The 109,910-nt window shown below is 71.6% G+C and carries 57 protein-coding genes; 42 read left to right on the forward strand and 15 right to left on the reverse strand.

Translation table 11 applies throughout. The features are described from left to right. Positions 1-1,866 (forward strand): glycoside hydrolase family 65 protein (locus CRP55_RS45150; RefSeq protein ID WP_097328264.1); only part of this gene is annotated, 1,866 nt, incomplete at its 5' end. Here the strand turns inward: CRP55_RS45150 and CRP55_RS45155 are convergent. Next, positions 1,857-5,102 (reverse strand): S8 family serine peptidase, encoded by a 3,246-nt coding sequence (locus tag CRP55_RS45155; protein ID WP_097328265.1) that lies wholly within the window; start codon positions 5,100-5,102, stop codon positions 1,857-1,859. The two genes, CRP55_RS45150 and CRP55_RS45155, sit on opposite strands and share 10 nt — an antisense overlap. 158 nt (positions 5,103-5,260) lie before the next feature. Between CRP55_RS45155 and CRP55_RS45160 the strand changes: the two genes are divergently transcribed. The 5 genes from CRP55_RS45160 to CRP55_RS45180 all read left to right on the forward strand — a co-directional run bounded on the left by CRP55_RS45160 (position 5,261) and on the right by CRP55_RS45180 (position 9,872). Beyond that, positions 5,261-6,247 (forward strand): helix-turn-helix domain-containing protein, encoded by a 987-nt coding sequence (locus tag CRP55_RS45160; protein WP_097328266.1) that lies wholly within the window; start codon positions 5,261-5,263, stop codon positions 6,245-6,247. Beyond that, entirely contained in the window at positions 6,244-6,597 is a 354-nt protein-coding gene (locus CRP55_RS45165; RefSeq protein ID WP_097328267.1) for a hypothetical protein, read from the forward strand. The genes CRP55_RS45160 and CRP55_RS45165 overlap by 4 nt, the downstream gene beginning before the upstream one ends. 60 nt (positions 6,598-6,657) lie before the next feature. After that, complete coding sequence (locus CRP55_RS45170; RefSeq protein WP_097328268.1) at positions 6,658-7,050, forward strand: hypothetical protein; 393 nt, start codon at positions 6,658-6,660, stop codon at positions 7,048-7,050. Positions 7,051-7,083: 33 nt separating this feature from the next. Continuing rightward, positions 7,084-8,943 carry a penicillin-binding transpeptidase domain-containing protein gene (locus CRP55_RS45175; RefSeq protein WP_097328269.1) on the forward strand — a complete coding sequence of 620 codons (1,860 nt, stop codon included), beginning with the start codon at positions 7,084-7,086 and terminating at the stop codon, positions 8,941-8,943. Between the two features lie 320 nt (positions 8,944-9,263). Further along, on the forward strand, positions 9,264-9,872 hold the full coding sequence (locus CRP55_RS45180) for a helix-turn-helix transcriptional regulator (protein ID WP_245923772.1): 609 nt from the start codon (positions 9,264-9,266) through the stop codon (positions 9,870-9,872). Here CRP55_RS45180 and CRP55_RS45185 read toward each other — a convergent pair. Continuing rightward, positions 9,845-11,140: a glycosyltransferase gene (locus CRP55_RS45185; protein WP_179855622.1), complete on the reverse strand. Its 1,296-nt coding sequence runs from the start codon at positions 11,138-11,140 to the stop codon at positions 9,845-9,847. The genes CRP55_RS45180 and CRP55_RS45185 overlap by 28 nt on opposite strands. Before the next feature lie 192 nt (positions 11,141-11,332). Between CRP55_RS45185 and CRP55_RS45190 the strand changes: the two genes are divergently transcribed. Together CRP55_RS45190 and CRP55_RS45195 are read left to right on the forward strand one after the other, a co-directional pair. Beyond that, on the forward strand, positions 11,333-12,085 hold the full coding sequence (locus CRP55_RS45190; protein WP_097328271.1) for a hypothetical protein: 753 nt from the start codon (positions 11,333-11,335) through the stop codon (positions 12,083-12,085). A gap of 48 nt (positions 12,086-12,133) precedes the next feature. Further along, entirely contained in the window at positions 12,134-12,574 is a 441-nt protein-coding gene (locus CRP55_RS45195; protein WP_097328272.1) for a peptidase inhibitor family I36 protein, read from the forward strand. A gap of 4 nt (positions 12,575-12,578) precedes the next feature. On the opposite strand, the gene CRP55_RS45200 is transcribed toward CRP55_RS45195, so the two are convergent. Both CRP55_RS45200 and CRP55_RS45205 read right to left on the reverse strand, forming a co-directional pair. Next, entirely contained in the window at positions 12,579-13,769 is a 1,191-nt protein-coding gene (locus tag CRP55_RS45200) for an MFS transporter (protein WP_179855623.1), read from the reverse strand. Positions 13,770-13,830: 61 nt separating this feature from the next. Next, positions 13,831-24,654, reverse strand: a complete 10,824-nt coding sequence (locus CRP55_RS45205; protein ID WP_097328274.1) for a WXG100-like domain-containing protein — start codon at positions 24,652-24,654, stop codon at positions 13,831-13,833. 206 nt (positions 24,655-24,860) lie between these two features. Between CRP55_RS45205 and CRP55_RS45210 the strand changes: the two genes are divergently transcribed. The 3 genes from CRP55_RS45210 to CRP55_RS45220 all read left to right on the forward strand — a co-directional run bounded on the left by CRP55_RS45210 (position 24,861) and on the right by CRP55_RS45220 (position 29,506). Continuing rightward, on the forward strand, positions 24,861-27,791 hold the full coding sequence (locus CRP55_RS45210) for an AfsR/SARP family transcriptional regulator (RefSeq protein WP_245923767.1): 2,931 nt from the start codon (positions 24,861-24,863) through the stop codon (positions 27,789-27,791). Continuing rightward, the gene (locus CRP55_RS45215) at positions 27,781-28,320 is read left to right on the forward strand and encodes an SMI1/KNR4 family protein (protein WP_097328275.1); all 540 of its coding nucleotides are present in this window, start codon (positions 27,781-27,783) and stop codon (positions 28,318-28,320) included. The genes CRP55_RS45210 and CRP55_RS45215 overlap by 11 nt, the downstream gene beginning before the upstream one ends. A gap of 154 nt (positions 28,321-28,474) precedes the next feature. After that, complete coding sequence (locus tag CRP55_RS45220; protein WP_179855624.1) at positions 28,475-29,506, forward strand: S8 family serine peptidase; 1,032 nt, start codon at positions 28,475-28,477, stop codon at positions 29,504-29,506. On the opposite strand, the gene eccCa is transcribed toward CRP55_RS45220, so the two are convergent. After that, a complete protein-coding gene (gene eccCa / locus CRP55_RS45225; RefSeq protein WP_097328277.1) occupies positions 29,476-33,438 on the reverse strand; it encodes a type VII secretion protein EccCa in 3,963 nt (1,320 codons plus the stop codon). The genes CRP55_RS45220 and eccCa overlap by 31 nt on opposite strands. A 135-nt stretch (positions 33,439-33,573) precedes the next feature. Between eccCa and eccD the strand changes: the two genes are divergently transcribed. The 14 genes from eccD (at position 33,574) to CRP55_RS45295 (ending at position 74,194) form a co-directional block, all read left to right on the forward strand. Then, complete coding sequence (gene eccD / locus CRP55_RS45230) at positions 33,574-34,959, forward strand: type VII secretion integral membrane protein EccD (RefSeq protein WP_179855625.1); 1,386 nt, start codon at positions 33,574-33,576, stop codon at positions 34,957-34,959. 2 nt (positions 34,960-34,961) lie between these two features. Further along, entirely contained in the window at positions 34,962-36,335 is a 1,374-nt protein-coding gene (gene eccB / locus CRP55_RS45235; RefSeq protein ID WP_097328279.1) for a type VII secretion protein EccB, read from the forward strand. Positions 36,336-36,378: 43 nt separating this feature from the next. Further along, complete coding sequence (locus CRP55_RS45240; protein WP_179855626.1) at positions 36,379-36,696, forward strand: WXG100 family type VII secretion target; 318 nt, start codon at positions 36,379-36,381, stop codon at positions 36,694-36,696. 46 nt (positions 36,697-36,742) lie between these two features. Beyond that, entirely contained in the window at positions 36,743-37,033 is a 291-nt protein-coding gene (locus CRP55_RS45245) for a WXG100 family type VII secretion target (protein ID WP_097328281.1), read from the forward strand. Between the two features lie 61 nt (positions 37,034-37,094). After that, the gene (locus tag CRP55_RS45250; RefSeq protein WP_097328282.1) at positions 37,095-37,538 is read left to right on the forward strand and encodes a hypothetical protein; all 444 of its coding nucleotides are present in this window, start codon (positions 37,095-37,097) and stop codon (positions 37,536-37,538) included. 22 nt (positions 37,539-37,560) lie between these two features. Further along, positions 37,561-39,831, forward strand: coding sequence for a WXG100 family type VII secretion target (locus tag CRP55_RS45255; RefSeq protein ID WP_097328283.1), 2,271 nt, complete (start codon positions 37,561-37,563; stop codon positions 39,829-39,831). A 57-nt stretch (positions 39,832-39,888) separates the two neighbouring features. Continuing rightward, positions 39,889-42,102: a WXG100 family type VII secretion target gene (locus CRP55_RS53670; protein ID WP_179855627.1), complete on the forward strand. Its 2,214-nt coding sequence runs from the start codon at positions 39,889-39,891 to the stop codon at positions 42,100-42,102. A 20-nt stretch (positions 42,103-42,122) separates the two neighbouring features. Beyond that, a complete protein-coding gene (locus CRP55_RS45265) occupies positions 42,123-42,548 on the forward strand; it encodes a YbaB/EbfC family nucleoid-associated protein (protein ID WP_143235386.1) in 426 nt (141 codons plus the stop codon). Then, positions 42,545-43,618, forward strand: coding sequence for a hypothetical protein (locus CRP55_RS45270; RefSeq protein WP_097328285.1), 1,074 nt, complete (start codon positions 42,545-42,547; stop codon positions 43,616-43,618). Before CRP55_RS45265 ends, CRP55_RS45270 begins: the two co-directional genes overlap by 4 nt. Positions 43,619-43,636: 18 nt before the next feature. After that, on the forward strand, positions 43,637-45,382 hold the full coding sequence (locus CRP55_RS45275) for a hypothetical protein (RefSeq protein ID WP_143235388.1): 1,746 nt from the start codon (positions 43,637-43,639) through the stop codon (positions 45,380-45,382). Continuing rightward, on the forward strand, positions 45,379-48,543 hold the full coding sequence (locus tag CRP55_RS45280; RefSeq protein WP_097328287.1) for an AAA family ATPase: 3,165 nt from the start codon (positions 45,379-45,381) through the stop codon (positions 48,541-48,543). Before CRP55_RS45275 ends, CRP55_RS45280 begins: the two co-directional genes overlap by 4 nt. Beyond that, entirely contained in the window at positions 48,540-49,313 is a 774-nt protein-coding gene (locus CRP55_RS45285) for a hypothetical protein (protein ID WP_097328288.1), read from the forward strand. The genes CRP55_RS45280 and CRP55_RS45285 overlap by 4 nt, the downstream gene beginning before the upstream one ends. A 62-nt stretch (positions 49,314-49,375) precedes the next feature. After that, positions 49,376-59,953: a WXG100-like domain-containing protein gene (locus CRP55_RS45290; protein WP_097328289.1), complete on the forward strand. Its 10,578-nt coding sequence runs from the start codon at positions 49,376-49,378 to the stop codon at positions 59,951-59,953. Between the two features lie 42 nt (positions 59,954-59,995). After that, positions 59,996-74,194, forward strand: coding sequence for a hypothetical protein (locus CRP55_RS45295; protein ID WP_143235390.1), 14,199 nt, complete (start codon positions 59,996-59,998; stop codon positions 74,192-74,194). A 44-nt stretch (positions 74,195-74,238) separates the two neighbouring features. Here the strand turns inward: CRP55_RS45295 and CRP55_RS55370 are convergent, their stop codons facing one another. After that, positions 74,239-75,462, reverse strand: coding sequence for a MinD/ParA family ATP-binding protein (locus tag CRP55_RS55370; RefSeq protein WP_245923768.1), 1,224 nt, complete (start codon positions 75,460-75,462; stop codon positions 74,239-74,241). 94 nt (positions 75,463-75,556) lie between these two features. Here CRP55_RS55370 and CRP55_RS45310 point away from each other — a divergent pair, with 94 nt between their 5' ends. After that, a complete protein-coding gene (locus CRP55_RS45310) occupies positions 75,557-75,895 on the forward strand; it encodes a hypothetical protein (RefSeq protein WP_097328292.1) in 339 nt (112 codons plus the stop codon). Positions 75,896-75,900: 5 nt separating this feature from the next. Here CRP55_RS45310 and CRP55_RS45315 read toward each other — a convergent pair whose 3' ends face one another. Continuing rightward, entirely contained in the window at positions 75,901-76,419 is a 519-nt protein-coding gene (locus tag CRP55_RS45315) for a sigma-70 family RNA polymerase sigma factor (RefSeq protein WP_179855628.1), read from the reverse strand. A 234-nt stretch (positions 76,420-76,653) separates the two neighbouring features. On the opposite strand from CRP55_RS45315, the gene CRP55_RS45320 reads away from it, so the two are divergent. The 8 genes from CRP55_RS45320 to CRP55_RS45355 all read left to right on the forward strand — a co-directional run bounded on the left by CRP55_RS45320 (position 76,654) and on the right by CRP55_RS45355 (position 85,487). After that, complete coding sequence (locus CRP55_RS45320) at positions 76,654-77,781, forward strand: sugar ABC transporter substrate-binding protein (RefSeq protein WP_097328294.1); 1,128 nt, start codon at positions 76,654-76,656, stop codon at positions 77,779-77,781. A gap of 6 nt (positions 77,782-77,787) precedes the next feature. Continuing rightward, a complete protein-coding gene (locus CRP55_RS45325) occupies positions 77,788-78,174 on the forward strand; it encodes a peptidase inhibitor family I36 protein (RefSeq protein ID WP_097328295.1) in 387 nt (128 codons plus the stop codon). A 27-nt stretch (positions 78,175-78,201) separates the two neighbouring features. After that, a complete protein-coding gene (locus CRP55_RS45330) occupies positions 78,202-80,409 on the forward strand; it encodes an AfsR/SARP family transcriptional regulator (RefSeq protein WP_097328296.1) in 2,208 nt (735 codons plus the stop codon). A gap of 44 nt (positions 80,410-80,453) precedes the next feature. Then, a complete protein-coding gene (locus tag CRP55_RS45335; RefSeq protein WP_097328297.1) occupies positions 80,454-81,446 on the forward strand; it encodes a LacI family DNA-binding transcriptional regulator in 993 nt (330 codons plus the stop codon). A 129-nt stretch (positions 81,447-81,575) separates the two neighbouring features. Then, entirely contained in the window at positions 81,576-82,934 is a 1,359-nt protein-coding gene (locus tag CRP55_RS45340; protein WP_097328298.1) for an ABC transporter substrate-binding protein, read from the forward strand. Beyond that, positions 82,934-83,803: a carbohydrate ABC transporter permease gene (locus tag CRP55_RS45345; protein ID WP_097328299.1), complete on the forward strand. Its 870-nt coding sequence runs from the start codon at positions 82,934-82,936 to the stop codon at positions 83,801-83,803. The genes CRP55_RS45340 and CRP55_RS45345 overlap by 1 nt, the downstream gene beginning before the upstream one ends. Next, entirely contained in the window at positions 83,800-84,624 is an 825-nt protein-coding gene (locus tag CRP55_RS45350; protein ID WP_097328300.1) for a carbohydrate ABC transporter permease, read from the forward strand. Before CRP55_RS45345 ends, CRP55_RS45350 begins: the two co-directional genes overlap by 4 nt. A gap of 5 nt (positions 84,625-84,629) precedes the next feature. After that, complete coding sequence (locus CRP55_RS45355; protein ID WP_097328301.1) at positions 84,630-85,487, forward strand: SGNH/GDSL hydrolase family protein; 858 nt, start codon at positions 84,630-84,632, stop codon at positions 85,485-85,487. Here CRP55_RS45355 and CRP55_RS45360 read toward each other — a convergent pair. From CRP55_RS45360 to CRP55_RS45385, 6 genes are all read right to left on the reverse strand, one after another. Continuing rightward, positions 85,465-87,438 carry an ABC1 kinase family protein gene (locus CRP55_RS45360; protein WP_245923769.1) on the reverse strand — a complete coding sequence of 658 codons (1,974 nt, stop codon included), beginning with the start codon at positions 87,436-87,438 and terminating at the stop codon, positions 85,465-85,467. The two genes, CRP55_RS45355 and CRP55_RS45360, sit on opposite strands and share 23 nt — an antisense overlap. Before the next feature lie 22 nt (positions 87,439-87,460). Continuing rightward, a complete protein-coding gene (locus CRP55_RS45365; protein ID WP_097328302.1) occupies positions 87,461-88,603 on the reverse strand; it encodes an outer membrane protein assembly factor BamB family protein in 1,143 nt (380 codons plus the stop codon). A 29-nt stretch (positions 88,604-88,632) separates the two neighbouring features. Further along, positions 88,633-89,841, reverse strand: a complete 1,209-nt coding sequence (locus CRP55_RS45370; RefSeq protein ID WP_179855629.1) for an alpha/beta hydrolase family protein — start codon at positions 89,839-89,841, stop codon at positions 88,633-88,635. A 76-nt stretch (positions 89,842-89,917) separates the two neighbouring features. Continuing rightward, the gene (locus tag CRP55_RS45375) at positions 89,918-91,009 is read right to left on the reverse strand and encodes a Gfo/Idh/MocA family protein (RefSeq protein WP_097328304.1); all 1,092 of its coding nucleotides are present in this window, start codon (positions 91,007-91,009) and stop codon (positions 89,918-89,920) included. Then, positions 90,979-91,680 (reverse strand): ThuA domain-containing protein, encoded by a 702-nt coding sequence (locus tag CRP55_RS45380; protein WP_097328305.1) that lies wholly within the window; start codon positions 91,678-91,680, stop codon positions 90,979-90,981. Before CRP55_RS45380 ends, CRP55_RS45375 begins: the two co-directional genes overlap by 31 nt. A 3-nt stretch (positions 91,681-91,683) precedes the next feature. Further along, a complete protein-coding gene (locus CRP55_RS45385; RefSeq protein ID WP_438865853.1) occupies positions 91,684-92,112 on the reverse strand; it encodes a MarR family winged helix-turn-helix transcriptional regulator in 429 nt (142 codons plus the stop codon). A gap of 92 nt (positions 92,113-92,204) precedes the next feature. Between CRP55_RS45385 and CRP55_RS45390 the strand changes: the two genes are divergently transcribed. From CRP55_RS45390 to CRP55_RS45420, 7 genes are all read left to right on the forward strand, one after another. Beyond that, positions 92,205-93,266 (forward strand): polyprenyl synthetase family protein, encoded by a 1,062-nt coding sequence (locus CRP55_RS45390; RefSeq protein WP_097328307.1) that lies wholly within the window; start codon positions 92,205-92,207, stop codon positions 93,264-93,266. 223 nt (positions 93,267-93,489) lie between these two features. After that, entirely contained in the window at positions 93,490-97,716 is a 4,227-nt protein-coding gene (locus tag CRP55_RS45395) for a LamG domain-containing protein (protein ID WP_097328308.1), read from the forward strand. Positions 97,717-97,734: 18 nt separating this feature from the next. After that, positions 97,735-103,902: an RHS repeat-associated core domain-containing protein gene (locus CRP55_RS45400; RefSeq protein WP_143235392.1), complete on the forward strand. Its 6,168-nt coding sequence runs from the start codon at positions 97,735-97,737 to the stop codon at positions 103,900-103,902. A 3-nt stretch (positions 103,903-103,905) separates the two neighbouring features. Beyond that, positions 103,906-104,352 (forward strand): SUKH-3 domain-containing protein, encoded by a 447-nt coding sequence (locus CRP55_RS45405; protein ID WP_097328310.1) that lies wholly within the window; start codon positions 103,906-103,908, stop codon positions 104,350-104,352. A gap of 31 nt (positions 104,353-104,383) precedes the next feature. Further along, positions 104,384-105,310, forward strand: a complete 927-nt coding sequence (gene bla / locus CRP55_RS45410; protein WP_179855630.1) for a class A beta-lactamase — start codon at positions 104,384-104,386, stop codon at positions 105,308-105,310. 52 nt (positions 105,311-105,362) lie between these two features. Next, entirely contained in the window at positions 105,363-106,736 is a 1,374-nt protein-coding gene (locus tag CRP55_RS45415; RefSeq protein ID WP_245923770.1) for an FUSC family protein, read from the forward strand. Positions 106,737-106,784: 48 nt separating this feature from the next. Next, positions 106,785-107,588 carry an SAM-dependent methyltransferase gene (locus CRP55_RS45420; protein WP_097328311.1) on the forward strand — a complete coding sequence of 268 codons (804 nt, stop codon included), beginning with the start codon at positions 106,785-106,787 and terminating at the stop codon, positions 107,586-107,588. Between the two features lie 10 nt (positions 107,589-107,598). Here CRP55_RS45420 and CRP55_RS45425 read toward each other — a convergent pair whose 3' ends face one another. After that, a complete protein-coding gene (locus tag CRP55_RS45425; RefSeq protein WP_097328312.1) occupies positions 107,599-108,249 on the reverse strand; it encodes a response regulator in 651 nt (216 codons plus the stop codon). A 406-nt stretch (positions 108,250-108,655) separates the two neighbouring features. On the opposite strand from CRP55_RS45425, the gene CRP55_RS45435 reads away from it, so the two are divergent. Then, positions 108,656-109,447, forward strand: a complete 792-nt coding sequence (locus CRP55_RS45435; protein ID WP_245923771.1) for an ROK family protein — start codon at positions 108,656-108,658, stop codon at positions 109,445-109,447. A 176-nt stretch (positions 109,448-109,623) separates the two neighbouring features. Here the strand turns inward: CRP55_RS45435 and CRP55_RS45440 are convergent. Continuing rightward, positions 109,624-109,910 (reverse strand): IS30 family transposase (locus CRP55_RS45440; protein ID WP_143235394.1); only part of this gene is annotated, 287 nt, incomplete at its 5' end.

Here is a 109,910-nt window from a genome sequence, read left to right on the forward strand (position 1 = left end):
GAGCTGGTCGCCAACGAGCAACTGCCCGCGATGAGCAAGGACCCCCGCGTCGCGGCCGTGCTCGATCACCCGCTGCAGTCCGAAGAAGTCCTGGAGCAGCGCACCGGCGGCCTGCTGGTGCACCGCACCAAGGCCTCCGACCTGCGCATGGCCGCGGCCATGGAGCATCTGGTGGAGACTCCGGGCAAGCACGCGGTGACCACCGAGGGCCACCCGGACTGGCTGCGCACGACCGTGGCCTGCAAGCTCGAGCCCGGCCAGAAACTCCGCGTCGTCAAGATCGCCGCGTACGGCTGGTCTTCGCACCGCTCGCTGCCGGCCGTCCGTGACCAGGTCGGCGCCGCCCTGGCCAGCGCCCGTCTCGACGGCTGGGAGGGCCTGGTCGACGCCCAGCGCGAATATCTGGACGCGTTCTGGGACCACTCGGATGTGCGGGTCGAGGGTGACCCGGAGGTGCAGCAGGCGGTCCGGTTCGGCCTGTTCCACACCCTGCAGGCGGGTGCGCGGGCCGAGCAGCGCCCGATCGGCTCCAAGGGCCTGTCCGGCCCGGGTTATGACGGGCACACGTTCTGGGACGGCGAATCGTTCGTGCTCCCGGCGCTCACGTACACGCAGCCGTCGGCGGCGGCGGATGTGCTGCGGTGGCGGCATTCGACGCTGGATCTGGCCCGGGAGCGGGCACAGACCTTGGGTTTGCAAGGTGCGGCGTTCCCGTGGCGGACGATCCATGGCGAGGAGTGTTCGGCGTACTGGCCGGCGGGCACGGCGGGTTTCCATATCGGCGCCGACATCGCGGATGCGGTGCGCCGGTATGTGCAGGCCACCGGCGACTATGACTTCGAGCGTGAGTACGGCCTGGAGTTGCTGGTCGAGACGGCCCGGTTGTGGCGTTCGCTGGGTCATCACGACCGGCACGGCCGTTTCCACATCGACGGGGTGACCGGCCCGGACGAGTACACGGCCGTGGTCGACGACAACATCTACACCAACCTGATGGCGCAGCAGAATCTGCTGACGGCGGCGGACGCGGCCGGCCGTCACCCGGATCTGGCTCGCCGGCTGGGCGTGGACGACGAGGAGACGGCAAGTTGGCGGGATGCGGCGGCCTCGGTGCACATTCCGTACGACGAGGAGCTCGGTGTGCACCAGCAGTCAGAGGGCTTCACCCGGCTGCAGGAGTGGGACTTCGAGAACACCCCGTCCGAGGCGTACCCGCTGCTGCTCAACTACCCGTACTTCGACCTGTACCGCAAGCAGGTGGTCAAGCAGGCCGACCTGGTGATGGCGATGTACGTCCGTGGTGACGCGTTCACCCCGGAGGAGAAGGCGCGGAACTTCGCCTACTACGAGGCCCGGACGGTGCGGGACTCTTCGTTGTCGGCGTGTGTCCAGGCGGTGATGGCGGCCGAGACGGGTCATCTGGAGCTGGCGCACGACTATCTGGGCGAGGCCGCCCTGATGGATCTGCACGACCTGCACCAGAACTCGCGTGACGGCCTGCACATCGCTTCGCTGGCCGGGACGTGGATCTCGTTGGTGGCCGGGCTCGGCGGCATGCGCGACTTCAACGGCCAGCTGTCCTTCGCGCCGCGGTTGCCTTCGCGAATCGACGCGCTGGACTTCTCGATGCTGTGGAAGGGTTTGCGCCTGCGCGTGAGCGTGACGCCCGAGGAGGTCACGTACTCGCTGCGCAACGGTGGCGGCTCGGCCCGGCTGGTGCTGCTGCACAACGGCGAGGAGGTCGAGGTCACCCAGGTCAAGCCGGTGACCGTGCCCAACCCGCCGGCTACCGAGGCCGGCCCGGCACCGACTCAACCGGCCGGCCGCGCGCCCGTGCGGCGCGCGGCCGTCTCCCGTCAGCGGTAGCTGTAGGCGCGCAGGATGGTCTCCTTCGCCGTGTTGCCGGCCGAATCGGCCGCCGACGCCCGGAGGGACACGTATCCCGTGCCCTTCGGGTGGTGCAGCACCGCGGTGGCCTTCTCACCCAGGCGCAGCACGGGCAGGCGGTGCCAGGTCCTGCCGTCGTCGTACGACGCGTCGACGGTCAGCGATCGGGTCACCGCCCTGGCCGCGCCGACCTGGCGGTCCAGCGAGATCGGGATGGTGAAGAGCGTGGCGTCCGGCGCGGCGCCGGTCAGGTCCAGGCGCGGGGTGAACCGGATCGCCGTCATCGGCAGGGCGACCAGCTCGCCGTCGGCGACGTGGCCGGAGCGGAACGTCCACTCCGCGTCGACCACCGTGGAGCGGGTGAACTGCGGAGCGCTGCTGAACTTCGCGGTCATCCGGTAGTCGCCGGCCGCGGACGGAACGAACCAGGCCTGTTGCGGCTGGGAGCTTTGTGCGACCTGCCGGCCGTTGCGGTAGACCCGGACGTCGACCGCACCGTCGCGGGTGTGCCGGAAGCCCTCGTGGCCGGCGCCGTCACCGTGCAGCGGACCGGGGCCGCCCATCACGTCGCCGTCGTACCGGGTGGCGAACTGCTGCGCGAAGTCGGGCTGCGGGAAGACCGGGCCGATCACGCCGAGCGCCCAGTCCTCGCTGTACGAGCGGCCGGGCCGGAACGACCGCCAGTCGGCCTGGTAGTAGGTGTAGCCGGGCTGGGCACTGGTCGTACCCCAAAGGGTCTGCTGGTCCTGGTTGTAATAATCGACGACCGTGCGGGGGCCGTCGTAGAGGAAGCTCAGCGGCGAGCTCCGGTCCAGGTCGCTGCGGGTCACCGGGGAATTGCCGGGGACGCGGCCGACCGAGACCCGGGACACCTGCACGTCCGGCACGTCGACGCCGACCCGGGAGGTGACCTTGGCGAAGTCGCCCGGCCCGAGCGTTTTGGTCTTGCCGCTCATCATGCGGCCGCGCTCGTACAGATAGACGTGATAGACGGCCGGGCTGTTGTAGTTGGACTCGTGAGCCCAGGCGCCCGTCACGTACGAGACGTAGCCGCCGGCCTTGCCGCTGCCCACGACCGGGCCGGTCCGCAGGCGCGCGAAGTCGATGTTCATCAGGGTGCTGAAGGGGTCGTTGCTGCCCCAGATCTGCGGCTTCTCGGTCCGCATCGTCCAGCCGGCCTCGTTGTACGCCGGCACGGCCTTCCGATCGGCCACCTTGATCGCTACCGGCTTGGCCGGTTCGGTGTCCAGCGAGACGGTACGGTCCGCCGACATCACCAAGTTGGGGTCGTTCAGCGAGACGATGTCCGGGCTGTACGGGTCGCCGGTGATCCGGTACGACTGGAGGACGTACCGGCCCTGGCGGACCCGCACCTGGTCGGCCGCGCCGTCGTGGGCGAAGGCGAGGACCTCGTGCCGCTCGAGGTCGGTCAGCAGAGTGATCCAGTTGTTGTCGGCGCCGGTCGTGCGGAGCGTCAGCGTGAACCGGACGATGTCCAGCCCGACCGGAGTCACGACCCGGGTGGCGCCCGCAGTGGCGATCAGCTCGCCGCCCAGCGGCTCGTCGGCCAGGCCGGTGCCGGCCGGCGCCGTCACGGTGACCGCGCCGGTGCCGCCCGCGGGCACCGTGACCTTCGTCGTGCTGAGCTTGAAGAGCGGGTCCACGGCCAGGGTGAGCGTGACCGCCGAGGGCCCGCCGTTGCGGTAGGTCACGGTGCGGGTCTGCGCCGAGGAGGTGCGCTGGAAGGCGAGGCTGCCCGGAGCGGCCGTCACGGTCTGCGTGATGGCCCGGGCCACATCGGTCAAACCCGAGCCTTGGGCGTACGGGCCCTGGTCGCCCGCGGGCGCCGCCGACGCCGTCAGAGTGGCCTTGAGCTGAGCGGCCCGCCAGCCCGGGTGCTTCTGCGCGAGCAGCGCGACCGCGCCGGCCACGTGCGGCGTCGCCATCGAGGTGCCGTTGAGCTGCGTGTACGAGTCGGCGCCGTCGACCGGCGGGAACTGGCCGTCGGCCGAGCGGGCGGCGACGATGCCGACGCCGGGCGCGGTGATGTCCGGCTTCACCTCCGCGTCGGCCAGGCGCGGCCCCCGGCTGGAGAACTCGGCCAGGCTCTTGTCCTTGGCCACGGCGCCCACGGTCAGCGCGGCGTCGGCGCTGCCCGGAGAATTGATGGTGACGTCACCGCCCTCGCCACTGTTGCCGGCGGCGATCACGAAGAGCATCCCGGTACGGGCCGTGACCTCGTTGACGGCCGCCTCGAGCGGGTCGATCTCGGGGGTGTCCTCGCCGCCCAGGCTCAGGTTGGCGACGGTGGCGCCGCGCTCGGCGGCCCAGGCCATGCCGGCCAGGATCGCCGACTCGGGGCAGCCCTCGGTGAGGCACACTTTGGCGCTGAGCAGTTTCGCGCCCGGCGCGACCCCCTTGTAGCGGCCGCCCGAGGCGGCGCCGGTTCCGGCGATCGTCGAGGCGACGTGGGTGCCGTGGCCGGAACGGTCGGCGAGGTCGTCGCCGCCGGTGAAGTCGACCGCCTCGGCCACCTGACCGGCCAGGTCGGGGTGCGCGAGGTCGACGCCGGAGTCGAGCACGGCCACCTTGACGCCGGCCCCGGTGAGCCCGGCCTGCCAGGCGGCGGGCGCTCCGATCATCGGGACGCTGACGTCGAGGGCAGGCTGGCGCAGGCCGTCGAGCCAGACCTTGGAGACGCCCGAGCGGAGGGTGCCGGCGTCGGTCAGGCTCCGCCACAGGGTCGCGGGGGTCGAACGGTCCTGGGCGTACGCGGTGACCCCGGTGCCGGGCAGGGCGCGGGTGCGCGAGCCACCGGCCGGGGTGGCGGTTCCCTCGATCAGCAACGGCAGCGTCCGGCGGGTGTCGTCGTAGCCGAACTTCACCAGGGTGGAGACGTCGAACAATCGAGGGTCGAGCCGGCCCTGTGCCAGCAGCGGGGCGGCGTCGGCCGGGATGACCCGCACGTCGTCGCCGGCACCGGCGCTGAGGAACGGGATCTTCTCGCGCCCCGGCGCCGGGGTGACACCGACGGTGGTCTGGCCCTCGGTCTGGCCCAGGTGGACGGTGTCGCCGGTGATCAGGGTGATCGAACGGGAGCCGGCGGCCGTGGCCGGTGGCGTCGTCGCGGTGGCGGCGAACGCTCCGGCCGGGAAGGCGGCCCAAAGCGCCACCCCGGTCAGGGCGAGCGCCGACGTTATTCGAACCTTACGCATGGTTCTCCTTTACGCGAACACCGATCGGTGTTCCGGCGGAAATGTACGACACCGCGGGCGCATTTTTAATGTCGATAAGAATCTGTCAAGTATTTATCCACAGCACCCCGCTAACGTTCACGCTGGAATTTTCTTAATTGCTCTTCGCGAGGAACCGAATGACGTATTCCAGCCTGCGGGACCGGCGCGCACAGGCCCGCCGCCAGGAGCGGCTGGTGCTGGAGACGATCGTGTCCCGGGGTGCGAAGTCGGCGCCCGAGCTGGCCCGGGAACTGGAACTCTCCAGTTCCGCGGTCTACACGATCCTGGCCCGGCTGGAGTCGGCGCGACTCGTCGGCCGGGTGGTGGCACGGCCCTCCCGGCGCGCTTCGCGAGCGGTGCGGTACGACCTCGACCCCACCGCCGTCACCGTCGTCTCGGTGACGGTCTCGTGGGACAGCGTGGTCGCTGTTTGTGCCGACGCGGCCGGCGTTCATCGCGCCACGGTCACCCGCGGCCGAACGCCGGATCTGGAGACCGAGTTGTCCGACCTGGTCGACAAGGTGGTGGCGGACGCGGGGGCCGACCCGGCGCTGATCGACCGGATCATCATCGGGCTGCCGCGGTTCATCACCGCCTCGCACTCCGTCGAACGCTTGCGAGAGCGTTTCCCCGCCTCCACGCGGATCGAGGCCGGCTCGGCGTTCGCCTTCCGGGCGGCCGCCGAGGGGCGGTTCGGGGTCGCCCGCGACGCGCCCAGCTATCTGATGGTCGGCGCCGACCCGGACGTGGTCTTCGCGTCGGTCCCGGCCGGGCGGCGCGGCCAGGTCGAGGTGACCGGGCGCCGAGGTCTCCTGCCGGAGCTGGCGGCCGACCGGCCGGGCGCCGGCACCGGCAACCGCGTCGACGAGCTGGTCACGCTGGTCTCGTCGGTCGCGCTGGTGCTCGATCCGGCCGTGGTGGTCGTCGGCGCCGAGCTCGGCGGCGGTCGCGGCGCCGAGCTGGCGGCCACGCTCGCGGCCCGGCTGCGGGAACTGCCGGAGCCGCCGCTGGTGATGGTCAGCCGCCCGGCGCTGCCGGCCGCGGTCGAGGGCTCGGTGGCGACCGGGCTGGACAAGGCTCGTGACGACCTTCTGACCAGAATGACCGGACGGAGTGAGATATGAACGCCCCTGCATTTCCGCGCTGGATCTGGATCGCCGCCGGCGTGATCGTGGCCGCCTACGGCGTCGTGCTGGACCGGTTCCCGGACTACGCCCGCACCTATGGGACCACGCTCGTCATCCTCGCGACCGTCCTGGCGCTGGCCGGCACTCGCAGGTCCCGGCCCCGCGTTCGGCCGGACCGGGCGATCGTGATCGCGGGTGTGGCGGGAGCGCTGGTCCTGGTGGGCGGGATGCTGGCCGCCGGTGTCCTGCACGTGTCCCACGTGGCCCTGGCCATCGGCCTCGCCGGCGGCCTCCTGCTGGCCGTGGCCGGCCCGTGGTGGCAGCGCCGCGTTCTGGCCGGCCGATGAAGGACGGGCTCCGCCGACCGTCCACATAGGTAGGAAAGCCAAACGATCAAGGAGTTTGACTTGAGGTTCACACCGAAGGCCAAGACGGTGCTGGCCGGCGTCGCCGCCGCCGCACTCTGTAGCACCGCTGCGGTGACCGTGGCCGCCGGTCCGGCGGCCGCGGCGATGGGGAAGGGCCGGGTGCAGATCTGCTCCCAGGGCGACTTCGACTCGTGGCTGGAGTTCGTCGGCAGCACCAGTTACAACTCGACCTACGTCGCCAGCCCCGGCCAGTGCGTGAACGAGACGATTCCCCCGGGCACGTACAGTCTCTCGATCATCGGCCAGGCCAGGAAGGCCGGGGCGCTCCGCGGCTTCCTGGGCGCCACCCCCGCCAATCCGAACACGAACCCGGGCGTCAAGGTCTTCACGCGCGGGTCGTTCCCCAGGCCGACGCACACAGTGACCTCCTGACCGCCTGAGCCGGACACCTTCAAAGGAGCGAGGATGCGACTCGATCGGACCGCCCGGCGGGGTGTCACGGCCCTGGTGGCCCTGGTTCTGCTGGGAGCCGGTGTCGCCGCCTGCGGTTCGGGCGGCGCCGCCGGCGCGCTGGACGACTTCCTCACGGCGTGGAAGGGGCGCGACCTGACCAAGGCCGTGTTCGCCGATACCGCAGGGAAGCCGATCGAGGCGGCCACGGTGAACGCCGAACTCACCAAGGCCGCCGGTGACCTGCCGCTCGGCGCGCTGCGGATGATCCGGACCGGCGTCGTCACCGAGACCGGTGACGACGCCGAGGGCGCCATCACGATGGACTGGACTCTCCCCGGTGGCGTGCCATGGTCGTACGACAGCTCCGTCCGTCTCACCAGACGCGGCAACGACGGCTGGCGGGTGATCTGGGAGCCCGCGGTCCTGCACAAGGATCTGGGCGCCGGTGACAAGCTGGCGCTGCGCCGCGTGCCCGCCGCCCGGGGCCGGATCGTGGGCGCCGGGAACACGCCGCTCGTCGCCCCACGAGCCGTGGTCACCGTGACCGCCGACCCGGCCCGGTTCACCGAGACCGCGAAGCTGGTCGCGGTCTTCAAGAAGATCGGGGTGGACGTCGGGGCGCCGGTCGAGCCGGTCACGCTGCGCGGCGCCGACTTCTCGAAGATCGAGAAGGAGCTGCGGAAGCTGCCCGGACTCACCTTTTCGAAGAGTACGAGAGAGCTGGCGCCGACGCGCATGTTCGCCCGCGCCCTGCTCGGCACGGTCGACGAGGCCACCGCCGACGACCTCGCGGCGAATCCGGGCACCCTGGCCCGGGGCGATCAGGCCGGGCACGGTGGTCTGCAGGAGCGGTACGACACACGACTGCGCGGAACGGCCGCGCTCGCCGTGGAGATCGAGCACGCCGGTGGCGGGGAACCCGTACGGCTGCACCAGACCGAGCCCGTGGCCGGCGTACCCGTCCGGACCACGATCGACGTACGGGCGCAGACCGCGGCCGACGCCGCGACCGCGACCGAGAAACGGCCCAGCTCGCTCGTCGCCGTGCGGATCAGCGACTCGTCGGTGCTCGCAGTCAGCAACGGCCCGGACGGCGACGGCGACAACGTGGCGCTGACCGGGCAGGTGCCGCCCGGATCGACCTTCAAGATGGTCTCGGCCCTCGGCCTGCTGCAGAAGAAGGCGGTGACCGCGAACAGCGTCGTGGCCTGCCCCAAGGCCAAGGAGGCTGGGGGACAGGTCTTCGCCAACGCGCACGACATGGCCCTGGGCGACGTGCCCTTCCACGTCGACTTCGCCCAGTCCTGCAACACCGCCTTCGTCAACCTGGCCCCCAAACTCGGCGCCGACGGGCTTCACGCGGCCGCGGCCGCGGTCGGGCTCGGCGCTGACTGGGATCTGGGCGTGAAAGCGTTCAGCGGCCAGGCGTCGCCGGCCGGTGATCCGGCCGAGCTGGCCCAGGCCGCGTTCGGGCAGGGGCAGACCGCGGTCAGCCCGATCGCCATGGCCGCGGCGACGGCGGCGGTGGCCCGGGGCCGGTTCGTCCAGCCGAAACTGGTGCTCGACCCGGCGCCGGCCGAGCCCGCCGCCGACGGTGCCGCCCTCGCGCCGGACGCCGCCGGTGCGCTGCGCACGATGATGCGCGAGGTGGTGACCTCGGGCACGGGCAAGGCGCTGAAGAACGTCAAGGGCAAGCCCGTGTACGGCAAGACCGGCAGCGCCGAGTTCGACAACGCCTCCCCGCAGACGCACGCGTGGTTCGTCGGCTGGCAGGGCGACATCGCGTTCGCGGTGCTGGTGCAGAACGGCGGCGCCGGCGCGGAGACCGCCGTGCCGATCGTCCACCGCTTCCTGAGCGAGCTGAGCAAATGACGCCGCCCTTCGCCGGCGACTTGTTGCTGACCCTCGCGACCGACGGACGGCTGGTCCTGGACGAGGCCGAGGCGGACCGGGCCATCGCTCACCTGGAGCGGTCGCTGGCCACCGTACGGGCGCGGCTGGAGGGCTCGCGCGAGTGGGAAGCGGCGCTGGTCGGCCCGGGCGCCGAGGACATGCTGGACGGCGTCTTCGTCAGGCAGGTCGCGCCCGGTCTGCTCGAGAGGGCCGCCGTCGAACTACCGAAATACATCGAGGCGCTACGTACGTCGTCCCCGCCGGCCGACTTCGCGAGGGACGACGGAGACCTCGTTCGGGTGGTCGTACGGTCGGCCGACGTGCTGAGCCGGGAAGGGCTCGCCGGCTTCCTGGAGGCCGGCGGTGAGTTCGAGGTGCTGCAGGAGTCGAGCATGGCCGGCGCCGAGGTGATCGTCGTCTGCTGTGACCGGCTCACCTCCGGTGTGGTCGCGCTGCTCCGGCTGTCGGCCGCGCGCGCCGGCGTGCCGGTGGTCCTCGTGACCCGTGATCTCAGCGAGGACGAGTTGCTCGTCGCCCTCGAATGCCGGGTGGTCGCTGTTCTGCCGCTGGCCGCGGTCACCCCCGACCGGGTCGTGCGGAGCGTGCGGGCCGCGGCGTCAGGCGGCGGAGTCCTGTCACCCGAGCTCGTTCGCGCGCTCGGCAAGCACTTCGAACGGCTGCAATGCGAAGTGCTCGGGCCGTACGGGCCGAATGCGGCCACGCTGACCCCGCGCGAGGTCGACGTGCTGCGGTTGATGGCCGAAGGCTTCGACACCGGCGAGATCGCGGACGCCCTCGGCTATGCGGAGCGGACGGTCGACAACGTCGTCTTCAGCATGACCAGCCGGCTGAATCTGCGGAACCGGTCGCACGCGGTCGCCTACGCCCTGCGCCTCGGCGTCATCTGAAGCGAACCCGAGGCGGCACTGCTGCCGACGATGGCGGCGGCGCGCGGGCCGCCGTGCTCGGTGGCCATCCGGGCGGCGATCGCCCGCGCCCGCCGGGCCGGTCCTTCGCCGAGGAGCGGGCCGATCGCGGCCGTCAGGGCCTCGCGGCCGATGTCGGCGAAGCGGATGGTGGAGCCCACGCCGAGGCGGGTGACGGCCTGGCCCCACAGAGCCCGATCGCCGTAGTCGGCGCAGACGACGGTGGGCAGGCCGGCACCGACCGACGCGGCGGTGGAGCCGGCCCCGCCGTGGTGGACGGCGAGGCGGCAGCGGGGAAAGACCTTGTCGTGGTCGACGGAGCCGCGGAGCATGATCCGGTCGCCCAGGTCGGCGGCCTCCAGGCTGCTCCAGCCTGCGTTGAGCAGCACCCGGCAGCCCAGCCGGGCGGCCGTCGCGCGGACCTCCTCGACCAGGCGCGTGCCGTCGAGGAAAGGCTGGCTGCCGAAGCCGATGTAGAGGGGCGGGTCGCCGTCGTCGAGCCAGCGGTCCAGTTCCGGGTCGCTGCGGTCGCTGCGGATCAGGGCCCGCTGGTCGGGGGTCATCCGCAGCGGGCCGATCAGCGGCCGCCGGTCGTCCCAGTTCGCGAGTTCCGGGGTCAGGAACCGGCTGTAAGCCTGGAGCTCCACCGACCCGGAACGCGCGAGCCGGTACGCGGCCGGCTCGTCGACGGCCGGGAGGCCGAGCCCGGTACGGAGCACGTTCACGTCGGCCTTGTTGTGCCGCCACTGCGTCCGCTCGAACGCGCGATGGGTGAGCCGGGTGAGCGGGGCCGGCAGCCGGCGCGCGGTGACGAACGGCGACGCGTAGGCATTGTTCGTCCGGGCCGGGAAGTAGTGCAGGGCCACGAACGGCACACCGAGCCACTCGGCCAGCGAGGACCCCTCCTCCTCGACCAGGCGGGTGGCCACGATGACGTCGGCGCCCTCGACGGCGGCGGTCAGGTCGGCGTGCACGGCCGGGGCGATCTCGTGCTTCTTGGTGATCAGCAGCCGTACGTAGGCGCGGCTGTTGCCCGCGGCCAGGAACTGTTGGCCTTCCGGCGACTCCAGGAACTCGCGGGCGTTGACGCTCACCGGCCGGGCGTCGACGCCGGCCTCGATGGCGAACGCCAGAAGGTCGACCGGCACCGCCATGGACACCTCGTGCCCGCGCACCCGCAATTGCCGGGCCAGAGCCAGGGCCGGTTCCACGTCGCCACGGGTGCCTACGGCCAGGATTACCACGCGCATGTTCGCCAGTGAATCAGCGGCCACTGAACAGACTCTTACCTGCGTGAAGCCGGCCACAATTCCGGCCGGCGTTGAAGAATCGCTGTCTCCTCTCTTCATGCCAACGCTTTCCCGGATGTCGTCGTGGGCCTGTCGGCGCCGAAAGGATGGTCACCGACAAAGCAACCGAACAAAGAGCCATGGGAGTACGTCATGCGTGGTACCGATTCTCTCCGAGCCGGCGTCCTTGCCGCCGCGGCCGCGGGGCTCTTGCTGACCTCGGCCTGCGGCGCCGACAACGCCGCGGCGCCCACGTCCGCTCCGTCCGCGCCGGCGTCGAGCCCGGTCGACCTGGCCGGCGACGTGACCGCCCTGCCCGACCCGGCCACCCCCGCGACGACCGCTCCCGCGACGACCGCCCCCACCCGTACGTCCGCCGCGAGCCGCACGGCCACCACGGCCTCCGCCAGCCCGCGTGGTGGCGTGTTCAGCGGCACCCGGCAGGTCTTCCTGCTGCCCAAGAACAGCGAGGCGACAGTCGGCGTGGTCACCGGCAACAAGCTGGGCCTGTCGTCCTCGTTCGGTGACAAGGACCTCTTCGTGATCGTTCCGTCCGGCGACCGGTTTTCGATCAAGACCGCGAAGCTGCGCGTGGGCGGCGAGCCGCTGTGCGTGTCGGCCAAGGTGGGCCCCGGCGGCGCGCCGGCCCTGATCCACCTCGTGGGCTGCGACGCGGCCGCACCGAGCCAGAAGTTCCGGTTCCGGGAGACCGGCGAGTCGAACGGCAAGCCCACCTACACGATCTACACCGGCGCCGACACGTTCATCGTGCAGGACCCGACCGGTGAGATCGCCGGCCTGGGCACCGGCGTGATCGCGGCGACCATCGGCGAGGGCACGGCCGACATCGACACGCCGTTCGTGCTGGCCGACAAGGGCAAGGCCTCCCTGCCCGCCCTCGACTGAAGCGGCGACTCACTGTTTCTCCAGAGCCGATCGCTAGCGTCCGCCTTCATGAAAAAGCGTGTAGCCCTCAAGGGCGTGTTGGGATCGCTGTTGGCCGTGGTGGCCTCGTCGGCGGTGGTGTCGTCGCCGGCGCAGGCCGCGCCGTACAAGTGCGGCACCAACGGCGCCGAGGTCTGCTTCTACAGCAACCCCAACCTGCAGGGTACGGTCGCCGTCCCGGGCCGGCTCAAGACCGGGGACGTGTGGAAGCGATACATGGACGACTTCAACGGTTGGACCTTCTACAACGGCGACGGGCTCAACGACGCCGTCTCGTCGGTGTGGAACCGTACGCCCTATCACCTCGCCATCTACGAGCACCGTGAGCTCAACAGCGGCCGGAGCGGCGGCATGCTCATGGTCCCTCCCGGTGAGCGGGTGAACGTCATCAACGGCCTTGTGGGCCTTTACGACAACACCGCCTCCTCCGCCCGGCTGTTCCCTTACTGATCGGCTACGCCGTGCTCAGGGCCCGCGAGCCCTGAGCACGGCGCCAGAGGACGATCGGCGCCGCCGCGAAGAGCAGGCTCGCCAGGCCCAGCAGGGTGATCGCCGCGCCGGCGCCCAGCGACTGGGCCATCAGCCCGGCCAGCAGGGCGCCGGCGCCGTGCGAGGCGCCGTTGGTGGAGGCGGCGATGCCCATGCCCCGGGCGCGCTGATCGTCGGGCAGCAACTGGGCGAAGGTCGACACCGAGATGACGATCAGGACCGCCCACATCGCGCCGCTCAGCCCGGCGAACAACATGATGAGGTACGGGTTGTCCAGGGCGGCGACGGCAAGTAGAGGCAGACCCGGGGCCACGCAGGCGATCGGGAACGCCACCGGGTAGTGCGCCGCGGTGACGAACCGGGCGAACAGCGGCAGGATCGCGACCGAGAACAGTCCGGCCGATGCCATGAACAAACCGGTCCACCGTGGATCGAGGCCGCGTTCGGCCACGAGGGCCACGGCGAGCGCCTCGGGTGCGATGAAGAACAGCGCCGAGAACGTCATCAGGTATACCGCCCGCAGCGCCGGCGTGCGCCCGATCAGGCGGAACGTGGGCGCGACGGTCCGGGCGGCGTCACCGGCTCCAGCGGCCGGCCGGCGCCGGACGAAGGCCGTGACGATCAGGGCCGCCAGCGCGAAGGTGCCGCTGTCGACGAGCAGGCACGTGGACGGCGTGAAGGCGGTGGCCAGCAGCCCACCGGAGGTGAATCCGGCGAGCATGGCGCCCTGGTTCAGCGATTGCCGTACGGCCATGCCGGCCCCGTACTGCTCCTGCGGCAGGATGTCGCGGAGCATGGCGAGACGAGCCGCCTGGTAGGGCCCGCTCAGGAAGGCCGACGTGGCCACCAGGGCGCACAGCACCGGCAATGGCGCGCCGGGAATCGCCATGACGAGCAGGAGCACGGCCCGGGCGACGTCGATCGCGATCAGGATCTCGCGGCGGGGCCGCCGATCCGCGACGGGCGACAGCAGGAGGCTGCCGGCCACGGTCGGGAGATAGGTCAGCGCGTACGTGAGTCCGCTGAGCGCCGCCGATCCGGTGCGCCCGAAGACCAGCAGGGCCAGCGCCACCCGGGACAGTTGGTCGCCCAGCACGGACAGGACCTCGGTCAGCGCGACGGCACGAAATTCCGGGTTCCGCAGCAGCAGTCTCATGGAGGCCGACGATGACAGACGGTACTGGACGAACTCTGTTCCGCTGTCAAGTTTGTTTCCTTTAAGGGCCGGTGGGCCCGTGGTATCGGCCGTCATGGTCGACTTCGACCCATCGGCTGCTTCCGTCCGCGTCCAGGATCCTCAGCCATACCGGGGCCCGGCTGTATTTGGCGACCAGCGCCGCGAGTTGCCTCAGGTGCTTCTCGTCCAGGTAGGCCAGCATCGGGTAGGCGGCTCCGCGGGGAAGGACCTTCTCGACGTCGGCTCGGAACTGCTTCCCCTCGCCCGATCCCGGCGTGTGCCCCGTTCTCCGCCATTCGCTCAGCTTGCTGATGAGCGGGGCGAAAGAGGAGAGGTCGCCGTCGGTACGCCCGTACTCCGACCTGATCCTCTCCCGGGCCCAGGCTCTTGCCCAACCGTGGCTTTTCCTGTTTTGGACGTCGGGCGCCGTCTCGAGAACGACGGTCTGGCCCTGCCTCAGCTGCCGGCGAACCTGCTGTGCGATTCGTCCCAGAGCCAAGCCGCCGTCGGGCTGGAGCCCGGCTTCGTCGTCGAACAGCCGGTCCAAGTCGATCCGGTGGGCGCTCTCCCGGACCGCAGCCGGGGACGGCGACGGCAGCCGCTCCGGCGCGGGCCGCCGTTCGGCGATGTCCTTGGTCAACTGGTGGAACTCGTCGGCGTGAATCAGAAGGAAGACCTCGCCACCGAAGTATTCGCTCCTGACCCCGCCGAGGCTGTGGCCCGGTCCGTTGAGCGCGGCGACCGCGCCCTTCTGTTGCTCCGCGGTGAGGCTCGAATACTGCGCGACGGTGAGGTGTGTCTGTTCACCGGCGGTGAGCCGCGCCAACAGGCGGGCGCGGGCGAACACAGTCGGGCCGACCTGCTTGAGATGGTCCTCGATCCGGCCGTTCCCGCCCCGGCCGAAATTGTTGTGTGGCGCCAGGCTGTGTGCGCCCGACATGGTGAGAGCCATCGAATCCTTGCCGTACGGAGTGTCGACATGCTGCGGATCCAGCTCGGAGAGCCTGGGGTCACCGCCGGTCGAGAAGTTGCCGCTCACCGCGACCGTGTCCGTGGTGACGTTCGACTCGTTGCCGGTCTGGCCCTTGGCGTAGCGGCCCGTTCCGGTTCCGTTGAGCAGCGAGATCCCGTGCAGGTCGAACAGGCTCGCCTCCAGGGTGAGCTTCGTCGGATCCTTGCTGCGGCCGGGGTCGTACAACTTGCTGGCGATCTCCGCGCCGTTGGGTTGCAGCGCCGCCGGAAGGAAACTGGCCAGGCCACTGGTCTGGAGCTTGGCCACCAGCGAGGTCGGTAGCTGAGCCCGCTTGTTGTCCGCGCCCGGTGGCAACCCGGCCACGAGGCGGTTACCGATGGCCGCCGCGTCGTCGGCGATGACCTGGAAGACGATGGCGTCACCGGGTAGGCGGCCGACCGCGGTCAAGTCGATGTCGAGCGACGGCGGGAAGGGCTTGGCCTCCAGCAACGCCTTCGGCAGGCGTATCTCGGCCCGGCCGGTCAGGGTCTTCGCCTCGACGTCCGGCCGGCGGGTCAGCAACGTCACGACCCGATTCAGTTTGTTCATGACAGGGCGCTTCGGTCGTTCGTGCCGGCTGACCGTCACCCGGAGCTGGAAGTCGCTCTGCGCGACATAGCCGGCGTTGTGCTCGTACGCCGTCTGCTCTTGACTGCTCACGTCAGCGCGCGCCGCCGACTCGTTCTGCCCGGTGCTGACCGTCGCGGCGACGCCACCGCGTACATCGGGGGTCTTGTCCTCCTTCTCGCCGTCCCGGACCGTGTCGTCACCCGACATGTTCAGCGCCGGATTGCCGATCCCGAATCCGTGCGATCGGCCGATCGTCTTCTTGTTCGACCAGTGGCCGTGCAGGTACTGCTCGATGCCCGTGCCCTCGAGCAGATCGGTCACCTCGGGCATGCTCGTCCAGCCGCTGGACACATTGACTTTCAGAATGTGGCCCAGTGCTCCGTTCGGTACGAAGAACGAGATCGAGTAGCCCTCCCGGGTGTTCATCTGATTGAACAACGGCCAGAAGCGATTCCCGGCGAACGTCGCGTCCACCAACCCGGTTCCGGACAGGAGGGAGCCCGTGACGGCGCCCTCGTGGTCGTCCCACTGGCGTACCGGCCGTGCCAGCGCTCCGGGATGCACCTTGTCGATGGCGTCCTGTACGACCTGGACGAGTTGGTGACCACCGTTGAACACGATGTCCTGGACGACAGCGAAGCCGAGCGGATTCCGTTGCGGCCCGGCCGCCCTTCCGAACAGACCGGCGGTGAGGTACTGCGGAAGCAGAAGGCCGGCGAAGGGGTCGGCGCGGGCCGGCAGGGCCAGTCCGAACATCTGGGTGAACCACCGGCCGGTCTGCGGCCGCACCGAGAGGCGTTCCTCGGTGCTCAGACGCTGTACCAGCTCGCGGGCCCATTCTTGTCGTTCCGGGCCGAGCCGGTCGGTCATCGTGCCGATGAGCTGGTCGAGGTGCCACCGCACGAGGGCGCCGGCGACGGCGTTGCCGGTCAAAGCCTGCTTCTGCGCCGACCATTGGCCCAGGACGTCCGCCAGCGCGGCCGGGGGCATCGGCAGGTGGCCGGCGGCGTACAGGTTGAGGGACACCGGTTTCGGGAAGATCACCATGGCTTCGAGATTCGCGAACCTTCTCGGAGCCGAACGCCGGGCGGTGTTCCATCCGAGCTTGCCGTTGCGCTCGTAAGCGGCGGCCAGGAACAGATCCATCACTACCTGGAAGGCGACGGCGGAGTGAAAGTTGAGGTTGAGATATTCCACGCCCGACTGATAGGTCTCGACGTGGCCGATGCTGGAACCGCGGCGATACGAGAAGTCGCCACCACCCTCCAGGCCGCTCAGGCCGGGGGAATCGACGGCACCGCCCGGCCGTATCCGGAGGGGAGTCACGCTGCGTCCGCGGCCCTGGCTGTCCACCTGGCTGCCGCCGAACAAACCCAGGTCGATCTGGCCTGAGACGTACTTGTCGGGTGTCGACCCGGCGTACGCGATCGAGATCGGCCGGCCCGAGACCGCGATCGTGGCGCGCTTCTCGCGAATGAGACCCGGGGCCGAGAGTTGCCGGCTGTACCGGCCCTGCAGCACCGCCGCCAGGTTGGGCAGCACGGAGATGGGCGACAGGAAGTTGCTCACCTCCTGATCGGCCGGCTTGCCCGGACCGGTCAGCTCCGGCAGCATCTCGCGGGCCGCCGCCGTCAGCCCGCGCGTGCCGACGTGGGGCAGCACCCCTTTGGTGAGAACCGAGCCGCGGAGCTCCTGCGGCGGCGTCGTCGGCGTGTCGAAGTGCGGCAGCACGTGCAGTTGGGCCGTTTTCGTGATGCGGGGTGACACGAAACGGGGCGTGGCGTCGCCGTAATCGACGGTGGCCCACAACTCGATCGGCAGGTGGTGCTTGTCCACCGATCCGGGGTACTCCATCAGAGTGGGCTTGTTGGTCATCGTGCTGACGCGGTCCATGGCGGCGCGGTAGCGTTCCCACCTCACGCCGCCACTGATCGACTTCAGGTGGGACACGAAGCTCTGCCCGAACACGAGAGACAGCGCCCACGCCCACTTGTGCTGGCCACCCATGCCCTGCCCGTGTCCGGCCGTGCCCATGGCCAGATAGACCGAGCTGAGGTCGCCGGTGCGCAGCACGAAGGTTCCCGCCTCCGTATCGGGCCGCAACCGGGCGTACACGGTCACGCGAGCGCTTCTGTTCACGCCCCCTTCGTGGACGGTGAGGGTGAGAGAGGTGCCGTCCTGCATCATCTCCGGCATGAAAGCCTCGAACCCGCTCTTCGAAACGAGGTTGGCCATGCGGTCGCCGTTGATGAGCACCCGCTCATGGGGCTGCTTCTGGAAGGGAAGGTCCGGCCGGGGCACCAGGAAACCATGGCGGGAGAGCTCAGCTCGCAACGCCTTGCGCAGTTCGCGAGCGGCGTCACGCTCCAGTTCCACCATCACCTGACCCAGCAGGCCCCGCTCGATGTGGCCGGGCAGCGTCGGCTTCGTCTCGGGTTGGTCGTCCTGCCCGGTGAACCGGATCTTCGAGGGATCGAACGGCACGGTCGTTCCGGTGGCCGTCACCGGCGGATCCCGGAAGGCCTCCCGATCGACCTCGAAGCCGTGGCTGAAGGCCTCGGCCTCACTGACGGTGACAACGCTCTCTCCCCGTACCGCCTTGACGGAAAGGGAATCGCCCGGGGAGTTCCTGGTCTCGATCCTCGCCTCGAACATCATCGTGAGGCCATGGGTCGTCGCCCTGCCGGTGTACCGGCTGACCTGGACGCGCAGGTTGCCGCGGCCGCTGTCGACGGTGTCGACGTCGGCGGCGGTGTAGGCGATCTCGGCCTTGGGGCCGAGCGAGAGGCCCGGGACGGGCACCACGGAAGCCTCCGCGAAAACGGACGGCGTTATCGAGCTCTCCGACGACTGGCTGTCGCCGTCACTGACGACGGCGGTGCGCACCTTCTCGATGTGCGCTTCGTCGCTGGCGACACCGTGCCGCCGATCCCCACCCTCGACACGGCGGGCGATCACGGTGACCTGCGCGATCCGCGTGGTCCGCCTGGCATCGCCGTACAGCCAGAACGCGTGCCCTTCGATGGCCGGTTCCAGGTGCAGGCTCACCTGCTCGAGTCCCTCCAGCAGGTCCCTCCGCGCCTGCGTCCCGGCCTTCAGGTCCAGCTTCTCGGCGATGGATCGGCCCAGCGGGACCAGGCCGGTCGTCTGGATGGTGTAGAAGGTCTGTGGGATGTGGACCAGGTCCGGCCCCTCGCCCTTCGTCCCCGATTCCGGTTGAGCGGCCCGGACCAGGCCCGCCGGGACCGGCATCAGGAGGTGCCACGGCATCAGAACCTTCAGCCGGTCGCGCGGGGAGTGTGCGACCGGAGTGGGTAGGGGATCGAGCGTGCCGGGCAGCGTGATGTGCGCCCGCAGCGTGATGCCGTAGGAGAGAACACTCTGGGTGGTGCGGACGTCGAGGACACGCCCCTGCTCGGCGTACCTGCCGTGGCTGGTTCCGCGGGTCACGGCGTTCGCCACGAGGGTGAATCCGGTGCCGATCCGGACGTTCTGCAGGGCCGTGGGTGCGACGCCGAAGCCGACGGAGGCGCTGACCCCGCCACGATAGGCGCTCGCCTGATGGGATTGGCCGCCGCTGTGCCCGCCGGTCTGGAAGTCGCCCTTCGTCAGCTGGCTTGCTTCGGGGCTTCTGAAGTCGTCCTCGTCGGACTGTTGCTTGCTCTCTTCGGTGGTGGAATCGCGGTCCTCGGTCTTCGGTTCGGGGGTGGAGTCGACATCGAGTTCCGGTTCGCGGAGCTCGAGAGTGAAGCGGACCTCGGCGCCGCCGACGTCGTGCGGCCATCCGTCAGCGACCAGGTAGCGGTACCTGGGAAGAAGGTCGCCGGCGAGCTTGGTCAACTGCGCTCCGGCGACCGTGATGTTGTGGCGCGCCAAGGTTTGGCCGAGCTTGTCGAGGAACTCGGCCATACCCGGAATGCCGTCGCGGGGAGTGCCGACGCCGCGGACGGCGTGACCGAGGCGGGCGTCGGCCCTCGGTGACCCGGGGGCCGGTACCCCGCCCGGATCGGGTGGTGCTTCCTCGGTGGGCGGGCCGGACTCCACCGGCACCTCCGGCGGCGTCTCCGGAGTTGCGGCAGGCGGGGCGGCGGCATCCGCGCCGCCTATCTCGGCGGCCGGGTTCGCGCGGATCGCTTCGGTGTCGCCGGCCCGGTACGGCCGGATCGTTTCGGTCTCGCTGGCCGGGTAGGCCCGGATCGTCGAGCTGTCGCTGTCGCTGTCGCTGTCTGGGCTTGGGGGCCGCGGGGTCGGTGTGAGCTCGACGTGCTGGCTTTCGAGCGGTTGGATCGTTGTCGCGGTCGGCGGGTCGACGGCGCCGCCGGCTCCCCGCCGCCACGCGTCGATGTCCATCGGCGTGACGGCAAGCGGCGCTTCCGGTTCGGCCGGCGGGACCGCGACGATCCCCGGCGGAAACGCCTCGCGGTATTGACTCTCATTCCACGTCACTATGTTGGCCAGCACGATCTGTTGGCCGCTGTTGAACCGCGCCTGGTCCACTTCGGGATTTGCCACATCCGGGTCGGTCAGGACCCAGGTCATGGCCCAGATGTCCTGCTTACGAGCGCCTTTTGCACGGAGCAACTGGTTGCGTGTCAACGTGAACCGAGGTAGGCCCGCTTGCCCGAGGACCTCCTCGAACCTCTTTTGAATGGCGTCATCGGTGACCGGCTGGTTCTCGAGCCGGAGCATCGTTGCCGCGTCCGAAGGGACGCCCGGCGGATCGGGATCCGTGCGGTGGGCGGATCGGACGGCGTTGTTGACCGCCTGCCGCCACGTGTCGATGTCCATCGGAGCGCCGGTCCGCGTCTCGACCTCGTTTCGGGTCGGCGCGTCAGAAGCCGGAGGGGCCAGGGCCGGGTCGGCGACGGTTGCCCGAGGGTAGGCCTCGTGGAATTGGCTGTGTCTCCACTGCACTCTGTTCGCCAGCACGATCCGCTGGCTGCTGTGACGTTGCGCCCGCGCCACTCTCTCGGGTGCCATGTCCGGGTGGGTCTCGACCGCCTCCATCGTCGAGATGTCCTCCTGAAGTGTCGTTCGCGCACGCCTCAACTGGTCGCCGGTCAGCGTGAACCGCGGTAGACCGGCTTGCGCGAGGACCTCCTCGAACCTCGTTTGGATCGCTTCGTCGGTGGCCGGCTGGTCGCGGAGTCGCTGGATCGTCGCCGCGTTCGACTGATCGAGATCCGTGCGGGCGACCCGGACGGCGTCGCTGACTGCCCGCCGCCACGAAGCGATGTCCATCGGGCCGTCGACAAGCGGCGCTTCCGGCTCGGCCGGAGGGCCGGTCCGCGTCTCGACCGGGGCCGGCGCGGGCTCGCCGGCCGGAGGTGGGGCCGGTTCCTCCGGGCGCGGGGTGAGAGTTCGGAGGGGGATTTCCGGTGTGCCGGGCACCAGCAGGTTCTGGCCGAAGGGCCGGGGCCGCGGATCCTTTCTGCTGAGGGCTCGCCGGAGTGTCTGCGGGATCTGCTCAACGGCTCGGCGGCCGGTCGAGAGCCGGGACGGGCGGGGATCGTCAGGTGCCGGGCCGGCGTTGTCATGGGAGCTTCGGTTGCCGTCGACGAGGACGGCGTCGTACCGGCCGGGCCGGGGTTCCCGCAGCACGATCGGATCAGGATCGGTCCGGGGTGGGCTCACCCAGAGTTCATTCGGGTCGGGGTTCGCCGTCCGGACCTCGAGCGGCAGGCCCAGGACCTCGGTCACGGCCAGGGCGAAGCCGTTACCGAAGCCTTCGTCGTCCCAGAGCCAGTGCCGGACCGCCTCGAGGGACTGCCTCCGGTCGTCGCCGTTCGGTGTCCGCCCGTTCGTGCGCACCAGCCGATCGAGGGCCTCCCTGTGCCCCGGTTCGGCGAGACGTTGCCGGACACGGGCGATCAGCACGTCGGTGACCGGCTGCACGTGGGCGTCGGTGAACAGCGCGGTGATGTCCTCCGGGGCTGTCACCTCACCCACTCGCCGCAGCCACGCGGATTGCGCCTCGTCGAAGCCGCCCAGGCCGAGAACCCGGCGCGGCGCGGCCGCGATGACGGCATGGAGCAGCGAGTGGGGACCGACGGGTGTTTCGATCACTACGTCCCGGGTCGACGTCGGCCCGGTGTCCGGCGACGGCGGGCCCGGTGACGGCGCGGCCGCCGGGAGGGGAGGCAGCGGCTTCGGCGCCAGAGCCTCGTAATGGCTCCTGTTGACACGGTGCAGCGCGAGCCAGGGCCGGTGTTCGCCGAGCTGTATGCCATCGACGCCCGCGTGGAGCCCTTTCAGCGCGATGTTGACGTCGAGCATGCGAGCGAGCACGTAGATGGTGAAATCACCAGCCGGCGTGTTCCACAGAACGGTCCTTCTCAGGGTCTGCCGCATGACCTCCGGGTAGCTCAGCCCGTCGGTGATCAGCTTGCGGAGTTCGGCCTCGGCCTGAGGGTTCCTCAGGTGCTGATCTGTCGCCGAGGTCTCCGCGGCTTCGAGCTCGTCCAGCAACGTGTCAGTGGTTCTCTGCTCCCCGCCGAAGGGCACGGCGTCGGCGTCGGTCATGCGCTCGGCCGCGTTGCGCCGGAAGGCCGCCGCCAGCTCGGTCGCCGGCGTGTCATCGCGATAGGCCGGCACCCAGGAAGGCAAGGTGACCCCCTGCTCGTAGGCGCTGCGCAGGATCGCGTGGAAGAGGCAGTCTCCGTCCGTGCCTACCTCGATCTCGGTCAGCGCCGACAAGTTCGGGGGTGTCGCCGGCTCCGCTTCCGGCCGGGAAGGTCCCTCCGGTGTGGTCTCGACCGCCCGGCTGCCGTCCGCGGAGCCGACCGGGCCCAGTGTCGTGGGCACGACCGCGGTGCCGGCCGGCGTCACGTCGATGTCGCCGGCGGCGATGAAGTACGGCTGTTGCCCCGCGGGCGGAACGATCGACCGGCCGCTCTGGCCGTCGAGGAACAGCACCCCGTCGCCGTCGTTGAAGACGTTCACGACGTGCAGCCGGCCGGCCGCGTTCCGGAAGATGGCCAGACCATGCGCGCCGGGGCCGGCTTTCCCGACGGCCTCGGCGATCGTGTCGGCCGAGGCGACCTGGAGCAGCCGGCGTGGCTCGGTCACGCCGCTGTTGGCGTAATTGACGACGTCGACCATGACGACACCCTGGGCGAACCCCGGATCGCCGGTCGCGATACCGGGCGCGGTGAACACCAGGTCCCCGATGAGGGTCATGTGGGTCGCCACGGCCGTGAAGAAGCAGTTCCGGGCCCACTGCTGGTCGTTCAGATCGCGGTGTCCGCCGTCGTTGACCTGGGCGAGCCAGCCGTAACGGCCGGCGAACACGGCCTCGGCGTCGCCCTCCGGCGCCCACCTCCGCCATTCGGGCCGCGGCGCCGTGGGCCAGCCGAGAGGTTCGAGGTGGGCGGCCAGGGTGGGATCCGGGGCGTACGCGACCTGACCGTCCGTGGCCTTCGGCATGATCCGGCGCACGCCATCCACGGTGGAGTTCATCGCCGAGACGGCGTCGGGCCGGTCCGGCGCCGGTTGCGCCGTCAGCTGAGCCAGAAAGGGCGTGCCGGGCGGCGACATGATGAGGCGGGGGCCCCGGTGGTCGAGGGCGTGCCCGTAGGCGGCTTGCAGGGCATCGGGGTTGCGGCGCAGCTCGGCCGGCGTGCCGGGCACCTTCGTTCCCTCGGCGGCCAGGCGCTGCGCGGTGCTGTGCAGTTGGTCGTCGCTGTGCAGCGCCGCCCCCAGGTAGGGCACGTCGGCGGGGCCGGTTCCCATCAGGACCGGCTGCGCCGGCAGGGTGATGCCCGCGGGCGAGAGGCCCGCGTCGACGAGCACGCCGCCGTGCTCGTGGAGGACGGCGAGCGCGCCGTGCTCGGGCAAGGGCTGCAGGCTCAGACTCGGATGGGCGGCGACGACGTTGGCGGGCGCCCAGGCCTGCACCGACCATCCGTCGGCGGTGTTGTCGGTCCAGGCGGCGATGCTGTCATGAAGGTCGTCGGCGGTGCCGCCGGTGACCATCACGTGGACGATCTGAGGTACGGGCCGCGGGTCGGTTCCCGGCCCGCCGAGTGTCACCGCGGGGCTGCGCGTCGGCGCGAGGATCTCACCTCCCGAGGGGGTGGCCGGCGCCGCACCCCGGACCCCGTCCCCTGGAATCGGGCCGTCGAAGGCCACCGCCGGGGACGGATCGCCGTCCGCGGCGAGGACCGGTGGCGGCGAACCCGGGCCGGTCGGTAGCTGCGCGCCGGCGTCAGGGGTCACCGTCGGTGTCGGTGTCCGGTCATCGGCACCGGACGGCTCTGCCACCTCCCGGTGCGTGATGTGGCGCAACTTGCCGCCCGAGACGTCGCCAAGGGTCTCGAACCCGGTCGACGTGAGACCGGACGCGGCGCCGCCCCAGACCGCCTGCCAGTCCCAGCCTTGACCGTAGATGACCCCGGCCACGCCTTCGGTCAGCCCTTCGGAGACGGGACTGGCCGCGATCTCGTATCCGTGACCGCCGTGATGGGGCGGCGGCACCGGTGGCTGCCCGCCGGTGGTGCCCGGCCCGTCCCGATGGCCGGCTTTGGTGGCCGGCGGGAGTGCGCCGTCGAGGTCGGGGCCGTGCCGGCCGTTCGGTGCCTCGCCCGGCCCCCGGTTGAGGAACTTGCCGAACTGCGGGCCGAGGGCCCTGAACAGACCGCCGACGCCCACGTGCATGATGCCGCCGAGCGAGCCGACCTCGGCCGCCTTGCGTACCTTTTCCCAGTCGATGTCCTTGCGCGAGCCGTCGCGGATCTGGATCGCCTGCACGATCAGGACCATCAGCACCTGCATGCCGACGCCGGCCACCTGGGCGACGCCGATCTGCACCAGGATCCGGATCAGCCAGGAGATGACCCGCGAACGACCCACCAGCAGCCGGAGCAGGAAGCTCTGCATCAGGCCGGGAAACAGCCACGACAACGCCAGCGCGATCGTGAACTCGATCAGCAGCTCGATCAGCGTCGCGATGATCATCAGCTTGGCGAACTCGACCTCGGTCGCCGTGTCCGCGAAGTCGTCGCCGAAGCGGTTCACGTACCGTCCGGCCAGCGGGAGGAAGCCGGGTTCGTCGATGTACTCGCGCATCGCGTCGACGAAGGCCCGGTCCGCCTCGCCGGTCATGTTCTCGGAGATCGAGTTCACCGCGGCCACGAAGTCGGGTTGCAGAGCCTCGATGTCGATCCCGAGGGTCTTGAGCACCTCGGCCATCTGCCGCAGCTTGTCCTCGTCGGTGGCCGGGAACTGTTCGCCGGACAGCCAGAACTGAAAGCGGTTCAGTTCATCGGAGACATCGAGACCCACGGCTGGTCCTCCTCTTCTACCGAGGACGACGCAGGGAGACGGCGAAACTTCAACAGCCGGCAAACACTCCGAAACGGCTTGGTAACACTTGGTCGACGCCCGCCGTCGCCGAGGGCGCTCTAGTTCTTGTCCAGAAACTCTTCACAGTCGATGGCTAGCCTCGCTCGGGATCTTGCGTAAACCGGACGGAAACAGGGGAACAGTGCGTGACCGCAGCCAGTCAGCTCCCGGCCGGTGACGGCCCGGAGGCACTGCGACTTCAGATCATGGGCCCGTTGCGGGTCTGGCGTGGCGGCGCCGAGATCAACGCGGGGCCCCGGCAGCAACGGTGCCTGCTCGCCCTTCTGCTGGCCCGGGGAGGCCACCCGATCAGCATGACCGAGTTGGTCGCCCTGATCTGGGGCGCCGATCCGCCGGTCAGCGCGATCAGCGTCATTCACAAGTACGTCGGGGTCCTGCGCCGCCTCCTCGAACCCGGCCTGCTGCCGCGGACGCCGGGCTCGTTCGTGTTGCGCAACGGCAACGGTTACCGGATCACCGCCGGCGCCGACACGCTCGACCTGATGCAGTTCCGCCGGCACGTCGCGGCGGCCCGCGCGGCCGCGGAGGAGGACCGGTGCGAACAGGCCCTCGCGCACTACTCCGACGCCTTACGGCTGTGCCGCGGCTCGGCCGGCGAGTCGCTGTCCGACAGCGCGGGCGCGACCGCTGTTTTCGCGGGCATCGACGGCGAGTTCTTCGACGCGGCCGTGGCCGCGGCCGACCTCGCGATCCGGCTGCGCCGGCCGTCGGGGGTGCTCTCACCGCTGCGGCTGGCCGCCGAGATGGACCCGTTCAACGAGCTCGTGCACGCGAGCTTGGTGAACACGTTGGCCGCGGCCGGTCAGCAGGCGGAGGCGCTGGCGGTCTACCGGACCATCCGCAAACGCCTCGCCGACGACCTGGGCATCGATCCCGGCCAGAGCCTTCAGCAGGCCCATCAGCAGGTCCTCACGCAGAGCGCGCCGCCGCCGGCCCCGGAGCCGCCCCACCCGCCCGTGGTCTGGCCGGTCAGCGACGGTCTGGTGCCGGCCCCGCTGGTGCGGCCGGCGCAGCTGCCGCCGGACCTGTCGTTGTTCGTGGGGCGCTCGGCCGAGCTGGCCGTCCTCGGCGACCTGGTCGCCGGCATGCGGGACGACGCCCGGACCGGCCCGCTGGTGGTGGCCATCGACGGCATGGGCGGCGTCGGCAAGTCGACGCTCGCCGCCCGCTTCGCCCGTTCGGTGGCCGGCGAGTTCACCGACGGTCAGCTCTACCTCGACCTGCACGGCGAGCAGGGCGACGCGCTGCTGTCATTGCTGTACGCGCTGGGCGTTCCGGCGTCGAACGTGCCGGACACGTTCGACGCCCAGGTCGGCACCTATCGCAGCCTGACCGCGGGCAAGCGCATCCTGGTGCTGCTGGACAACGTCGTCGACCCGGCCCGCGTACGCCCGTTGCTGCCCAACTCGGCCGAGAGCCTGGTGCTGATCACCAGCCGGCGTCCGCTGCTCGGCCTGGCCGCCTTCGAGGGCGCCCACCTGATGCATCTGGACGTGCCCGACCCGGCGTCGGCCCGGGAGTTGCTGCTGCGCCGCCTGAGCGCCACGCCGAACCGGACGGCGGCCGAACCGGACGCCGGGATCGTCGACGAGATCATCGAGTCGTGCGGGCGGCTGCCGCTGGCGGTGGCCATCCTGGCCGCGCGCCTGACCGCGCGGCCCAGCCTGTCGCTGGCCTCGGTGGCCGCCGGGCTGCGCGGGGCACGCCGGTTGGAGTCGTTCCCGGGCGGGCTGGCCGGGCATGACCCGCGCGCCGCCTTCGCCTGGTCCTACCGGCAGCTCAGCGACGGTGCGAGGCGGCTGTTCCGGCTGCTGGGGGTCGCGCTGGGGCCGGGGGTGACGGCCGCGGCGGCGGCCAGCCTGTCCGGCCTCGACCCGGACCGTACGCGCGCCGAGCTCGACGAGCTGTGCGAGGCCGCGCTGGTGACCGAGCACGAGGACGGCCGGTTCACCTCGCACGTTCTGGTCAAGGCCTATGCCGAGGAGCTTCTGCGGGACGTCGATCCGGCCGGCGAGCGGCGGGCGGCGATCAGCCGGCTGTTGCAGTACTACGTGCACAGCAGCTTCAACGCGCAGGTCGTGCTGCAGCCGCACCGCCTGCCGATCGAGCCCGATCCGGCGCTGCCCGGCGTCGCGCCCGAGCGGCCGGGCAGCTACGAGGAGGCCATCGCCTGGTTCGCCGGCCAGCGGGAGGTGCTCAAGGAGGCCGTACGTGTCGCGGCCGACCTCGGCTACGGCATCGCGCCGTGGCAGCTCGCCATCACCATGCAGCAGTACCTCCAGTGGACCGGGCGTTTCCAGGAGTGGGAAGAGGTCATGCGGTGGGCCCTGGATGCCGCACGGGCCGGTGGGGACGAGATCGGCGAGGCGCACGCCCTGCGGAGTCTGGCCGGCGCCCGGTGGTCGCTGGGCGGCAACGAGGAGGCGCTCGAACTCCTGCTGTCCGCCCTGGAGATCTTCGAGAACCGGGACATGGTGCTGGAGCAGGCGCTGGTGCACACCAACCTGCATTGGGTCGACGAGGCGCTGGGCCGTGACCACGAGGCGCTGCTGCACGGCGAGCGGGCGCTGAAGCTCTACCGGACGATCGGTTACCGCCGGGCCGAGACCTTCGGCCTGATGTCGAACGGCCGGTCGCTGGCCCGGCTGGGCCGTCTGGAGGAGTCGGGGCAGTTGCTGGAGCAGGCACTGGAACTGCACCAGCAGATCCGCGGCGACCTCGAGGCGGCCTGGGACGCGACCCTGATCGCCGTCGAGGGGGAGACCCGGATGGCGATCGCGGCCAACCTCGCGCAGATGGGCCGGCTGCGCGAGGCGGCCGAGCAACTGGAGCTGTCGGCCGAGACGTCGCGCCGGGTGCGGCAGCGGCCCAATGAGTTCGAGGCGCTGGGCCGGCTGGCCGAGTTGCGTTTGGAGATGGGCGATCCGGTGGAGGCGCGGGCCGCCGTCGAGCGGGCCCGGCAGGTGCTCGCCGCCCTGCCCGACGGCGGTCCCGAACCGCTGCGCGCGCGTTTCGCCACCCTGACCGAGAAGCTGGAGCGGGCCGGTGCCAATTGATCATGTATTTCGCCGTGTCGACGCGGCCTGGGACCGCATCGAGGACTGGCTCGAGGCGCACGCGCCGATCACCCTGGCCGGTCTCGGCGCCTATGCGACGCAGGGTGAGATCGACGCTGTGCAGACGAGAATGGGGACAGCCTTTCCGCCCGATCTGGTGGCCTCACTGCTGCGGCACAACGGCGCCCTCGACCGGCTCGGCTTCTTCTTCCCGCCGGACTTCACCGGCGCCGGCCTTCCGGAGATCCTCGACGCCTGGACCACGAACTCTCAGGTGCTGGAGCCGCCGCTGTGGGACCGGTCGTACGTTCCGTTCGCCTGGACCGGCGACGGCGGCCTGCTGGTGCTGGACGGCAAGGGCCGGGTCGGCGAGTTCTACGCCGAGGACGGCACCACGTTCGAAGGCCTGCCGCCGTCCCTGGCCGAGTTCCTCGAGCGGATCGCCGACTCCCTTCAGACCGGTGAGCCGTGCCTGGGCGATCACGTCCCGATCGTGTCGGAGGGCCGGCTGGAGTGGGCCGAGGAGTAGGAATCGTGGGCGCGGCCGGTGAAGCGGAGGCCGCGTGGCGCGTTCGTCATAGGTGAACCTCAAATCGCTCAGTGCCGGGCTGGTAGCCGCCATCGCGCTCGTGCCCCCGCCTCTTCCGGATGCTCGCGCCGGGAGCTGCGCCGGACCGTCATCGGTGATCGCCGAGGCCGAATCGGACGCCTACCGGCGGGTCGCCCCGGAGACGGCGTGGCCGCTCAGCCGCGGCGCCGGCGTGCTGGTCGGAATTGTCGACAGTGGAGTCAGCGCGGCCGCGACCGGACTGGCCGGTGCGGTGGCCCCGGGCCGGGACGTCGTGGCCGGCGGCCGGGCCGACACGGACTGCCTGGGCCGCGGCACCGCCCTGGCCGCGGTGATCGCGGCCCGGCCCCAACCGGCGAACCTGCTGTCCGGGGTGGCGCCGGCCGCCCGCATCCTGCCGGTCCGGGTGAACGCGGCCAAGGGCGGGATCCCGCCCGGCAAGCTGGCGGCGGGCATCCGGGCCGCCGTCGACGCCGGGTCCCGGGTGGTGCTGGTCGCCGTCGGTGCCGCCCCCGATCCGGCCCTGGCCGCCGCCGTCGCCCATGCCGAGGCCCGTGACGTGCTGGTGGTGGCGGCGGTCGGCAACGAGAAGCCCGGCGCGGACGGTACGCCGGGGCCGCCCTGGTATCCGGCCGCCTATCCGCTCGTGCTGGCGGTCGGGGGCGTCGACGCCAAGGGCCAGGCCACCGAGCTCGTCACCGGACGGGCCGGGCTCGACCTGGTCGCCCCGGGCAAGGACGTCCACACCGTGGGCACGACCGGGCCCGGCAACTATGTCATCGGTGGTGCGCCCGCGGCCGCCGCGTACGTGGCCGGCGCGGCCGCGCTCGTGCGCTCCTACCGGCCCGGGCTGAAGGCCGCGCAGGTGCGGCGGTGGCTGGTCGACACCGCCGCCCCGGCCGGATCGGCCGGCCGCCGGCTCGACGTCTACGCCGCGGTGAGCGCGGTGGCCCCGGCCGCGCCGCGGACCCGCGGCGCGGCCGGGGTGAAGCCCTTCGCCCTACCGGCCGAGAAGGGCCACGATCCGGCCTCGAGGATCGCCATCGGCGTGGTCGGCCTCGCCGTGATGCTGACCATCGGGCTGATGTTCGTGGTCGCGGTCGTCCGGCGCCGCGGTCACGACGCCGCCGATGCCGGTTCCAGGTAGGCCGTCTGCATCAACCGGCCGCCCCGGCGGGTGCAGAGCAGCGCCCGCCCGGGCGGGAGGTTGCGCGGCTTGACGTTGCCGAGCAGCGGGCCCTCGCTCGGCGGGCAGGACAGCGCCAGGTCGGGCGCGTTGGCCTCCTGCACGCGCCGCAGCAGCGGGTCCATCGACATCCGCATGACGTTCGACGCGCCCCGGGTCAGCACCAGGTGGAAGCCGATGTCGGCGCCCTGGGCCAGGTACGGCAGCAGCGGCAACAGCGGCGAGTCGGTGCCGGCCAGCAGGTCGTAGTCGTCAACGAGGATGAACAGGTTCGGCCCGGTCCACCAGTCGCGACGGCGCAGCTGTTCCGGTGTGACGTCGGCGCCCGGCATGCGCGGCTGCAACCCCAGGACGGCGTCGGCCACGGTGGCCCGGGTCGAGTCGGCCGACACCGAATAGCCGAGCCGATATTCCTCGGGCACCATGTCGAACAGCGTGCGCCGGTAGTCGACCAGCATGATCCGGGCCTGCGCCGGCGTGTAGCGGTCCATCACGGCCCGGGCCAGGTGGCGCAGCACGCTGCTCTTGCCGCTCTGCTCGTCGCCGAGCACGGTGAGGTGGGGCAGCTCGGCGAAGTCGTGCCAGACCGGCTGCATCCGTTCCTCGTCGAGCCCGAGCGCGACGCGGATGTCGCCCTCCGGCGCGGGCAGCTCGGCCGCCGGCAGCAGCGCGGGCAGCGTACGGACCCGGGGCGCGGGCTCGCCCGGCCAGAATTCGTCGGCCATGGCGACCAGACCCCGTACGCCCTCGGCCAAGCTCTCCTCGTCGCTCCGGCCGTCGATCCGCGGCAGCCCGGCCAGGAAGTGCAGCTTGTCGCTGGTGAGGCCGCGGCCGGGCAGGTGCGGAACGGTCGCCGCCAGCCGCAGGTCCACGACCGAGTCGACCGAGTCGCCCAGCCGCAGCTCCAGCCGGGTGCCGATCTGGTCGCGCATGGCGTGGTGCACCTCGGACCAGCGGGCCGCCGTCATCAGCAGGTGCACGCCGAAGTTGAGGCCCTGCGCCGCGATCCGCCGTACCTGCGTGTCGAGCTGCTCGAACTCCTGCCGCAGGGTGAACCAGCCGTCGACGACCAGGAAGACGTCGCCGTACGGGTCGTCGGTGATCCGGCCGTCGGCGCGCATCTGCCGGTAGGTGGCCATGCTGTCGACGCCCAGCTCGGCGAAGCGCCGTTCGCGCTCGGTCAGCAGGCCGATCACCTCGGCCATGGTGCGGCTGACCCGGTCGCCGTCGAGGCGCCCGGCGACGCTGCCGACGTGGGGCAGCCCGGCCAGGGAGCCGAGGGTGCCGCCGCCGAAGTCGAGGCAGTAGAACTGCACCTCGCGGGGGCTGTGGGTCAGGGCAAGGGCACAGATGACCGTACGGATGAGGGTGCTCTTGCCGCTGCGCGGGCCACCGGCCACACCGAGATGACCGCCGACCCCGTCGAGGCGTACGACCAAGAGGTCGCGCAGTTGTTCGAAGGGCTTGTCGACGAAACCGACCGGCGCGATGAGGCGACCACTGCCGGCCCATTCCGGGGCGCACAGCCCGAGATCGGGGTCGGGTGTCAGAGTCGGCAGCAGCTGGTCCATCGTCGGCGAGACACCCAGCGGCGGCAGCCATACCTGGTGTGCGGGCATGCCGCGGTCGACGAGCTGGTCGACGACCAGGGTGAGGACGGAGACCGCGTCGGCGGCGGGCTCGGGCTCGGGCGCCGGCTCCGCCTCGGGTTCCACCTCGGGCAGGGGGACGCGGTCGAGGACGTACGGCACGATCTGCCGTTCGATGACCTCCTGCCGGGCCCGCGGCCGTTCCGTGCGGTAGGCCCCCGAGACGTACGCCGCCTTGAATCGGACGAGCGTCGAGACGTCCGTACGGATGTAGCCGTTGCCCGGCTGGGGCGGCAGCTCATAGGCGTCGGGCACCCCGATGACCGAGCGTGACTCCATCGCCGAGAAGGTGCGCAGGCCGACCCGGTACGACAGGTGCGACTCGAGCTGACCCATCCGGCCGTCGTCGAGCCGCTGGCTGGCCAGCAGCAGGTGCACGCCCAGCGATCGGCCGAGCCGTCCGATCATGACGAACAGCTCGAGGAAGTCGCGGTGCGCGGCCAGTAGCTCGCTGAACTCGTCGACCACCACGAACAGCGTGGGCAGCGGGTCGAGCGGAGCGCCCTGGGCGCGGGCCCGCTCGTACTCCAAAGCGGAGCTGAAGCCACCGGCCTGCCGTAGCAGTTCCTGCCGGCGGACCAGTTCGCCGTGCAGGGCGTCCTGCATGCGGCCGACCAGGCCGGACTCGTCGGCCAGGTTGGTGATGACGGCCGAGGTGTGCGGCAGCCGTTCGAGGCCGAGGAAGGTCGCGCCGCCCTTGAAGTCGACCAGGATCAGGTTGAGCGTCTCCGGCGAGTGCGTCGCGGCCAGGCCGAGCACGAGCGTACGCAGCAATTCGCTCTTGCCCGATCCGGTCGCCCCGATGAGCAGCCCGTGCGGGCCCATGCCGCCCAGCGCCGACTCCTTGAGGTCGAGCTCGACCGGCTCGCCTTCGGTGTCGACGCCGATCGGCACCCGCAGGCGTGCGGCCGTCGGCCTCGGCGCCCAGAGCTCGTCCAGGTCCAGCTTCTCCGGGTCGCCGATCCCGAGCAGGGTGGCCAGGTCGAAGTCGGCGGCCAGGTTGTCCTCGACGGTCTCGGTGTGCAGACCCAGCCGGTACGGCGAGAGTTGCCGCGCCACCGCGCGCGCGGCGGCCGGGCCGAGGCGGTCGGGCGCGGCCATCCGAGTACGGTTCTCGCCGCCCAGCCGGTCCCGCCGGGTCATGTGCAGGCCGTCGTCGTCCAGGGCCAGCGTGAGGATCGTCTTCGTGGTCGACGGCCGGGCGTCGTCGAGGTCGAGCAGGGTGACGTTGCGATAGCCGGTGGTGGCCAGCCGGCTCGAGGTGCCCAGGTGCCCGCCGTCGCGGACGACCACGACGTACGGCTCCTCGCGGGTCGGTGTGGCGCCCGGCTCGAACCGCGGGCGGGCCGCGAAATCCTCGCCCAGCAGACGTTCGACACCCTCGGCGGTGTCGGCGGCCATCCGTACGTCGCCGGCCGCGTCCTGCTCGCCCGGCAGCTGCACGTGCGGCAGCCACTTCGCCCAGTCCCACTGGCCGGCGCCGGCCGGGTTCACGCACAGGCAGATCCGCACCTCCTCGGGGGCGTGGAAGGCGACCAGCTGGGCGACGATGGCCCGGGCCAGGTCGCGGGTCTGCTCGGGGTTCTCACTGCCGATGCGTACCTGGGCGAAGCCGCGCAGGAACACCGCCACCGGCTGATCGGCCACCGTCGTGTAGGCCTTGATGAAACGGCGCAGCGACTTGGCCGAGAGAGGCTCGAGATCCTCGACCGGTTTGGTCTGCAACGGGCTGATCCGGGTCGCCAGGTGTTGCACGCCGGTGCCGATGCGCACCTCGAGGAAGTCGGGATGGGTCGGGCGCCGTTCCCACCGGCGCGAGGTCATCGCCAGCGACCACAGCGATCGAGGGTCGGGGTGCTTCCAGTCGGCCGCCTCCCGCTGGGCCTGAACGGTCTTGCGCACCCGGCGGCGATGCTGCGCCAGGTAGCGCAGATAGTCGCGACGGTCGCCGCCGATGCGTTCCGTGCGGTCGGCGTTGCCGAAGAAGATGTAGACGGCGGCGGTGGAGACGATCGCGACCATCATCACGCCGATCATGACCCAGGTCAGCGCCCCCTTCGAGGGGCCGACGAACAGAAGGACCATGACGCCGGACATGAGCGCCATCGGCAGGGCCGTGACGGCCTGGCGGACCCCGTTGTTCTTGACCTCCGGAATCTCCGGTGGCTCCTGCAGCTGGATCTCGCCGCTGGGCATCGCCGGGCCGTTGCGCCGTGCCGGCCGCTGGAACAGCGTGGTCGACATAGGAATCCTTTCTGGCCGGCGGGAAATCGCGCCGGGCCCCCACGAGGTCAACGGCTGTGGACGGGCTGCCGTCAGATTGCCGGGGCACGGAATGAAGATCGGAGAAGGGCGCGCGTTGCCACAGATATGACGGTGGTGTCGTCGGCGGATCTGTGCCGATTGGTGGTGGTCGGACCCGAGCGTCAGGCCGAGATCGCCGTGCCCTCTCAGGTGGCGGTGGCCGACCTGCTGCCCGCTCTGCTGCCCCACCTCGGTGAGCGGCTGTCCGACGCGGGCCTGGCGCACGGCGGCTGGGTGCTGCAACGGCTGGGCGAGCCGGCCTTCGACGAGGAGGCCAGCGTCGAGTCCCTCGGCCTGACCGACGGCGCCGTGGTCCACCTGCGGCCCCGGGCCGACCAGATCCCGCCGGCCGACTTCGACGACCTGGCCGACGGGCTCGCCACCGGGCTGCGGGAGCGGGACGGCGCCTGGCGGCCCGAGATGGCCCGATGGGCGGCGGCCGGCGGATTCGGCGTGGTCGCCGCGGCCGGCGCCGCGATGCTGGCCGCGAACGGGCCCGTACTGCCGCGGGCGGTCGCCGCCGGCGTGCTGGCCATCCTCGCGATGGCCGCCGCGTACGCCTTCGCCTCGGCCTGGAAGGATCGCCTGTTCGCCACGATCGCGGCCGGCGCCGGCATCGGGTATGCCGCGCTGGCCGCGGCGATCGCACCGAACATCCCGGACGGCAGCTCCCCGCTGGAGCTCGGCCCCGCGCAGACGCTCGCCGCGGTGGCCGTCACGATTCCCGTTGCCGTGATCGCCGCGCTGGTGTCCCGCGGCAACGGGCCGGTGTTCGCCGGCGTCGTGGCCGCGGCCGCGTGCGCCACAGCCGGAGCGGCGCCGACCAACCTGGCCGGGCTCACCGGCGAGCAAGGGGCGGCGATCACCGCGGTTCTCGCGGTCCTGCTGACCTTCGCCGTACCCCGGGTGGCCCTGCGGCTGGCCCGGATCCGGACCGACCCGGTGCCGACCAGACCGGAGGAGCTGCAGGAGAACATCGACCCGGAACCGAGCACCGAGGTGCTGCGCCTGGCCGCCGTCGCCGACCGGTACATGATCGGCCTCACCGCCGGACTCGCCGCCACCGGGCTCGTCGCGACAACGCTTCTGCCGGCCCAGGGCTGGGCCGGGCCGGCGCTGGCCGTCCTCGTCGCCCTCGCGCGGTTGCTGCTCGCCCGTGCGGTCACCAGCGCGTGGCAGCGGCTTCTCCTGAGCGGTCCGGCGCTGGCCGGCCTGCTGCTGGTCGCCGTGAACGAGGCCGGCGACCTGCCCCTCCTGATCCGGCTGGTCGTGCTGCTGGCCGGGCTGCCGGTGGCGGCCGCGGTGCTCGTCGCCGTCGGCCGGCACCTGCCCGATCGCCGGATGATGCCGATGTGGGGTCGCATGGGCGACGTCGTCCAGCTGATCAGCATCGTGGCCCTGCTCCCGGTGCTGGCCGCCGTCCTGGGTCTGTACGGCGCGGCCCGTGCGATGGGGGGCTGAGCATGCCGTCACGCCGGGATCAGGTGCAGGCCCAGTCGATCGTGCAGAACCGGATGGTGTGCGCGCTCGTCTCGGCCGACCCGGACGCCGCCGACAACCCGCATCGTCCCCTGGGCACCGGAACCATCGGGGGACTCCTGGTCGCCACCCTGATCATCGTCGGGTTCGCGGTGTACGGCTACCTGCGTCCCGGCGGCTCCACCAAGTGGCAGACCCCCGGCTCGCTGGTGGTCGAGAAGGAGACCGGCAGCCGGTACGTCTACGTGCAGGGCCGGCTGCGGCCCATCCTGAACTACGCCTCGGCCCGGCTGTTGCTCGGTCCCGAGGCCAAGACCGTCACCGTCTCGGCCAAGTCGCTGGCCGCCGCACCCCACGGTCAGCCGGTGGGCATCCCGGGTGCCCCGGACACGCTGCCCACGGCCGCCGCCGGCGTGGGTGTGTGGTCCGTCTGCGCCCCGGTCGCGGTGGACCGGGTCGGCCGGCAGGACACGGCGACGACCCTGTCGATCACCGCGAAGCCGACCGGCACGCCGGTGCCGGCCGACAAGGCGGTGCTGGTCAGCAGCGGGGGTGAGCAGTACCTGATCCAGGCCGGTCGCCGGCTGCGGCTCGGCGCGCCGTGGATCGCCCGGGTTCTGGGTGGCGACGAGCGGGCGGCCACTCCGGTGCCGGCCAACTGGTTGCGGATCGTCCCGGCCGGGCCCGACCTGGTCGCCCCTCAGCCCGGCCGCCGCGGAGCCGCCGGCCCGGCCATCGACGGTGTGCACCGCAAGGTCGGTGACCTCTTCCTCGTACGAGGCGCGGGCGACACCGTCCGCTACTACCAGCTCCGCTCGGACGGCCTGGCCGCGCTCAACCCGCTGCAGTACGTCCTGGCCGGCGCCGACCCGGCCGGCGTCCGCGGCGGCCGATCGCCCGAGCCGGTGGAAGTGACGGCAGCCGGGATCAGCGGGGTGCGTACCGCCCCGGCCGTGGTCACCGGCCCGGAGGTCGCGCCGGCCATCGCCGAGGCGCCGCCCGAGGGCGCGGCCTGGTGTGTGCGGCAGCCGATGAACGGCGCCCCGCCGGAGATCACCGTGGACCGCCCGGCCCCGGCCGCCGACGCCGTCGTCGACGGCTATCAGCTGTCCCGGACCGACCGCACCGCGGACGCCGTATCGGTCGCGGCCGGCCAGGGTGGCCTGGTCGCCGCCGGCCGCTTCGGACAGCCGGCCGGCCCGGGGTGGTTCGTCGTGACCGACGCGGGCGTCAAGTACCCGGTGGCCGACGCCGCCACCGCGGAACGCCTCGGCTTCGCCGTTGGGCCGCGCCCGGCCCCGCCGGAGCTGCTCGATCTGCTTCCCACCGGCCCGCGACTCGGCGCCGGTGCGGGATGACAAACCAGCGGTCGCCGGACCGCATTCGAGAAAGGACACGTGGGTGACCTCTCCTATCAAGATCGTTGATGAGCAGAGCACCGTCGCGCTCATCAGCGCCTTCAAAAGGGCGGTGGACGAGGTGAACACCGCACACAGCTCGGTGTCGGCCAGCCAGCTCAGCCTGGCCGGCGGATGGAAGGGCGCCGCCGCGCAGCAGTTCGACTCGGGCCTCGGCGAATGGATCGCGGGCCTCAAGAAGATCGGCCTCGCGCTCGACAAGCTCGACGAGGGCATGGTCAGTTTCTCCCAGCTGACCGCGGACACCGAGGACAACGCGGTCGCGTCCGCGGCCGCGGGCACTGTCGCCAGCTGGACCTGATCGACTCCCGCTCCCACCCTCCCGAACTCCGAAACGAGGATCTGACATGGCCGAATACGCGGTCGACACCGGCTTGACGATGGACGAGACGGTCAAGCTCAAGGGGATCACCGACAAGATCGAGGCCGCCGTCCTCGACCTCGCCAAGGCGGCCGGCATCTACCAGACCAACAACGCCGGTGCGGCCATCGAGAGCTACGCCGAAGCGCAGTCGGAGTGGAACAGCGGCATCAGCATGATGCGCGACGCCCTGAACGACAAGATCGGCGCGTTGAACACGATCACCGAGAACTACATCGCGACCGACCAGAGCGGCCGGGGCCTGTTCCTCCGCTGATCTTCGGGCGGCGCGGGCCGGCCGGCCCGCGCCGCCACCCCACTGACGAGAGGACACGCACATGCCCGCGGGCAACAAGATCGTCATCGACCAGGATTACATCGGCGGCTTCCGGGATCTCCTCAACAACCTCTGGCTGGGCATCCCGACGCTCGAGGCCGGCAACAACCCGAACAACGCCGGCAACCGCAGCGGGGTCCCGCTCAACGACCTGGTGGTCAAGGGCGGCGCCGACACCTTCCCCGAGGCCAAGAGCGCCGCCGAGAAGATCAAGGCGACCGGTGTCGCGCTGCACCAGAAGTTCGAGGCGATCGAGCTGAACCTCGGCAAGACCGTGCAGAACCTGACCTACATGCTCGACCTCAGCACGGACACCGAGATCCGCAACCTCAACGCGGCCGGGGCCGCCTCGCTGCTCAACGGCGGCACCGGATCTTCGCCGGTCACCAGCGGCGGCACGCCGACCACCACCGGCAGCACGCCGCCCGCTACTCCCGCGCCTTAACGCCCTTATCTAAGGAATCCCGATGCCGCTCACGCCTCAGCCCCCGAACTGGGAAGCCGGACTCCAGACGGTCTTCGGCGTCGAGGGACTGGACCACGGCGCGATCGTCGACCGGACCTGGATCAGCGGTACGGGCACCGAGTGGTGGGACGCGAACAAGAGTCCCTGGTACGACGATCCGCTCTTCGGCCAGCCCGGGCAGAACAACTTCACCCTGTACAAGAAGGCCTTCAACCCGCACGCGAAGGGCGACAAGTTCTACATCGTCAAGGGACGGGTCGACTGGTTCGAAGGCGATCCGTCATCGCGGGCCGCCTTCGACAAGATGGTGCTCGAGAGTCAGATGGTCGTCGACAACCCGCAGAACAAGCTGGATCCGCAGTCGTACCGCAACGTCGCGACCACCATGGACAACCTGACCACGTGGCTCGCCGGCACGCTGAGCACGCTGCAGACCCGCCGCAACGACCTGGGTGGCGACGGCAGCGGTTTCCAGGGCAGCGCCGGTCAGGCGTTCGGTGAATACCTGACCCGGTTGTCGATGGAGTTCCAGCGCCTCGAGACCGACATGAACACCAAGAGCAGCTGGGCCGGGATGTTCCGGGACGCCGGCACCCGGGCCGAGGAGTACATCAACGGCATCCGCTCCGCCTGGAACGCCTACAAGGGCCATCCCGGCCACGACCCGACGACCATGATCTTCAAGGTCCTCCAGCAGCTGGCCGACTACTGCGACCAGTTGAACCGGGGACGCGATTTCGGCCACCTCCTGGAGGACACCTTCACGGTGCCGCTGTCCTTCGGGAACGTCGCGGGCCGCCCGTACGACATGATGAAGGACTTCCCGAGGCTCGACGCCGACCTGCACGCCGAGTACGCGGCCGCGACCAAGTTCCTCGAGGACAAGCTGGGCGAGGTGTTCCCGCCGCTGCGCGACAGCCTCCAGCGCATCAACCTCGACATGCACGGGCTGACGGAGTTCGTGCCGCCGCCTTCGAAGATCACCGGCGGTGGTACGGGCAGTGGCAGCGGCATCGACACCGGAACCGGAGGCGGTGGCGGTGGTGGCGGCGGTGGCATGGACACCGGGAACGGTGTCGGCGGCGGGAGCGGTGGCGGTGGGGCCGGTAGCGGTGGCGGGCCCGCCGGTGGGGGCAACTTCGGTGCGCTCAACATCGGCGGGGGTGCGTCCGGTGGAGGCGTCGGGGGCGGCTCCACCATCTCCAGCGGGGGCCTCGGCGCGGGCGGTGGGGGAGTTGGCGCCGGCTCGGGTGGCGGCTTCAGCGGGGGTGGCGGCTTCGGCGGCTCGAGCGGCTCCGGCTTCACGGGCGACTCCGACTTCACCGGAGGCTCCGGCGGCGGTGTCGGCGGTGGAACGGGCGGCGGCGGGTTCGGCGGCGGGATCATCGGCGGTGGGTTCGGTGGCGTCATCGGCGGAGGCCTGGGCGGCAAGCCGGGGCTTGACGACTCGCCGGACCGGCCCGGCGGCAGCCAGGCGTGGGACGACCTGGACGACTTCACCGGCGGCAGCGGCCCGGCCGGTGGCGGTTCGTTCGGGAGCATCGGCGGCGGGTCCGGAGGCAACGGCGCGTCGGCGATCGACCCGGGCAAGGTGGTCCCGGGCGGCGGCTTCGCCGGCATAGGCGGGGGCGGATCCGGCTCCGGCCTAGGTGGCCTCGGCGGCGGTTCCGGTTCGAGCTCCGACATCCCGGGTGGCGTCGGAGCGGGCTTCGGCGGCCTGGGCGGCGGTGGCGGTGGCGGTTCCAGCCTCGACACCCTGGATGGCGCTGGGGCCGGCTTCGGTGGGCTGGATGGCCTGGGCGGGTCAGGCGGCTTCGGCGGACTGGGCGGGTCCGATGGGCTGGGCGGGACAGGCGGCTTCGGCGGACTGGGCGGACCCGGCGGGCTGGGCGGCGCCGGCGGTGGTTTCGGCGGCAGCCCGATGACCGGAGCCAGCTCGGGGTTCAGCACCTTCGACACGAACGGCGCGATGCCGGGCTCGGGGCTGGCGGTCGGTGATCTCGGCGAGAACCCGGCCGCGGATGCCGGCGGTTACCCGCCTTACATGCCCCCGATGACGGGCACCGGCGATCAGGACGTGAAGGAGCGGGAGCGCAAGACGTGGCTGGACGAGGACGAGGAAGTGTGGGGCACGGCGGGCGTCAGCCCGGCGGTGATCGGACGCGACGAGGCCGGCTCCGCGCCGGCTCAGCCGAATCGGCCGTTCGGCCCAAGTCCCGCCGGCGCTCCGCAGCCGTCTCCCACCGAACGCCGGGTGCCCACCCGGGGGTGAGCGGCCCCATCGGCGCCGCGCTCAGTTCGGAGACCACGTCACACGAGGGAATTCATCATGCCTGGAACGCCTGATCCGTCCGACTGGGACACCGGAATCAGCACTGTCTTCGGCGCGGAAGGAATGAATCGGGCAGGGATGGTCGGTGCGAACTGGTTCGCCGGCGTCGGCTTCGAGTGGATGGGCGCCGGTGGCGACCCGTGGTACGACGACCCCGCATTCGGCACGCCCGGCGAGAACGACTTCACCATGTACAAGAAGTCATTCAACGACCACAAGAACAAGTTCTTCATCGTCAAAGGACGCGTCAACTGGTTCGAGGGCGATCCGTCGCCTCGTGCGGTCTTCGACAAGTTCGTCGCCGGGAGCCAGGACGGTGTGTGGCACACGTCCTCCAAGCTCGATCCGCAGACGTACCGCAATGCCTCGACCACGATGGACGGCATCGGTGCCTGGATCAAGAGCACGGTGGAGATCCTGAAGACGCGGCGGGACGGGCTCGGCACCGATCACAGTGGTTTCAAGGGCTCGTCGGCCCAGGCGTTCTCCGAGTTGATGTATCGGTTCTCGGCTGAGCTCACCCGGCTCGAGCTGGACATGAACACCAAGCGCAAGTGGGCGACGATGTTGAAGGACGTCGCCGACCGGGCCGATGAGTTCATCAACGGAATTCGTAATGCCTGGAACGTCTTCTCCGCCCACCCGGGGCATGATCCGACGAGCATGATCCTCAAGATTCTTCAGCAGTTGGCCGACCACTGTGACGCGCTCAACCGCATGCTCGACGGCAAGTCGTGGCAGACGCACGGCCCGACGTGGGTCGTTCCCCTCTCCTTCGGGCGGATCGTCAACAAGAACTACGACGTGATGGTCGACTTCCCGAAGATCGATGAAGATCTGCACGCGGAGTTCGCCGCCGCCGTTTCGGGCCTCGACGAAGAGATGCGCAGGGTTTTCGGTCCGCTGCGGGACGCCCTGTACGCGATCAGTGTCGACATCATCGGCGTGACGCCGTTCGTTCCGCCGCCGTCGCAGATCAGCTCGGGCATCGGCGGGGGCGGCACCGGACTCGGCGGCGGTGGTACCGGGCTCGGTGGCGGTGGGATCAAGACGGGTGGGGTCGGCGGTGGCGGCGTCAAGACTGGTGGGACCGGTGGCGGCGGCATCACGACGGGCGGACTCGGCGGTGGCGGCATCAAGACCGGCGGGACCGGTGGCGGCGGCATCACGACGGGTGGCCTCGGCGGTGGCGGGCTCGGCGGTGGCGGGCTCAGCGGCGGTGGTCTGGGCGGCGGCAGTGGTGGGCTCAGCGGCGGCGGTGGTGGCGCGGGCAGTGGGCTGCCCGGAGGCGGCCTCGACCTCGGCGGCCTCGGAGGCTCCGGCTCGGCCGGTGGTGGGCTGACCGGATCCGGCTCAGGCGGCCTCGGCGGCGGCGTGGGCACTGGCACTGGCGGCGGCGTCGGTGGCGGTCTCGTCGGCGGTGGACTGGGCGGCGGTGGTCTGGGCGGCGGTGGTCTGGGCGGCGATGGTCTGGGCGGCGGTCTCGGGGGCGGCCTCGGCTCCGGCTCCGGCGTGAAGCCCGGCGGTGGCCTTGGCAGCGGGGTGAAGCCGGGCACCGGGGCCGGTCTCGGCGGCGCCGCGGGCTCCGGTGGCAAACCGGGCAGTGGCGTCGACCTTCCCGGCCGGGGCAGCGGGATCGTGCCCGACCTCGACGACTTCACCGGCGGCAAGCCCGGCCTGTCCGGCGGCAACGGCGCGTCGGCCCTCGAACCCGGAACGCTTCCGTCCGGAGGCGGCGGGGGCGGGTTCAGCACCTACGACCCCACCGACACCGCGGCGACAGGCAACTCGGGCTTCGCCACCGGCGGCCTCGGCGGCCTGGCCGGCGGCCTGACCGCCGGAGGCGGAGCGGCCGGCGCCGCGGCGATGGACGGGGCCGGTTCCGGGCTGGGCGGGTCGTCCGTTGGTACGGGAGCGGCGTCCGGCACCTCGGCCGGCGCGGGGGCCAACGGCGCGGGCGGCTATCCGCCGTACATGCCGCCGATGAACGGCATGGGTGGCAACCAGCAGGAGAAGGAGCGCGAACGGTCGACCTGGCTCGACGAGGAGGAAGAGGTCTGGGGCACCGAGCCGGACCTCGCCCCGTCCGTCATCGGCCGGGACGACTGGGACAGCACGTCGTCGGACGAGCCTCAGCCGGCCTCGCGCCCGCACACCCCGGGCTCGCCGCAGACCCGACCAGGCCAGCGTCGCGCGACCACGCGCGGCTGATCGAACAGAGGAACCGACCAGTGACCAGTCCCATGCACAACCGTCTCGAAGAGATGATGGCCGAGCTCGAGCGCCACAAGGCGGCCATCGGTGACCTCCAGAACGGCCTGGCCTCGTCCGAGACCAACGTGACGTCCAAGAGCCGCGCGATCACCGTCACGGTCGACGGTCAGGGGGAGCTGACCGGGATCAGATTCGTCACCAACGCCTACCGGTCGATGGCCCCGGCCGAGCTCGCGTCCCTGATCGTCGAGACGGTCCGGGAGGCCCGGGAGAAGTCGCGGGCCCACGCCGTGCAGCTTTTCTCCCAGGTGATGCCCTCCGGCATCCCGATCATGGAGATGCTGAACGGGCCGGTCGACTTCGACTCCGCCATGGCCGACATCCAGCAGGCCTTCCGCGACGCCGAGTCGGACCGGCCGGGCCGCGCCGGGGACCAGCCGTGAGCGTCACGACCGACACGGCCGCCGTACGGGCCGGTCTGCACGGGTTGCTGCTGCGGGCGGCCGGGCGGTTCGCCGACGACCTGGTCGCCGAGTGCCGGGCCTGGCTCGCCGCCGGGGATCCGGTGGCGGTCGGTCAGACGATCACCCACGCGGCCCTCACCGGGGCGATCCCGCTGGCGCCGGCCGACGCCGACCTCGTCACGGCGGTACTCGCCGACGCCGGGGAGGACGTCTCGCACCTGGCCGGCCTCGAACGGTCGACCGCGGAGAAGGCGCCGGACTACGCGTTCGCCCCGGTATCGCCGGACGTTCTCGCCGAGTACGCGGACGAGCTGCCGTACGCCCTGGATCTGACCGAGATCTACGACGGGCCGGGCGGCATCGACGCCGTCGACAGCACCGCCGCGGCCGTGTCGGCCCGCAACGGCGTCGAGGCGCTCTGGCGGTCCTGGCGGTTCCCGGCCGGGAACACCCCGTGGCCGAGGCCGAGGCGGCTGTACGCGGCCCGCGTCGAGTCCGGCGCCGACCCGGTGACGGTGGCCGAGGCGATCCGGCAGGCGCTGCCGGACGACGTGCTGGTCGAGGTCTTCGGAGATGACGTGCCGCCGCCCGCCTACCAGCGGACGGCCGTGTCGTTCGGTGCGCTGGTCTGGACCGCCACTCCCGCCCACGAGGTTCAGGTGGCCGCGCTCTTCGACGAGCTCGACGACGACGGTGTCGCGTACTTCTCGGCGGATCACCCCCGGCTCGCCGGCGGGGAGCGGGATCGGGTGCTCGCCTATCTGCGGCAGGGCGTGCCGCTGATCCACACGACGGAGTACGCCCTCGACGCGGTGGAGCCGCAGCGGGGCGATGCCGTGCCGGTCGCCTTCCACACCGACGGCGAATGGATCTGGGCCGAGGCGACGACCTATTACCTGGCCGAGTACGGGATCGCGCCCGACCCGGACCTGCTGGACCACATCGCCGCCCGGGGCGGGCGGATGCCCGCGGTGCCCGACGAGTCGGTCCATCGTGCGCTCTACCAGCTGTACCGGCGGGCCGCCGCGTCCGCCGAGTACGCGGCCTGAGAACCGATGGAACCGAACGTGGGTCATTGGCGTCTGGTCGGCGGCCGCCGTGGTCTGGTGCTGGTGCCCGCTCACCGTCCCCGGCCCTGGTACACGCCGGAGCTTCCGCAACCCCGTATGCGTGACGGGGCCCGGGTCGGGCCGCCGGTGGGCCGGGCGACTCCGGCCGGCTGGTCCTTCGCCGGCGAGGCGCCGGAGCGCCCGCCGGTCATCGGGTTCTTCGTCGTCGACGCCCGCTGGGATCCGATCGGGTTCGAGGTCGAGGGGCGACAGATCTCACCTGCTCTGTTCGCGGCCCACCTGGCCGCGCTGGGTACGACCCGGCCGATCCTGTTGTCGCCGCACAGGCCGGAGGGCTCACCGGCAGCCTCGCGGCGGATCCTGATCGAGCTGTGCCAGGCGTTCGGGCGGCCGGTGACCACGGCCGAGGGCACGATCCGGTACGCCGCCGACGGCACCGCCTCGACCGACGGCGCCTTCCGGCGCTGGCATCCCGCGCCCCGCCCGGCCGAGGATCTCGGCTCGATCCTGCCCGCGCCCGCGGTGGCCTACAGCGGCGACGCCGAGCCCCGGCCGCCCCGCACCGAGACGGTGACACCGGCCGGGCCGGCGGGCCCGGTCGCCGTGGGCCCTGGCTGGGCCGGGCTGCTGGACGTCCGGGGCCGCACCCGGTCGCCCAAGGTGGCCGAGCCCCGTCCACCGGTGCGGCGCGCTCCGGAGGCCGGCACCGCGGCATCGAGCATTCCCCACCAGTCACCGGCCTCGACGACACCGGCCGTGCCCGTGGGGCCGGCGGTCGAGATGCCACCGGCCCCGGTGGTACCGGCCGTTCCCATGCGGACGGCGGCCGAGAGGCCGGCGCCGGTGGCCGGTCCGGTCAAGGCGGCGGCTGTTCTGGCGAGCGGCGCCGAGGCGGCGACGATCCCGGCCGGGCCCGCGGGGCCCGGGGCCGGGCTGTGGCTGCCGGACGCCGAGCCGGCCGTGGACCCGGCCGCCGTGCGCGAGACGCTGGGCCGCTCCTACGACGCCCACGCCCGCGTCGTGGCCCGCCTGCTCTCCGAGAACCCCGGGCTCCGGGCCGTCGCCGGCCCCTCCACGGCCGCGACGGCCGGGCTGGTCGCCGTCCGCTCCTATCTGCTCGACGAGAACGCGGCCCTCAACGCCGCCCTGCGCGGCGAGACACCGGTCGACGAGACTCGCGCGCTCCTGCTCGCCGTCACCGCGCGGCACGGCCTGGTGCGGCTGCCGTCCGTCTTCGGCCCGGTGTTCCGCAACCTGCCCGCCGACCCGGACGTCACCGTGTCCTACCGCCCCGGCGAGGAACTCGAGGAGCCCGGCTTCGTCGACGTCGACCTCGTCCCGGCGGCCGGTGACGGCGTGGCCATCGAGTTCGCCATCTGGTCCACCAGCGCCCGCCGCGTGGGCGGCCTCGGCGCCGGCGAGTCGGCCGCCCTCTTCCCGCCCGGCAGCCGGTTCTCGGTGCTGGCCGTGGACGAGCCGGCCGACCGCACGGCCCCGGTGCGGGTGCTGCTGCGCGACCTGGCGACCACCGGCCGTGGCCGGGCCGGCCCGGAGAGCGTCGACCGGGTCGTCACCCGCCTGCGCGAGGTCGCACGGCCGTCCGGCGTGATCCGGCCGGCCGGGCGGGCCGGCTTCCCGATCGGCGTCGACCGGCAGCAGCGGCGTTTCCGGCGCGGCGCGCCGGCCCACCTCCGGCCGTCCGGCTCTGGCCCGGCCTTCGCGGAAAGAATGGAACGAGCATGACCGATTACATGGTGTCGGTTTCGCACACCGATCCCGGGTGCCTGCCGAGCATCTCGGCCGCGCTCACCCACGCGGGCCCGGGCGCGACCGTCGTCGTTCAGCCGGGCGTCTACACCGAGCAGCTCCGCCTCGACCGCGACGTCACGCTGGTGGCCGAGGACGGGCGCGGCACCGTGACCATCGACGGCGGCTCCGGCGCCGCCGTCTTCGCCGCCTCGGGCACGGCCGTGCTGCGCGGCCTCACCATCACCGGCGGCAGTCCCGAGCTCCCGGCCGTGCAGGTGGGCGGGGGCGCGCTGACGCTGGCCGACTGCGACGTCGACGGGCGGGGCGTCGTCGCCGTGCACGTGCCGTCGGGACGGTTGAGCCTCACCGGCGGCGTGCTGCGCAACCCGGGCGGGGCCGGCGCGCTGGTCGAGAACACCGGAGAACTGGCCCTCGGCCGTACGGCTGTGCGGGAGGTCGGGACCGTCGGCGTCGTCATCGCCGGCCCCGGCGCGACCGTCATCGACTGCGAGTTCGGCGAGGTGGCCGGGGCCGCCCTGCTGAGCCTCCGCGAGGGCGGCGGCCTGGTCCGCGGCGGCACGGTGAGCGGGGGCGACGGGCCGGCGATCGTGGCCGAGGCGGAGAGCCGCACCCGGTTCGAACGGGTGACGGTGCGGGGCGGGAACACCGGCGCGGTGCTCAACGGCGGATCCCCCGTACTCGAGAGTTGTGAGTTCGACGGGGTGAACGGGCACGGCGTGGAGGTGACCGGCGCGGCCGACCCGGTCCTCCAGGGTTGCGTGGTGACCGGGGCCGGCGGGCACGGCATCGTGGTCACCGAGTCGGCGACGGGCCGCTTCGCGGAGTGCGTCATCTCCGGCACCGGGGCCGCACCCTTCGCGGCCACCGGCTCGTCGGCGCCGCAGATCGCCGGCGGCCGTTTCACCGCCTCCACCACGTCGGCCGCGGTGTTCGAGGCGCAGGCCTCCGGAACCATCACCGGGACCGCGCTGACCGGCGGCCGCAGCGGACTGGTGGCCACCGGCTCGGCCACCCCGGTCCTCAGCGAGGTACATGTCTCCGGCTGTTCCGAGTCCGGCATCGACCTGCACGAGCAGTCAGTCGTCACGGTGCGGGACAGCCGGATCAGCGGCGCGGCCACGTCGGGCGTCCACATCGGACGCGGTTCCCGGATGGAAGCCGGCAATCTGTCCGTCAGCGGCGGGCGGGACGGCATCGTGGTCGCCGACAGCGGGACGGCCGTCCTCGCCTCGGTCGAGGTCTCCGGCGCTCAGGGCGCCGGCCTGCTGATCGAGACGGGCGGCACCGTGCGCGCCCAACGGGTGCGGGCCCACGGCAATGCGGTCGGGGTGCGGTGTGCGCCCGGCTCGGCCGGGAGCATCGAACAGTGCGAGGCCTTCGACAACACCCGCGAGAACATCAGCCGCGAGCAGGGCTCGACGGTGGACGTCGGTGGAGCTCCGGCCGTGGTCCCGGCCCCCTCGTCGCCGGCGGAGCCGGCCGAGGACCCGGTGGCCGCCCTGCTGACCGAGCTCGAAGCCCTGGTCGGCCTGGCCGGGGTCAAGCGCGAGGTGGCCACCCTGGTCGGCCTGCACCGCATGGGCCTGCGCCGCGCCGCGGCCGGGCTGCCCGCCCCGCCGATGTCGCGGCACATGGTCTTCGCCGGCGCGCCGGGCACGGGAAAGACCACGGTGGCCCGGCTCTACGGCAAGATCCTGGCCGGGCTTGGCGTCCTCAAGACCGGGCAGATCGTCGAGGTGGCGCGGGCCGACCTCGTCGCCGAGCACATCGGCGGCACGGCGGTGAAGACGACCGAGCGCTTCGAGGCGGCGCTGGGCGGCGTGCTGTTCATCGACGAGGCGTACACCCTGATGCCGGTCGAGGGCGGGGGCCACGACTTCGGCCGGGAGGCCGTGGACACTCTGGTCAAGCTCATGGAGGATCACCGCGACGAGGTCGTGGTCATCGTGGCCGGCTACTCGCCGCAGATGCGGGCGTTCCTCGGCGCCAACCCGGGCCTCGCCTCGCGGTTCGCCAAGACCATCGAGTTCGAGAGCTACTCCACGCCGGAACTGGTGACGATCGTCGAGCGGATCTGCAGCAGTCACCACTACTCGCTGGAGTACGACACCCGGCTCGCCCTGACCGAGCTGTTCGACGGCATGGTGCGCGACGAGAACTTCGGCAACGCCCGCGTGGCCCGCAAGGTGTTCGAAGAAATGGTCGGCCGGCAGGCCTTCCGGCTGGCCCAGAGCGATGACCCGTCCGGCGTCACGCTGGCCCAGCTGATGCCGGAGGACCTCGGCCCGGCGCAGGCCGGTGGCGGCGAGGGCGAGCAGGACCGGATCGACGAGATGCTGGCCAAGCTGCACCGGATGACCGGCCTGGAGGCGGTCAAGCGGGAGGTCACCGAGATGATCGACCTGCTGGCGGCGACCCGGGCCCGGGTCGCGGCGGGCCTGCCCGCGCCGTCGATGTCGAGGCACCTGGTCTTCTCGGGGCCGCCCGGCACCGGCAAGACCACAGTGGCCCGGCTCTACGGTGATCTGCTGACCGCCCTGGGCGTACTCCCGGGGGGTCAATTCGTTGAAGTTGCCCGGGCCGATCTGGTCGGTGAATACATCGGGCACACGGCCCACCGGACCAAGGAGGCGTTCGAGCGGGCGCGCGGCGGCGTGCTGTTCATCGACGAGGCGTACACCCTGGCTCCGCCCGGCGCCCAGAACGACTTCGGCCGGGAGGCGATCGACACGCTGGTCAAGCTGATGGAGGACCACCGTGACGAGGTGGTGGTCATCGCGGCCGGCTACGAGCGGGAGATCGAGATGTTCCTGGCCGCGAACTCCGGGCTCGCGTCCCGGTTCTCCCGGCGGATCCACTTCGAGAACTACAGTCCGGACGAGCTGACCAGCATCTTCCAGCAACTGGCGATGACCAGCGGCTACGAATGCCCGGGGGCCACGCTGGGCGCGGTTCGGCAGAGATTCGAGGGTGTACGCCGTACAGCCACCTTCGGCAACGGCCGCTACGCGCGGCAGGTCCTCGACGAGGCGGTCACCCGGCAGGCGGGCCGGATCCGGGTGCTGGGCCGGCCGACCGTCGAACAGCTGCGGACCCTGCTGGTCGAGGACGTCGTGGCCAAGGCCGGAGCATGACCGTGCAGCCCCATCTGGTCGAGCGGGCCGGTGTGACGGTCGTGCTCGGCGATGCGCCCGCGCCGCCGGACGAGCTGCTGGCCGGCCTGCCCGGCGAGCCCGGCTTCCGGCCCGTCGTCGTGGCCGTGCATCCCGGCCCAAGCGCCGAGGAGTTGGCGCGGCTCCTGCACGGCCGGGTCGACGGGACCAGGCTGATCCTGTCTTACGCGGCGGTCAACGGCATCGCCCGTACGCTGGCCGATCGCCTCCGTGTTCCGGTCGTGGCGCCCACCGGGGCCGCCCTGATGCTGCCTGAGCGCCTTTTCGTCCAGCATGGAGAGTGGGTGCGATTCCGTCCGGGCGCGGAACCGGTCGGCGAGGGCGCGCGTTTCCCGGCCCCGCGATGGCAGGCGGCGCTGCGACACGGGCCGGCCCTCACGCCGATTCCCGCCGGCCTGTGGCTGGGTCCCTCCGGCGAGGCCGTGCCGGGCGACGTGCTCACCCTTCCGGTCCTGGACGAGCGTGTCACCGTCGTGGTCGGGCCGGTGCCGCCGCCGGAGGCGCGAGCGGCCCTCCGCACGCTGCCGTGGCCCCTGCGGCACGAGATGCTCCTCGAGCCGTACGGCACGGACCCCGGCACCGTGAAGGACATCGGCCGGCGGATCACCGAGGGCTTTCTGCCCACCCGGACCGTGACCAGGCCCGTGCCGGGCGCTGCGCCTGTGGCCGGTCCGGCGGCCGACAAGGCGCTGTGGCGGCCGGCCGGCGCGTGGCGCCGCACACCCTCGTGAAGTCCGCGCCGCCCGGTGCGTCGTCCTCGATGTAGCCGTGGCACATCAGTGGGGGTTCGGTCGTGGGCATCGATGTCTCGGACGAGCTCAACAGGTTCCAGTTCTGGCTGTCGGGTGAGCAGTTCCCGGCGACCGACGAGGGTGTCCTCCGGCAGCTGGGGGAGTTGCTGAGGTCGCTCGGCGTCCAGATCGAGGATCTGCAGCCGGACTTCGTGGCCGTGGTCAACTCGCTCTCCGACGCCATGGAGGGCGCGGCCGACCGGGCCTTCGTGGACGCGATGCGGGAGTACGTCGACAATCCCGGCTTCCTCCCGCTCGCGGGCCGTTACGTCCACCGGATGAGCGACGACTTCGACAACCTCGCCGCCGAGGTCGAGTACGCCAAGTTGATGATCATCGCGACCCTGGTCGAACTGCTGATCACCTTCACGATCGTCATGGCCCTGCAGTGGCTGTTCCCCGGCCTGGTCTCGGGCTGGCTGATGCAGCTGATCATCGGGCGGTCCCGGGTCATCGCGTTCCTGCTGCGTATGGCCGTGCAGATCGTCATGGCGCAGGTCATGGGCGCCGGCGCGCAGGTCATCATGTCGCTGGCCGTGCAGGCCATCATGAAGCGCAACGGCTCGATCGACGACATCGACTGGAAGAAGGTCCGCGACTCGGCGGCCATCGGCGCCCTGGGCGGCGCGATCGGCATCGGCGTCGGCGGCATCTTCAACTTCCTCGGGCCACAGTTCGAGAAGATGTTCGCCAAAATCGTCGGCAAGGGCGGATCGGACGGACCCGGCCTGCCCGGCGCGCCCGGATCCAAGCCCGGCGCTTCCGAGTCGAAGCCCGGCGCTTCCGAGTCCAAGCCCGGCGTTCCCGAGTCGAAGCCCGGCGCTTCCGGGTCCACGCCGGAGGTGCCGGCGCCGAAGCCGGGTAACCGCCCGGTCCCGGCGGCGGCGCCCCCGCCCATGGTGCCGAGGTCGCCGGGCAATGACGCCCCGGGACCCGACGGCGCGCCTCCCGTTGCCCCCAGGTCGACCGTCGACAATGCCCGGCCGGTCGAGGCGGCGCCGCGTCCGCCGGACAACAAGGAGGGGTTCGGGGAGAACATCGCCGTCGAGTCCACGACCGAGGTCGTGACCGAGGTCGCGTGGTCCGGCTCGCAAGGCCAGGACGTCACCTGGGAGTCGCTGCTCGGCGGCGCGGCTTCCGGCGCTACGTCGGGAGCGGTCGAGCATGGCGGCCACCTGGCCGGCGAGGGGTTGCGCCATCGCACGCACGGGAACGACAGCCACGCCGGGCCGGCCCAGTCCCCGGTCACGCCCGACCCATCGCCCGATCCCGGCCGGGACACGCCACAGGAAGTCGCCCCGGTGCCGCCCTGGGCGCCCGGGCCGGCTCCCGCGGCGGAGGATGCCGACGGCGAGCGCAACGACGCCCCCTATGACGACACGGCACCGCCCCGTTCCCCGGATGCCCCATCAGGGTCCGGACCCGACGCGACTCCGGCGCCGGTCCCGTCCACCGATGCCACGGGCGGCGAATACCCCGAGGGCCCGGACACGTCGACGGCCGTCACCGTTCCGGAGGTCGGCATCGTTCCGGAGGTCGGCATCGGTTCGGCGGCCGGCACCGATCCGCGGTCCGTGCCGCAGGCCGATCCGAGGCCTGTGCCGCAGAAGGTGCATCTGGTCGTGTCCGGTAGCGGCGTGATCAGCGACGACATCCGCCAGAACCTGAGCGCCTGGAACAACAGCACCGCGGCAGGCGGGTGGACCGTCCAAGCCTGGGCGTCGCCGGACGTCGTCGCGGCCAACCCCGGGCTCGGCCTCACCGCCCTCCCCGAACACGCGGGTGACCCCGGCCGGGCCGGGCTGGCCGTCCTCAACGAGCACGGCGGCCTGCTCGTGGACGCGAGCCTCGCCCCGGACGGCATCACCCTGCCGCAGGAGCCGGTCCTGATGGGGACCGGCCCCGCCGACGTGCCTTACATGGATGCCGAGATCCGCTCCGACGAGCGCATGGCCGGCCTCGGTTCAGGTTCCGGTTCGGGCTCGGGCTCCGGCGCCGGTCCCGCCGTCCCGCGCCGGGATCCGAACGCCATGCAGCCGTCCCAGCGGAGCGTTCCCGACCTCGCCGGGCCGTCGCTCATCATGTCGCCGCCGCGGACGGCCTTCCTGGACCGCCTGTCCCAGCCGCCTGTCGCCGGCCCGGCCCAGCCCGTCGCCGGCCCGGCCCAGCCCGTCACCGGCCCGGCCCAGCCCGTCGCAGGACTGGCTCAGACGGAGCCGGTCGGGTCCGGTGAGGAGGCGGCCGTGCGGACGGCGTTCGAGACGCCGCAGCGGGTGGTGTCGGAGTCCGCGCTGGACCGGATGCCGCAGGCGCCGGAACCCGCGCCGGCCGCGCTCCTCGAACCCCTGAGCCCGCCGCCGCCGGTTCCGGCCGATTTCCGCTGGTGGCGGCCGGAGGGTGACCGCGACGGCGTCTTCCGGCAGCGGTACGGATGGCTGCCGCAGGTCAACGACGGCGGCCGGGGGCGCCGCCGTGCCGGTGAGCTGACCGACGCCCAGTGGACCGAGAACTGCTTCCTGGCCGCGGTGGCCACGCACATGGCGGTCGAGGCCCAGCTCAACGGGATGAGCCCTTCGTTCGTGGCGCCCGGCTCGGCCGTGGAGGATCCGCACTTCCGAGGTGGCGTCGACCCGGCATCCCTCGTCACCTATGCCAACGACACCCGAGGTGGGCCCGCCGGCGCGCATCCGCCGAGGCGGCTTCGCGTGACGAGTTCGTACGACGTGGTCGCCGAGACGATCCGGGCGGCCGGTCCCGGCGCGCAGGGCCTGGTGATCGTCGGGGGCCCGGCCGGCCGTACGCATGTCGTCAATGTCGTGAAGGACGGTGACGGCGTGCTGTTCCTGGACGGGCAGCGAGGCGGCCCCGCCGTGCTGCCGCCGACCGGGATGCCGATCTTCATTCCGGTCGGCCCGGTCGAGGTGATCGCGGTGGGCGTGCCGGTCGACCCGGCTGCGATCGGGCGGGTCGGCGTGTCCGGCGACACCGTCCCGGCCGGGGGCGACGCGGAGTTCGTACAACCGCTTCCGGATCAGGAATGGCGCGACCGCCGGATCGAGGGGCCCGGCGCGGGGCTGTGCCAGTTCTACGCCGTGCTCGGAAGCGTCCCGGTCGTGGTCGCCGACCGGCTGCGCGACAACGGCCTGGGCGATCCCGCCGTCGACGCCTGGCTGCGGGACCCGGAGCAGGTCCGGCGCGCCCTGCACGAGTACCGGGGTGCGCCGCCGCGGGCCGACGGCCTGGTGCATCGCTCGGCGGCGGCTCTCGTGGAACTGGTCGAGCGGCACGTGTCGGTCGACGGGAACCGGGTGTCGGCCGCGGCGGCCGAGGCCTATCGCCGGGCCCGCGCGACAGTTCACGAGGAGACGCTCGACGACGGCGAGCTGGAGCGGCGTCATCAGGAGCTGGACAGCCTCGGCGTCGGCCGCCGGGACATCGACCCGGAGCCGATGGTGGCGTTCCGGCAGCGGATGAACGACTACGGGGGCCCGCTGCTCAGCTTCGAGCGGTCCGGACTGGCCGGCCTGGTCGCCGATTGGCAGCGGGTCTGGAATCGCGACGAGGGCGACGCCCTGCCCGCGGTGCTCGCCGACGCGCTGGGCATCCGGTTGCGGATGAACCACCGGGCCTCGACCGGCCAGCGCGGACAGACCTTCGGCTCCCACGGGCCGGTCGTCGATGTGGCCCGTGACCCGGGTAGCACCGAGCGTGGCGGCATGCGCGTCGGCGAGCACTACATGGCGATGCGCCAGCCGGGCGAGGAAGCGGCGCCGGACGTGCCGCCGGATGTGTCGCCGGCCGTGTCCCCGGACATCTCCGACGCCGAGGAGGCGTTCAGCGCCGCCGCCGCTTACGGCCGGGCGCTGACCGAGCTGGCCGGCCGGCCGGCGGCGGAGCGGGACAACTACGAGACGGCCCATTTGGCGTACGCCCGTGAGCTCTACCGTGGCCGGCCCCTGACCACGCCGGAGGGGGAAACCGCCGGCGGCAGCCGGAAGAACTGGGAAGGACTCGCCGAGGCGTACAAGAAAGCTCGGAAGGCTTTTTCGACGGCCCGCCGGGACCCCGGCGGGACCGATCTCACCGCGCCGGCCGATGTCTGGGCGGCGACGATCGCCTTCGCGGCCGGGGCCCGCGCGAACGAGAACATCCTCGCCGCGTCCGGCGAGATCACCCTGCCGCCGTGGTTCAGCGCCGAGTTCGGCTCGATGGGAGACGGCTATGTGCACCGTGCCGAGCCGGCGCCGGCCGGCGACCACACCCTCGATCGTGTGGCGGCGGGCATCGCGGCGGAGATCACCGACGAGCGTCAGCGCGCCGAAGCCGTGGCGTGGGTTCGCCGGCAACTGAGCGACCGCGCGGCGAAGACGTGGCAGAGCCTGATGGTGACCGGCCTGGGCAAACGGTTCGGCGGTTACCACGTCCGGCTCTCGCTGCGGGTCCACGGTTTCGCTCCGGTCGTCTCGGCCCCGCCCGCCGTCCCCGGCATCAGCGACTACAAGAGCAAGTACGCCGACACGACGATCGCCGGTGAGCATTCATGGAGTTCGGCGGTGAGCGCCACCGCACCGGTCAACCCGCTGTGGGAGGTCGCCGGACGGGTGATGAGACATCTCGTGCTGCCCCACGTCATGCTGCACGCGGGAATGACCCGCCAGAGCACCGAACGGCAAGGGCTGGAGGTGCAGTCCGGGAATCGCCCACTGCTCAACGACATGAACTACCACGAGGTCGAGGCCGACCTGATCGTGGACGTGGCCGGTGGGCCCGGCGGCCGCGTCGAGCTGGCCCCGCTGCCCCCGCCCGCCCGGGTCGTGGCCGCCCTGCCCCGCGCGCTGGCCGGGCCGGGCACCAGCGTCGAGCACCGCCGCTTCGCGGTCACCGACCCGCAGGCGATCACCATGGTCGACGCGACCCTGCACGCCGCCGACCTCGGCGAGGTGGCTCGCGCGCTGCGCGAGCGCGTGTCCGGCGCCCTCGGCCTCGGCCCGGTGGAAGCCGCCCATCTCGAGTCGGCGCTGATCGAGGAACTGGTCAACGAGACCACCATCAAGGACCGTACCCAGCAGCTGTGGAGCGACAGCTATGTGCCACCACTGATCCAGCTCGACCTCGACCCGCGTGACTCCGGCCCCGGATATCCCGACGACCGGTACGCCGTCGAGATCTCGGCCGCGACGCGCGAGCTCGGTGGCCGGCCCGAGCGGGTGCCCGACGCCACGGTCCGCAACGACATGGCGGCCACCGAGGCGATGCGCCGGTTCTACCGGGGCGGCCACAACTGGAAGGCGGGGCTTCGCGGGGCGTTTCCGCTCACCGCCTTCGGGGGACAGGCGGTGTTCTCGCCGATGATCCGGGCGAGCTACGGCCGCAGTGGACAACTGGCGGCCAAGAGCACGACCATCTTCCAGGCGAAGACCGCGTTGATGCGCTTCGGCCCGCTCGATCGGTCCGTCGCGGTCCTCGGCCTGCGGGTCTCGGTCACGTCGACCAGCACCGGGCGGAGCTTCGAGCTGGACGTACCGGCCCGGGCCGAGCTGGGCATCCCCGCTGATCGATCGGAGGCGTTCCAGGCCGCGGCGCGCCGGCCGGCCGCTCCGGCGCCCGTCCGCGTGCCGCCGGCGGTGTTCTCGTCCTGGCTGAGCCGCGTCGACGCCTGGGAGGGCGTGGCCACCCGGCCCGCCGAGGAGTGGGCTCGCAACCCCCTGCCGCATCCCGGGCCTCCGCAGCCGCGCCACCTCGCGATCGTCGCGCGGACCACGGTGATCGAGCTGGAGATCGTTCCCGGTCCGGCCTCCCCCGTCGCCGTCCAGGGGTGGGCGGACCTGCTGGCCCCGGGCGGCAACGTCCGGCTGAACCAGAGCGGCTCGGCCCCGAGCGGTCTCGAACCCGCTCGTCTGCGTTACGTGGTCGAAGGTGGGCGGGTCACCGGCGCCTACGTCCTGGACGGGTCGGCCGAGCAGCGGGCCGTCTCGTACCAGAGGGTGCGGACCGTGCTGGGCAGTCTCCTCGGCGCGAACCGGGTGCCCGGCCCCGTTCGCAGTGTCTTCCCGCGCCCGGTCCCGGCGATGACGGAGCTGCGCCTGTGGACCGTCGCCGCCGGTGTGGGACTCGGGCCTGCGGTGGCCAAGGAGATGCCCGGGGCGCAGCGCGTGCTGGCTCAGTTCGAGCTGATGGCCCGCACGGCCCTGTCGACCGCGGGCAAGCGGCTCACGCCGACCGAGGACCACGATCTGCGGTTCCAGCTCGCCGCGGCCTTCGGCGTGCCGCGGCTGCGCGGCAGCGCCCGCTCGCTGTTCGACGGGCGGCTGGCCCGGACGGTGGACATCGGGCGCTTCTCGTTGCGCTTCGAGGTGGCGGGCCGGTTCACCGAGGTGCGCGATACACGCGAGGAGATCAAGACCCAGATCGACGTCCAGGGCCGTACGACGGTGGGTGGATCCGTCGTGCGGGACAGCCGCCGGGAGTTCGCAGTCGACGCCGGGCTCAGCACCTACGCGGCCCCCAGGAAATGGCCGGTGGCGCTGCGGATCCGGGTGCCCGAGGGCGAGGTGTCATGGGACTGGAGCTCGTCGGTCGACGCGGAGGTGGCGAGCAAGGGGTACCGGCGCCGAGTGGTGACCGGCCCGACCCAGGTCATCGACATGGCGACCACCTTCGAGCTGCTGGTGATCGCGCGGGACGGCGAGCAGACCAGTTCGTGGGCGCGGTCGACGATCGGCGGCCCGGACCAGGACGCGGTCACCACCCTCCGGGCCGCCGAGAGTGACCTCGGGCCGGCTGGGGAGCGGCCGGCGCGGGCGCTCACCGGTGCGCCGATGCCGAGGCGAGCCGACCGGGATCCCGGAGCCGACAACGTCTATCTGTGGCTGAACAACTTGGCCGATCTGGCCGACCGGGTCGCCGGCGCGGTGGTGGCCCGGTTCGGCTCGACCTCGCTCGACCTGCCCGACATCGTCCGGGCCGACCTCCTGGAGCCGCGGGCGCCCGAACTGCTGAACGAGGAGGGTTTCCGCCTGCCGCCGGTCGGCCAGTCCCGGGACGTGGTCGAGACCCTGCGCATCTTCTTACGGCCGTCCGCCGTCACCTACGACTCGTCGTCGCCGGGCGCCCGCCACGAGAGATACACCGAGGGCGACTCGAAATCCGGGCACGGCCGTGGCTCGGCGCGGAGCTGGCGTCTCGGCGCCGGGATCGGCCTCATCGGGCACACCCACCAGCCGAGCGCGCCCCATCGGTCGCCCACGCCCCATCTGTCGGCGGCGCGCCGGGCGGCGCCGGCCGGCTCCACGGACGACCAGGGTGCGAATCCGTACGGCACCGACCACGCGGGCGCGAACGCGGTCTACGTCGGCGGGCGGCATCAGGGCCGCGAGGTCGTCGAGTCGATGAGCGCGAACGAGCTCGCCATCGCCGCCCTCTTCGGCGACTCGCATCTGTTCCACGGCAACGCCGACTACGTGTTCGTCTACACCCGTCACCCGGCCGGTGAGCGGCCGCAGACGGCCGTCTTCGATTTCTCGGTCGAGAACGGCCTGCAGGCGTCGGTCCACGACGACTACGCCGACTCCTGGGGACAGGTGCCGGGCCGTACGAAGCCCGAACCGGGTGCCGAACGCGTGCCGCTGCACCTGGCCCTGGCGCTGAACTTCTCGGCGATCGAGGGCCTGTGGACCGCGCGTCTTCTCGCAACGGTCCGGAACGGGCTGGCGCGGATGGACATCCGGACGGACGACCCCGAGATCGACCACCAGCTCTGGGTCTTCCTCAACGACACGGCGGTTCGTGCCCTCTATCACCAGGTACGACGGGACGGCCACCACCTGCAGGTCGTCCAGCTCAACGAGAACGGGACCTGGAACCAGGCCGACATCACCATCACCACCGTCGAGGACGAGCCGGCGTTCCACCAGCAGCGGCCACAGGCGAAGATCACCACCGGTGGGCAGAGCCTGATCCTGCACGACGACGTCGACGAGCAGGGTTCGTCCCACAAGGCGTCTCTGGAGGTGGAGACGCGCGCCGGCTTCGACAAGGCCCGCCTCACCGGCGCGGTCGACGTGAAGGCGCCGTGGCACACCGGAGAGCACGCGGTCGAGAAGGACACCGAGCGCGACATCCGGCGGTCGTCGACCCAGAAGAACGGCGCGGTGGAGTTCCGCGCGCGGACAACCTTCGTCGTGACGATGCGGAAGACGACCGTCCGGCACCCGGTCCATCAGGTGCTGCACGACGCGGTGACCGGCCTGGCCGCCCTCGCCGGCCCGGCCGCCCCGGCGCAAGCCGATGCCGGCCCGGTCACCACGGTCGAGGTCGAGGGCAGCTTCGGCTTCCTGACGCCACGGGAGCTCACCGTTCCCCCGCTGCTCAGGACCTCGCCCGGATGGCTGCGGCCGCAGCCGCTGACCCGCCCGGACTTCGCCGCCGACGACGCCACCGCCCGCTTCGCCCGGATGGTCCTGGACACCATCCAGGTCATCGACGTCTTCCCGCACGCCGCGATGGCGGAGGCGATCCGGCGGCACCTCGGGCCCGGCCCGGGGCAGGTCCTGGAGCCCGGCCGCCCCGGCGTTCACGACCGGGCGCTGCGCACCCGGCTGAACCGCAGCAACCTTCGTACGGCGGTCGGGCGGCTCCTCGGCCCGGGGCTCCCCGTCGTCGGCGAGGACGGCCCCCGCCTGCACCTGGTGATGCGCACCGCTAGGTGGATCACCGACATCGACCTGGAGGCCCTGGGCTTTCCCGAGGTCTCCAGGGAGTCGGAAGGCCGGCGGACCGCCGGCAGCGACCTCGCGATCGGGGCCGACGTCGGCGCCGGCAACCCGAGCGGACTGTTGCGGGTCCTGGCCGGCCCCGGCGTCGAAGGCGAGGTCGGTGACGGCGGCTCGCACGGGGAGTCAGTCGGCAGCTACGTCGAGCACAACCGGTTGCGCAAGGAGACGTACCACGCGTACGCCATCGACGTGCGCTTGGAGCTGCGCGAGGACGGCGAGCTCGTGGACGGCCACGCGTGGCAGACGAACAACGGCATGCTCGCCGTGCTTCCCCGATCGGCCGTGACCGCGCTGCGGGACGTTCCCGCATTGGCCGCCGTCGTCGGCGAGCCCGGCGTGCGCGAGGCCGGCTCGGGCGCTTTGAAGATCACGCGCCGGGGCGACTCGATCTTCACGGTCGAGCCGGCGGATCCGGCGGTGCCACCGTCACCGCCGGAGGGGCCGAAGCTGTTCGTCCGGGCCGGCGAGGACGGCATGACGATCGTCGTGCCGGTCGACGGACCGGACGAGCCGCGGCCGGTCGACCCGGCGGGGACCGCGACGATCGTGACCGAGTATCTGCCGGCTCCGGCCGGTGGTCAGGTTCCGCTGGTCGTGGTCGTCGACGGGACGGCCCGCCTGCGCGCGCAGTTCGCCGAGGAGCTCGCCGCGGCGCTGGAACGGCCGGTCGCGGTGCACGGCAGCGCGCTGTCCACCGACCCGCTCGACGTGCTGCCGGTCGCCCCGGACAGCACGTGGAGAACGTTCGGTGTTCCTGAGCCGGCCGAGCCGGCGCCGGTAGCGCCCGCGCCGGTAGCGCCTGCGTCCGCGCCGGTAGCGCCCGCGCTCGCGCCGGTAGCGCCGGTGCCGGCGGTCGCGCCACGGCCGGGCTGGACCCGGGAGGTCGAGCTGGCCCTGTCCCGCGATCCGGCCCGCGTCGCCCGGCTGCTGGCCGGCAGCGGCTGGGGAGACAGCCGGCCCGAGGTGATGGACAAGCTCCGGTCGGCGATCCCGCTGACACCGTCCGAGATCACCGCGGTGGCCGGCCGGCTGCGGATCGTCCTGTCCGGGCGGATCGGGAACGGCGGGCAGAGCGTCCCCTCGCCGCGAACGGTCGCGCGGTATCGCCTGATGGTGGGCAGCACGATCCAGGGCCCGTTGACGGTCCCGGAGCGTGAGGCACTCCAGCAGGCCGCGCGGAGCCTGGACCGGCACCCCGGCGCCGTCCCGGCCGAGCTGATGGCCGATCTGCTGGACGACGTCACCGGGTCGGCCCTGACACCGTCCGAATCGGTAAGGAGACCGATGCCCCTCAACGCTGTACCGGTGCCCTCCGAGGTCGCCCCGGCGGAGCCACTACCGGCGGACGTCCAGCGCGTCGCCGACATGGCGGTCCGCGGCTTCGAGCGCAGTCAGGCCGGCGGCCCACCGCCCATGGAGGCCGTTCTCGAGGAACGGTTTGCCATGGGCGTACGGATGATGGGCGCGGAAGCCGGAACTCCCGGGGCGACATCCGGGACGGGATGGCTCTTCGACAGGGGCCGTCCGGCCGGGCCGGGATGGCAGGCCGTGTCCTCGTGGGACGAGGTCCACGACGCGGTGAACGAAGCGAAAGCCGGGAGCCTCACCTTCCTGGCGCCCGCCGGTGACGACGACAGCGCCGTGTTCGTCCACCACGGCTCCGACGAGCAAGCCCGGGTCGTGACCGTCGGCCGCGACGGCGTCGAGGTCGTCGAGCTCTCGCGATATCGAACCGAGCACGAGAAGCCGTCCGAGCTGCTGGCCGTCGACCGGTGCGCCGACGTGCGCTCCGGCCGTCGTGGCTGATCAGGCTGTTTCCGCGTTCGCTGAGCTGTTTTGGAGACCAAGTTGAGCACCTCGACCAAGGGGTCGGACGGCCTGACCGGCTCGATGTCCTTCGACGGCCGGCCCGTCAGTTCCGGCCTCGTGGAGCGGTTCCGGCGATGCGACCAGACCACGACGCAGCTGAGCAACGAAGAGAAGCAGCTCGACGTGACCGGTCCGTGGGCGGGTGACCGCCGGACCTTTCTGGTGCGAGCCGGTGCGGACGACACGGGTGAGTCGCTGGCGGCCCGTCTGCTCGGAGATCCGGAAGTCGTCGCCGAACTGCGGCACGAGAGTTTCGCGGTCGACTCCATCACGCTGCTGACCAGCACCGGCATCGGCCGGCGGCTGCAACGGGCGCTCGCCGAGGGCGGCTACCCGGTCCGGGTCTACGAGGCGACGACCGCGTTGGAGACCGACGGCGGATTCACGATCACGGACGGCGGCCACTGGACGGTCGACGGTGAGATGACGCCCGCCCACGAGATGGCCCTCAGTTACGAGCTGGCCCGGGCCCGGCAGACCGGCTTCCCCTACGCGGACAGCCCGGACCGTGCCGCCGGCGCGCCGGTTCCGATCGACGATCGGGCCGAGACCCTGCGAGTGTTGCGGGCGGCCACGGACGGCGCGCTGGCCCCGCCCGGCACGACCTTCGACCTGGTCGCGCTGGAGCGGATCCTGGCCCGCTCCGAGCATCCGGCGCTGCTGCGGGCGGCCGTCGTGCGGCTGCTGCGGGGAACTCTCGGCAACGTGACGACCGTTGTCGACGTACGTCACGAGGGCGGTGACCGGGGCTGGCGCCTCGTGCCCCCGAGTGAGTTCCGTGAGCTTTACACCGCCGACGGACCGCACGTGCTGGACGGGCGAACCGGCCGCCGTGGCGCGAGTTTCCGCCATCCCGGTCAGATGCTGACCGGGGACGCTCTGACCCGGCCGTCCGCACCTGAGGTCCTGGCCATCCACCTGGCCGAGACGGCGGTCGTCCAGCATCGGCAGGGCCGGCCGCTGCCGGCCGCCGGCGCCGACGCGGCCGGTCTACGGCCCGAGATCGCCGACGGGCTCCGCGCGCTCGGCATCGAGGCCCGGCAGGCGGAGGACTGGGCCGGCGAGATCGTCGCCGATGATGCGCTCGACGTCGTGGCGTCACAGGCGGCCGTGGCACCGCAGGCGGCCGTGGCACCGCAGGCGGCCGTGGCCGACGTCGGCCGGCCCGAGGCGATCGCGGAGACGGTGGTCAGCGTCCCGCTCGGCGGCGGCGTGCACGAGGTGTTCCGGCGCGTCGATGCCGACTCCGCCGCTCTGCAGGCGGGTTACGGCGTCGCGGCGCACTTCCAGAACGACCGGAACGGTGCGGTCGTCGCCCTCGCCGACGTCGGGGCGGTGGCCCGCCTCTCCAGCCCTGTCACCACCGTGATCGAGCTGATCGCGCTGACGGTCCAGTCCGTACGAGAAGCCCTCGATCCGGACTCCGGCAAGCCCGTCGTCGCACTGGAGCCCCTCTCCGCCATCGTGGCCGTCGCCGACGTCGACGTCCGCCGCTTCCTGACGGGTCACCGGGGTCTTCTCGCCGGAGCGATCACGGCGGCCGCCGTCGAGCCGGGCGACGGCCCGGTCATTCCCTCCGAGACGGTGTCCTCGGCCGTGCGGGCGTCGCTGAGCGACCTCCTCGACCGGGCTCCGGCCGGGCGACGGCTCGCCGGGTCAGGCCCGGCCGCCGCGACCGCCGGGGGCGCGTGGCATCTGCCCGGAATCAGACTGCGGCTGGGCGGCGAACGGCCGCCCGCGTTGGCCGAGATGCTCACGGCGGCCCATCACGCCGCGGCGCTGCTCACCGAGATCGACGTCGCCGCCGCCGGCCCGGACGTGGTCGACGCGGTGGCCCGCGACGTCGGCGACGGGGAGGCGCTCACCGGTCTGCGTGACCTGATGGGCCGGGTACGCAGTGAGCACCCCGCCCTCGGGGACCACGCCGAGGACGCCCTCCAGGGCCACTATCGCCGGGCCGTCGTGCCGTGGCTCGCCGCGGTCCTGGCCGCGCTGCTGCCCTGGGACGGCGAGCAGGACAGCGCTCAGCGGGTGGGCGAGGTGCTGAGCACGGCCCGGGTCGCGCGGCGGGCGCGTACGGACTGGGCGCTCTCCGACCTCGCGACGGCGGTGCGAGGCGAGTGGCGTGACGTCACCACGCGGAACCTGTTCGACCTGCCCGCCGGCACGGTCACCCTGGTCTGGGCACAGCGCGCCGACGACCTCGAGCACGTCCTGATCGCCCAGCGCACGCGGTCCGGCCTGTCCCTGATCGAGACGCTGAGCCCGGCCGGCGCTCAGATCCACCAGGTGACCGACGAGACCACGGCGGCCGCCGTGCTGGACGCGCCGATCCGGGCGACGGCCGACGCCGGAGGCCTGATCCTCGCGCTGCGTCCCAGCGAGGCCGAACATGTCGCCACTTCGGCGGCGCCGCCGTTGTCGTTACCGGGAGCACCGACTGCGTTCGCGGCGAGTGCACGAGGCCGCCGTGAGCCGGCCCCGGACCTGGTGGCCGACGCGACGACGTGGCCGTTGGACTTCACGATCCCTTCGGCGCCGCCCGCCGATCCGCGTGTCCAGGCAGCCCGCGCCAAAGCGACGGTCGAGCACCGTGCCGATGCGCGGACGGGGCCGGCCACCGACGAGCGGATCCTGTCCGGGTTCGAGGTCCGCCGCTTCCCGATCGACGGCACCGGCTTCGCCGAGCTGACGAAGCTGGTGTCGATCGTGGGCGACGACGACGACGCGAACCGGGTCGTCGCAAAGCTCCGAGCCGGGCTGGCGCAGATCAACGCGGAGCGTGACGATCGCTGGGACGGCGATCGGCTGCTGTGGCGGGCGGAGAGGGCCGGGCCGGATCAGCAGGCGCATGTGACAGTGACCCTGGCCGGGCGGGACACCCCGATGAGCGGGACGCTCTGGTGGACCGACGCGCCGCCGGACGCCTACGTCCAGGAGTTGTTCCGCGCGAGCAACATGCCGGTCACGGACGCCGCCTTCGTCACTGAGGTGCACCACACGCTGCGCCTGGAGAGAGAGGGACGACAGGACGACCTTCCGGACGCCGAGCACATCCTCACCACCCGGCGCGAGGTAGCCGCGACGGCCCCGAACTTCAACGTCACGCAGCTCGTCGAACGAGTGGCCTCGGTCCTCGCCGCCGACGGTCAGATGCCGCGCGCCCGAGGCGGCATGCGCCGGGCGCGGTCCGCGCTTTCCTCGCTCTCCGCCCGCTCGTCCGGATCGACGGCTGAGTCCTGGCGGGTTCGGGCGGCCGCGGAGGCTCTCTACGTCCAGTCGGCGAGCCAGAAGCACATCACCGTGGCCCTGTCCGAACTGCTCCGTCTGCTGGACCGCTATCGAGAGGCTCCGCTCCGCCCGCTGACCGAGGATGCGCGGCGGATCCACCGCGACGCCGCTTCGTTCGGCCGTCGCACAGCGGCACAGTTCCTGGATCTCATCGTCGGTCTGGATCCGGCCCAGGCCCTCATGCTCCCGGACGGCGCGACCGTCCGGCCCGAGGATCTGGCGGAGAAAAGGGACGGTATCCCACGGGTCGAGTCGGTCGACGTCGTCGAGGCGATCGCGAATGTGGCCTTCCTCCAGTCCGCCGCGTCCATCGCCGGCGACTTCAGCCATCTGCCGTTCAGGTTGCGGCTGCCGCTCAGCGAGGTGATCGAGCGGATCGAGCGGAACATCACGGAACCGCACGCCCCCGAGTCGCTGCCGACGGAGCTGCGCGCCGTGGGTGCGCGCCGTTTCCTGACGGACGCCGACTCCACCTTCGCCGCGGATCTGGCCGCCGCTCTCACGGATTCTCTCGGCCGGGTCGTCACCGTGGCCGATCTGCCGGCCGATCCGCCGGGCGCGAACCCGTTGAGGCGCGAAAATCTCCCGGATCCGATCGATCTGCCCTATCAGCCCGCGGAGCCCGTCGATATCCAGATCTTGAGCGGAAGTGCGCGATTCAACCCGCTCATCGATTCCCATCCCGACTGGGAAAACGTGGCGCGTGATTTCGGCACCCGCTCCCAGTCAGCCGTGCAGACAATGAGGAATTCGCGCTCGGCCCGGCATGAAACGGCAGAAGCAGTCGTCTCGTGGGCCATGGAGAACGGCCGGGAGCGAGGCGGCGTATCGGTCGCCGTGCAGGGCGAGTTCACCTGGGTGTCAGGGCGGGTGTCGACCGAGTCCCAGGTGCTCGAACTGGGCCGGCCGGGCCGGGGCGCGCAACCACGAAGACTGCTGGAGGAGGTCTCATCTCCGATCCTCGTCCTCGACCTTTCCGGAGACCTCGGCGCACGGCGGGACTTCGCTCGGCGAACACAGATCACGCTGGATGGCGCAAAGTTGGGAGGGTCGGCGGATCCGGCCGGGATCGTGGTCGCCGACACTGATCCGGCCACCGGCGAGCGCACCTGGTATGCGGTCACGCGGGGTGGCGCGGGTCTCGAGCCCCATCCCGATCTGCGCTCGGCCGCCGACGCGATTCAAGCCCGGCCGCCGCTCGAGAGGACGCTGTTCGGACTCGACCTGGTCGCACCTGCGGGCTTGGATGTCCAGGCCGAGCTGCGGTCCCGGATCAACGGACACGCCGGTGCGCCCGAGTTGCCGGGGGCACGGGTGTTCGACATGGCCGGTGAGCCGATCGAGGTCGAGACCGTCTGGGTGCCGATCCGGCCGGGCGCCGGTCCGGCGGAAGAAATGGACGCCGCCCGGTCATGGCTGGACGCCGGGGCCGTTCGCGAGCTGGTCACCCGGGACGCGATCGCGGTGCGGATCGGTCCGGGGCTGAGTGGCCGGGTCACCCGTCTGCATGGCACAGGGGAGCTGCCGGAGACCTACGTCGCGAATGTCCGCGCCGAGGGCGGGAACCCGGCGGGCGACCGCGTGTGGGTGAACCGCCACGTCAGGGCGAACGGCATGGACACCGTGCTGACCGCCGTGCCGCTGGCGCCCGGTGCGGCCGACTGGGCCGAGCTCGACGTGCTGCCGGCCGGCCTGATCGGCCGGCTGACCATCGAGCCAGGTGTCCCGGAAGGCGACGTGATCATCGTCGACGGCGCGCGGGTCAGTGCCGCCGAATACGCGCGGCGGCTGCCGCCGGCCGATCCCGAGCGACCGATCGTGGTCCTGCCGGCGGGGCGGGTCTCCGGCGAGAGATTCGCCGAGGAGCTGTCGCGGTCGGCGGCGGTGCTCGTCCGGGCGGAAGCGGCCAAAGGCGGCCACCGATGGACGCTTTACCTGGACGGCGAGGCCCAACAGACGTACGCGCCCGACCGTGCTCTGGTCTCCGGGATTCTGCTGCCGGAGACCGGCAGCTCCCCGGTCCGGCTCGACGAAGCGCTCTCCCAGCTCCACCAGCATGATCCGCTGAGCCTCGACTCGGCGATGACGATCCGGCGCTGGACGGCCCGAGCCGATCCCCGCGCCGGCGATGTGGTCCCGGGCTTCGTCGTGGTGCCCGGCGATGCGGCGTCGGTCGCGTCGGCGAGTGATCTCCTGCGGCATCATCCGGCGGGACTGGCTCCGCTGTGGCCGGAACCGCCGTCTTCGTTGCCGGCCGGCGCCGTCGCCCTCGAACTGACTGTCCCGGCCCGGTACGCGGGCCCGTCGACCCATGTCGCCGGCCTGGACCCGTACGTCGTGGTCGATGTTTCCGCGATGGCCGCCGGCCACCGCCCGACCCGAGCCGAACTGCCGGTGGACGATGACGCCTTCGTCGAGGAGGTGAACGGCCGGCTCACCCGGAGCGGGTCGGAGGCGAGAAGCAAAGAGGAAATCCTCGAGGCACGCGAGCACGTCAGGCACCGGGGGCCGTCGTTCACCCAGCTGGCGATCGCCGTCGTCGAGTTCTTCACCAACAACGGCGAAACCGGGAGCCTGTCCGGCGGTGCGTCGGCGGCCGGCGTGCCGAGGAGGGTCGGCGAGTCCTCGCGCAGCGCCGTTCGCGTACCCGACACGGCGCACAGGGTCGCCTTGAGCGAACTGCGCCGGGTGTTCTGGGGACCGCCGGAATGGTTCGCCGCCGACTCGTTCGGGAATGCGCTGCGAAGGGCCGCACGGGACTTCGGCGAGAACGTCGCGGACGACTTCGTGCGCGCTTCGTTCGGCATCGCGCTGGACCGGGGGGAGGTGCGAAACCTGGCCGAGCAGGTCGAGTCGGTCGCGATCGTGGACGGCCTGGCCAGCCTGATCTTCATGGAGGCGGTGCGCCGGGCTCAGGAAAGCCATCGGCAGATTCCGGTGACGACGACCGTCCCGCTCGCCGACATCATCCGCAGCCTCGATCCCCTGGCCGACGACCCGCAGGTGCAGAATCTGAACTTCCGCGCGGGCGCGGCGCGCGTCTTTTTGACCGCGAATCACGACGAGGTCCGCGGGCGGCTCGAGCGGGCGGTCGGTGATTTTCTGACCGGCCAGGGCATGAGGCCGGTCCTGGTGGGACGGTATCTCACGAACGGGCCGGCCTTCACCGCCGGATCGGTCATCGAGGAGACCGGCCCGTGGGACGTGCCCGTCATCGAGCTTCGGCCGCTGGCCGGAACACCGGATCTCCGAGACGTGGACGACATGAGATCGCTCGCCTTCGGGGAGCGGTTCGGGCCGGCCAGCCGGAATGCCGGCACCGCGCTTCACGAGCGGGCGGGCGGGGCCGAGGTCCGCGACTTCGTCGGGCGCCTGGCCCAGCAGACCTGGGTGCGGCAACAGAACCGTGATCGGGTCATCGCGTCCGAGGGCACCAGCTTCGGCAGCCCGCAGGATCCCCGCATCCGCGTCGGAGCGGGGGAGACCAACCCCCGTCGGCTGATCGAGCAGCTCGGCGTCCACCAGGGTGTCCCACGGGTGCTCGTCCTCCATCTCCAGGGCCCGCGGGAGATCAGCGAGGCTTTCGCCCGAGCGGCGCAGCGCGAACTCAACCACGGCGTCCTGAGGGGACACTTCGGGCTGCAGGCGATCGTGCTGAACACCCCGGACGACAGCGGCCGCGCGACGTGGCGGACGGTTGACCCCGGCGGCGGGTTGCGGCACGCGGCCGGCTCGGACGCCGCCCTGGCGCAGGTCGTCGGCCGCGACATCGCCGACGTGGCCCGCCGGCTCGAGCTACGCGCACGCATCGACGGGCACACCTCGGTCGCGACGGTGGCGACGACGGCTCTTCTGCCGGACAGCGTCGAGGCGGTGACGGACCTGCCCGCCTACTCGTCGCCCAGCGCCGGTCAACGCCCCGACGCCTCGGTCACGTCCGTGCGCGTTCCGGTCCGGCGCAACGCGACGAGTGGTGAGATCGCGGACACGGCCCGAACGTGGCTGAGCCTCCCGTCGGTTCGTGAGGTCGTGTCACGGGCCGAGGATCGTCCGTCCATCCAGGTCCAGATGGGGTCCGGACTGAGCGCCCAGGTCCTCAGCCTTCCCGGCCTCGGCACCAAGCCGGAGAGCCAGACCTCCGTGGTCCTCCCCCGCGAGGGAGTGGCCGGGGCACTGCCCCGCGTGTGGGTGAACCGCAAGCACGTCGCCGGTGAGGTGACGTACACCGCGGTGAGAATGAATCCGCGGATCGCGGACTGGGACGTACTCGACAACGTGCCGATCGGAGAGATCGATCGCCTGACCATCGAGCCCACCAGCATCATCGGGGACTCACCGGATGCCGCGCAGGCCGCGCGCGCGTACTCGGCACGACTCGGGCCGGACAACGGGCGCCCTCACATCGTGGTGCTGCAACATCCGGTGAACACCCCCGCGGAATCGGCCTTCGCCGACCTGCTCGCCCGAAGCGGCGTGATCGTCTATACGAACGTCCAGGACGAACGTGGAGCGCACTGGCGGGTGCAGCACGGAGCACGGAGGGAGGACGCCGGCCGGCCGATCACCCACATGTGGGAGAAGCAATTCCGGCGAAAGGCGCCACAGCTGACGAAGGCCCTGTCCGATCTCGCCGGCGGTAAGGACCTCCCGTTCGACAGCGAAGGCGCCATGGCGATCCGCCGGCAACTCGGAACGACTCACCTGGTAGCCGGCGACATGGTTCACGGCTGGGTATGGATTCCGCCCGGGCGCACCGCCGAACTTCTGACCGACCTGTTCCGGCCTCAGCAGGGGGGCCTGCTCACCATGCATCTTCGGCAGCCGCCGAAGCCCCGCACGGGACACTTCGCCGAGATCGCCGTGCCGGCCCGGTTCTTCGGTGCGTGGAGCGACGGCGGCGAACGAGGAGTCGTCGACGTGTCGGGTCTTCTGGAGGCCCGGGCCGTGCTCGGCGCGGGCCGCCGCATATCGGTGCCGGCGCCGGCCAGCGCCAGACGGGGACTGGACCGGGCTCTCGACCTTCTGCGAACTCTGCACGTCAATTACCCCCAGGAGTCGACGCGCGAGGAACGGAGGATGGGGCGTTTCTTCGAGAAGCTGACCGGTGTCCGAAGGGTGGACGATCGCTCGACTCTGGTCCACTGGGCGGAGGTGCTGCTCGGCGGTGACACACCTCCTCAGCTGAGGCCGTACGCGCCCGACCTGGCGATGAGGCATCTGCAGCAGGGGCTCTCCGCGGGCGCGATCACGCCGATCAACGCCGGAGGCAAGCACTTCCTGGCCGTCGGCACGGACGATCCGCTGCGGCCGGTGTTTCTGGACACCGCCGGGAGGCTGGTCGAAGTACTGCCGGATCGTCGTTTCCTGCTGGTCAATCCAGCCGGCCAGCTCGTCCAGCTGAACCTGAGCGGGCAGGGCGATCCGTTCCTGGAGCTCGGTCCCGGCACCGGCATCCCGCAGCTTCCGATCATGGACGCGGTCCTGCTCCAGCAGGTGTCCGCTCGGATGGAGCAGTCCGGCCGGCCAGCGCCGGTGGATCTCGCACAAAGGCTGGCCCGGCGAGAGACCCAGATGAGAGTGCGTCGCTCGGTCGGCCCGCGCCCCCACCCGGAGCGGATCATCGACGAGCTCGCGGCGGCGGGAGCCGAACCGGACCAGCCGGTCCTGCCGCCGAGCGAACAGGACCGCCGGGCTGAACTCCGCGGCCGGATGATGCGGGTCCTGGCCCAGAACCGGTCCGAGTCCACCGGCACGGGCGGTCTGACGGAGCACGACATCGCCGCGGCCTTCGACGACGTCATCGAGAGCAACCGGGCCGAATGGATCCAGCCCGGAGCCGTCTCGGATCCGGCCGTCGAGGTGCTGGCCGTACTGGTCTCGGTCCGGCACGACGAGTTGACGCGTGCCACCACGGCCGGTGACGCCCCGCCACCAGTGGTTCGCCGACCGGAAGTTCGGCCCGAGCCGCCCGAATCCAACGAGCCCTTGTCCGCGCCCGAGCGCGACGCTCTGCGGAACGCGGTCGCCGAGGTGGCGGACTTTTCGGACGAGGCCATCGACGCGGCGATCGACCAGTTGAGTTTCCTCTCGTTGTACAACCCGGAGGAGCGGGCCGGGTTGGTCTTCGAGGAGTTGACGCGGGCCGGCGATTCCCGGCCCGGCGCGAGCGAGGCCGGCCCGAGCGCTCCCGGTAGGGGCTCCGCACACCGGCCGCTTCCGGCTCCGCCGGCCGGTGGTGGCCTGCGGCGCCGGGACCACATGCGCCGGCCGACGGCTTCGACGGCGGACCAGCGACGCGGAAACGGTATCCGGGACGTCCCGGACGACGAGGTCATTCGCCGGGTCCGGCGGAAACTGCCTGAGTCTGTGGTCACGCACGACGCGTACATTCTCACCGCGTGGGATCAGGCGGCCGACAAATACCCCGGTATCGTCGCCCGCACCGCGGTTGACAGGGTCGCTCTCTATCTGCAGAGTGGCACATGGCCGGGGTTGCCCGGTGGATCCGCTCCTCCCGCGCAGCGCGTCGGCGAATCATCGCGGAGCCAGCTGCCACCGGCCGGTTCGTTCGCCGGCGGCCGGGTTGTCCCGGTCGCGGCGAGTGGGCTCCACGCGCTGCTGGGCGATGATCTGTCCTGGCTGACCGGTCCGCATGCCGATTATCTCCGGGAGCTCGCTCAGTCGGCCCGGAACTTCGGTGAGGTCGCCGCCACCCGGCTGCTGAGCGTCCTCGCGGCCGAGCCGATAGAACTGCCGGCGCCGAGCCTGCCGGCGATCCGTGAGATCGAATCGGTCGAGGTCCTCAAATCACTGGCGACGATCATCTTTCTGCAGGGCGCGGCGGCCGCCAACAACGGTCCCGACCTGCTGCCGCTGCGACTGGCGCGGCCGTCGGCCGAGGTGATCGCCGGGCTGGACCCGTCGGCCGGTGACGTCCTCGCGGGGCCGGCCCGTTTCCGGGCCGGCGGTGCCCGGCTGTTCCTGCGGGATCACCGCGAGGAATTTCTGGATCTGCTGACCGCGGAAATCTCCGAAACCCTCGATCGCCCGGTCGAGCGCGGCCCGCTGTCGGCGGCGCTGCCCGATCCCGCGGCCCCGCCGGTGACGGCCGCGGGCGACCGCCCCGACGGCGTGGACGTCCACCTGATCGACACGGGCTCCACGACCGTGCTCGATTCCCGGCATCCGGCCTGGACGGCGGTCGCCGACCGGTACGGGCCGGCGTCGACGACCAGCGCCCGGCTCCACGCTTATGCGCGGGATGACGAGCATCGACAGCGCATGGACGACAGCCTCCGGGCGCTGCCCTCGGTGCTGAGCATCCTCGGCCGCCATCGAGCGCCGCAAGCCCACAAATGGGCCGGCGCACGACGAGTGTCGGGCGGCATACGCCGATCGGTGACCGTCGCGCTCAGTCAGTTCGATGCGATCCTGGCCGCGCCGCCCTGGATGACCGTGGAGGCGAGCCCGGAAACCCAGCTGATCACCGACGCCGCCGCGCGATTCGCCGACACGGTTGCGGTGAGGTTCGCCAGTCAGCTCGCGGGCACGACTGTCTACCCGCGTGAGCTGCCGATCTTCGCTGTATTCGAGTCGGTCCGGGTCGTCGGGGTGCTGGCCGAACTGGCATTCCGGACGGTCGCCGCGAACTACACCGGCATCTTCGACCTCCTGCCCGCGCGGCCGGTCACGTCGTTCTTCGAAACGGTGGCGGCGCTGGATCCGGGCGCCGGTGACGACTTCGCCGGCGCCCGCTTCCGTGCCGGCGGGGCTCGCCTTTATCTGCTTGACCCAGGCAACGAATTCCTGACCCTGCTGACCACGGAGCTCTCCGAGGGTCTCCTCGGCTACCAGATCAAGAGCCGCCATCTGGCCGTCCTCGGGGATCAGGAGAACCTGTCGGTGCGGGCGCCCGTCGCGCTGGACGGCCCGGCCGGCATCGCGGTGGAACTACTCGACCGGGACGCCTCCCGGCCCCTCGGCCGGAATCATCCCGCCTGGGCGTCGGTCGAACAGCAGTTCCGTCCGGACGGCTCGGCCTGGGGCCGGACGCTGCATCACAGCGCCCGGGAAGCGGGGGCCGGGTCCAGGCTGGCTGCTCTGCTGCGGTTCCGGGAGTCCGAGCAGGCCCGGATGGTGAGCACCGTGGTCACCGGCGGTTCGGCCGTTCCTCGCATCATCGCCGCGTCCGGTCCGATGAGTGCCGAGGAAGTCGCTCACTCGATCACCGCCGTGCGGGTCGGCGGCAAGACCCGGGTGGCTCCAGCGTCGGTCTTCATCCTGCACCTGACGGGCCCGCGAGCGAACGTCGACTTGTTCGTGGACAGCTTGGCCTGGTTCGCCGAACGGACCATGGTCCAGGGGGAGACCGACCTCCGGGGGATCGTGCTGGGTCATCGGACGGATCGGACGGCGGAGACGACATGGCAGGTGGTCGAGCCGTTCGGCGGCCGGTTCGTGCTGGCCTACCAGTCCCGAGCCGACATGGTCGAAGCCGCCCAGACGGTTCTGGCGCGGGCGCCACTCGCAATCGACCCGCTCGGCGAGCTGCGAGCGCGGGCTGACGGGCACACCACCATCAAGGCGCTGACGTCGGACGACGTCTTCACGATGGCCGAGCGATCGGCGACGGCGTTGCCCGGCTACACGCCGGATGTGGCGGAGCTGCCGGTCGTTTCGGCCGAGGGGTTCCTTCGGGTGCCGGTCTGGCCGTCGGCGACCCCGGCCGAGCGGATGGAGGCCGCCCGGCTGTGGATGGACTTTCAGACCGTTCGCCATGTCGTCTCCCGTTCGCACAGCCGCACCACGGTCCTGGTCCGGGTCGGCCCCGGGCTGGAGGCCTCGGTGCTTCGCACCGTCGACAGCGACGAGGCGCCGGGGCTCCGGGCCTCCATCGTGCGGCCCGTCGGTGATCGCCGGGACCACTATCGGCTGTGGGTGAACCGTCATCGCCCCGCTCCGGCTCAGCGTGATGCCGAGCTGACCGCCGTACCGCTGGATCCCGATCTCGTGGACTGGCGTGGTCTGGACGAGCTGCCGCCGGAACTGGTCGCGCGGATGAGCGTCGAGCCGGGCCGGGTCGTGGAGACGGGGCTCATCGTCGGTGGCCGGCCGCTCGACGCGGCGGCGTACCGCAGGCATCTGCCCGAAGACATGGACCGGCCGATCGTCGTACTGACCCATCCGATGGCGGGCGAGGGCAAGGAAAGCTTCCGGCGCGAGTTGTCGTCCTTCGCAACGGTCTATGCGAGCAGAGCCCTGGACTCCAATCGCCAGCAATGGAGGCGATACGAGAACGGAACCGAGGCTGGGACGCTCGCGAGCGACGACAGCCCCTTCCTCGACATCACTCGGCGGAACGGCCCGGGAGGAAGCAAAACTTATCGCGACATGGCGACCGCACTCACCGCGTACCTGAACCGCGACGGCATCGCCGCGGACGATGCCGTCGCCACATTGATCCGGCGGTACATCGCCGCCGGGCATCACCGCTCTCGCGAGCAGCAGGGACCGTACCTGTTCGCCGGCGACGTCGTCTCGGGCTGGGTGCATGTACCCGCCGGCACGAACATCTCCGGCCCGGTGTCGGACCTCCTCGCGCTGTTGAGGTCCGGATTCATAACATTGCGGTCAGCGCGGCCGACCGCTGTCTCCTCCGGAACCTGGGTCGAGTTGACTGTGCCGTCGCGATATGCCGGGCGCCCACTCGATTTCGCGGAGTCCTCGCATGTGATCCTCGACGGGCGAGCACTCGCCATGGATGGGGCCGAGGTGTCGTCGTCGGGCCGCGTCACGGTGCCCGCCGAACCTGACGCGCAGCGGGCCGACCGGCGGATCGCCGAGCTTCTCTCATCGGCTCGTGCGCGCGACGACGGGGAGCCGGCAGTTGATCTTTTCCAGGAACTGGTCGGGCCGGACGCAGCCTTCCCGGCTTCGTTGAACGCGGGCTTCCGCTTCGCCGGTCCTCATCTGCTGAGACAACTCGGCACCGGCGCCGCCACACCGATCCGGGCCGGAACGGACTGGCTGGTGGCGATCGGCACGGACGACCCGCACCAGCCGATCGTGCGGAACGCCTCGGGCAAGATGATCATGACGGTGCCGGACGGTCCTCTCGAAGTTGCGCTCACTGCCGACGACGCGCTGGCGCAGATCGAGCTCGGGCGCCCAGGCCGGCCGGTGCCCGTTGTCCGGGCCCCGTCGGACGCGGCCGGGGTACAGGCCGAGGAGCCCCGAACAATTGTGCTCGAGGTTCCCTCGCTGGTCGTCGCGGACGCTTTGCCCGACTGGACTCCGCCGCCGGTCCACCGCTCGATGCCGGCGCCGGAACGCGCCGCCGGCGCCGGCCACCGTCGGCCGGTGCTCCCGGGTCTTCCGAGTGCGCCGGTCGCCTTCCGGCGGCGGGCCGGCCGGCCGGTGGCGTCCGATCTCCCTGTCCCGGTCCCCGAGGTGCCGGAATCGGTGGTGATGATGTCGCGGTTGGTGGGCGGCATGGAGGGCGGGAGAACGTCCGCCGTCGACCTGGCGGAGAGGGTGTTCCCGGACGGTCTGCGGCACCAGCCGGTGCTGGGCTCCGGTAAGTGGGACACCCGCGCGTGGATGGAAGGGCGGCTCGCCGATCCGCGGTTCGAGGGCTCCCGGTTGGTCCGGTCCGGCGCCGACCTGGACGGGTTGCTCCGTCAGGCCGGCGACCGGGGCTTGGTGATGCTGCTGGCGGAGAACGGCGGCGCGGACGTCCTGATGAATGCCGGGGGTGAGTTCTGGCATTTCCCGGCCGACGCGTCCGGGACGGTCCGCCCCGAGCGCTGGGGCGGCTCGGACGCCTCCGCCGGCGGCTCACCGCGGCGCGCGATCGGGTTCAAGATCTGCGGGGACTTCATCAGCTGACCTCGACGAGGTGGCGCCTGACCCCCGGGCCAGGCGCCGCCCGGTCACGCCTTGTCGCGCAGGGCCAGGGCCTCGACGACTGCTGTGCAGACGAATAGCCAGGCTCGGCGGCTCTCGTCGGTCAGGCGGTCGTACTCGATGCGGCCGCCGGTGCGGATGTACGGGTCGTGAGGCACCACGACCACGTGGGCTACGCGTGCTCGGTAGGCGGTCACGATCTTGTCGAGCAGGGCCTGGTCGGTGCGCGGGTCGGCGCAGGACACGACGGCGACCGCGTTGCGGGTCAGGTCGGCGTGGCCGTTGCGGTCGAGGTGGTCGAGCATCCAGAGGCCGCTGTCGGCGACGTCGGGGGCGACCGTGGTCGGCACGATGACGCAGTCGGCGCGCTTGACGGCGGCCTGCCAGTTGGGGGCGCGGACGTTGTTGCCGGTGTCCACGACGAGCGTGCGGTAGTAGCGGCTCAGGGCCTTCCACAGCTTGCCGAACGCGGCGTCGTCGATCACGTCCATGCCGCCGGGGGCCTCGTCGGAGGCGAGCACGTCGAAGCGGGCGGTCTGCGGGCGCAGGAAACGGCTGAGGGTGCCGGCTCCGGCGTCGCCGGTCAGGAACTCGTCGGCGTGGACGAGCAGGTCGACGACCGTACGTTGGTGGTCGGTCGACTCCGCTCGCATGCCGAGGGTGCCCCGGGTCTCGTTGTTGTCCCAGGCCAGGGAGTATCCGCCGCGGTAGAAGCCGAGCGTGGCCGCGGCGAGCAGCGCGGTCGGGGTCTTGCCGGCGCCGCCCTTCGGGTTGGCCACGACGATCGTCATGCTCCGGCCGAACGGGCGCAGCAGCCGCTTGCGGGCGGCACGGTGGGCGAGCTCGGACTGGCTGGCCGGCAGGCTCACGTGCGCCAGGCGGTTGACCCGGCCCCGCCAGCCCCAGGCGGCCGGCGACGGCTTGGCCGCCGGCGCCAGCTCCGAGGGGGCGGGTGATGCCTCGGCCGGCGCCAGCTCCGAGGGGGCGGGTGATGGCTCGGCCGCCGCCAGCTTCGAAAGGGCCGGCGAAGAGTGAGGGGCGAGGGCCGCGGGAGAGGGCGGCGAAGCCGCGGGGGCCGGGGGCGGTGGGGGCGTGGGCACAGGTGGAGGCGGTACGGGCGAGGAGGCGGCCGCGGGCGGTGAGGCGGGGGCGGACGGGGAGGCGGGCGTGGGTGTGGATGGCTGACGATCGCCGTCGGTGGCGTCGCCGGGCGCCCGCCAGACAGCGGCGGATCCGCTCGTGGTCTCCATGACAGAACTCTCTCTGAATATCCGATGTGGACTGTGTGAAGAACTCGCCACCGTGCGCGTTGTCCCCAACAGAGGGGCTGATCAGGGAGGTTCGATGGCGGAGATCATTGCGGCGGATCCGGACAGGCTGAAGAACTCGGCGCTTGACCACTACGTGGACCGGGTCGACGACATGACGGACTCCTACCACGGCACGGTCGCGGACATCGGAAGCCCGCTGCGGCACAAGGAACGCGGGGATATCGACAAGAGCGCGACCAAGCTCGTCGAGGACACGGGTGCGTCGGTCGTCGGGGTCCTCGAAGCAGTGCGCGCCCTGGTGAGCGCGGACCACGGCAGCGTCCAGAAGTTGGCGAATGACTTCGCGAACAGCGAGGAGGACCGGGCCATCCTGGCCGGCGGCTCCGGCGACAGCACCGCTTCGCGCCATTGAGGCGCTCATCCGGTGACCGCCTCGCGCAGGAAGCGGAGGGCGTAGTGCATCCGCGACCGCACGGTGCCCTCCGGGACGCCGAGTCGGCGGGCCACCTCGTCGACCGGCCGGTTCTCGAAGAAGACCTCGAAGAGAACCTCACGCTGCACCTCGCTCAGTCGGTCCACGGCATCGCGCAGCGTGTGGCTCGCGACCACCATGAGCGTCGAGTCCTCCTCCACCACGGTCGCCGCGAGGTCGACCTCACCGACCTCCGCCGGCCGCACCTGCCGGCGGCGGAAGTCGTCGACGAACAACCGGCGTACGACCGTGAAGAGCCAGCGGCGTGAGCCGGTCTCGTCGCGGGGCACGCTCTTGAGGCTCCGCCAGGCGCGCACGATGGCCTCCTGCACGAGGTCCTCGGCCATCGCGTGGTTGCCGGACGTGAGGCTGAGCGCGTAGCGCGTGAGCACCGGCCGCTGTTCCGTGATGAGTTCTCGGAGGTGCCCCGGAGCGTCGCCGGGGGCCTCTTTCGGGCGGGCCACCTTGTCTCCCTGATGGTTCAGTGCTTTGCCTGTCGGCGGGTCAGGGACCGAACCCTAGAAGCGGTGACCGGACAAAAACTTGATCAGAACGAACGGCGGCCGAGCCCGCGCGATCCTGGTCAAGATTCCTTCCACAGCGGTGCGTCACGCTGGTCCGGCCACGACCCCCGGTCAGGGCGCGGCCGATCCCCCCGTACACGCCGCGCCCTGACCGGCTCTTTCGAAAGGACCGGCATGCGCACCAAACTGCTGTCGTACGCCGCCGCCTGCATGCTGGCGGCCGGCCTGACAGCCTGTTCCGACGCCGGTGGCCCCCTCGACGACGGCGGCGACGCCGGTAGCGGCAACGGCCCGGCCCGGGTGGGCGTGATCATGCCGGACCGGACCACCACACGCTGGGCCGGCGAGGACTCCAAATACCTCACGGCGGCGTTCGGCCAGGCGCGCATCCCGGTCGACATCCAGAACGCCGAGGGCGACCGCCGGCGGTTCGTCCGGATCGGCCGGGCGATGGTCGACAGCGGGGTGAAGGTGCTGATCATCGCGAACATCGACTCGGCCAGCGGCAAGGAGGTCCTCGACCTCGCCCGCAAGAAGGGCATCCCGACGATCGACTACGACCGGCTCACGCTGAACGGCGGCGCCGACTACTACGTGAGCTTCGACAACGTCAAGGTCGGCGAGCTTCAGGCGTACGGCCTGATCGCGTGCCTGAAGGTCCGAAAGGCCGTCGATCCGATCGTCGCGCAGCTGAACGGTTCGCGCTCCGACAACAATGCCAGTCTGTTCAAGAGGGGGTACGACGCCCCGTTGAACACGAAGTACGACGCCGCCCAGATGCGCAAAGGGCCCGAACAGTGGGTGCCCGACTGGGACCCGGACCAGGCCGCCGTGATCTTCGAGCAGATGCTGGACCAGGCGCCCGGCATTCGGGGGGTGCTCGCGGCCAACGACGGCATCGCCGGCTCGGTCATCAAGGTGCTGCGCAAGCGCAACCTGAACGGCGTCGTGCCCGTCACCGGCCAGGACGCCACGCTGGAGGGCCTGCGGAACATCCTCACCGGCGAGCAGTGCATGACGGTCTACAAGGCCATCAAGCCGCAGGCGCTGAGCGCGGCGAAACTGGCGATCGAGCTCTTCAACGGCGGCAAGCCCATCATTCCGGACAAGCTGAAGGACCCGGAATCCGGCGCCTACGTCCCGTTCGTGAAGCTCAAGCCCGTCGCGATCACCGCCCGGAACATCAACACGGTCGTGGTGACCGACAAGTTCGTCTCACAGGCCGACCTTTGTCAGGGCGAATACCTGGCCTATTGCAAGAAGCACGGGGTTGGCCGGCCCGTATCTCACTCCCCGAAATGAGGATTAATGCGACTTCGATCGACTTCCGTCTCCCTCACCGTCGTGCTGGCCGGAGTCCTCGGTGTGACCGCTCCCGCGCAGGCCGCGGCGTCCGACTGCGCTTCAGGGTATTTCTGTATTTTCACGAACAAGTCGCACTTGGGGACGATGACTACGATTGCCGGAGGGCTTTGCGTGAACAACTATGGAAGCGCCAACGACAAGGCTTCGTCGGTGTGGAACAACACGGACCGCGGCGTGAGGTTCTACCAGGATACGAATCAGGGCGGAAAATACATCCACATCAACCCTCATGACGGCCGGGGTGATCTGAGCTCCGTTCTCATCTACAACGCCGACGGCTCCGTGTTCGGCACCAACACGATGAACGACAGGATCTCCAGCGCCTGTTAGCCGCGGCCGTGCCCGTACGGTAGATCCATGCCAGATGACCCGGACGTGCTCCGGCTGCGAATCCTGGGACCGCTGCGGGTCCTGCGCGGCGGGGACGAGGTGGACGCCGGGCCCCGGCAGCAGCGGTGCCTGCTGGCCGTTCTGCTCGCCCTGCATGACCGCCCGGTCAGCCTGACCGAGTTGATCGGCATGCTGTGGGGCGACGACGCGCCGGCGACCGCGGCCAACGTCGTCCACAAGTACATCGGGGCCCTGCGCCGCCTGCTCGAGCCCGGCCTGCCGGCCCGGGCCACCGGATCGCGGGTGCTGCGTGACGGCAACGGCTACCGGCTGTCGGCCGGCCCCGGCGAACTGGACCTCATCGAGTTCCGCGCGCTCGTGGCCGAGGCCCGCCGGGAGAGCGACCTCGACCGCTACGTCGAGGCGCTCGCCCTCTGGCACGGTCCGGCGGGCGGCGATCTCGGCGACAGCGCGGCGGCCACGGCGGTGTTCGCCGGGCTGCACGGCGAGTTCCTCGACGCCGTCTCGGCGGCCGCCTTTCTCGCGATCGAGCGGGGCAAGCCCGATGCCGTGCTTTCTCCGCTGCGCCAGGCGGCGTCGACCAACGAGTTCAACGAGGCGGTGCACGCCAGCCTGATCGCGGTGCTGGCCGCCGCCGGGCACCGGGCCGAGGCGCTGGGCACGTACCAGTCGATCCGCGCCCGGCTGCACGACGATCTCGGCCTCGACCCGGGCCCGGATCTGCGGCGCGCGCAGCTGGAGGTGCTCACCGAGACCGAGCCCCGGGTGATCGGCCAGCCGGCGCAGCTGCCGCCCGATCTGGCGTTGTTCACCGGGCGGGACTCCGAGCTCGGCCTGCTCCGCCGCCTGACGAGTGAGGGGGCCGCCGGTGGACCGCTCGTCGTGGCGCTCGACGGCATGGCCGGCGTGGGCAAGTCGACGCTGGCCGTGCACTTCGCGCACGGCGCGGCCGGCCGGTTCCCCGACGGGCAGCTCTACCTCGACCTGCGCGGCCACCAGGAGGAGAGCCTGCCGCCGGCGGACGCCGTGGTCGCCCTGCTTCACGGGCTCGGCGTGGCCGCCGCGGACATCCCGGCGTCGTTCGAGGCGCAGGTCGGCGCCTACCGCAGTCTCACCGCCGGCAAGCGGATCCTGGTGCTGCTCGACAACGCACGCGACGCCGAGCAGGTACGGCCGCTGCTGCCCGCCGCCGCCGGCAGCCTGGTGCTGGTGACCAGCCGGCGCCCGCTGATCACGCTGGCCGCGCTGCACGGGGCGCGGCAGCTGCACCTGGACCCGCCCGACCCGGCGGCCGCACGGGAACTGCTCCGCCGCCGGCTGGCCGCGGCGCCGAACCGGATCGCCGCGAAGGACGACGCCGAGTCCGCGGCCCTGGAGGAGATCCTCGACAGCTGCGGGCGGCTGCCGCTGGCCCTGTCCATTCTGGCCGCGCGGCTCGGCGCCCGCCCGGGGCTCACCCTGGCCACGGTGGCCGCCGAGCTGAGGAACAGCGAAAGCCGGCTGGACGCGTTCCCCCGGGGCGAGAACGGCGACCCGCGCAACGCGTTCATCTGGTCCTACCGGCAGCTCTCACCCGGCGCGGCCCGCATGTTCCGGCTCTTCTCGGTGCCGCTGGCCGACGGCGTCTCGGCCGGGGCCTGCGCCGCGCTGGCCGGGGAGCCGCTCGCGGCGGCCCGCGACGAGCTGGCCGAGCTCACCGAGGCCGCGCTTCTGATCGAGGACGACCAGGGGCGCTTCACGGCCCACGTCCTCATCCGGGCGTACGCGGCGGAGCTGTTCCGTGCCGTCGAGACCGAAGCCGAACGGCGGGACGCGGTCGGCCGAATGCTGCAGTACTACCTCTACAGCAGTCTCGCCGCCCGCGCCGCCCTCGGGTTGCCGGATCGGGATGAGCCGGCGCCGGTCCTGCCGCCTCCGCCGCCCGGGCTGGTGCCCGAAAGCCCGGGCTCGCCCGATGAGGCGCGACAGTGGTTTTCCACCGAGCATCCGATTCTGCGCGAGGCGATTCGCTGGTCGGCCGACCTCGGCTACGGCATCGAGCCGTGGCAGCTCGCCGCCGCCGTCCAGCCGTACCTGCGGATGCGGGGTTACTTCCACGACGCTGAGGACGTCGTACGGACGGCGCTGGCGGCCGCGCGCGACCGGGGCGACCGGGACGGCGAGGCGCGGATGCTGCGGGCCCGGGCCGGCGCCCGGAGCGCCTTGGATGGGTAGAGTGCTTCGCATAAAACACTTCAACCAGTGATGCGGGGTGCGCGGTGGGGGCGGCGGATCGGGTCACCATCTACGAGGTCGCCGAGCGCGCCGGCGTCAGCATCTCCACCGTCTCGAACGTGCTCAACAAGCCCGACCGGGTCAGCCCGGCGACCCGTTCCCGGGTTCTCGCCGCGGCCGACGAGCTCGGCTTCGTGCCCAAGGCGCAAGCGGTCAGTCTGGCCCGGCGCGGCGCCGGCCGGATCGGGGTGATGGCCCCGTTCACCTCGTACGGGTCGTACATGCGCCGTCTGTCCGGCCTGCTGTCGGCCGCGGCCGAGCTGGAGCTCGACGTGGTCGTCTTCGATCACGAGTCGGCCGCCTCGGCCTCGTCGCCGGTGCTGGCCAGCATGCCCATCCACGGCCGGCTCGACGGCCTGATCGTGATGGGCCTGCCGATCGAGGACGCCATCGCCGGCCGGCTCCGCGAGCGCAACCTGCCGACGGTCGCCGTCGACGCCGACAGCGCGCTGTTCAGCCGGGTGGTCATCGACGACAGCGAGGGCGGCCGGATAGCCGCCACCCATCTGCGCGACCGCGGCCATCGCCGGATCGGCTACCTCCTCGAACGGCAGGTCTCCGACTACGAGTCCCAGGCGATCAGGCGGATGTCCGGCTTCCAGCAGGTCATCCAGGCGGCCGGGGGCCGGGTGGAGGTCGCGGCGGCCGGCAACTCGGTCGACGCCGCCCGCCGGGCGGCCGCCGCCCTGCTCGACGTCGCCGACCGGCCCAGCGCCGTCATGGCCCACCACGACGCGCTGGCGGTCGGCGTGCTGCTGGCCGCCCGCGACCGGGGCCTGCGGGTGCCGGACGACCTGGCCGTCATGGGCTTCGACGACGGGGAGGCGGCGACGGCGGCCGACCTCACCACCGTGCGCCAGCCGTTCGAGGAGTCCGGGAGCACGGCGCTGAGCGTCCTGCTGGGCCACATCGACGGCTCCGACCTGCGGTCCACCACCGTCCTCGATGTACGCCTGGTCGAGCGCTCGACAACCTGACCTCCGCCGGCGCCTACCCGGTCTGTACGCACAATAAAAGTGCTTTTCTGGAAACACTTGACACGTGTTTCGCCATGAGGTTTCGTGCACGTAACACCAGCGCGCAAGGTCACATCTTGGAGGCCTGCCATGGGTCACGGACCCCTCACCAGCCGATTCGTACGCGCCGCGCTCGCCTCGTCCGCCGTCGTCGCCGTCGCGGCGTGCAGCGCTCCGGGCGGCAGCTCCGGCACCGACAACGCCAATGCCAGCGCGGCCCCCGTCACCTCCGCGACGTGCGGCACCGAGCCGATCACGCTCAAGGGCTACTTCGAGACGGGCTTCCCGCTCCCCAAGGAGCTGTCCACCGAGTTCAGCAAGCAGTTCCCGAACGTCAAGTTCGACATCCGCGAGGACCAGTTCGCGGTGATCACGCAGAACGCGCCGCGCGTGCTGGCCGACGACCCGCCGGACCTGATGCGCCTGCCTCAGGTCTCGGAGCTGGTCAAGGACGGCCTGCTGAAGAATCTGGACGGTTACGCGCAGGTCTTCGGATGGGACAAGTGGCCGGCCTCGCAGCTCGAGCAGATGCGCGTGTCCTCGACGGGCGAGCGCGGCGACGGGCCGCTCTACGCGATGGGCCTCAACTTCAGCATGACCGGCGTCTTCTACAACAAGAAGCTGGCCGCTCAGGCCGGCATGACCTCCCCGCCGGCGACGCTGGCCGAGTTCGACACCGTGCTGCAGAAGGCCAAGGACGCCGGGATCACCCCGATCAACCAGTTCAACGGCGGCGCCACCGGCGGCCTCGCCTTCCCGCTGCAAAATCTCATGTCCGTGTACGGGGAACCGGGCCCGATCAACGAGTGGATCTACCAGAAGTCCGGAGCCACCATCGACACGCCTTCGAACCTGAAGGCCGTGCAGCACCTGGAGAAGTGGATCAAAGCGGGCTACCTCGCCCCCGACATCAATTCGCAGGACTACGCGACGATGATGAGCCGCTTCATCGGTGGCAAGAACCTGTTCATCTTCGACGGCGACTGGGAGTCGGGCAACCTCGACAAGCAGATGGCCGGCAACGTCGGCTTCTTCCTCATGCCCCCGCTGGAGAGCGGCGGCAAGCGCGCCGCGATGTCGGCCCCGCTGACGTACGGCATCAGCAGCAAGGCCAAGAACGCGGACTGCGCCGCCTTCTTCCTCAACTGGGTCGCCATCGACCAGAAGGCGCGCGAGATCGCGGTCAAGGTCGGCGGCTCGCACCCGATGGGCCCGGCTGACGCCTACATGCCCCCGGTGCAGCAGGGCACGGTCACCGCGAGCACCCTCGCCGCCGGCGCGGACATCGCCAAGGACAACGGCGCCATGGACTTCATCGCCAACGCGACCGGCGCCATCTACGCCAAGAGCTGGACGCCGCAGCTGCAGAAGCTGGCCGCCGGGCAGCAGACCCCCGACGCGCTGCTCGAGTCCGTGCAGAAGGACTACGAGAGCCAGGTCAAGAAGTAATGCGGAAGCGGGCCTGGCTCGGCTGGCTGTTCGCGGTTCCGGCCTTGGTCATGTACGCCACCTTCGTCCTGCGCCCGCTGCTGCTCACGGTCCAGTACTCGTTCTACGACTGGAACGGCATCGGCGCCTCGACCTGGGTCGGACTGGGCAACTACCGCCGGCTGTTCACCGACTCGGAGCTGTTCGCCTCGATCCTGCACGCGTTCGAGCTGATCCTGTTCTTCAGCCTGATCCCGGTGCTGCTCGGCCTGTTCGTCGCGGCCACGATCCGCGGCATCGCGCAGAGCCGGCTGGCCACGGTCGCCCGGACGGTGCTGTTCCTGCCCCAGGTCATCCCCCTGGTGGCGGCGGGCATCATGTGGAGCTGGCTGCTCTCCTCGACCGGCCTGGCCAACGAGCTGCTCTCGGCCGTGGGGCTCGACAGCCTCACCCGGGCCTGGCTCGGCGACTTCGGCACGGCGCTGCCGGCGGTCGGCGTCATCGGCGCCTGGGTCCTCGTGGGCCTGTGCACGCTGCTGCTGCTCGCCGGCATGAGCAAGATCGACCCGGCGCTGTACGAGGCGGCCCGCCTCGACGGCGCCGGCCCGGTCCGCGAGTTCGCCTCGATCACCCTGCCGAGCCTGCGCCAGGAGATCGGCGTGTGCGTCACCGTGACCGTGATCGCGGCGCTGGCCAGCTTCGACATCGTCTACATCGCCACCCAGGGCGGGCCGGGCAACAGCACCATGGTGCCCGGCCTGGAGATCTACTACCTGGCCTTCTCGGAGCGTGAGGTCGGCATGGCCTCGGCGCTCGCGGTCGCCCTGGTGGTGCTCGTGCTCGCCTGCGTGCTTCCCGTGCAGCGCCTCACCAGGGACGGATCCCGATGATCGTCAACCGTCGCGAGACCCTGATCGGGCGGGTCCTGCTGATCCTGCTGATGGCGGTCACCGTCATACCGTTCGTCAGCCTGTTCGTCACGGCGCTGCATCCCGCCGGCACCTATCCGTCGGGTCTGTCGTGGCCCGACCACCCGCAGTGGGGCAACTTCGCCGACGCCTTCCGCGCCGCGAACATGGGAAAGCTGCTGCTCTCCAGCATCCTGATCGTCCTCGGGGTCGTACCCGTGTCGCTGTTGCTCGGCACCATGGCCGGCTTCGCCTTCGGGCACCTGCGCGTACCGGGCCACCGCATCGGCTTCGTGCTGTTCCTGCTCGGCCTGACCCTGCCCTTCGAGGGCATCATCACGCCGCTGTACTACCAGATCCGCGACATGGGGCTGCTCAACACCCGCTGGGCGATCATCCTGCCGTTGATCGGCCTGTTCATGCCGTTCTCCGTCGTCTGGATGCGGGCGCACTTCGTCACCATGCCCGGCGACCTGTCCGAGGCGGCGCGGATCGACGGCGCCGGCACCTGGCAGCTGTTCTGGCGCGTCCACGTGCCGCTGGCCATGCCCGCCCTGTCGTCGCTGGCCATCCTGCTGTTCCTCTGGACGTGGAACCAGTTCCTGCTGGCCATCGTGCTCGTCGACGACCCCGCCAAACGCACGATGGCCGGAGCCCTCGGCGCCTTCCAGGGGCAATGGGGCACGGACATCCCGTTGCTGTGCGCCGGGGCGTTGCTGATCCTCGTGCCCACGCTGGCCGTCTTCCTCGTCTTCCAGCGCCGTTTCGTCGCCGCGCTGCTGCAAGGCTCGATCAAGGGGTGACACGGATGAGCGTGACCCAGCACTACACGGACGACGAGCGCCGTCATTTCCTGCGCTACACCCGCACCACGTCGTGGCCGATGCTTCAGCGGTTCCCGGTCCGCGACGAGCTGCACACCGAACTGCTCGCGCAGATGCTGACCACCACGGCCGAGACCGTCGAGTCCCTCCAGCGCTCGCTCGCCGCCGAGGCCGAGGCGTCGGCCGCCGCCATGATGGCCGACGAGGAGTACCGGGAGGCGCTCACCGGCCTGCCCTTCGACCCGGGCGACCGGATCGTCGCGGTCGGCGACTCGATCACCGCCGACCGGCTGGGCTGGTTCGACCTGCTGGCCGCCTCGGTCCGCCGGGCCGGTCCGCCCGCGCCGAGCCTGGTCAACCTGGGCGTCAGCGGCAACACGACCGCCGACGTGCTGGAACGGTTCGACCTGCTGGAGGAGGCCAAGCCCACGCGGGCGCTGTTGATGCTCGGCACCAACGACGCGCGCGTCCACGGCCGCCGCGGCGGCTTCCGCATGATTACCGCCGCGGAGACCGAGCGCAACCTGCGGGCGCTGACGACCCTGATCACCCGTGACCTGAACGCCACGGTCACCGTCATCACCCCGCCGGCGGTCGATCAGGTGCGCGCCGACCAGTTCTTCCACGGCGCCCCCGTGCGCTGGGAGGCCACCGAGGTGGCCGAGGTGGCCGAGGTGGTCCGCCGGGCCGTCCCCGACGCCGTCGACCTGCACAGCGCCACCCGTGCCCACCTCGGCGACCTGCTCGAACCGGACGGCGTGCACCCCAACCGGTCCGGTCAGCAGTTCATCCTGAGGCGGGTGGTCGACCACCTGCGTCTCACGTGTGGCGGAAGACCGTGACCAGCACGCGCAGGACGAGGACGGCCGAGACGACCAGCAGGCCGTAGCCCAGCAGCGGGAACAGGGCCACGCCGGTGCTGAGCCGGGGGCCGCCGTCGGTGCCGAGCAGGAGGACGGCCATCACGCCCGCGGTGGCGCCGATGACCGTGAGCAGCGCCTGGTGGAGCAGGCCGGTGACCAGGCGGCGGTCCTGGTCGTCGGCGAACAGGCGGACGTTGAAGCGCAGCCGGCCGTTCTCGACCGCGTCGCCGATGCGGTCGAGGCGGCGGGGGAGCCCGCGCAGCATCGGCAGCAGCGTGCTCAACTCCTGTTCGAGGGCGTCGCGCAGGTTGTCCGGGGTGAGGGTGTCGGCGATCCGGCGGCCGGCCGACGCCCGGGCCTGACCGACGAGGTCGAATGCCGGGTGTACGAGGGCGAGCGTTCCCTCCAATGTGGTGACGGCACGGAACACCGCCGCCACCGACGGCGGCACGCCGAGGCCGTGCGCGGCGAAGGTGTTCAGCAGCGCGGTCACCGCCGTGACGCCGACCGTGCTCCCCGGCGCCGCGTAGCGGACGATGAGCGCGCCGACCACCCGCTGGAGCTCCCGCTCGTCGACGTCGCCGGGGCGGTCGAGCAGTTGCAGCAGCGCGTCGGTCACCGTCACCGAGTCGCCGCGGCCGACCGCCATCAGCAGCCGGCCGATCGCGGCCCGGGTCACCGCGTCGATCCGGCCCACCGAGCCCAGGTCGAGCATGCTCAGCGAACCGTCGGTGTCCAGCAGCAGGTTGCCCGGGTGCAGGTCGACGTGGAACAGGCCGTGGGTCAGGATCTGGTCGAGCATGCTGTCGAGCAGGCCGGCCGCGATCTCGGCCCGCCGCCCGGCGTCGAGGCGCGCGAGCGCCGGGGCCGCCGTGCCGAGCGGCGTGCCGGGCCGGCGGTCCATCACCAAAACCCTTTCGGAGCTGAGTTGCGGGTACGCCGTGGGCACGCGCACGCCACGCTCGGGTGATCCGGCCAGGGCCGCGGCCATGGCCTGGAGGTTGTCCCGTTCGATCGTGAAGTCGAGCTCCTCGCGCAGGGCCACGGCGAAGCCGTTCGCGAGACCCCGTACGCCGAAAGCCTTGCCCCAGGAAGTCCGTTCCTCGAGCATGTCGCCCAGCCGGAGCAGGATGTCCAGGTCGCGTTCGACGATGCGGGCGATGCCCGGCCGCTGCACCTTCACGACGACCTCGGTGCCGTCGAGCAGCCGGGCCGTGTGCACCTGGGCCACCGAAGCCGCGGCCAGCGGCTCCCGGTCGATGTCGCGGAAGACCTCGCCGACACCCCGGCCCAGCTCGGCCGCGAGGACCGCCTCGATCTCGGGCCACGGCACCGGGGTGGCCTTGTCCTGCAACGCGGTCAGCTCGTCGGCGAACTCGGCCGGCAGCAGATCGCGCCGGGTGGACAGCAGCTGCCCGATCTTGACGAAGGTCACGCCGCCGTCGTCGAGGGCGCTGCGCAGCGAGCGGGCCAGCCGCCGCCGCGCCGCCGCCGACGTCGGGCCCGGCTGCGGCCGGCCGCGCAGAAACCGGCCCAGTCCGTGCCGGAGCGCGATCCGGACGATCGTCGAGTAGCGGCGGGTGCGCTCGATCCGGCGCCGGGCGCCCCGCACGGCCTCGACCGGGCCCGGCAGCGAGCCGGTCGGCAGGAGCACCTCGAGCACGACCAGCGCGGCCATGGCGAGCAGGGCGGCGATGACGAGCGACGCGGCGGCCAGCAGGAACGCCTCGCCACCGCTGACCGTCGCCGGATCGGGCGGCGCGAACGCCGACAGGATCGGGGCCGTCACCAGCATGGCCAGCACGGCGGCCAGCAGCGCCCGGACCAGCCCGACCCGGACGCCGAGGAGCCGGCGGATGACCGCGGCGAACGCCAGGACGGTCACCACGACGATCGGTACGAACAGCAGTATCGACAGGGCTCGTTCCACGAGGACTGACGATAACGGCGACTCAGGGTGCGTAGGTGGTCACCGCGGACGCCGTCCGGCCGTACAACCGCCCGTTCGCGACCATCGGCGCGCCTTGCAGGGCCGAGGTCTTCGCGTCGAGCCCGAGGGCCTTTCCGGTGCGTGCCTCGAACGCCGCCAGCGGATGACGGCCGTCGCGCCAGCCGTAGACCACTCCGCCGCCGACGGAGATCTCGATGGGGCCGTCCTCGGCGAAGGTGGCCGTCCAGAGCCGGCGGCCGTCGCTCGCGTCGACGGCGATCAGCTCGTTCGCGAACGTGTGCAGGTAGACCCGTTCGCCGTCGGTGGCGAACCCGGACGTCGCGCCGTGGCTGGGGAACGTCCGGAGAACCTTGCCCGTGGCCGCGTCGACACGGCGGAGGGGCCCGTCCGGGTCGCATCGCATGTAGAACGTCGCGCCGTCGGGGGAGGCGCCGATCGGGGTGAAGCAGCCGGTGCCGGGCGTCCACAGGTCCCGGCCGGTGGTGACGTCGACCGCGGCCGTCGAGTCGTCGCCGACCACCAGGATCCGTCCGCCGGCGGCGATGGTCTCGCCGCCGATCGACCCGGCGCGGGCCCAGGCCCGCGAGCCGTCGGCGATCCGGTACGCCCGGAGACCGTACTGGCTGATCGGGGCGTCCCACACGCTGCCGACCAGGATGCCCTGGTCGGCGAGTGTGCCGTACATGGTCTCGGGGATCCGCTTGTTGTAGAGCACCTGGCCGGTGGTCACGTCGTGGGCGGTCAGGAAGGTCTTGCCGGACCGGCAGTCCCGGTACTGGGCGATGAGCCGGGTGCCCACGATGGCGGCCAGGCTGATGCTGGTCTTCCTGGTGGTGGCCGGCGTCTGCCAGAGCAGCGCGCCGGTCGTCGCGTCGTGACCGCTGATCCGGTACGCCGCGGCCGTGACCAGGCGGCCGGCGCCGACCAGGGGCGTGGCCGGGGCGGCGCACGTCGCGGTGGCCAGCGGGACGCTCCAGCGCGGCTTCAGCCTGACCGCCGCGGTGGGGGTCAGCCGGGTCTCGCCCGGGTTGTAGTGGTCGCCGGTCGCGTGGGCCGCCGCCTGTCCCCAGGCATCGGGGACGGAGGCGGCGGCCGGAGCCGGGACCAACAGGACCGCGGTGAGTGCCAAGTAGTGATATTTCATGACATCACCGTAGGGCGAGGCGGGTCGCGTCAGCGGTGCGAACGGAGCCACTCACGGATATCGGTGACGACCTGCCGGTCGGGGTCGCCGAACTCGGGGACGAACTTCGGGGTGATGTTCATGGTGTGCGCCATGCCCGGGTAGACGATGATCTCGTGGTCTTTGTTGCCGGCCGCGCCGACCGCCGCGTCGGCGGTGCGGGCGACACGGGCCGGGGTCTGCAGGTCGTTCTCGCCGTTGAGCAGCAGCGTCGGGCCGGCGAACTTCGGCAGCGCCTCGGTCACCGTCGGGAAGCGGGCGATGTCGTCGACGTAGTCGCGCAGCCCTTCCAGGCCGGGAACGTCCGGGTAGTTGTCGATGCCGGTGGCCTTGCGCAGCACGGCTCCGGCCTCGGCGTCGATCGCGATCTGCCCGTCGCGGTCGGTGTCGGTGCTCGCCCGCACCTTGCCGCCGTCGAGCAGGACCGGGCGGATCTGGGCGGCGATCTCGGCGGGCTGCCCGATCAGGCCGTCGGCCGCCTCGCGGGCGGTCAGCCGGCCGTCGGCGTCGACGTCGAACTCGTCGTGCATCTGCAGCAGCAGCCGGCCGAAGAGTTGCAGGGTCAGCAGTTCCTTGATGTCCTGCCCGACGACGCCCATGGCGATCACGCCGGCCGGCTTCGGGATGCGGTACGCCTTCGGGTCGGCGGCCAGGTTGGCGGCCACGTTCGTGCCCTCGCTGTGCCCGAGCAGGAAGATCCTTGACGGGTCGACCTTCGGCGACGCGGCACCGAAGCGGATCGCGGCGGCCGCGTCGCGCTGGATCTGGGCGTACGGGTTCTTCGGGTTGAGCTGGGCCGGATCGGTGCTCTCGACCGGTCCGACGCCGGTCACGCCCCGCTTGTTGAACCGCAGGGTCGCGAAGCCCTCCCGGGACGCGGCCTGGGCCAGCGGGACGAACGTCGCGCCCTTGCCCTCGGGCAGCGTCTGGTTCATGTCGTTGTGGCCGCTGCCGTGCAGCATGACGACCAGCGGCAGGCGGCCCCGGGCGCCGCGCGGATAGGTCAGCTCGGCCTGGGTGACCCAGCCCCGGCCGAAGTCGATGCGGACCTGCTCGCGCACGATCCCGGACCAGCCCACCTGCTGCGCGGCGGGGGCGGGGGCGGCCGGCTCGGCGTGGGCGACCCCCACGCTCCCGGCCAGGACGGCGGCGGCGGTCAGGGCGACGGCCAGGCGGCGGTGATTCTTGGTCGATGTCATAGAGGAAACGCTATTTTTCGCGGCCCTCCACATCGATCCAGCTACCTGGCCGATGTGGGGTACAGCAGGCTGTACCTCACGCTTGCCAGGTCTCCGGCGGGGTGAGCGGCACCGGGGCCGGGCGCTCGGCGGTGGTGGTGAGCTCGACGCGCCGGCCCGACTCGGCCGAGCGGAGCAGGGACGTAATGGCGTCGAGGATGTGCAGGGCGAGCGCGCCGCCGGCCCGGGGCGCCCCGCTGGTGATCATGTCGAGGAGGCCGATGCCGCGGGCCGCGCCGAGGTAACCGGCCGACGGGCCGAGGGTGCGCCAGTCGCCGGCGCCCAGCTCGAAAAGGCGTACGTCGCCGTCGAAGTAATTGGGATCGGGGACGGCGAGGGAGCCGGTCTCGCCGTGGACCTCGATCGGGGCGGCCGTGGTCCGCACGGCGTCGAAGCTGGTGGTGATCGTGGACAGGGCGCCGCCGGCGTGGTGCAGGACGCCGGTCACGTGGGTGTCGACCGCGACGCCGATCCGCTCGCCGGCCCGCGGACCGGAGCCGATCACCCGGGTGTCGCGCAGGCGGGAGGCGGCGCCGGTGACCGCGACGATCGGGCCGAGCAGGTGGACGAGGGCGGAGAGGTAGTAGGGCCCCATGTCGAGCAACGGGCCGCCGCCGGGCCGGTAGTAGAAGTCGGGATTCGGGTGCCAGCGCTCGTGGCCGGGCGTCGCCATCACGGCCACCGCCGACAGCGGCCGGCCGATCAGCCCGGCGTCGACGGCCGCCCGCGCCGTCTGCACGCCGGTGCCGAGCACGGTGTCGGGGGCACAGCCGACAGCTACGCCGGCCGCGGCCGCCCGGTCGAGCACCGAGCGGGCGGCCGTCAGATCGGCGGCGAGCGGCTTCTCGCCGTACACCTGCTTGCGGTGACCGATGGCGCCCAGCGCGACCGGGGCGTGCGCCGCGGGCGTGGTGAGGTTGAGAACCGTGTCGACGCGCTCGTCCCGCAGCAGCTGCTCGACTTCCAGCGCGTGGCACCCGTCGATGCCGTCGGCGACCGACGCGGCCCGGGCGGTGTCGAGGTCGGCGACGGCGGCGATGGTCACGCCGGGATGGCCGGACAATGTGGAGAGGTACGCCCCGGAGATGTACCCGGTGCCTACGATGCCGACGCGGTGCGGGCGGCCCACAGCATTCCCCTCTCGACGACGGTGCGGACGTTCTCCTCGCGCAGGACGTCGAGGCTGTGCCCCGGCGTGCTGACCACGACCCGGCCGTCACCCCACTGCCGGGTCCAGACGGCCGGAGAGACGATCGGCCGTCGCCACGGGTGCCATGGCTGGACCGGATGGGTGGTGGTGGCCAGCACGTCGTTCAGATCGTCGTGCAGCACCCAGTACTGCTCGGTGGTGAGCTCGAAGTCGCCGAGGCCGGCCGTGATCGGGTGTTCCCGGCCGAGCTCCGTCAGCTCGTACCGATGGGGCAGGAAGTTGTCGGTCTCGTCGCCGCAGCGCGCGCCGGGCTCCTTGCCGGGATGGGTGGCGAACTGGCCGCCGACCAGTTGCAGATAGTCGGAGGATGCCCGGAACGAGTCGGCGATGCCGCCGTGCCAGCCGGTGAACCCGGTGCCGGCCGCGACGGCCGCCCGCAGCCCGGCGACCTCGTCGTGCTCGATGGAGGACATGGTGACGCACTGCACGATCAGGTCGGTCTCGGCCATCACCGACCGGTCACTGTAGACGGCGGTCGAGCCGGAGACCCGGACCTCGAAGCCGCTGGCCGTCAGGAAGGGCAGGAAGAGCTCGGTGGCCGCGACCGGCTGATGCCCCTCCCATCCGCCGCGAACCACAAGAGCTCTCATTCATCAACGACTATCAGATTCGGCGTAGTCGCGCATGGCCGCGGCGACATCGTGCAGGAATCCCGTGGCCGCGGCCGCCTGCTCGGGGCTCAGCCGCGCGGCGGCCTCCTCGATCCGTTTCAGCAGCGGGGTGAGCGCGGCCAGCACCTCCTCGTACGCGGTGGCGGTGGCGACCACGGTCTGCCGTCGCCGGTCGGACGGGTGGGGCACCCGGCGCGCGTGCCCGGCCGCGTCCAGCCGGTCGACGAGGGTGGTGGCCGAGGCCGAGCGGATGCCGAGACGCTGCCCGAGCTCGGTCGGGCCGAGCCCCTCGGGGCTGCTCAGCAGGTGGTCGAGCGCGACGGCGTCGGTGATGCCGACCTCGAGCCGGCGGGCCAGACTGTGCGCGGCCTCCCCGTTGGCCTGGAGCACCTCCCGGACCGCGCGGGCCAGGTCGCTGCGCAGCGGCTGTCGCGAGGTGGTCACGGCGACATCATACGGCTACCAGGTAGCAAGATTTTCTAATTACACGTATAACGAGATTCATGACAGGCGAGATAAAGGCGCGCGTGCAGCGGGAGGTCGACGACTTCCTGGCGGCGCAGGCGACGATCCTGGCCGACGTCCACGGGGACTGCGCGCCGCTCGTGGGCTATCTGACCGGCTTCCTGAGCGGCGGAAAGCGGCTCCGGGCCGCCTTCTGCTACTGGGCCTGGCGGGCCGCGGGCGGCGCCGACGGGCGGGGCATCGTCCGCGCGTCCGCGGCGCTCGAGTTCTTCCAGGCGGCCGCGCTGATCCACGACGACGTCATGGACGCCTCGGAGACGCGGCGCGGCGCCCCGGCCATGCACCGCCGGTTCGCCGCCCTGCACCGCGGGCACGGCTGGCGCGGGGAGCCCGGCCGCTTCGGCGAGTCGGCCGCCGTCCTCGCCGGCGACCTGTGCCTGGTCTGGAGCGACGAGCTCTACACGGCCAGCGGCCTGCACCCGCTCGCGCTGACCCGGGGCCGGGCGGTCTTCAACAGCATGCGGACGCAGCTGATGGGCGGGCAATATCTCGACCTGCTGGAGCAGGCGATCGCCGGCGGCCGTGAGCTGGGCGCCCTGGAACGGGCCCGCCGGGTCGTGCACTACAAGAGTGCCAAGTACACCGTCGAGCATCCGCTGCTGCTCGGCGCCCGGCTGGCCGGGGCCGGTGACGGTCTGCTGGCCCGGCTCTCCGCGTTCGGCCTGCCCCTGGGCGAGGCCTTCCAGCTGCGCGACGACATCCTGGGCGTCTTCGGCGACCCGGCCCGAACCGGCAAGCCGGCCGGGGACGACCTGCGCGAGGGCAAGCGCACGGTCCTGGTCGCGCTGGCCCTCGACCGCGCCTCCGCGCCGCAGCGGGCCCTCGTCGAGGAGTTGCTCGGCTCGCCCACCCTCGACGAGGCGGGCGTCGGCGCCCTGCGCGAGATCATCGTGGACACCGGCGCGCTGAGTGCCGTCGAGGACATGATCTCCGGCCTGCTGGAACGCTCGCTGGCCGCCCTGACCGCCGCGCCCATGGACCGGGCGAGCCGATCGGCGCTGGAGGGCCTGGCTCAGGCGGCCACCGACCGGGTGGCCTGAAACCGGTCATCGTTTGATCACACCAGGTTGACTTTCATCGATCTCAGGCTCTAGCTTCGGGGCTCACGCTTGCCGATACGGGGCCGGACGGGCGTCGATGCCTTGTGCTCGAAACTCCTGGCTGAACCCTGCTCGGTGACTTTTCATCGCATGGTTCACGGGGGAGCAGTACGTGTCGATGACGCCTGCGCGCATAGCGTTCGGGTCCGCGTTAGCGGTTCTCTTGACATCCTTCACCGCAGTCGGTCTCACCGGCGCCGCCGAGGCCGCCTGCCCGTCCGCGGTCGCGGCCGATCAGGCGCCGGTGAGCCGGACCGAGGCGTCGGCGCAGCGCCTGGCCGAGCTGTGCGGCAAACCGGTCGAGGTGCTGGCCGAGGCCGACGAGACCACCAAGGTCCTGGCGCTGCCGAACGGCAACTTCTCGCTGGAGTCGCACGTCGAGCCGCAGCGCGTCGAGCGCGACGAGCGCTGGATCGACCTCGACACGACCCTTCAGCCGGGCTCCGACGGCCGGTTGCGGCCCCGGGCGGCGGCCGACGTCTCCTTCTCGGCCGGTGGCTCCGGTCCCCTGGCCGTCTACCGCGAGGGTGGCGCCGACTTCTCGCTGACCTGGCCGGACGCGCTCCCGGCGGGCGTGGTCGACGGGGACGCGGTCACCTATCCGGAGGTCTACCCGGGCGCCGACCTGGTGGTGCGTGCGGTGGCCGGCGGCTTCTCGCACGTCCTGGTGGTCAAGACGCCCGAGGCCGCCGCCAACTCGAAGGTGCGCGCCACCGCGTACACCATCGGTGGGTCCGCGGCCGTGACCGAGACCGGCGGCGAGGTCGTGCTCAAGGGCCCGCGCGGCGTCATCGCCGGCGCCCCGCGCGCGGCGGCCTGGGACTCCACCTGGAGCAAGCCGGACGTCGGGGGGCCGATGCGCAAGCTCGCCTCCGAGACGGCCGTGGCCGACCCCTCCACCGCCGAGGCGCCGGGCGGGCTGGCCCGCCAGGCCGAGGTCGACGTCGAGGTCAGCGGCAAGCGGCTGACCGTGCGACCGGACGCCGCCCTGCTCGACGGTGCGTCGCGGTTCCCGGTCTACATCGACCCGACGTACTCGAAGTACTACCAGAAGTGGATTCCGGTCAACGACTCCCGGCCGGACACCAAGTGGACCTCCGGCACCGCGTGGCCGCGCGACGTGATCCGGATCGGCTCGAACTTCGACAACTACGGCGACATCTGGCGTGCGCACACCCAGTTCGACGTCACCTCGCTGCGCGGCAAGCGGATCATCAAGACGCCGAGCGTCGAGGTCTACCTGTCCCACACGGCCTGGTGCGCCGGCGAGTCGCTGCAGCTGTGGCAGACCAACGCCATCGACGGCAACACGCCCACCTGGGACGGGATGAAGGGCAAGTGGCTGCACGGCGCCGCGCTGCAGACCAAGACGGTCAAGGCGAACAGCGGGTGCAGCGGCCAGAAGCCGTCGTGGGCCAAGTTCAACGCGGCCGCGGTCAAGACGCGGGTGCAGGTGGCGGCCGACGGCAACGCCAGCACGATCACGTTCGGCCTGCGGATGAAGACCGAGAGCGGCGGCCACTGGGCCAAGGCGGAGCGGGGCAAGGTCAAGCTCGCCGTCGAGTACCAATCGAAGCCGTCCTCCCCGGTGGCGGTCCGCTCGTCGCCCGGCGGCAACTGCACCAAGACCTCGCCCGGGCCGTGGATCAACGACAGCACCCCGGCGCTGTACGGCAAGGCGGCCGACGCCGACAACTCGGTGAAGATCGTCTTCGACGTGAACGGCCCGACCAGCCCGGCCGAGCACACCTCGGGATCGGTCGCCTCCAACGCGGAGGCGGGCTGGACCACCGGCGTCCTGGCCGACGGCAACTACAACTGGAAGGTCTACGGCACCGACGGCACCGACAAGACCGGATGGAGCGCCGCCTGCTACTTCCGGCAGGACCACACCCCGCCGACCACCCCGGTGATCACCCGGACCTCCGGCACCCCGGTGCTCGGGCAGCCGGTGACGTTGAGCTTCGCCTCGACCGACGCCGGATCGGGTGTGCTGCGCTTCGAGTACGGCCTCGGTGTGGACGCCAAGCAGACCCCGCTCACCGCCTCGTCGGGCAAGGCGAGCCTGACCTTCACGCCGGACACCGGGCGCACCCAGATCTACGTGTGGGCCCGGGACAACGCGGCCAACTACTCGGCGCGGGCGATCTACAACGTCTTCACCGGCCGGGTCACCCCGGTGCAGCCGCTCGGCGTCTACCGGCTGACCCACGACCTGCGTGACGACTCCGGCACCACCGACGAGTCGGGCACCGAGGACCCGTTCGCGAACGAGAAGGACCTCACCCTCACCGGTACGGGCACGACCTACGGCACCGACCGTCTCGGCAAGGGCGGCGCCGCCCTCCAGCTGAACGGCAGCGGTTGTGCCGGAACGGCGCCGGTGCTGCGCAGCGACGCCCCGTACACCGTCTCGGCCTGGGTGAAGCTGACCGACAAGGCCGCCGACCGCGCGGTGGTGACGCTGGCCGGCACCACCATGCAGTCGATGGTCCTCTACTACGACAAGGCCAAGGACCGCTGGAACCTCGGTGTCTCCTCGGCCGACGTCGCCGCACCCACCTGGAACACGGTGCTCAGCACGGCGGCGCCCGCGGTGAACACCTGGGAGCACGTCGCGGCCACCGTCGACCCGGTCGGCAAGCTGCTGCGGCTCTACGTCAACGGCAAGATGGTGGCCGAGACCGCGATCACCGTGACGACCTGGCACGCCGGGTTCCGCACGATGATCGGTTGCAGCGGCCACGCGACGGTGTCCAACGCCCGTCCGATGATCGGCCTCATCGACCAGGTCGGCCTCTGGAGCGGCCTGCTCAGCGAGGCCCAGATCAAGGACGCCGGCAACGAGCTCCCGGCCGGCATCGCCGCCGGGTGGGCGCTGCGCGGCACCGGCGCCGACCGGGCCGAGCACGGCTACGACCTGACCGTGCCCGAGCCGGTCGTCCCGACCACGCCGCCCGACCCGGAGCCGACCGAGGAGCCGGAGGAGCCGGAGCCCACGGACGAGCCCACGCCGGACCCGACCGACACCGGCAACCCGGACGAGCCCGAGCCGACCGGCACGCCCGAGGTGCCGGACGAGACCGAGGCGCCGACGGAGGACCCGACCGAGGAGCCGACGCCTGAGCCCACCACCCCGCCCGCCCCGCCGATCGAGTGGACCGCCGACCAGTACGCCCGCCCCGACTCGGCCTGGAACGTCAGCGGTGACCGCTGCGCGACCAGCCCGCGCTCGGTGATCCGCAGCGACGAGTCGTTCTCGCTGTCGGTCTGGGCCCGCCTGGACGACGCGAGCGCCATGAACCAGACGATCCTCGGCGCCGACGGCAACCGGGTCAGCGGCTTCTACCTGGGCGCCCGCACCAACGGGCAGGGTGTGCCGTTCTGGTCGCTGATGATGAAGGCCACCGACGACGAGACCTCGCCGTCCGAGTGGGCGGGCGGCACCACCGACGCGTTCGCCGCCTCGATCGGCAAGTGGACCCATCTGACCGGCGTCTACAACGCCACGGCCAAGACGATCACCCTGTTCGTGAACGGGGTGAAGGCCACCACGGTCACCCGGACCGGCGGCAACTGGAGCGCCGGCGGCCTGTTCACCATCGGCTGCGCCAAGTACGCCGGTGTCGCCGGCGACTACTTCCGCGGCGCGATCTCCGACGTGAAGGTGTGGCGCGGCGCGCTCACCGACGCCGAGGCGGCCGCCGTCAAGCAGGCCAACAACCCGGTGAAGGTGGAGGGGCAGTGGCCGCTGGAGGGGCCGCGCTCGGACACGCCGACCAACCTGGAGGACACCTCGGGCAACGGCCGCCACCTGTCCGTGGCCGGCGCGTACACCTGGGAGCAGGACCGGGCGGCCAGCCGCAACGGCGCTCTGGGCCTGGCCCTGGCCCAGGGCTCGTGCGCCGAGACGGCCGGCCCGGTGGTCCGCACCGACGGCTCGTTCTCGGTGGCCGCCTGGACCGCGATCGACGAGCTGACCGGCACCCGGACCGTGGTGTCCCAGTCGGGCGCGCTGCGTCAGGGCTTCCGGATCGAGTACGCCGGTGACGTCAACCGCTGGCGGGTCGTGATGCCGGGCGCCGACACCGCCGCCGCGGCCTCGGTGGAGGTCCGCTCGCTGGCCGCGCCGGTGGCCGGCACCTGGACCCATCTGGCCGCCGTCTTCGACCTGCCGGCCAAGAAGCTGCGCTTCTACGTGGACGGTGACCTCCAGGGCGAGGTCGCGGTGAGCACCACGCCGTGGCACGCGGCCGGTCCGCTCACGGTCGGCTGCACCGGCACCACCGCCGGCGCCCGCACCAACTACCTCGGCGGCGTCGTCGACGACGTCCGGGTGTGGACCTCCACCGTCGACGCCGACCTCTTCGGCACCTTCGCCCACGCCTGATCCCGGAGACCAACCCCCATGAAACGAAAGCACTTTGCCCTGGGCACGGCGGCGCTGATGCTGACGTCGGCCCTGACCTACCACTGGGTGGCCGAGGAACTGAACGGCGAGCGCGACGCGCAGCCGGTGGCCGCCAAGAAGTTCGGCACCGTCAAGGTCGATCCGTCGCCGCTGCCCGCCGACGGCGGCGCCTGGACCGGACCGGCCAAGGGCGGCTTCCCGGCCGCCGGCCTGGTCGAGATGACCCTGACCAGCGGGGCCGTCGCGGGCCGGGCCGGGTCGATCCCGGTCACGGTCCGGCCGGTGAAGGCCAAGAAGGCGCCGGCCAAGGTACGGGTCTCGGCCCTGCCCGAGGAGCACTCGGCCAAGCTCGGCCTCAGCGGCCCGGTCATCGCGGTCGAGGCCGACAGCGCCGGTGACGTGGAGACGACCGTCGACTACGACAGTTTCTCCGGGATGTACGGCGGTAACTGGGCGAGCCGGGTCAAGCTGGCGCAACTGCCGGCCTGCGCGGCCACGACGCCGGAGCTGCCGCAGTGTCAGGACCCGGCGCCGATCGAGAACGTCCGCGACGGCAACAGTCTGTCGGCCCCGCTGACGCTGTCCGGCTCGGCCGCCACGGTGATCACCCTGGCCGCCGACACCGAGTCGGGGGAGGGCGACTACAAGGCGAGCGACCTTCAGGCCTCCGGCTCGTGGACGGCCGGTGACTCCTCCGGCGGGTTCAGCTACGCCAACGACATCGACGTGCCGCCCGCGCCGGGCCCGACGCCGCAGATCGCGCTGAACTACGCGTCGCAGATGGTCGACGGGCGCACGGCCGGTGCCAACAACCAGGCGTCCTGGGCCGGCGACGGCTGGGACTACTCGCCCGGCTTCGTCGAGCGGTCCTACGCCGCCTGCGTCGACGACCGCGACAAGGTCGACGACAAGGAGGCCAACAACAAGGACAAGAAGACGGCCGACCAGTGCTGGAAGGGCAAGTCGCCGAACATCACGGTCTCGCTCGGCGGCACCAACACCACGCTGGTCAAGGACGACGACACCGGCGCCTGGCGGCCGGCGCAGGACGGCAACTGGAAGGTCCAGTACGAGGGCGCGCCCGCCACCAAGAGCGACGCGACCACCGAACGCTGGGTCGTCACCACGCCGGACGGCACCCGGCATTTCTTCGCCGGCGAGGTCGCCTCGTCGAACTCGCGGTGGACCGTGCCCGTCTTCGGCAACCACGAGGGCGAGAGCTGCCGCGCCGACGCGTTCAAGGACTCCTCCTGCAACCAGGCCTGGCGCTGGCTGCTGGACAAGGAGATCGACGTCAACGGCAACATGACGCGGTACTACTACAAGAAGGAGACCGGGCACTACGGCGCGGCCGGCGACAAGAACAACCGGGTCTCCTTCGACCGGGGCGGCAACCTCGAGCGCATCGAGTACGGCCTGAACACCGCCTATCCGGACGTGGCGGCCACCGCCCGGGTCGTCTTCAGCACGGCCGACCGGTGCTTCGCCGACGAGTGCTACAAGGACGACAAGCCGGTCAAGGCGAACTGGCCGGACGTGCCGTGGGACAAGGAGTGCACCGCCGAGCCCTGCACCGACAAGCTGGCCCCGGTCTTCTTCTCGGTCAAGCGGCTCACCAAGATCACCACGCAGATCCGCAGTGGCAGCGCCTTCAACCCGGTCGAGTCGTGGACCCTGGACCAGGAGTTCAAGGAGCCGAAGTCGGCCACCTCGGCCTCGCTGTGGCTCAAGCAGATCACCCACGCCGGGCACGACGGCGGCACGGTCACCGACCCGCCGGTCGTCTTCACCGGCGTCGAGCTGACCAACCAGGTCAACGCGATCGCCGGCGCCCAGCTGTTCTCCCGCTGGCGGATCGACAACATCCGCACCGAGTCCGGCTCGGACATCCACGTCACCTACTCCGAGCCCGACTGCGACGCCGGTGACCTGCCCGACCCGGCCACCAACACCCGGCTCTGCTACCCGGTCTACTGGACACCGGACGGCTACTTCGACCCGACCCGCGACTGGTTCCGCAAGTACGTGGTCAAGGAGGTGACCCAGAGCGACCGGACGGCCGACCAGCCGCCGATCCTCACCCGCTACTCGTACTCGACCGAGGGCAGCGGCACCAACGTGCTGTGGGCCTGGGACGACAGCGAGTTCACCAAGAAGAAGCACCGCACGTACGGGCAGTGGCGCGGATATTCGCAGATCGTCACCCGGGTCGGGCAGACCGACACCGGCAAGGTGCTGACCACGCGCAAGCGCTTCTACCGCGGCCTCGACGACCAGCCGCTGCCGGACGACAAGACCCGCAACGTCCAGGTCACCGACGAGGCCGGCAACAGCTACGCCGACCACCCGGCGCTGGCCGGATCCACGCTGGAGGAGGCGACGCTCGACGGCACCACCGTCGTCGAGGCGCAGACCACGGCGTACTGGGTCAAGCAGACCGCGGTCCGCAGCCGCACCGGCGGCAGCGACAAGGCGTACCGCATCGCTCCCTCGACCCAGCGCAGCCGCAAGCTGCTGGCGCCGGGCGTGTGGCGGCAGACCGAGTCGCGCTCGGAGTTCGACGGCGAGGGCAACATCGAGTCGACCTCGGACCTCGGCGAGACCGGCAAGAGCGGGGACGAGACCTGCACCCGCTTCACCTACGTGTCCAACGACGACCCGTGGCTGCGCGGGCTGCTCTCCCGCGAGGAGAAGGTGGCCAAGGCCTGCTCGGAGAGCGTCTCCCGGCCGGCCGACATCGTCTCGGACGTCAAGAACTTCTACGACAAGTCCGAGACCCACGGCAGCGCGCCCACCAAGGGGCAGGTCACCCGGGTCGACAAGCTGAACTCGTGGACCGGCGGCGCGGCCGTCTACACCACCACCGGTCGCACCGCCTTCGACAGCCTGGGCCGGCAGGTCAGCGAGACCGACTCGCTGGGCAAGGCGACCACCACCAGCTACACGCCGGCCGGTCCCGGCCCGGTGACACAGACCAGGACGGTCAACCAGCTCGGCCACGAGACCATCACCGACCAGGACCCGGCCTGGGCCGAGCCCACGTCGATCCTGGACGCCAACAAGAAGCGCACCGACCTCGAGCGTGACGCGCAGGGCCGGCTCACCAAGGTCTGGCTGCCCGGCCGGGCCAAGGCCTCGGCCACGCCGAACATGGAGTTCAGCTACCTGATCCGCAACAACGGCCCGCTCGCGGTGACCACGAAGCGGCTCGGCCCGAACGGCAACTACGTCACCGAGATCGGCCTGTTCGACTCGATGTACCGCACGGTGCAGACGCAGGAGGACGCGCAGAAGACCAAGGACGGCAAGGACGCCCGGATCGTCAGCGGCACCGGCTACAACGACCGCGGCCAGACCGAGTACGAGTCCGACCAGAACTACGTGCTCGGCAAGCCCGGCACCGACCGGCTCGAGATCACCCCGGGCGAGGACCGCAACCGGATGGTGACCACCTACGACCGGCTGGGCCAGGAAGTCGAGGAGGCGCTCTGGTCGTACAACGTCAAGAAGTGGGCGACCACGACGTCGTACGGCGGCAGCTCGGCCGGCTGGCAGACCGCGGTGACCCCGCCGACCGGCGGCACCGCCACCATCTCCATCGAGAACGCCGACGGCGACCTCATCGAGAAACGGGAGTTCCACGGCCGGACGACCAGCGGCGACTACGACGCCACCAAGTACACGTACAACCCGCGCGGTGACCTGGCCACCGTCGTCAAGGGCGGCCTGACCTGGAAGTACGAGTACGACCTGCGGGGCCGCGAGGTCAGGACGACCGACCCGGACAAGGGCACCACTACCGTCGAGTACAACAACGCCGACGACGTGGTGAAGTCGACCGACGCCAAGGGTGACGTCGTCTCCACCACCTACGACGACCTCGGCCGGCAGAAGGAGCGCTTCTTCAACGGGGTCAAGGCGGCCACCTGGACGTACGACACCGTGGCCAAGGGCCATCCGACGAAGTCGACCTCGATCGTCAACGGCTACTCGTTCAGCCGCGAGGTCTTCGAGTACAACGACGCCTACCAGATCGTCGACGAGGAGTCGGTGATCCCGGCCATGCCGGGGCTGACCGCCCTGGCCGGCACCTACGTCTCCACGAACACCTACACGCCCAACGGCCTGCTGTGGCGCAGCAGCCTGCCCAAGGTCGGCCCGATGGAGCGGGAGGGCATCACCCGCACCTACGACGACCTGGGCAACGTGGTCAAGCTGGCCGGCACGTCGTCGCCCTCGGGCACCGTGCGCACCTACGTCGACCGGACCACCTGGTCGCCGTACGGCGAGGTCCTGAACCGCTGGCTCGGCACGCCGGTCGGTGACAAGCCGCAGGCCTACCAGAGCTACGTCTACGACGACGCCACCCGGCGCCTCTCGGAGTTCTGGTTCGACCGTGACGGGACCGTCCCGAACGTGGCGGCGCTGAAGTACACGTACGACGACGCCGGCAACGTGCTGTCGATGGCCAACCGGCCGGTCGACGAGGACAACAACCCGCGGGCCGGCGAGGAGGACGTCCAGTGCTTCACGTACGACCACCTGCGGCGGCTGACTCAGGCGTGGTCGCAGGCGTCCGCCACGTGCGGCACGCCGGCGGCCGGGGGCAAGGCGCCGTACTCGAAGTCGTGGACGTTCGACGAGCACGGATCGCGGACCACCGCGACCGACCACGTCACCGGCAAGACCGCCCGGTACGACTACGACAAGGCGTCGCACGCGCTGAAGACCGTCACCACCGGCGACCAGGTCGACACCTACAAGTACAACGCCCGTGGCGACCTCGAGTCCCGCAAGATCGGTGACCGGACCGAGACGTACACCTGGAGCGCCCACGACAAGCTGACCAAGATCAGCGGCCCCGAGGGCGACACCACGATGGTGTACGACGTCGACGGCAACCGGATCGCCCGCATCGACGCCGGCGGGGCCGGGGCCAGCATCTTCGTCTACGGCCACGAGTACACGACCACGCCCACGTCGGGCACGGCCGCGACCCGCTACTACGAGCACGGCGGCGACACGATCGCCTCCCGCACCGACAGCACCAGCAAAAAGGGCGACATCATCTGGCTGGGCGCCGACCAGCAGGACTCGGCGAGCTGGGCGATCAACTCGGTCACCCGGGTCTCCACGGTGCGGTACAACGACCCGTACGGCAACTCGCGCTCGCCGGCGCCGGTGCAGTGGCCGTCCGGTCAGCGCGGTTTCGTCGGCGGCGTCCAGGACCCGACCGGGCTGGTCATGCTCGGCGCCCGGTTCTACGACCCGAGGAACGGCGCGTTCATCTCGGTCGACCCCGAAGTGGACGAGTTCGATCCGCAGCGCCTGCATCCGTACGCGTACGCCAACAACAACCCGACCACCTTCTCCGACCCGGACGGCCTGTTCTGGGGCTCGCTGAAGAACGGCATCCAGAAGGCGGCCAGCTCGGTCGCCAGCGGGGTGACCCAGGCGGCCAAGGCGGTGGTCAACAACGCGGGCACGATCGCCTCGGTGGCCGGCACGGTCGCGATGGTGGCCGCGGTGCTGCCGCCACCGGCCCAGGTGGTCGCGGCGGCGGCCGGCGCGGTGGCCGCGGTCGCCGGCGCCATCGACACGGCCAAGAGCTGTGGGGGTGGCGACAAGCTCGGCTGCGCGGTCGGCATCGCCAGCATGATCCCCGGCGTCCGCCAGGCCAAGACGGCCGCGCGGGGCGTCGGCGCCGCCAAGGACGTCACCAAGAAGTTCGCGGCCGAGGCCGACGACGTGGCCAAGGCGGCGAAACGCGAGGCGGACAACGCCGCGCCGATCCGGCCGGACGCGCAACGGCCGGGCGTCGCCGAGGCGATCAAGACGCGGTCCGGCGCGATCTACGCCTCCACCAGCAAGGTCGGCACGCCGCCGTGGCTGCACTGGAAGGTGCGGTTCATCCTGAAGCTGGTGCCCAAGCCGCTGCGCGGCAAGGGACACGGCAAGTGCGGTCTGACGGTCTGCCTGACCAGGTCGCTGAACGAGAAGCAGAGCCCGCGCGGCGCGTCGGCCCACGCGGTGACGATCCGCAACCGGGCGACGCATCCGAAGCACGCACGGCAGGTCCCGCCCTGCGGCAGCTGCAAGTTCCTGTCATTCTTCTTCGGGCTGCGCTGGGCGTACCCGTGGCGGTGGTGGAACTGGAGGATCTGAGGTTTGGCTGACAGGTTCCCGCGTGGTGTCGACCGCGCTCTGCGCAAGGCCGGCTGGTTTCCCGGCCGGCGGGTCGACACCACGCCCTGGCGGGATGCCATCGACGGCATCGACATGCATCCGGCGGCGAGCGCGTTCCTGGCCGAGTTCGGCGGCCTGGCCGTGGACGTGCACGGCTTCGGCCGTACGGCGGCGAAGGAGCCGTTCGAGCTGGATCCCGAACTGTGCGAGGGTGAGGAGGGCCGGTTCCGGGACTGGAGCGAGTTCCTCGGCCGGTCCCTCTACCCGCTGGGCGAGCTCGACCACGGACGCTTCTTCCTCGGCATCGACGAGGAGGGGACGCTCTACCTGGTCATCGACTGGCTCGCCGTCTTCGACGGCCCGGCCGACGCCGGGCTGATCGCCCTCTGCCAGGGCACCATGCCCCGGCAGTTGTCCCCGAACGAATGAGCTGGAGGCCGCGGGGTGGATCGCGCTCGGCATGATCGAGCGCGTGACTCGTTCCGCCATCGCGGCCTCCTCGCTTCTGCTCGCCGGTGCGCTGCTGACCGGCTGCGGCGCGAAACCGGCCGACACCCCGCCGAGCCCGCCCGTCCCGGCCAGTCCGCGGTCGTCGCCGCCGGCGGTCACCGAGACCCCGCGGTTCGGTGAGCTCGAGCGCCGATTCAAGGCCCGATTGGGGGTGTACGCGGTCGACACGGGAAACGGGCGCACGCTCGCCCACCGGGCCGACGAGCGTTTCGCCCACGCCTCGACGTTCAAGGCCCTGCTGGCCGCGGTGCTGCTCCGAGACCTCACCGATGCCGATCTGGGGCGCGTGGTGACGTACACCCAAGCGAATCTGCTGGAATGGGCGCCGGTCACCTCTCGCCATGTGGCCACCGGGATGACGGTCGAGGCCCTGATCGACGCGGCCGTGCGCCACAGCGACAACACCGCCGCCAATCTGCTGCTCCGCGAGGTGGGTGGCCCGGCCGGGCTGCAACGGGAACTGCGGAAGATCAACGACCGCGTGACGTACGTCAGCCGCACCGAACCGTCGCTGAACGAGGCCACGCCCGGCGACCAGCGGGACACGAGCACACCGCGGGCGCTCGGCACCGACCTGCGCCGGCTGGTGCTCGGCGACGACCTGCCCCCGCCTCGCCGCCAGAAGCTGGCCGCCCTGCTGCGCGGCAACACGACCGGTGGCCCGTACATCCGGGCCGGAGTTCCCGCGGGCTGGACGGTGGGTGACAAGACCGGCGGCGGTGGCTACGGCACCCGCAACGACATCGCGGTCGTCTGGCCGCCCACCGGGAGCCCGCTGGTCATCGCCGTTCAGTCGGATCGCGGTGTGCGGGACGCGGCCTCGGACGACGCCCTGATCGCCGAGGCGGCCAAGGCGGTCGTGGCCGAGCTGCGGTGACCGTCACAATTGCAACATTCGGTACATTTACCCGCGCAGTTGAGGATACTTTTTGCGACCGGATCAACCGCTCGTCAAGAAGGAAGCCGCAGCGTTGCCCGAGTCCCCGATCGCGATCGTCGCCGCGAGCCTGATGCTCTGCGCGCTGGCCGTGGTGGTGTTGCGCCGCAAGGTCAAGCCGGTCGTCGAGGCCGCCGGCCGCGACCTGCTCGTGCGCGTGGAGCCGCACGTGCCCGAGGGCGTGCTCCGGGTGGCGCGGCGATGGTACGACCGGATCGACCCGGCCACCGCCCGTTCCATCCTGGTCGCGGCCATCGCCGCCGGCATCGCCTGGTCACTGGCCTCGACCCTGCACCTGGTCGGCGCGGTCACCGCGTCGATCTCCGCGATCCTGTCGGTGCACCTCAGCTCGCACGCCTCGGTCCGGGACGGGACGAAACGCCTGATCGGCACCCTGGCCGGCGTCGGCGGCGCGGTCGGGGTGTGGGGAGTGTTCGGGCCGAGCCCGGTGTCGATCGCGGTGATCGCCGGCTGTGGCCTCATCGTGGGCCGGGTGCTGCGCCTGGGCGACGGCTCGGTCACCGTGCCCGCCACCTCGCTGGGCGTGCTGGTCGCCGGCAGCGCCGCCGCCGAGACCCACGTCTGGGAGCGGGTCGGCGCGACCGCGCTGGGCATCGTGGTCGGCGCCATCCTGTCGCCGCTGGTCGGCGGCATGACACCGCTGGAACGGGCCCACAGCAAACTGGCCCACCTGTCCACCGAGATCGCCCGCCTGCTCGGCGACCTCGGGACCGGCGCCGCCCGCGGATACGGCCGGGACCAGGCCGCGCAGTGGCTGGCCCGCTCCCGCGAACTAGGCGAGACCCTCGGCGAGGCGGTCGACGCCGTCGAAGACCTGGACCGGCAGGCCCGCTGGTCGCTGACCACGCCGCTGACCGAGGTCGCGCCGGTGCACCACACGTTCCGCGTGCTCGAGCACGGGGTGCAGCAGGTGAACTCGGTGGCCCGCTCGATGTTCGACGCCGCCGCGGCACCACACTGCCCCGGCGTCCCGGACGACATCGGCCCCCTGCTCACCGCCGCCTCGGAGGCGTTCGCCGCGCACGCCACCCTGGAGACCGACCCGGGCGCCGACACCACCCAGGACGCCGGCGAACTCGAGGACCTGCTCGACGGCCTGCGGGAGGCCCGCCGGCAGACGCTGCACAAGGTGCGCACCCGCATCGACGACACCGGGGTGCTGGTCCTCGCCGGCTCGATCATCACCGACATCGACCGGATGGCCGGGTCGCTGGAACGCTCGGCCCCGGCCCTCACCGTCGGCGAACGGGAGAAGGGCCCGGGCATCCCGGCGGTCTCGGAGGTGGTGCCCGTCGTCCGCAGCTTCTGGGAGAAAGCGGTGACCCCGAAGGCCGACGACCGTTAGATCGATATGCGATGATCGACCCTCCTCGAGCCGCAGGGGGCGTCACGCATGGCCGAGCACGACGAGCTGCACACCGACCGCCCGCACCCGGCGCGGGTCTACGACTACCTTCTCGGCGGCAAGGACAACTTCGCGGCCGATCGCGAGGCGGCGCACCGGGGCCTCGAGGCCAACCCCGACAGCCGCATCCCGCCACGGGAAAACAGGTTGTTCCTGCGCCGGGCGGTCCGGTTCCTGGCCGAGCAGGGCATGGACCAATTCCTGGACATCGGTACGGGCATACCCAGCGCCCCGAACGTGCACCACGTCGCCCAGGCGATCAACCCGCGGTCGCGGATCGTCTACGTCGACAACGACCCGATCGTGCTGGCCCACGCCCGCGCCCTGCTGACCGGCGACCCCCGCGGCCGCACCGACTACGTCGACGCCGACCTGCGCGACGTCGACGCGATCCTCGAGGCGGCGGCATCGCAGGGCGCCCTCGACCTGAACCGCCCGGTCGGCCTGCTGCTGATAGCGATCCTGCACTTCATCGGCGACGAGGACGAGCCGGGCAAGATCGTGGAAAGGCTTCTGGCCGCGCTGCCGCCGGGCAGCTACCTGGCGCTGTCCCACCTGACCGGCGACTTCCGCCCGGAGGCGTGGGCCCAGGTGGCCGAGATCTACCGCCGTCAGGGCGTCACCATGCGGGTCCGCTCCAAGCCGGAGATCGAACGCTTCTTCACCGGCCTGGAGATGGTCGACCCGGGCCTCCAGGTCGTGCCGGCATGGCGCCCCGACCTGGGCGACCCGACCGAGCCCGCGCCGTCCGACGCGCAGGTCTCCGTCTACGGCGCCGTCGCCCGCAAGTGATCGCGCGCGCTCAGGGGCGCTGGGCGGGGCGGACGAGGCCCGCGTCGTAGGCGGCGATCACCAGTTGGGCGCGGTCGCGGGCGGCCAGCTTGGCCAGCAGGTGGGTGATGTGGGTCTTCACGGTCTTGACCGAGATCACCAGGGCCTCGGCGATCTCGTCGTTGGACCGGCCGCCGCCGATCAAAGCCAGCACATCGACCTCACGGGTGGTCAGTGCGCGCAGCCGCCCCACCCGCCCGGGCCGGGGCGCGTCGAGGTAGTGGGCGACCAGGCGGGTCAGAATCGCCGGGGCGAATAAAGACTCACCCCGGTGTGTACGGCGAATCGCGGCGAGCAGATCCTCGGGATGCGCATCCTTCAGCAGGAAACCCGAGGCCCCGGCGCGAAGCGCCTCGTGCACGTACTCGTCAAGCTCGAACATGCTCAGCACCACCACCCGGGTGCGGTCGAGCACCGGGTCGGCGCAGATCCGCCGGGTCGCCTCGAGCCCGTCGAGCCGAGGCATGCGCACGTCCATGAGGACGACGTCCGGCCGCACGGCGCGGGCCCGCATCACGGCATCGGCCCCGTCGGCGGCCTGGGCGACCACGGCCAGATCCGGCTCCTTGTCGATGATCACGGCAAGGCTTTCGCGCAGCAGCGGCTGATCGTCGACAAGCATGACCCGCACGACCGCCCCGCTTGTGGCCTGTCCGCCCGCGGCCGCCCCCTCGGTCGCCCGGCCCGCGGCTGTCCCGCTTGCGGTCGCCTGGCCCTCGGTCGCCTGGCCCGCGGCTGTCCCGCTTGCGGTCGCCTGGCCCTCGGTCGCCTGGCCCGCGGCTGTCCCGCTTGCGGTCGCCTGGCCCGCGGTCGTCCCGCTCGCGGCTGCCCCGCCCGCGGTCGTTTCGCTCATGGCTGCCCCCGCCCCCGGACGCCTCGCCCCCGGAGGCGGCGTCCGGGGCGCGGGCTGTTGCGCGCTAGTCATGCGGGATGAGGGTTGCCGCGGGGGAGCGGTCCGGGACGTGTGCAGCCGCGGGCGAGTGGTCCGGGATACAGCGGACACGGGCGAAGCGTCGGGGGTGTGGCCAGTGGTTGGTGCTGCGTGGGGCCTCGACCTGCCGCGCCACCGGGTGGAGGGGCTGGCCGTGGTGGCGCCGACCGCCGGCCCGTACACCGAGTGGGGCACGATCGGCGACCAGCTGTCCGAGCTGCTCAAGCTGCCGGTGCTGGTCGAGAACGACGCGGCGGCGGCCGCCCTGGGCGAGTTCTGGAGCCGCCGGGTCTCCCGCGAGCAGTCGTTCGGCTGCGTCTACCTTTCCACGGGGATCGGCGCCGGCATGGTCTTCGGTGGCGCTTTGTTCCGCGGCGCCAGCTTCGACGCGGGAGAGCTGGGACACCTTTCCATTGCGTACGACGGCAGGCCGTGCCCGTGCGGAAACCAGGGCTGCGTGGAGAGGTACGCCTCGATGACCGCCAGCGTCGACACGGCCCGCGCCCACCCGGCCCTGGCGGCCCGCCTCCGCCTGGACGGCAGCGTCTCCTCGGCGTACGACACCTTGGCCCGAGCCGCGGTCAGCGGCGACCCGGACGCCTTCGGGGTGATCGAGGACGCCGCCGGCTACCTGAGCGTGGCCGTGACGTCGATGGTGAACCTGCTCGACCTGGGCCGCATCGTCCTGACCGGCCCCGGCGTGGCGGTGGCCGGCTCCATCTACGCCCGCCGCCTTCGATCCCACCTGGCCCGCACCGCTCACGCCCGCAGCCGCCACGAGGTGCAGGTCGAGCTGTCCGCCCAGCCCCGAAACGCCGCCGGCATCGGCGCCGCCGCCCTGGTCGTCCAGGCGTCGATCGCCCCCGGCCATACTCCCGGCATGCGCTGATCAATTTCGACTGAAAGTGCGCTCGGCGAGGTGCCGGCGTTTTCGCGCATTGTCACAGGTGACGTCCTGCTGAGCGGCGGATCCATGTAAATCGGTGAACGTATTTCAAAGACATGAGTAGCATATGCACCCTTGATGAAAGGGCGGATTCTAGGAGTGGTTGCAACACTCCTGGTTTATTTACTGGTCAGGAGTGTAGCGAGGCGTTCAGCCGGGGTGTCCCAGCCAAGGGTTTTGCGGGGTCTGCCGTTGAGTTCGACAGCCACCGCGGCGAGGTGCTGCGGGCTGTGTGAGCTGAGGTCAGTGCCTTTAGGAAAGTATTGACGTAGCAAGCCGTTGGTGTTCTCGTTCGAGCCGCGTTGCCAGGGCGAGTGAGGATCGCAGAAATAGACTGGCATGCCGGAAGCGGTGCTGAATTGGTGGTGTAACGCCATTTCCCGGCCCTGGTCCCAGGTCAGAGACC

Origin of the sequence: Paractinoplanes atraurantiacus (genome assembly GCF_900215205.1) — a bacterium.
Classification (GTDB): Bacteria; Actinomycetota; Actinomycetes; order Mycobacteriales; family Micromonosporaceae; genus Actinoplanes; species Actinoplanes atraurantiacus.

Bases quoted from the DNA above. Each gene is read 5' to 3' on its own strand.
- CRP55_RS45155 (WP_097328265.1), bottom strand. From the start codon at position 5,102: ATGCGTAAGGTTCGAATAACGTCGGCGCTCGCCCTGACCGGGGTGGCG.
- CRP55_RS45160 (WP_097328266.1), top strand. From the start codon at position 5,261: ATGACGTATTCCAGCCTGCGGGACCGGCGCGCACAGGCCCGCCGCCAG.
- CRP55_RS45165 (WP_097328267.1), top strand. From the start codon at position 6,244: ATGAACGCCCCTGCATTTCCGCGCTGGATCTGGATCGCCGCCGGCGTG.
- CRP55_RS45175 (WP_097328269.1), top strand. From the start codon at position 7,084: ATGCGACTCGATCGGACCGCCCGGCGGGGTGTCACGGCCCTGGTGGCC.
- CRP55_RS45185 (WP_179855622.1), bottom strand. From the start codon at position 11,140: ATGCGCGTGGTAATCCTGGCCGTAGGCACCCGTGGCGACGTGGAACCG.
- CRP55_RS45190 (WP_097328271.1), top strand. From the start codon at position 11,333: ATGCGTGGTACCGATTCTCTCCGAGCCGGCGTCCTTGCCGCCGCGGCC.
- CRP55_RS45195 (WP_097328272.1), top strand. From the start codon at position 12,134: ATGAAAAAGCGTGTAGCCCTCAAGGGCGTGTTGGGATCGCTGTTGGCC.
- CRP55_RS45200 (WP_179855623.1), bottom strand. From the start codon at position 13,769: ATGAGACTGCTGCTGCGGAACCCGGAATTTCGTGCCGTCGCGCTGACC.
- eccCa (WP_097328277.1), bottom strand. From the start codon at position 33,438: ATGTCGACCACGCTGTTCCAGCGGCCGGCACGGCGCAACGGCCCGGCG.
- eccB (WP_097328279.1), top strand. From the start codon at position 34,962: ATGCCGTCACGCCGGGATCAGGTGCAGGCCCAGTCGATCGTGCAGAAC.
- CRP55_RS45245 (WP_097328281.1), top strand. From the start codon at position 36,743: ATGGCCGAATACGCGGTCGACACCGGCTTGACGATGGACGAGACGGTC.
- CRP55_RS45250 (WP_097328282.1), top strand. From the start codon at position 37,095: ATGCCCGCGGGCAACAAGATCGTCATCGACCAGGATTACATCGGCGGC.
- CRP55_RS45255 (WP_097328283.1), top strand. From the start codon at position 37,561: ATGCCGCTCACGCCTCAGCCCCCGAACTGGGAAGCCGGACTCCAGACG.
- CRP55_RS53670 (WP_179855627.1), top strand. From the start codon at position 39,889: ATGCCTGGAACGCCTGATCCGTCCGACTGGGACACCGGAATCAGCACT.
- CRP55_RS45280 (WP_097328287.1), top strand. From the start codon at position 45,379: ATGACCGATTACATGGTGTCGGTTTCGCACACCGATCCCGGGTGCCTG.
- CRP55_RS45285 (WP_097328288.1), top strand. From the start codon at position 48,540: ATGACCGTGCAGCCCCATCTGGTCGAGCGGGCCGGTGTGACGGTCGTG.
- CRP55_RS55370 (WP_245923768.1), bottom strand. From the start codon at position 75,462: ATGGAGACCACGAGCGGATCCGCCGCTGTCTGGCGGGCGCCCGGCGAC.
- CRP55_RS45310 (WP_097328292.1), top strand. From the start codon at position 75,557: ATGGCGGAGATCATTGCGGCGGATCCGGACAGGCTGAAGAACTCGGCG.
- CRP55_RS45320 (WP_097328294.1), top strand. From the start codon at position 76,654: ATGCGCACCAAACTGCTGTCGTACGCCGCCGCCTGCATGCTGGCGGCC.
- CRP55_RS45325 (WP_097328295.1), top strand. From the start codon at position 77,788: ATGCGACTTCGATCGACTTCCGTCTCCCTCACCGTCGTGCTGGCCGGA.
- CRP55_RS45330 (WP_097328296.1), top strand. From the start codon at position 78,202: ATGCCAGATGACCCGGACGTGCTCCGGCTGCGAATCCTGGGACCGCTG.
- CRP55_RS45340 (WP_097328298.1), top strand. From the start codon at position 81,576: ATGGGTCACGGACCCCTCACCAGCCGATTCGTACGCGCCGCGCTCGCC.
- CRP55_RS45345 (WP_097328299.1), top strand. From the start codon at position 82,934: ATGCGGAAGCGGGCCTGGCTCGGCTGGCTGTTCGCGGTTCCGGCCTTG.
- CRP55_RS45350 (WP_097328300.1), top strand. From the start codon at position 83,800: ATGATCGTCAACCGTCGCGAGACCCTGATCGGGCGGGTCCTGCTGATC.
- CRP55_RS45355 (WP_097328301.1), top strand. From the start codon at position 84,630: ATGAGCGTGACCCAGCACTACACGGACGACGAGCGCCGTCATTTCCTG.
- CRP55_RS45365 (WP_097328302.1), bottom strand. From the start codon at position 88,603: ATGAAATATCACTACTTGGCACTCACCGCGGTCCTGTTGGTCCCGGCT.
- CRP55_RS45370 (WP_179855629.1), bottom strand. From the start codon at position 89,841: ATGACATCGACCAAGAATCACCGCCGCCTGGCCGTCGCCCTGACCGCC.
- CRP55_RS45380 (WP_097328305.1), bottom strand. From the start codon at position 91,680: ATGAGAGCTCTTGTGGTTCGCGGCGGATGGGAGGGGCATCAGCCGGTC.
- CRP55_RS45390 (WP_097328307.1), top strand. From the start codon at position 92,205: ATGACAGGCGAGATAAAGGCGCGCGTGCAGCGGGAGGTCGACGACTTC.
- CRP55_RS45400 (WP_143235392.1), top strand. From the start codon at position 97,735: ATGAAACGAAAGCACTTTGCCCTGGGCACGGCGGCGCTGATGCTGACG.
- bla (WP_179855630.1), top strand. From the start codon at position 104,384: ATGATCGAGCGCGTGACTCGTTCCGCCATCGCGGCCTCCTCGCTTCTG.
- CRP55_RS45420 (WP_097328311.1), top strand. From the start codon at position 106,785: ATGGCCGAGCACGACGAGCTGCACACCGACCGCCCGCACCCGGCGCGG.
- CRP55_RS45425 (WP_097328312.1), bottom strand. From the start codon at position 108,249: ATGCTTGTCGACGATCAGCCGCTGCTGCGCGAAAGCCTTGCCGTGATC.